Genomic DNA, 115,343 nt, shown 5'->3' with positions numbered 1-115,343 from the left:
TAATAAAAGAAGCTAAAGAAGCCTTAAATCAAATATCAAATGAAACAGAGTTTTTAAGCGGTTTAGCTGATTATATAGTGGATAGAGAGTACTAAGGAGGAACAATGGATTTTTTTTCACAAATTTTTAGCAACAAAGTTTTAGGGATAAGTATATTTGCTTGTTTCTTAGCACAATTTATAAAAATATTTACAGGAAAAGATAAGAGAATTGAGATTTCTAGATTATTTACATCAGGAGGAATGCCAAGTTCTCATAGTTCCTTTGTAACGAGTCTATCAACACTAGTTGGTATAGAGAGAGGTTTTCAATCAACTGACTTTGCTATAGTATGTGTATTTTCTTTGATAATAATGTATGATGCAACTGGAGTAAGACGTTCTGTAGGAAAGCAAGCAGCAATACTAAATCAAATTATAGATGATGTACATCATAAAAAACCAATAAAACATGAAAAATTAAAAGAGCTAGTAGGTCATACTCCTAAAGAAGTATTGTTTGGAGCAATACTAGGTATATTAGTAGCACTATACTTCGTGTAAATTGAAAAAATATACAATGTATGATATAATTCGTATTTGACAAAAGTATTAAAATTATATGTTTATAAGTAAAATTATAGATGATTAAATTTTATATAGATTAAGATACTTGAAATAGTAAATATTTTAATACGGTTATAAAATGAATATAACTTAGTCAATACTAAGGTATATTCATTTTTTAGATGTTAGAATTTTATAAATAAAATTTGTATAAAGTAAATTATAGACTATTAATTGCATTAATAGCTGATAAATAAAGGTGAGGATTATATGTATAAATATTTAGATAAAGTAAACTCCCCAAGTGATATAAAGTTGATGAACGTTGAACAAATGGATGAACTATCAAAAGATATAAGAAAATTCTTAGTTAAATCTGTTTCTCAGACAGGAGGGCACTTGGCTTCAAATCTAGGGGTTGTAGAGCTTACACTAGCATTACATAAAGTATTTGAAAGTCCTAAAGATAAAATTGTATGGGATGTTGGGCATCAATCTTATGTACATAAGATGATAACAGGAAGAAAAGAAGAATTTAATACACTAAGACAATTAAATGGTTTAAGTGGATTTCCTAAAGAGTGTGAAAGTGAACATGATATATTTGATACAGGGCATAGTAGCACATCAATTTCAGTAGCACATGGTATTGCATGTGCAAGAGATATAAAGGGAGAAAATAGTAATGTCATAGCTGTAATTGGAGATGGATCAATAACAGGTGGTATGGCACTAGAAGCATTAAATCATCTAGGACATACAAAAACTGATATGATAGTTATACTAAATGACAACGAAATGTCTATAGATAAAAATGTGGGTGGAATGTCTAGGTATTTATCTAGTATAGTTAGAAACTCAACAGCTAATAAAGTAAAAAGTGAAGTTGAAAAGATATTAAATATAGCTCCTGGAGGAGAGTTAATATCTAAGACAGCCAATAAATTTAAAGATAGTATAATAAGTACATTTATTCCTCAAGAATGTGAGTTATTTGAATCTTTAGGAATAAAATATTATGGTCCTATAGATGGGCACAATACTAAAGAGTTAATAGAAATTTTAGAAAAATGTAAACAAAAAAAAGGACCAAAGCTTCTTCATGTTATAACTAAAAAAGGTAAAGGATATAGATTTGCAGAAAATGAACCACATAAATATCATGGAGTGTCAAAGTTTGATATAAGAGAAGGTATAAAATCATCTGGTACAAAATCTATATCTTCATTAGTTGGAGAAAAATTAGTATCTATGGGAGAAAAAGATAACAGAGTATGTGCAATAACTGCAGCCATGCCATCGGGTACAGGATTAAATTTATTTGAAAAAGTATATCCAAATAGATACTATGATGTTGGTATAGCAGAACAACATGCCACTACATTTGCTGCAGGACTTGCAAAAAATGGTTTAAAACCGTATTTTGCTGTATACTCATCATTTTTACAAAGGGCATATGATCAAGTAATACATGATGTATGTATTACTAAAAAACCTGTAACATTCCTTATAGATAGAGCTGGTATAGTAGGTAATGATGGTGAAACTCATCATGGGATGTTTGATTTAAGTTATTTAAATGCAATACCAAATATAACAGTTATGGCACCTAAAGATTGTAGAGAGTTAGAGTTAATGATGGATTTATCTCTAGAATTAAAAGAACCTGTAGCTATTAGATATCCAAGAGGTGGTAGTTATTACTTAGAAAGTGGTAAGTATGAACCTATAAAAGTAGGAAGTTATGAGGTATTGTCAAAAGGAGAAGATATACTAATACTAGCAATAGGAAATATGGTAAAACATGCCCTTAAAGCTAAAGAATTATTGGTAAAAGAGGATATAAATCCAACAATAGTTAATGCAAGGTTTTTAAAGCCTATCGATAAAAATCTTTTATCAGATTTATTAAAAACTCATAAAAAGGTTATAACTATTGAAGATAATACAATAATAGGCGGATTTGGAAGTAGGATAAATAAATATATAACAGACAATAAAATTGATGTTGATATTATGAATTTAGGTCTTCCAGAAGCATTTGTACCTCATGGGAATGCAGATGAAATATATGATACAATAGGTTTATCTCCAGAGAAGATAGCGATGAGAGTAAAAGACTGTGAACTAGAAAGGTAATTTTATGAAAAAAAGAATAGATTTATTATTAGTAGAAAAAGGATACTTTGAAAGTAGAGAAAGAGCTAAAAAGGCAATAATGGCAGGTCTTGTATTTGTAAATAATCAAAGATGCGATAAAGCAGGCTCTGATGTTGATGAAGAAGCTAAGATAGAGGTAAAAGGAGATCCAATACCATATGTAAGTAGAGGTGGATTAAAGCTTGAAAAAGCTATGAATAACTTTGATTTAACATTAGAAGGAAAAGTATGTATGGACATAGGATCATCAACAGGAGGATTTACTGATTGTATGCTTCAAAATGGAGCAGTGAAAGTATTTTCTATAGATGTTGGTTATGGTCAACTTGCATGGAAGTTAAGACAAGATGAAAGAGTAGTTTGCATGGAAAGAACTAATATAAGACATGTTACTATAGAACAAACTAAAGAGTTTGCAGATTTTGCATCTATAGACGTATCTTTTATATCTTTAAAGCTAGTGCTACCAAAATGCAAGGAATTAATACGTCCAGATGGTCAAATCGTAGCTTTAATAAAGCCACAATTTGAAGCTGGTAGAGAAAAAGTTGGTAAAAAAGGTGTAGTTAGAGAAAAATCAACACATATTGAAGTTATAGAAATGATATCTAATTTTGCTGTTGAAAATGGATTTGAAATATTAGGATTAGATTACTCACCAATAAAAGGTCCTGAAGGAAATATAGAGTATTTAATACACTTAAGAAATGGTAATGAAGGATATGAGTTTAATAAAGAACAACATACTAATAAGATAATAGAGGTTGTTGAAAATTCTCATAGCCTAAGTAAGTAAAACATTTATATGATTTATTAAAAGAGGGGGATTTAGAATTGATCCTTGAGTTATATATGAAAAATTGTGCTCTTGTTGAGGAGCTTCGTTTAAATATTGATAAAAATTTGAACATACTTACAGGAGAAACAGGTTCAGGAAAATCTATAATAATAGATGCACTAGGACTTTGTTTAGGAGAGAAATATGATAGATCCTTTTTAAGGAAAGGAACTGAAAAAGGTGTAGTAGAAGCTATATTTCAATCTAAAAACAAAGATTTAATAAAAGTACTTAATGATAATGATCTTGAACTAGATGATAATGATTTACTAGTAATAACTAGAATAATATATAGTGATGGAAAAAGTGTTGCTAGGGTTAATGGAAGAACTGTTAAGATGAACGTTTTAAAGCAAATAGCATCTAAGCTTATAGATGTTCATGGGCAACATCAAACACAAGCATTATTCAATAAAGACACTCATCTAGAATTTTTAGATTTATTTGGAGAACATGAATTAGAAGAATTCAAAACTTCATATAAAGAAATATATGATGAGTATAGCGATGTAAAAAAAGCTCTAAATATATTAACTGAAAATAAAGATGATATGCAAATTCAAAGAGAAATAGATTTATTAAAGTTTCAAATAAATGAAATAGAATCTGCCAATCTTAGTAAGGATGAATATGAAGACTTACTAAAACAAAGGGACGTATATAGAAATGGTGAAAAAATCTTTAAAAATTTAAATATAAGCTATCAAAATTTATATGAAGGTCAAGTTAATGCAGTAGATTTAATAGGTAATGCAGTAAAAGAACTATCATCAATATGTGAATATGATAAAAGTTTAAGTGATTATAATAATGAGATAGAAAGAATAATGTATGAGCTTCAAGATATATCAAGAGAGATAAGAAATTATAAAGAAAATATAAATTTTGAACCATATGAATTAGAACAAATAGAACTTAGAGTTGATGAGATAAATAGCCTAAGAAGAAAATATGGAGAAACTATAGAAGAAATATTTGATTACCACCAAAATATAAAAAATAGGCTAGATGAAATATTAAATAGAGATGAAAGAGTAGAAGAGCTTAAACTTAAATTGAATAAGCTTGAAAGTAGGCTTAAAGAAAGAGCTGAGGCTTTAACCTCTCAAAGAAAAATAGTAGCTAAACAGTTAGAGAAAGTTCTACTAGAAGAATTAAAAAGCTTAAATATGAAAAATGTTGCATTTAAAGTAAGTTTTGAACAAGGAATATTCACATCTAGAGGAATGGATGATATAGAATTTATGATATCATTTAACTTGGGTGAAGATATCAAACCTATATATAAAGTAGCTTCTGGTGGAGAAATGTCTAGGTTTATGCTAGCATTTAAGACCATACTTGCTGATATAGACCAAATTGATACACTAGTATTTGACGAAATAGATACAGGTATAAGTGGAATAGCAGCACAAATAGTAGGAGAGAAGCTTAGCAATATAGGAAAGAAAAAGCAAATTATCTGTATAACTCATTTACCACAGATTGCTGCTAATGCAGATACTCATTACTGCATAGAGAAGAGTACGGATAACGAAAGAACATTTACTACTATTAAAAAGTTAGATAAAGATCAAAAAAGAGATGAAATAGCTAGACTTATAGCTGGAAGTAATATAACAGAAAAAACTATTGAACACGCAAGTGAAATAATAGAACTAGCAAAAAGAAGCCTTTAGAGCTTCTTTTTTTGTATAAAAAAATCCAAATTAGGAACTATAAGTATATATATAAAAGAGGAGATATACTTATGAAAATTAAAAGAAATTCAGTATTTTTAACATTAATAATTATGGTAGTTATACTTTTAATATCTATAACTTATGATGGTATAAAAAATTACTATATAGAGGCTGTAAATAAGAGTAATAAGTATGTTTATCCATGCGGTAATCTAATTGGAATAAAAGCTAAAACAGATGGAGTATTAGTAATAGGTTATGAAGACGAATCATTAGAGTATGTAGGAGGAATAAAAAAAGGGGATAATATAATAAAGATAAATGAAAAAAAAATCGAAAATGCTTATGATATATATGAATATATAAAAGGTATTAAAGAAGATTTTGTATATTTAACAGTTGAGAGAGATAGTAAAGAACTAGCTATAAAGGTAAAATTAAAAGTAGAAAGTGAAGAAAAAAGGCTAGGGTTATGGGTGAGAGATAAAGTTTCAGGAATTGGAACTATGACATTTTATGATCCAGATAATGAAGAATTTAGAGCGATAGGACATCCTATAAAAGATTTTGATACAAGTAAAATATTAAAAATAAAAGAAGGTAGTGTATATTATCCAACAGAATTAAATTTAGAGAAATCAACAGAGAGTGCTATTGGTAATTTTGATTGCAATTTGGATGGATACAATTTAATAGGAACATTTAGCAAAAATGATAATGAAGGTATAAAGGGAGATATAATAAATAATATAAAATATAGATTACCTCTTATACAAGTGGGAAATAAGAATGAAATAAAAAGGGGTAAAGCAAGTATTTTATTTGAAAATGAGGAAGGATATATATATCCATATGACATAAATATAGAAAATATATATGAAAATAAAGGAGATAAAAACATAGTTATAGAAATTGTTGATGAGAAATTAGTAGGTTATACAGGTGGTATAGTGCAAGGTATGAGTGGTGCCCCTATTATACAAAATAATAAGCTAATTGGGGCATTAACACATGTTTTTGAAGATAATGCCAAAAAAGGATATGGTATTTTTATAGATGAGATGATAGAATTAGATAAGAGAAATTAAAATTTAATATATTTTTCAATAGATTTCAAATATATTGAAGGAATATAATTTTACTATGTCGAATATGCTTAAGTATAAAGGGTTTTAATTTTTATATAAAAGAGAAGATGTTTTATTAATGGGGGGAAGTTTAAGTGAGCGATAAAATAAAAATAGTTTTAGCAGATGATAACAAGGATTTTTGTCAAGTACTTAAGGAGTACTTATCTAATGAAAGCGATATAGAAATATTAGGAATTGCAAAAGATGGTATAGAGGCACTAGATTTAGTAAAAAGATTACAACCAGATTTATTAGTCCTAGATGTTATAATGCCGCATTTAGATGGATTAGGTGTTATAGAGAAGTTAAACTCTATGGATATACCTAAAATGCCTAAAATAATAGTTCTATCAGCTGTAGGACAAGATAAAATAACACAAAGTGCAATAAATTTAGGGGCAGACTATTATATAGTTAAACCTTTTGACTTTGTAATATTCATAAATAGAATAAGAGAATTAGTTTCAAATAGACCTACACATTCAGATATAAAGCCTAGAACTCATGCTGATATACAAATGACAAGAAGTGACTTTGTTAAAAATGTAGGTAATATAGAAACAGAAATAACTAATATAATACATGAAATAGGTGTTCCAGCTCATATAAAGGGATATCTTTATTTAAGAGAAGCTATAAAGATGGTGATAGATAACGTAGAATTACTAGGGGCTGTAACTAAGGAATTATACCCAAGTATAGCTAAGAAATTTAATACTACCCCAAGTAGAGTTGAAAGAGCTATAAGACATGCTATAGAGGTAGCATGGAGTAGAGGTAAGGTTGATACAATAAATCAATTATTTGGTTATACAGTGCATAATACAAAAGGAAAGCCAACAAATTCTGAATTTATAGCTATGATAGCAGATAAATTAAGACTAGAACATAGTATGGTTAAGTAAATATAGCATTATAAAAGCCTTCTTAATATTAAGAAGGCTTTTATAATGCTATATTTAAAGAGTAAACAAGTGAGTATAAAGTACTATATATTTTAAAATTTGGTTATCTTATAAATATATATAAATTAAGGAGATATGTGATGTATATAAATTTACCTAAATCAGTAAAATTCATAATAGAAAAAATAAAAGAACATGGTGAAGAAGCTTATATAGTAGGAGGATGTGTCAGAGATAGTATATTAGGTATTTTACCAAATGACTATGATATAACCACTAGTGCAAAACCCGATAAAATAATAGATATGTTTAAAAACTATAAAATAATAGAAAATGGAATAAAGCATGGAACAGTAGGTATTTTAATAGAAAATGAAGTTTATGAGATAACAACATATAGAGTTGAAGGTGAGTATGAAGGTAATAGAAGACCTAAAAATGTAGAATTTACATCAAAGATAGTAGATGATTTAAAAAGAAGAGATTTCACAATAAATGCCATGGCTTATAATGAAGAAGATAAATTAGTCGATTATTTTGATGGAGTTAAAGATTTACATGATAAAAAAATAAGAACAGTAGGCAATCCTGATGAAAGATTTATTGAAGATGGACTTAGGATAATAAGGGCCATAAGATTTAGCAGTAAACTAGGGTTTGATATAGAAAAAGAAACATTTGAAAGTATAAAAAGAAATTCTAATATATTAAAAAATATTAGCAGAGAAAGAGTAAGTGATGAAATAAAAAAAATTATACTTAGTGAAAATCCCCAAAAACTAGTATTATTATATAGTTTGAATATATTTAAGGAGTTAGAGATATACTCTCATGTAGAGGATTATGAAGATTTTTGTACAAAGTTAAGAATATTAAAAGTGTGTAATATTAGTTTAGAGCAAAGATTATTGATGTTAGAATTTTTAATCTTAGAAAATAATACACAAAAACTAAATAAAACAAAGGAAAAAATAGAGTTTTACAATAAAAATATAAGAAACAATAATATTGTGAGTAAATTGAAGTATCCAAATAATGTAAAAATATACATAAATAATATGATTGATTATATGCTAATAGATAATATAGATTTAGATAAGGTTGGGATTAAGAAAATTTTAAATAAAATAGGAATTGATAATTTAAAAGATATTTTAAAATTAAAGGAAATATATTATAAAAAAGTAGGTAATTGTAAAGATATTGAAGAATTAAGTATAAGAAAACATTCAATAGATAAATATATAGCATTGATAGATGACATAGCTAAAAATAATGAATGTTATAAGATAAATGATTTAGATATAAATGGAAATGATTTAAAGTTTATGGGATATAGTGGAAAATCAATAGGAGAACAGCTAAATTTCCTTTTAGAAATAGTAATATGTAACCCTGAAAAAAACAACAAAAGTGAATTGATAAAATTATCAAGGTTAAATAAGATTGATTAAGATATGATGTGTATATAAAGGTTTTTAAAATATACAAATATATTTAAAAAATCTTTATATAAAATTATAAACTGACTTTAAACATTTATTTTGTCGTTAAATAATGCTATAATGTAATGTGATTTTAAAAATGATATCGGAGGTTTAATTTATGAGAGTCGAAGGCCCTATCAAAGTAGATAGAAAAACAAAGAGGCTTGCAAAGAGACTTACGGGTGGAGAAATAGCTGTTATAAATCATATAGATATAGATGAAGTTGCAGCGAATTCTTTAGTAGAAGGTAAAGTAAAGTTAGTTATTAATGCATCACCTTCTATAAGTGGAAGATATCCTAATAAAGGACCTGGAATACTAACTGAAAAAAATATTCTTATAGTTGATAATATAGGTGAAGAATTATTTAATGAGTTATCTGAAGGTCAAAATATTGAAATTATAGATGGTAAAATTTATAGAGACAATAAATTTTTAGGACAAGGTGAAGTATTAGGCAAAGAAGAAGTAGCAGCCAAATTAAAAAAAGCATACGAAAACTTAGCAGTTGAACTAGATAGGTTTATAGATAATACTATTGATTATGCAAAGAAAGAAAAAGGATTCATATTAGGAGAAGTCGAAATACCTAAAGTTAAAACTAATTATGCTAATAGGCATGTACTAATAGTTGTAAGAGGACAAGATTATAAGCAAGATTTAAGTACAATATTATCATACATAGAAGAAGTGAAACCAATATTAGTTGGTGTTGATGGAGGGGCGGATGCGTTACTAGAGTTTGGTTATACTCCAGATGTTATAGTTGGAGATATGGATAGTGTTAGTGATGAAGCGCTTAAAAAAGCAGGTGAGATAATCGTACATGCTTATACAGATGGAAGGGCACCAGGTCTTAAAAGAGTTCAAGATTTAGGGCTAGATGCTATAGTATTCCCTGCACCTGGAACTAGTGAGGATATAGCTATGTTAATAGCTTATGAATACAAAGCAGAGCTTATAGTAGCTCTTGGAACTCATTCTAATATGATAGATTTCCTAGAAAAAGGAAGAAAGGGTATGGCAAGTACTTTCTTAGTAAGATTAAAAATAGGATCAAAGCTTATAGATGCAAAAGGAGTTAACCTACTTTATAGAAGTAAGTTAAAGATGAAGTATATATGGGCATTAATAGCTACTGCCTTATTCCCAATACTTATACTAGCGTCTTTCTCTCCAAGTGTTCAGCAGTTTATACATCTAATGCAGCTAAAATTAAAGCTATTACTACAAATGTAGATTTAGGAGGAAAAAAATGCATATAAACATGAAATATTATATAGTTACCATAGGAGCTATTTTCATAGCTTTAGGGATTGGTATGTTAGTAGGATTTAATCTAAATTATGATCAAGAACTTAGTAAGCAACAAGCAAGTATGATCGAAGACTTAGATAGTAAATTCGAGGTATTAAAAACAACAAATGATAACTTAGAAGAAAATTTAACTAACTTAAATAAAGATTATGATGAAGCAATAGCCATAATAAATCAAAATTCAGATAAGATAATAAAAGATAGTCTTGCAAATAAGAATATAGGAATAATATCTACAAATGAAAAAAATGATTATAGTAAAGAAGTTGCAAATATAATACAAAATGCTGGAGGAAACGTAGCATTTGATATAGTACTTACTAGTAATATAGAAAATAGGGATGCTTTAAAGAAAGCATCAGAAGAACTTTCAATTGAACTAAATAATCCAAAAGATGTTATAAATTATATAGCAGAATCTTTAAAAGAAGAAGGTAGTATATCTAAGTTAGAAAATCTTCAACGTTTAGAGTTAATAAAAGTAGAATCTATAGCAGAAAATTATATAGATTATGATTCTGTAGTTTTAACAGGTGGAAGTGAAGATAAAGCTCAAAAAGAAAACTTTGATAAGATAGATGAAGCTTTAATAACTAAATTAAAAGAACAAAATAAATATATAGTAGGAGTTCAAAAAAGTAATACTAAAAATTCTTATATAGACTTATATTCTAAAAACAAAATAGCAACTATAGATAATATTGAAGAAGGAATCGGTAAAGTTTCTTTAACTATATTATTAAATGAAAAAGGAGCTACAGGGGATTTTGGTAGACTAGAAAGTGCTAAACAATTATTCCCTTATAAGAAATAAGAAAAGGAGAAAAAATATGAGTTCTTACATAAGTATAATAATACCAGCTTACAATGAAGCAGATAAGATAAAGGACACATTAGAAAGTATTGTTGATATAAATGAAATAGATGAAATTGTAGTTGTAGATGACGGTTCTAGTGATAATACTACAGAAGTAGCATCTAGTGTTAAAAATGATAAAATAAAAGTATTTAAATTAGATAAAAATAGAGGTAAAGGATACGCATTAAACTATGGATTAAAAATAGCTATGGAAAATGCAGATATAATAGGATTTTTAGATGGAGATTTAGGAAGTTCAGCTAATGAAGTCAAAAAACTTATTGTGCCTATATTAAACAACGAAGCCGATGTTATTATAGCAAAGTTCCCTCCTGCCAAGAAAAAGGGAGGGCTGGGCTTTGTAAAGAGATTAGCTAAAGAATCTGTATTTGAGATGACAGGTGTAGAATTAGACTCTACTTTATCAGGACAAAGGATATTTAAAAAAGAAGTATTAGAAAAGTTTGATGAGATTCCATATGGTTATGGTGTAGAAGTGGGTATGACTATAGATATATTAAAATACGGTTACACAATAAAAGAGGTATTAGTAAATATGACTCATAGTGAAACGGGAAGAGATTTAAAAGGATTTATTCATAGGGGAAAACAATACTACCATATAAAGAAAGTTTTAAAAGAAAAAAATAAAGAATGGAGGTAGTGTATAGGTGAAATATTATATACTTTACAGTGTTTTATTTGTAACAGGATTACTTGGAACCTATGTTGTTATTCCTTTATTTAAAAATTTATTAATAGACAGTAATGTATTAAGACCGAATTATAAAAAGGACATGATACCAGTTAGTATGGGTATAGTATTTTTACCTATGATAATAATAAATGGTATTATACTAGGATTTGTAACCAATGATGTTAATAACTTATTACATTTATTTATGTTTATATTTGGAATGATATCAATGTTCTTTGCAGGAATATTAGATGATATAATAGGAAATAGAGATGTTAGTGGGCTTAAAGGACACTTTAAGAGTTTGTTTAAAGGAAAACTTACAACAGGCGGATTTAAGGCGTTATTTGGAGGATTTATAGGCATATTAATATCTATAGCAATATCTAAAGATATATTAGATATAATTGTAAATACTCTTATAATAGCACTTTCTACAAATCTTATGAACTTATTAGATTTAAGACCTGGAAGAGCTATAAAAGTATATCTAGTAATAGGATTAGTTTTACTTTTAACATTAACAGGATTTGAAAAAAGTCTACTTCTTTTACTGCTTCCAAATGTATTAGCATATTTTAATTACGATTTAAAAGCTAAAGCTATGATGGGAGACACAGGATCAAATGTTTTAGGTATATCTATAGGAATACTTATATGTATGGGCTATTCATTTAATATTAGATTAGCTTGGTTAGTATTTTTAATATTTATACATATACTTACAGAGAAGTATTCTTTAACTAAGATAATAGAGAAAAATAAGTTCTTAAATTTCATAGACAAATTAGGAAGGTAAACTTATGATAAGTAAAAGAATAGGAATTGTAGATTCTATAAAAGATAAGAGTGAAAAATTAGAAGATATAAGAGTTAATATAAATGGAGAAATACAAAAAGCCTATAACTACCCTAAAATGACAGGTAGTGTAAATGTAGGTGATGAGGTTGTATTAAATACAACAGCTGTTGAATTAAGTTTAGGTACTGGAGGATATCATTTTGTAATAACTAATCTAAACAACATAGAATCAAGCTTTACAGAAGGCGGTCATATTATGAAATTAAGATATACGCCACTACAAGTTAAGGTAGATTCAGTTGAAGAACAAGAAAGTAATTATCATGATAAAATCTCAAGTTTTAAAAGTTTAAATGATATGCCAGTTGTTGTTGGGACACTTCATAGTATGCTAACACCATTTGTAGCATCATATAAAAAAAATAATAAAGATAAAAAAATAGTATACATAATGACAGATGGGGCTGCATTACCAATATATCTAAGTAAAAATGTAGAAACTTTAAAAAGTAAAGGATTAATAGATCATACTATAACTATAGGAAATGCATTCGGAGGAGATTATGAATGTATAAATATATATACAGCTTTAATAACTGCTAAAGAAGTACTAAATGCAGACTGTGTATTTGTTAGTATGGGTCCTGGAATTGCAGGTACTGGAACTAAATATGGATTTACGGGAATAGAACAAGGACCTATATTAGATGCAGTAAAAAAACTTGGTGGAAATCCTATAGCTATACCTAGAATTAGTTTTGCAGATAAAAGAGAAAGACATAATGGAATATCTCACCATAGTATTACTATTTTTAAAGAAATTGTAAATGTTGAAATAACAATACCAATATCAAATTATGAAAGTGATAAATTAAATAAAATAAGAGCACAAATAGAAGAAAATGATTTAAATAGACATAATATAGTATATATAGATAATAAAAATACTAAAGAAGACTTAGATTATTTTGGCCTTAAGGTAAGAACTATGGGAAGAAATTATGAACAAGATGCAGAGTTTTTCGAGGCTGCAAGTAGTGCTGCATATTATTTAATGGAGGTTTGTGATGGTGATAGAAGAAAAGACTATTAGTAGTGATAAGATATACACTGGAAAAACAATCAGCCTAAAAGTAGATACTGTAGAAACTATAAACCAAGGATATCAAAAAAGAGAAATAGTAGAACATCCTGGTGCAGTTGGTATATTAGCATTAAATGAAAATAATGAAATAGTATTAATTAAACAATTTAGAAAACCAATAGAAAAAGTTATATGGGAAATACCAGCAGGTAAGTTAGAACCTGGCGAAACACCAAAAGAATGTGCACAAAGAGAATTAAAAGAAGAAACGGGATACGATGCTTCGAATTTAAAACTAATACATAAGTTTTATACATCAGCAGGTTTTTCTAACCAAAAAATATATATATATCTAGCTACTGATATTACTGTAGGTGAAAGAAATCTAAATGATGATGAAGATATAGAAGTACATACTATAAGTTTAGAAGAAGCTTATAACATGGTTATTCAAAATGAAATAGAAGATGCGAAAACATCAATTGGAATTTTAATAGCTAGAGAATTAATATAAAATGTCATAACCTCCTCTTTTTATACATACTATTTTGTAAGGTAAAAGGGGAGGTTATAAATTTGAGAAGAACATATAGAAAAAATAATTTTAAAGAACTTAACAGACAAATAGTACTTATTGGGTTAATATTTATTGTATTTGTAGCACTTGGATCTTATCTAAATAAAATATGGCCAAGTTATCAAGATGAAATAATAAAAGATATTAGTTTTATAAGTGAGTACTATAATTCAAGAGAAGGAATAAAAGAAGCTATATTATCAAATTTAAAAATAGATTTAAGCTTTATGACTTGTGTCGCTTTTTTTTCAGCATTAGTAATAACTTTTCCAGTAGTAATTATAATATTTATGCTAAAAGGATTATCAATAGGCTATACTATAAACAGTATGATATTGGCGTTAAACTTTGAATCCATAAAAATGATATTTATTTTATTTATGAAAAATTTAGCTATTATACCTGGAACAGTTATATTAACGTTAGTAGCATTTGATTATGCCAAAAAGATGTTGTCAGAAATTAAGCACAAAAGAAAAGAAAATATGATATTTTTAGTAAAAAGATTTATATTAAATGTTATAATTATAATAAGTATTACAGTTATATTACAAGTTATACTGAATACTATAAGTATAGGTATGATTAAGTTCCTAGTCAGATAAGGAGTTTGCTATGGAAGTTGTAGAGGAATACATAAAATATCTAAACAGTAAGAATCTATCTAAAAATACTATATCATCTTACTATATAGATATAAAAAGATATGTTGATTATTTAAAAGAAAAGATGATAAGTTTAGACAATGTTGTAGAAAATGATATTATAGGGTATATAATAAGATTAGAACAGGAAAATATATCTGTAGCAACGGTATCTAGAATGATATCATCAATAAAATCTTTTCATGATTATTTATTTTTTTATGGTATAAGTAAAAATAATCCTGCAAGGAATATAAAAAAGCCTAAAATAGAGAAAAATAGTTTAGATATTTTAACTGAGGAAGAAGTAAAAAGACTTTTAGATTTTAAAAATTTAAATACACCTAAAAAAATTAGGGATAAGGCAATATTTGAAATATTGTATGGTACAGGTATAAAAGTATCAGAGCTTATAGATATGGATATAGATTCTGTAGAATTAGACTTAGACTATATATGCTGTGATAAAGGAAAAAATCCTAGAATAATACCTTTATCTAATACATCTAAGGAGTATTTAGAAAAATATATAAATGAATCAAGAACTGAATTAGCAAATAAAGGTGAAAAAGCTTTATTTGTAAGTTCCTTAGGACAAAGGTTTACAAGACAAGGCCTATGGAAACTTATTAAAAAATATGCTAATTTAGCTAATATAGATAAAAACATAAATCCAAGTATGCTTAGGCATTCTTTTGCTATTCATCTTCTAAATGAAGGTGCTAATGTTGCTGTAGTAAGCAAAATATTAGGAAATAGCAATTTATCTAGTTTGCAATCATATTTAAATCACATAAATAAGAATATGAGAAGAGAAATAAAAGAAAAACATCCTAGAAAATAAACTACAAAAAAAGGAGGACACAATATGAATAGGGTTGTATGGATTGTAATCGATAGTGTAGGAATAGGAGCACTTCCAGACTCAAAAAAATTTGGGGATGAAGGAGTAAATACTTTAGGAAATATAATAAAAGCACATAATGATATAAAAATTCCTAATCTATTAAGTTTAGGGATAGGAAATATAGATGAAGTAGATTTTATAGAAGGCGTTAGTTCCCCTATAGGTTGTTTTGGAAAATGTGGAGAAATTTCTCAAGGAAAAGATACTACAACAGGACATTGGGAGATGACAGGTGTTTTAGTTGAAACTCCATTTAAAACATTTGAAAATGGGTTCCCAAAAGAAATAATAGATGAATTCGAAAAAAGAACAGGAAGAAAAGTTGTAGGAAATAAACCAGCATCAGGAACTGCTATATTAGATGAATATGGAGAACATCAAATGAAAACAGGAGATGTAATAGTATATACATCAGCAGATAGTGTGTTCCAAATAGCAGCACATGAAGAAATAATACCACTTGAAGAATTATACAAAATGTGTGAAATAGCTAGAGAAATAATGATGGGAGATAATGCAGTAGCTAGGATTATAGCTAGACCATATATAGGAAAAGGAAAAGGTGAATTTGTAAGAACTTCTAACAGAAGAGATTACTCATTAAATCCTTTTGAAAAAACAGTATTAGACAATATAAAAGAAGCTGGACTAGATGTAATTGGTGTTGGTAAAATAGAAGACATATTTAATGGACAAGGTATAACAGAAGCTATACACACTAAAGATAATATGGATGGAGTAGACCAAACTATAAATTATATTAATAAAGAAAATAAAGGATTAATATTTACTAACTTAGTTGATTTTGACTCAAAATATGGTCATAGAAGAAACGTTAAAGGATATAAAGAAGCTATAGAGGAATTTGATGCTAGAATTCCAGAAATAATAGATGCTTTAAGGGAAGATGATATACTTATAATAAATGCTGATCATGGTAATGATCCAACTTACAAAGGTACGGATCATACTAGAGAATATATACCTGTATTAATTTATGGAAAAAATATCAAGAGTGGTGTAAACTTAGGTATAAGAAAAAGTTTTGCAGATATAGGTGCTACAGTAGCAGATATATTAGATACAAAAATGACTAAAAATGGAACTAGTTTTAAATCACAAATACTTAAATAGTCAAGGAGGAGACATATGTTTAACAAAGTACAAGAAAGTGCAAAATTTATAAATGAAAAAATAAATATAACACCTAAGATAGGACTTATATTAGGTTCTGGATTAGGAGTATTAGCTGATGAAATAGAAAATCCAGTAAAGATAAAATATAATGAAATACCTAATTTCCCTGTATCTACTGTTGAAGGACATGCAGGATGCCTTGTAATAGGTAAATTAGAAGGCAAAGATGTAGTGGCTATGCAAGGAAGATTCCATTACTATGAAGGATATACTCAACAAGAAATAACATTCCCAGTTAGAGTTATGAAAGCTTTAGGAGTTGAGACTATAGTAGTTACAAATGCAGCTGGAGGAGCAAATGTAGACTTTAAACCAGGTGATCTAATGATAATAAAAGATCATATAAACTTAAGTGGAAGTACACCTTTAATGGGTAAAAATGATGAAAGATTTGGACCAAGATTCCCAGATATGTCTACGGCTTATTCACCAAAATATATAGAGTTAGTTAGAGAGTGTGCTAATAAGTTAGGTATAAAAGTACAAGAAGGTGTATATGCATTCTTTAGTGGACCAACATATGAAACACCTGCAGAAGTTAAAATGGCAAGAATACTAGGAGCTGATGCTGTTGGTATGTCTACTGCACCAGAAGTAATAGTTGCTAATCATTCATCTATGGATGTTATAGGAATATCTTGTATAACTAATATGGCGGCAGGAATACTTGACCAACCTCTTAATCATGAAGAAGTAATAGAAACTACTCAAAAAGTAAAAGCTGAATTTTTAAGTTTAGTTAAATTAGTAGTTAAAAGTATATAATCAATATATAAGCTTAATACTAAATTTAGTATTAAGCTTATTGAATTTAAATAATAAATTATATATAAAGTTTGTTAAGGAGATATAAAATGAGAATATACGATATAATAAGAAAAAAAAGAGACGGATATGAATTATCTAAAGAAGAAATAAACTTTTTTGTAGACAAATATTCAAAAAATGAAATACCTGATTATCAAGCATCAGCTCTTTTAATGGCAATATATTTAAATAAAATGAACAAACAAGAAACAGTATATCTTACAGAAGCTATGATGAATTCAGGAGATGTTATAGACCTATCAGCTATAAAGGGAATAAAAGTAGACAAGCATAGTACAGGAGGAGTAGGAGATAAAACTACAATAGCTTTAGCTCCATTAGTGGCATCATGTGGTGCTCCTGTAGCTAAAATGTCAGGAAGAGGATTAGGACATACTGGAGGGACTTTAGATAAGTTAGAAGCTATACCAGGATTTTCAATAGAAATGGATGCAGAGAAATTTATAAATTCTGTAAATGAAAAAAATATAGCAGTGTGTGGTCAAACAGCTACAATAGCAGTTGCTGATAAAAAGATGTATGCTCTAAGGGATGTAACTGCTACAGTTGACAATATATCTTTAATAGCTGCTAGTATAATGTGTAAAAAATTAGCATCAGGTTCAAATGCTATATTACTTGATGTTAAAACTGGTGATGGAGCATTTATGAAAACACTAGATGATTCATTTGAACTAGCAAAAGCTATGGTTGATATTGGTTGTAAAATGGATAGAGAAACAATAGGTATGATAACTAATATGGATGAGCCTTTAGGATTTGCTGTAGGTAACTCACTAGAGGTAATAGAAGCTATAGAAACTTTAAAAGGAAATGGACCTAAGGATTTTGTAATGCTATGTGAAACATTAGGTGCATATATGTTAGTATTAGCAAAAGTTTGTGAAAGTTTTGAAGAAGGTAAGAAAATGATACAAGATGCCATATCTTCAGGACGTGCGTTAGAAAAATTAAAAGAGTTTATAGAAAATCAAGGCGGAGATAAGAGGGTAGTTGACGATTACGAATTACTTCCTAAATCTGAAAATATAGTACCTATAAAGTCACCAAAAAGTGGTTACATAAGCAAGATAGAAGCAGAAGAAATAGGGGTATCTGCTATGATTTTAGGTGCTGGCAGAGAAACTAAAGAAGATGAACTTGATTTATCAGCAGGTATAGTACTTCAAAAGAAAGTAGGAGACTATGTAAATGAAGGCGATGTATTAGCTTACATGCATTATAATAAAGAAGAAAAATTTGAACAAGCAAAAGAAAGATTTATAAATGCTTATGAAATAGTAGATGAGAAAACAGAACCTAAAAAGTTAATATATGGTGTTGTAACTAAAGATGAAATGAAAAAATTTTAATATTATGATTATAAAAAGCTTAACGTGTAAAAAATAACGTTAAGCTTTTTATAATTATAATAAAATTTTGAAACTATTAACTTTATAAATTATCAATAAATGAATATAAGATAAGTCAAATATAAAAAAGCAATAAATCTATAAAAGAAATTTATTCGACAATTTTATTGAAAATTTTTATTCTTAGATTTATAATATAAAAGATATAAATATATATAAGGAGTAGAAAATACTATGTACTTGAGAAATAATAAACTTAAGATAGCATTAATTTCCTTGGTAGTATTATTGGGATTAATAGGGAGTTTTGTGTTCATACAGATAGGACCATACAATAAAAAAAATAAAAAAGATATATTAGTAGAAATACCTAAAGGTTCTACTATAAACACAATGACAGATATATTATACGAAAAAAAATTAATAAAGAATAAGACATTATTTAAAATTGTAGCAAAAGTAAGTAATGAAATTCCAAATATAAAGTCTGGAAAATATTTGCTTAATCAAACTTATTCTAATAATGATATAATTGACATATTATCATCTGGAAAAACCTATCAAGATGGTATAAAAGTAACTATACCAGAGGGATCAACTTCTAATGAAGTAATTGATATATTAGTATCTAAAAAGCTTGGTAATAAAGAAATATATGAAAATCTAATCAAAAATCCAAAGGAATTTTATAATGATTTTCCATATTTAAAAGAAGGAGATATAACTACACTAGAAGGTTTCTTATATCCTCAGACTTATTACTTTGAAGAAGGCACAAGTGAAAAAGAAGTTTTAGATAAAATGTTAGCTGAATTTGGTAAAATGTATACTGAAAAGTTACAAAAAAGACAAAAAGAGTTAAAAATGACTCTTCAAGAGGTAGTAAATCTGAGCTCTATTGTTGAAAAAGAAGCTGTTAGAGATGAAGATAGACCTATAATAGCAAGTGTATTTTATAATAGATTAGATATAGGTATGAGACTACAGTCTGATGCAACTATACAGTATATATTCCCAGAGAGAAAAAAAATAGTAACATATAATGATTTAAAGATAGATTCTCCATATAATAGCTATAAAAATGTGGGATTACCTCCAACACCGATAGCTAATCCTAGCATAAAATCTATAGAAGCAGTACTATATCCAAAAGATACAGATTATTTATACTTTGTAGCTACTATGGATGGGGGAAATAACTATAGTAAAACTTACGAAGAACATCTTAAGTTTGAGAAGGAATATAAAGAACAAAGGGATAAATTAAGCAAAGAAAAAGCAAGTGCAGATAATAAATAAAATTTAAAATATGGGGATTATGCTTTGAGATATTCAAAGTGTAATCCTATATTAATGTTTCTGTTATTTAAGGAGTGAATTTAATGAGCAATATAGTAAATGAATTAGTACAAGATTACATAAGAAATACATTAAAAGATAAAGAAGGACTTTTAAAAGAACTAGAAGATTATGCGCATGAAAATAATGTACCTATAATACACAAAGAAGTATCAGAACTTTTAAAGGTTTTACTAAAAATGAAAAAACCAAAGAGAATACTAGAAGTTGGTTGTGCTATAGGATACTCATCTATACTATTTGCATCTACTCTAGGTGAAGATGTAGAGATAATAACAGTAGAGCGAAATGAAAAAATGATAGAAAAGGCTAAAGAAAATATAAAATTAGCTGGATTTGAAAATAATATAACGATACTAGAAGGTAATGCAGAAGAAAAATTAAAAGAAGTTCAAGGAGAGTTTGACATAATATTTTTAGATGCAGCTAAAGGACAATATCAATTATTTTATGATATGGTTATAGATAAATTAAAAGTAGATGGACTTTTAATATCAGATAATATATTATATCAAGGAATGGTTGCACATGATAGTTTCGTTATAAGACGTAAAAAGACTATAGTAAAAAGAATGAGAAGTTACTTAGATTATATATCAAATTGTGACTATTTAACTACATCTTTAATACCTATAGCGGATGGAGTAGCACTTAGCTATAAACAAAGCGAGAGAGGTGATTTAAATGCATAATGTAGAATTACTGGCACCAGCTAGAAGCTTAGAAGAATTAAAGTTAAATATAACAAGTGGTGCTGATGCTATATATATAGGAAGTGAGACTTTTGGTCTTAACTCTATAGATAAGGAATTTTCAAAAGATGAATTAGTAGAAGGTATAAACTTTGCACATGAACATAATAAAAAAGTTTATGCATCTGTTAATATAGTTCCTCATAGTAAGGACTTTTCAGATATAGAAACATACTTAAAAGAACTTGAATTCGCAGGTATAGATGCCATTATAATAGCGGAGCCTGGTATGCTTGAAGTAGCCAAAAAAGCTATACCAAATATAGATATACATTTAGCAGAACAAGCTAATGTTACAAATTACGTAACAGCTAAGTTTTGGTATGAACAAGGTGTAAAAAGAATAACATTATCAAGAGAATTATCTTGTGATGAGATAGGTCAGATAAGGCTAAATACACCTATAGAATTAGATTTAGAAGCATATGTACATGGAGTAATGGCTATATCTTATTCAGGAAGGCCTCTTATAAGCAACTATATAAAAGGAAAAGATTTAGATAGTGAAGTAAGTAAAAAAACATACAGTCTAGTTGAAGATAAAAGACCAGGAGAATATTTCCCGGTTTATGAAGATGAGAGAGGAACATTCCTATTTAATTCTAAAGATTTATGTATGATAAAAGATTTACCGGCTATGATAAAGTCAGGAATAAATAGTCTTAAAATAGAAGGTAAGATGAAAGACGCTAACTACATATCTAAAGTTGTTAAAGCTTATAGACTTGCTTTAGATAAGTTTTATGAAGACCCAAATAATTGGGAGTTTAATCCAAGTTGGATCGAAGAAATAAAGTTAAATAATAGAGAGTTTACATCTGGATTCTATTTAGAGAATCCAAATGATCAAGAATAAACGCTAATCTTTTTTGTAAGGAGAGTACTACATCATGAAAAATACTAAGAGACCTTTAATAATAGGAATAACAGGAGGAACTGGTTCTGGTAAGAGTACAGTTTGTAAAGCTATAATGGATAATATACCAGATGAAAATATAGCTACATTAGAGCAAGATGCTTACTATAAAGACCAAACACATTTAAGTTTTGAAGACAGGCTAAAAACTAATTATGACCATCCACTTGCTTTTGATAATAAGCTTTTAATACAACACATAGAAGAATTATGTAACGGAAAAAGCATAGAAAAGCCTATATATGACTATGAACTTCATACTAGAAAACATGACGAAACTGTTACAATAACTCCAAAGGATATAATAATAGTAGAAGGTATAATGATACTTGAAGATGAAGAGTTAAGAAATAAATTAGATATAAAAATATATGTTGATACTGAAGATGATATAAGAATACTTAGAAGAATACAAAGAGATATAAAAGAAAGAGGTAGAACTGTAGATTCTGTTATAGATCAGTACCTGACTACAGTAAAACCAGCTCATGACCAATTTATAGAACCATACAAGAAGTATGCTGATATAATAATGCCAGAAGGTGGACAAAACGAAGTAGCTATAGATATAGTTATAAGTAAAATAAGAACACAATTAGATTAATTAGAATAAAGAGTATTAACCCCTTAGAAATTGTCAAAAATGACAAGTATCTAAGGGGTGATTTTATGTCAAGGAAAAAATATAATTTACCAAAAAATATAGTTGGTAGAGGAAAAACAACAGTTTTAATATTTGTATTAGTATATTTATTTTTTATATATAGACTAGTAGATATACAAATATTAAAATCTGATGAATACAAACAAAGACAAGAAAATCAAAGTATTGAAAAAATAGATTTAAATACTGGTAGAGGAGTAATATATGATAGAAATAATGAACCTTTAACGGATAAGAAGAAAGAGACTGTATTAATAGTACAAAAAGAAAAATTTATAAATGATTCTAACATAAGAAACTTAGTAAAAGAAGTAAGTGATTTAAGTGATAAAGAGATATATAAAGAAATAGAAGAGCAAACAGAGTCATCAATGTTTGAAATACAAGTAAATAATATAAGTAAAGAAACGGAAGCAAAATTATTAGAAGAAAATATTTTAGTATCTAAAAGAAGTATAAGATATGATGAAGATAGTCTTTTATCTCACACTATAGGATATATAAACAAAAAAGATAAGATAGGACAATATGGAATAGAGAGAAGTATGGATGAAGTGCTTAAGGCATCAAATGAAGAATATATATCTGTATTTAAAGCAGGTGAAGCGGGTAGAAAAGAAGGTTTAGATGTACTAAAAGGAAGTATAAAAACAGTAACAAGAGATAACAAAGATAAGCATATAAAATTAACAATAGATAAAAATATTCAAAAAATAGTTGAAAAAGTAGTAGACAAAGAAGCCAACCCTACAGCTGTTATAATATCAGATGTAGAAAGTGGTGAAATACTATCTATGAGTTCTAGGCCAAACTTTGATCAAAATGACATAAGTAAGTACATAAGTGATACAGAAAAATCTAAAGGTGAACTTAGGAATAGGGTAATACAAAATACTTATGCACCAGGTTCTGTATTTAAAATAGTTACTTTATATGCAGCTCTTGATACTAAAATTATAGATGAAAACTATACATATAATTGCACAGGAAATACAAAAATAGGAAAAAATAAAGAAATATTAAATTGCCATAATAAGGAAGGACATGGTATGCAAAGTTTAACCGAAGCTTTCGCTAATTCATGTAATACTGCATTTTTTAATATCGCAAATAAATTAGGAAAAGACAAAATAATAGAGTATGCTAAAAAACTTCACCTAGATGAAAGGGTAGATATAGGTTTGGAAGAGGAAGTAAATAGAGTGATACCAAAAGATATATCTATAAGAAATTTATCAATAGGTCAAGGAAGTATGGAATTTACACCAATACAAATAAATCAAATGACACAAATAATTGCTAATAATGGCACATACAAGCCATTATATATATATGACAGTATTGTAGATAATAATAAGAATATTTTAAAAAATTTTAATCAATCTAAAGAAGATGAAATAATATCACCATATACATTGACTATAGTAAAAGATATGATGAAAAAAGTATCTTCATCGGGTACGGGAGAAGCACTTAAAGATCTAGAAGGAGGATGTGGAGTTAAAACAGGTACAGCACAAACCAATATAGATGGTATTTCAGTAAATAATGGATGGATAACTGGATTTTATCCAAGTGATACGCCAAAATATACTATAACAGTAATAGTAGAAGGAACTAAAGAAGAAAGTAAATCAGCATTACCAATCTTCAAGGAAATATGCAAAAATTTAAAATATAAATAAAATATTATATAAAACAAGCAATTTATACAGGCCAGATTCATATAATTTAAAATGAAGCATCTCAAAGAGGGGGTGGCCTGTTGACAACTTTTAAATCATTTGAAAAACCATTAACCCCTGAAGAAGAAGTTACTTATTTAACTAAATTTAAAAAAGACAAAGATGAACATGCAAAGGAAGTTTTAATAGAGAGGAACATGAGATTAGTAGCCCATATAGCAAAAAAGTACAATAATGCTAATGAAGAACAAGATGACCTTATTTCTATAGGAACTATAGGACTTATAAAGGCAATAGAAACCTATAACGTTGATAAAGGAACTAGGCTAGCAACTTATGCATCTAAATGTATAGAAAATGAAATACTTATGAGTATAAGAACAAATAAGAAAAATAAAGTTCAAGTATCTCTTCAAGATCCTATAGGTATGGACAAAGAAGGCAATGAGATTAGTCTTATAGATGTTTTGGGAACTGATATAGATTATATATTAGACCAAGTAGAACTTAAAGTTCAAATAGGCAAGTTATATGAACAGCTAGATAAGATATTGACTAAAAGAGAAAAAGAAATTGTTCTTTTAAGGTATGGGTTAACCACTTGTGGATATAAAACACAACGAGAAATCGCTCAAAAACTTGATATATCTAGATCTTATGTATCAAGAATAGAAAAAAGAGCACTAAAAAAACTTAGAAAAGAATTAAAATCAGAAAAAAGCCTTATATAGGCTTTTTTTGTTTTAAGAATATATGTAATACTTAGAGTATTTATTACATAAAGTTATAATTTATAACAAATAATTTATAGTGAAATTGTTCAAAAACTGACAAAAAAACTATTTATAATATGTTAATATTACTTATATAGAAGATAGAAGAAGGATTATGAATGCACAAGTTGAAAATAAAAATATAAATGCATAATAGGTAAAATTATAGTAAGAGTAAGGAAAAAATGGGGGATGGTGAAAATATGAGATCTTTATATATTTATAAAGAAGTTTTTGAAATTATTAGTTTATCTATAACTATTTCTATTCCTTTTATATTATTAGTACTTTACAAAATATTAAATTATAAACATTTAATGTATATATTATGTATATATTTATTAGAAATTTTAATGTTACTAAATGGAAACTATTACCTTGGAATTACTATGTTAAATTTAGTAAAAATAAGTGTCATAATTAACAAAAAAACTAATCTAAGAGTCAAAAATAGATATATATTAACTATGGGAGGGATATATATATTTATTGTAATAAGTCTATGTGTAAAGAAAGAATTTTATATGTTAGCATACACTTTGCTAAACTTATCAATTGTACAAGCACTACTTATTAGTAATATGGAAAATATAATGAAAATGCTTAAAGATTATAAAATAAAGGTTAAATATAAGCAAAGTATAACACAATCTCTAATAGATAAAATAAATCTAGAATTTGAAAGTCAGAAAAAAATTAAAGATAGCATATCTGAAGTAAATACAGAATTAAACAAATCAATAGAAGAATCTCAAAATATAGTTTTTTTATTAAATAGAGATGGAGAATGTATCTATGGAAATGAAAAATTTGAGGAATTTATATGTAAGGATAAAAGTAATTTAAGTGATTTAGATATGCTAGAAGAAATAAAATCAAAGTTTATAGATTTTCCAGAAGATTTAAATGGAAATGAAGATTTGGATACGATAATAAATGGATACAATGAAAAAATATATAGACTTACATCTAAGAGAGAAATTTTAAAAAATAAATATAGAAATATATGTATTCTAACTGATATAACAGAAAGCCTCTTAATAAGAACTAAATTAGAAGAGAGTGAACAAAGATTTAAAAAATTAATAGATATATTAAATGACGGAATAATAATACATAATTCAAGCAGTATAAAGTATATAAATAATAAAGCTATAGAACTATTTGATATAAAGAATTATGATGAATCTAAGGGAGTTTTACAAAATATACAAGAAAATGTGTTAAGTAAAAGTATAAATAAATTTATAGAGCAGGTGAATATGGTACAGTCTGGGAAAAAAGACAAGGTAAGCATAAAGATAAATACAAAAAATAAGAAAGTTATAGAAGTTATAACAACAAGTATTATATTAAGAGGCAATAAGAATTTGTTAACTATAGCCATAGATATAACTAACATAGAAAATACTATCTCGGAAATTGAACAAAGAGAAAAAACTTATAAGGTATTGTTGCAAACACTCCCACAAGGTATAGCAATAATAGAAAAAAATGGACATAACCATATATATAGAAATAAGGTATTAATAGAAATATTAAAAGAAATAGGAATTGAAAGCCTAAATAAGATAGTTAAAAGCTATCTAAACCAATTAGAATATGGCAAATTTAAAAGATTTCAAGTTCCTTCAAATAAAATTAAAGAGATAGAAATTGCTATAATTGATATTGGTAATAGCTATTTGATAATACTTAGAACTTTGGACAACGAATATAAAATAAAGAAAATGGAAGAAATATTAAGTGAAATAAATAATAAGTATAGATTTAACGTTGAGTTTTTAGCTAATGTATCTAAAGACATAAAAAAACCTGTAACAACTATATTTGAAACTAATAAGCTTATATACAATTATGAAAAAGAAAATAATAAGGGAGATAATGGATGTACAAAACTCATAAAGCAAAATTGTTATAGGTTGATGCGATTATTAGATAATATTTTAGCAATAGGACATTTTGAAAATGGAACCTATAATATGGAATATAAGAAGTATGATATAGTAAGCTTGCTTAAGGATATAGTTGATAAATCTAAGATATATACAAGTGAAAAGGGAGTAAATATAGAATTTAAATCTAATATAGATAGTAAATACATGATAATAGACAAGGAAAAAATAGAGAAAGCTATATTAAATCTTATATCAAATTCTATAAAATATACTGCAAAAGGCGGAGAAATATTAGTCAAGTTTAGGCAAAAGAGAGACCTGGTATATATATCAGTCAAGGATACTGGAATAGGAATACCAAAAGATAAAATAGGTATTATATTTGAGAACTTCGAACAGGTAGATAGAACCCTAACAAGAGGTGCAGAGGGAACAGGTATAGGCTTATCATTAGTAAATAAATTAGTAAAAGCACATGGAGGAGAAATTAAAGTAAATAGCGAGGTAAATGTAGGAAGTGAATTTACTATCATTTTAAATGATAATATAAAAAATAGTGAAAATATAGATACGGGAGCAAGTGTTAGTGATAATGAAAAAATTGATATAGAATTTTCAGATATATATTTTAATTGTAGTAGCTAAGTTGATTAAATTAAAGGGGATTGAGGATGTATAAATATATTGATATACTTACAGTTTCAATACTTCTTGCAATGTTATATGTAGTATATTCTAAATATATTTTACATAAAAGCAAGAAAGAGATTATTATTTTAAGTATGATAGTTTTTACTATTATCTCAAAAGTAAATGATATATCACATGGAAGCTTGAGCAATTTTTATATGATTTCTCAAGTATTAATCTTAATAAAGGTATGCGAAAACAATACTAATAAAAAAATAAGTAATTTAATATTTGTTAGCTTTATATTACTATTTACAACATTGATAGACAATAAGATTGGGTTATATAATATTTTAGTAACTGGTTTTATAAGTGCAAAGATTTTTTATGAAACTATAAAATTAGCAATAAGAAAAAGTATTAGTAAAATAACTGTTATACTTGTTACTTTTATATATTCAAGTATTTTGTTAAGTTTAGTATTCGAAAAAGAAAGTTTATTATTATATAGAAGTATTATAGATATAATTACATGCTTGTATATGTTTAAATATATAGTAAAGTTTTATATAATATTTGAACATGATAGAGTATGGACAAAGAAAAGAATGTGCAAAAAATTTAGTAAAGATATAAGTTTATACAATAAAAAGCTAAAACAAAATAAACATATAACAGATAAGTTAGAAAAGAATTTAGAACATAAAAAAGAATTAATTAAAGAAATTGTGGGAGAAGAAGATAGATGTATATTTATAATAGACTCTCATGGGTATATTTTGAGCAAAGACGATAATTTCTTTAAAGTTTGGAATAAATATAAATTGGATAAAGAAAAATTAACAATAGATGAATTTTTAAGAGATAATATAAAAGAAAAATTAAACTTTATAAATAGCGTAGAAAAATCAAAAAAATATAGTACAGAAATCAAAAGTGATATAAAGAGTAAAGATGGAAGATTCTTTAAAGTTACATTTACTCCAGTTAAATTTAATGAAAATGAAAGTATCATATGTTCTTTTAAAGATATAACCTACAATAGACAAAATGAGATAAAGACCAATGAAAATAATATAAAGTACGAAAAAATAATAGAAACCATACCATATAATATACTAATAACAGATGATAATAGTATTTTATATAATAGCAAAGATAATGGTATAGATTTTAATGAAAAAGAAATAAAAAAGATAGTTTTAGAAGAATCTATAACAGGAGAAATATGTTATTCTTTTATGGGAAAAAATTATTATATGGATATAGATAGGACAAGTTTTAAAGATGGAGATACACATAAAAATTTAGTTGTTATAAAAGACATAACAGAGTATAAGGAATCTATTGAAAAATTAAAACTGAGTAAAGAAAAGTATAAAACATTTGTCAATATAATACCAGAAGGTATATATTTAGCAGATTATAGACATAAAAATATAATATATAAAAATGTAGCATTTACAGAAATAGTCAATAATGTAAGACTAGAAGAAGAAGATATATTATTAAATAATGATATATTAATATCATCAAATAAAAACAGTGATGAGGTAGTTTTTAAAAGGAAAGATGTTTTAACTTGTAATGGAGAAGAATTAAATTTAGAGATTGGAAAAAAATTAATAGAAATTAATAATGAAATAAAAGAAATCGGAATAGTAAGAGATATAACAGAAAGTGTAAATATAGAAAATATTGAAAGAGAAATAGAAGCTAAAAAAATTGCCAATAAAATAAAAACCGAGTTTTTTGTTAATATGTCTCATGAGTTAAAGACACCTCTAAATGTAATATCATCATCAATCCAATTATTAGAGTATATATATAAAGACAAAATAGAAAAAGAAATAAGTAAGGAGTTAAATAAATCTATAAGCATTATAAAAAAGAATTCTTATATGCTGATGAATTTAATTAATAATGTAATTGATTTAGCTAAGTTAGAATCTGAGTTTCATGAATCTAATGTGAATTGTTACAATATAGTTACGTTAATAGAAGAAACTTGTGAGGAGTTTAATAAGTACTTATTAGAAAATGGCATAAACATAGTATTTGATACTAGTGAGGAAGAGATTGTATCAAGGGTAGATGATGACGATATAGAGAGAGTTATATTAACTTTATTATCTATAGTTATAAGGTACTCTTGTTCAAATAGTACAATTTATGTTGATTTGGATAGGGATGGTAACAAAACTAATATAAGTATTAGAAATAAAGATAAGTATAATCATTATAAATATATAAATGATAAATATAAATCAGCTATAGAGATAGGATTTAAAGTTACAAAGAATATTATAGAACTTTATAATGGTGATATAAGCGTAAATAGAAGTAATCTAAATGGTATAGAAATCAATTTAAATATAGAAAGTGATTTAGGCATATGTGAATATAAAGAAAGAAGAAATAAAAAGTCAGAAAACTTTATATACACAGAGTACTTAAGAATGTGTAATTTTTAAATATAAATGTATAGTTTAATAATTAAATGACAATAAAGTTAGATAGGAGATAATATCATGATAAATTCAACAACAAAATTAGTAGGTCTTTTAGGTCATCCAATTAAGCAAAGTTTTTCACCTAGTATACACAATTACTTATTCAAAAAATATAATCAAAATAATATATATTGCTGCTTTGATGTAAAAGAAAGTGATTTAGAAGAAGCTGTAAAAAGTATTAAAACTTTAAATATGGTAGGCTGTAATGTAACTATTCCTCATAAGGTAGATGTAATGAAATTTTTAGAAGATATAGACAAAAATGCAAGACTTATAGGTGCTGTAAACACTATAAAAAATGATGGAGGTTTTTTAATAGGTTACAATACTGATGGACTTGGGTTTGTAAAGTCTATAATAGATAAAGGGTACGATCTTAATAATAAAAAGATAATGATAATAGGTGCTGGAGGGTCAAGTAGAAGTATAGCTGTTCAGTTAGCATCTAACAATGTAAAATCTATAGAAATAAGAAATAGAAGTATTCAAAAAGCTATGGAGATAAGTGAGATTATAAGAGAAAATTTTAAAATTACATCTACATATTCTAATAATCCTATAGACAAAAATGATATAGAGGATATTGATATATTAATAAATACTACCCCAGTTGGTATGGAAAGTAATGAATGTCCTATTGATGAAAGTATTCGTGTAAAAGGTGATTTATTAGTATGTGATATAGTATATAAGCCGCAGAATACTTCTTTTATAAAGTGGGCAAAGTTAAACAATTTAGATGTAGTATATGGAATTGATATGCTTATAAATCAAGGATTAGAGGCGTTTTACATATGGACAGGAGTAAAACCAAGCAAAGAGGATGAGTTATACCTAAAAGAACTTTACTATAATCAAGTAGATTAATGTAAAGGAGTAACTATTGAGTAAAAAAAGAGAAGGATTTATTTTAGTTGAAAGTATAATTAGTATATCTATAATAGGTATAAGTATGTATATTATTGCTACAACCTTACAAAATAGCAACGGATTAGTTAGTTGTAGCAATAAAAAGTTTGAAATGCTTGAGATAGCTAGAAAGAATATAGAATATACAAAACTTCATATAGAAAATGATGAAGAAATAGCATATGAAAATAATGAAAAAGGATATAAAATAAAAACAACAATAGAAGAAGAAAAAGATTATTATAATTGTTATAAAATAGAAGTAATGGTTCAAAGTGATTATGATAGTATAAACCTTATGTCTTATGTTACGAAAAAGTAAAGGATCTATACTAGTAACAACTGTAATAATCTTTTCTATTGTAATAATATTAGCCATGACTTCTATAGGGGTATCCTATAATAATTTAAGTATATTTAACTTAGATTATAAAGATGAAACATTAAAACAACATAGCTATGGTGCTATGGAAGTAGTACATAGTAATATACTAAGAGAAGTTAATTTAATAAAAGAATATGCTATAGATGAAGATGATTTTTACACTTCTTTTAGTGGATTAAGTTTTATAAATAATATAAAAGATATATCAAAATGTAAGATAAAAAATGTAATCGTATCTATTCCATCAAGGATATCGATAAATAAAGAAGAGAAATCTGTAGATTTTGAGATACTCATAACAATAAAGGATGGAAGTTATACAAAAAAATTAAAATCAAAAGTTAAAATATTAAATCCATTTAATGAGGATTTATCTATAGATGATAAAACCGATATAGTAAAATTATATAATTACAAGGAGAGTTAAAAATGAAAAGAGAAGGAATGTGACCTTGGTAGAACTTGTTGTATGCATAAGTATAATGATTTTAGTATCAACATTATATTTTTTTTATGATAATCTAGATAAATATTACATCAACTCATTTACGAAACAATTAACAGCAGATATTAGGTATGTAAGAAGAGTAAATATGCTCGGAGACCTAAGTACATACATATACTATGATTTAAATAACAAAAACAAATCTTATATATTAAAATCCCAAGGTGAAATAAAAAAAGAAGTGTCACTACCCAATGAAACGAAGATAGAATATGGGGAAAGTAAAATAATATTTAGAACAGATGGTTCTCCAGATCGTAGAGGTCAAACTATAAGAGTTTATAAAGGAAATATTAAAAAAGAGATAACAATAGTACCAATTAGCGGAAGAGTCTTATTGAAAGAAGGTAAGTATGAAACGTAAGAAAGGATATTTACTTTTAGAAAGCGTAGTATCAATAACTTCTATAGTCATAATAATAAGCTTACTTTATTATATACTTATATTTTCAAATAATATAAAAACAAAAATAGAAGATAGTGTTGAATTACAACAACAAGGAAATGAAGTTGCTAAATATATGAAGGAGGTAATACAAAATTCTAAATATATTATTAATTACAATGGAAATAATAAATTGAAAAGTGTAACATCAATAAAATGCAAGTACAAAGAAAATGAGAATAAATTAAAGGATAAAGAAATATTTTTAAATAAAAATTCAAATAAAATTTTTATAAAGACATTAGATGTGTATGGAAATAGTGAGATTGGAGGTTATGAGGTTGGAGATTATATAGATAATATGTATATATCAACAAACTATGATGGTAAAATAGTTAATATAAAACTAGATTTGTCAAAAAATAATACTAACTTAGAAAAAGAATTTACTGTAAATATAATAAATTTTGAGGGAGATAATAAATGAGAGTTGTAATAATTGGTTTTATGGGTAGTGGGAAAAGCGTAGTAGGAAGAAAACTAGCTAAAGAGTTAAAAATGGAATACGTTGACATGGATACTAAAATAGAAGAAATAGAAAAAAGGTCTATAACTGACATATTTAAAGAAGATGGAGAAGTCTATTTTAGAAATGTAGAAACGAAATTACTAAAAGATCTTACGACTGAAGATAATATAATAATTTCAACTGGTGGAGGTATAGTAAGTAAGAATGAAAATATAGATATATTAAAAAATGAACAAAATGTAATTTTATTAGATGCAAGTGTGAGTACGATTAAAAAAAATATATCAAATGAAATAAATAAAAGACCTTTATTAAAAGAAAGCAAAGATGTAGAAGAAACTATAAAAACATTACTTTTAGGAAGAATTGATAAGTATAATAAAGCATCTAATATAAAAATAAATGTAGATAGTAAAAATATAGATGAAGTAGTAAGCGAAATACTTGTTTATATTAGATAATATGTGATATTATTAATAGTAGAAAAGTTTGTAATCGTATAGTCGGGGGTATTTATGAAATTTTTAGTAATTAATGGTCCAAATTTGAATATGTTAGGTAAAAGAGAAAAAGGAATTTATGGTGAAAGAACAATAGATGACTTAAAAGATTATATAAAAAGGGAATGTGAGACTATAGATGAAAATATAGTTGTAGATTTCTTTCAGAGTAATCATGAGGGAGATATAATTGACAAAATACACGAAACGAACACTTTGTATGATGGAATCGTTATAAATCCTGGGGCTTTTACTCATTATAGCTATGCTATTTATGATGCGATAATGTCTGTACAATTAGATGTAGTTGAGGTTCACATATCTAACGTTCATAAAAGAGAAGAATTTAGACAAAAAAGTGTCACAGCAAAAGCATGTATAGGACAAATATCAGGTTTTGGATTTGATAGTTATATATTAGGCATAAATGCACTTATAAAAAATAAGGGCTAAAAGTAGTTATAAACTTAATTTTTTTTAATATAACTTGACAAGATTGCAAGAGTATATATAATTGAAAAAGGTATGGTGATAATATATACATATATAGATAAATACAATAGAAGTATTTGCCTAAGATTAAAAATAAACTTTTGATTATAATATATAATAAAAAGTATCACCACAAAATAATAAATTTATTTTTATGGAGGGACCAAAATGGTATCAGCAAGTGATTTTAGAAAAGGTGTAACATTTGAAAAAGACGGACAACCATGTTTAATAGTTGACTTCCAACACGTTAAACCAGGTAAAGGTGCAGCTTTCGTAAGAACTAAATATAGAAACTTAAAAACAGGAGCAATAAGAGAAGAAGCTTTCAACCCAAGTGACAAATTCCCTAAGGCTCATATAGAAACAAGACCAATGCAATACTTATACAATGATGGAGAATTATATTACTTCATGGATCAAGAAACATTTGATCAAGTACCTTTAGATTATGTACAAGTTGAAGAAGCTATAAAATTCTTAAAAGAAAATGAAGTTGCTACAATAAGATTCTATCAAGGACAAGCTTTCCAAGTTGAAGCTCCTAACTTTGCAGAATTAGAAGTAACTGAAACTGAACCAGGAATAAAAGGAGACACAGCTAGTAACGTAACTAAGTCAGCTACAGTTGAAACTGGAGCTGTTGTTCAAGTTCCTTTATTTATAAATGAAGGTGACAAGATAAAGATAGATACTAGAACTGGTGAATATTTATCAAGAGTTTAATAATTTATGTATAAAAAGCTTGTATATCTTAATAATAGAGATATACGGGCTTTTAATTTTATACTTACAAAAGAAGGAGAGGGTTACATATGAAGTACCTATTTGAAGAAGTTGCATACCTAAAAGGATTAGCTGAGGGGATGGACATAAGCTCTGAAAGTAAAGAAGGAAAAATAATACATAAGATAATAGACGTTTTAGATAGCTTTGCGGATGCAATAGTTGAATTAGATGAAGAGCAAGCAGATTTAACTGAATATGTTGAATCTATAGATGAAGACTTATGTGATATAGAAGACGATATATATAGTGATTCAGAAATGGACGAAGATGAAGAGGGAGACCTTAGCTTCATAGAAATGGAATGTCCAAATTGTAAAGACTTAGTAGAAGTAGATGAAGAACTTCTATATGATGATGAGGTTGATATCGTTTGTCCAAACTGTCAAGGAATAATACTATCAGCAGATGATGAGGATTGTATGTGCATTGACTGTTGCAATGATATAGATGAAAACTAATTAGATTAATCAGATTGCCTATGAGTTATTAGAATATCTCATAGGCTTTTCTTTTTAAAATATATTATAAGGAAACTATAAATTTAAAAATAAGTGTAAATATTAAAGTAGATGAGTGAATTTTTTATTTTGCAATACTTGTTGAAAAATAGTACACTATAATCTAGAGATAATTAACTCGGAGGTAATAAAATGAAGTTAAAAAAAGATATATTAAAGAATATAGATGAGTTTGAAAATATAATAGAATATAAATTTAAAAATAAAGAATATATATTAGAAGCTTTAACTCATAGTTCGTACTCAAATGAAAATAAAGAGTATGATTTTAATGAAAGGCTTGAGTTTTTAGGAGACTCTGTCCTAAGTATAGTAGTAAGTGAATATTTATTTAAAAAAGAAAGAAACCTACCAGAGGGAGAATTAACAAAGTTAAGAGCAAACATAGTTTGCGAAGAGTCTTTAAGTGAAGCAGCTAATGAGATAAACCTAGGAATATATATGTTACTAGGAAAAGGAGAAGAAGCTACCGGTGGTAGGGGGAGAGCGTCTATATTAGCAGATGCTTTTGAAGCTGTAATAGCTGCAATATACTTAGATGGAGGATTAGAACCAGCTAGAGTATTTATATTAAAATATATGGAAGAAATAATATGTGATTCAAGAAAAGGTAAAATATTTAGAGATTATAAAACTCACCTTCAAGAAGTATTACAAGGAAAAGGTGAAAGTAATATATGGTATAGACTAGTAGATGAAAAAGGACCTGATCATAATAAAAGATTTATAATGGAAGTCGGAATAAATGAAAGGGTCTTAGGTGTTGGAGAAGGAAAAAGCAAAAAAGAAGCAGAGCAAATAGCAGCTAAAAAAGCTCTAAAAGTAACAATATAAAGGATGATGAAATATGAAAAGAAGAATAATACCTATATTTGTTCCTCACAGAGGATGTCCTCATGATTGTATATTTTGTAACCAAAAAAAGATAACAGGAGTTAGTACAGATATAACTAGTGATGATGTAAGAAATATCGTTGAGGAATATCTAGAAACAATTGATAAAGATGCAGTAGTGGAAATTGCCTTTTTTGGAGGAAGTTTTACTGCTATAGATGTTGATATACAAAGAAATTTATTATCTGTAGCTAAAGAGTATGTAGACAAAGGGTTAGTACAGGATATAAGGATGTCAACAAGGCCAGACTGTATAAGCCAAGAAATATTAGATATGCTAAAAGAGTATAGAGTAAGTATAATAGAACTAGGAGTGCAGTCTTTAGATGAAGATGTATTAAGAGATAGTATAAGAGGTCATAATGCAGAGCAGGTATTTACAAGTTCTAAATTAATAAAAGAAAATGGTATAAATCTAGGACTTCAGATGATGGTAGGTCTACCTTCAGATACAGAAGAAAAATGCATAAATACAGCTAAAAAATTTATAGAACTTGACCCATACTGTGTAAGGATATATCCTACTTTAGTAGTTAAAGAAACAGGTTTAGAAGATTTATTAAAGAGAAAGCAATATAATTCATTTTCTTTAGAAGAAAGTGTTGATATTGTTAAAAAACTTTTAGCTTTATTTTATGTTAATAATATAAATGTAATAAGAGTTGGACTTCAAGCTACTGACGATATACAAATAGGAAAAGCTGTAGTTGATGGTCCATATCATCCAGCCTTTAGAGAATTAGTAGAAGGGTCTATGATAAAAGATTATTTAGAAAGTATTGTTATAGAAAATAAAGTTACAAGTAAAATAGTAGTAAATACTAATAAAAAGAACATATCAAAAATAATAGGTAACAAAAAGACAAATACTAATTATTTAAAAGAAAAATTAAACATAATATTAAAAACAAAAGAAGCTAATATTGATTTAGATAGCTTAGAAATAGTAATAGATGATGAAAAAGTAATTAAAACTAGTTTTAAAGATATATATATAAAATTATGTAATATTTATAACCTTTAGTTTTATTATTGAAGGGAGAGACGAAGTTGTATTTAAAGAGATTAGAATTGAAGGGATTTAAGTCCTTTCCAACTAAAACAGATATATTATTTAATCAAGGTATAACTGCCATAGTAGGACCAAACGGAAGTGGTAAAAGTAATATATCTGATGCTGTTAGATGGGTACTTGGAGAACAGAGTATAAAAAGTCTAAGAGGAGACAAATTAGAAGATGTAATATTTGCAGGAACTGATACTAAAAAAGCAATGAATTACTGTGAAGTTTCTTTAACTATAGATAATTCTGAAAACAAATTAGATATAGATTTTAGTGAAATAACTATAAAAAGAAGAGCTTATAGAAGTGGAGAAAGTGAATTCTTTTTAAATAACAAGCCTTGTAGACTTAAAGATATAAAAGAATTACTTTTAGACACAGGTATAGGAAAAGATGGATACTCAATAATAGAACAAGGTAAAGTAGATGAAATACTTAGTAATAATCCGGTAAATAGAAGAAAAGTATTTGATGAGGCTTGTGGAATATCAAAGTTTAGATATAAAAAACAAGAAGCTGAGAGGAATTTAAAAAATACTAAGGAAAATTTAGAGAGAATAGAAGATATCTATATAGAAATAGAAAATCAACTAAAACCACTATTTTCTCAACAGGAAAAAGCTAAAAAGTATATAGAACTTAATGAAAAATTAAAGACTATAGAAGTAAATAGCTATATAAAAGAAATAGATTTACTAGAAAAAGATTTAGATGAAGCGTTAAAACACAGTAAGCTCTTAGAAGAACAAGCTATAGAAACTAACAACCAAAAGGTAAAATTAGAAAATAGCTTAAATGAAACATCTAAAGAAGTTGAAGATATAAGTGAGAATATAAATAAATCGCTAGATTATATAAATAGTATAAAAAGTGTTATATCTCAGAAAGATGCTCAATTAAACCTTATAAATGAAAAAATTAAAAATCTAAATGAAAGTATATTAAAAAGTGAAAATGAGTTAACTGAAATAGGAAATAAAATATCTTCTAATGAAAATTTAATTAAGAATTTAGAGATAAATAAGATAGAGAAAGAGAATACAATAAAGTCTCTAACTGAAGACATAGATTTATTAGATAAAAACAATTTAAGTAAGAAAGAAAATATAGAAAAAGTAAATAGTGAAATAGAAGGTTTAAAAGATGGAATAATAAATCTTTTAAATAAAAAACAAGAATCTAGTAATAGATTGTCAACACTTAATGCCAATATGGAGAATATAAACTCTCGTGATAAATCTATAGATTTAGAGATTGGTGAAGTAAAAAGTAAATTAAACGAAAAATTTACAGAACTAAATGATATTAAACTAAAGGTTAATCAAAAAAATGTTGAATTAGAAAAATTAAAACTAAAAGAGTTAGAAAGTAAAAATACTTTAGAAGATCTTATAAATCTTAGTAAAAATTTAGAAAAGAAAATACAAGATGGTAATTATAGTATAAATAATTATAATTCTAAACTTAATATTTATATAGACATGGAAAATCATAATGAAGGATTTAATAAAGGTGTAAAAGAAGTATTAAAAAATAGATCATTAAAAGGTATACATGGAGCTTTAGGGCAAGTTATCACAACTAATGAAAAATACGAAAAAGCAATAGAATCTGCACTTGGTGCATACTTACAAAATATAATCACTAGTGATGAAAATAGTGCCAAGATAGCTATAAACTATTTAAAGCAAAATAATCTAGGTAGAGTAACATTCTTACCTCTAAATGTAATAAAAGCAAATAAGATAAATCCAAGTACTATAAAAAGCAATACTAAATTTATAGGCATAGCTAGTGATTTATTATCTTATGATGAAAAGTATAAAAATATAATAGAAAATATACTGGGAAGGACTATCATAATAGATAATATAGATGAAGGTATAAAGTTTGCAAGAGAAACAGGTCATAGATATAAAGTTGTTACTTTAGATGGAGAAATATTAAATCCAGGAGGATCATTAACTGGAGGAAGTTTCAAAAATAATACAAGTATATTATCTAGAAAAAGACTTATAAATGAATATTCCCAAAAGCTTGAAGATGCTAAAAAAGAAACAAAAGAATTTATTAAACAAAAACAAGAAAAAGATAATAATATATCAACAAAGAAAAATGATATTTTAAAAATAGAAGAAGAAGTAAAAGAGTTAGAAAAAAATATTATAATAGAAAATTCTAAATTAAATAGAGTAGAAGAAGAAATAAAAAATATAAATATAAGTATTAACAAGCTACAAAATGAAAAAGATGGACTTACTTCAAACTTAAAATATACTAAAGATAAATTAGATATAGTTAAAATTGAAATAGAAAAAATGGACAAAGAACATGAAGAAAATAAAGAAACTATAGAAAAACTAAGCTTAGAATTAAAAAAATCAAATGATTACTATGAAAAAGATAGAGAAAAGCATGATAATTTAAATCTAAAATTAGTTAAGGATAAGCAAGTTTTAGAATCTATATATGCAGATATTAAAAGAATAAAGAATGAAAATGAAGAACTAAGACTTAAAAAAGGCAATATAGAAAAATCTATAGAAAATCAAAATATAGAAATATCTAAGCTTAAGGAAGAGACAGTAATAGAAGAAACAGAAAAAGTTAGTTTAAATAAACAATTAAATGACAGTAGCAGAAATCTAGAAAATAGAAAATTAGCAAAAGAAGACCTAAAGCAAAAACTAGAAGAACACAATAAAAATCTTAAAATCATAGATAGACAATATATAGATTTAAAAGAAAGTTTATTTAAAGTAGAATCTAAAATAGATAGGATAAAAGTTTCTAAAGAAGACTATATAAACAACTTATTTGAAAAGTACGAATTAACTGTAGCTGATGCTATGAATATAAAAGATTCTAGTCTTGAAATCGATAAAAAGAAATTAGAATCTTTAAAAAGAGAAATAAGGAATTTAGGTAATGTTAATATAGATTCTATAAAAGAATATGAAGAAGTTAAAGAAAGATATGATTTCTATAGTGAACAAAAACAAGATCTAGAACAATCAATAGAAGCCATAGAAAATCTTATAGAAGAACTTGAGAGTAATATGAAAACTGAGTTTAAAGTCAAGTTTAATGAAATAAATGATAACTTTAAAATGGTTTATAAAAGACTATTTGGTGGAGGAAGAGGAGAACTTATAATATTAGATGAAAAGGACATATTAGAAAGTGATATAGAAATAGTAGCACAACCACCAGGAAAGAAAATGAAAAACTTAAATCTATTATCAGGTGGGGAAAAGGCACTTACAGCTATAAGTATATTATTCTCTATATTACTTGCAAAACCTACTCCATTTTGTATATTAGACGAGATAGAAGCTCCATTAGATGATGCTAATATATTTAGATTTGGTGAATTTTTAAAAGAGTTATCTCAAGACACTCAATTTATATCAGTTACACATAGAAGAGGGACTATGGAGGCATCAGATTACATATATGGTGTTACTATGCAGGAAAAAGCAATATCTAAAGTTCTTAGCTTAAAGCTAAATGAAGCAGAAAAAATGACTGATATAATATAAAATGATTAGTTAAAATAACATTTAGGAGGAATATAAGTGTTTAAGAAGTTATTTAATTTTGGAAAGAAAAAAGAAGACAATAAAGATGTTGAAGAATTAGTAAGTGAAGAAAATTTAATTGAAGAAGATATAAAAGAATTAGATCCTATAGAAGAAGCTAATGAAATAAATGAAAAGGCAAATACAGAAGAAATTAAAGTTATAGAAGAAAATAATAAAGAAGATGAAAAAGATTTAGAGAAAGACATTAAAGAAGATATAAAAGATTTAGAAGAAGAATCTATTGAAGAAAAAATAGAAATAGTAGATGAAAATAAAGAAACTAAAGAAGAATCTATTGAAGAAATAGAGGTAGTAGAAGAAGTTCAAAAACAACAAAAAGAAAAGAAAGTTAATTTATTTGATAGATTAAAAGAAGGGTTAACTAAGGCTAAAAAAGGTATAACTGATAGAATAGATGATGTATTAAAATCATATACAAAAGTAGATGAAGAGTTATTAGAAGAATTAGAAGAAATTTTAATAACAGCTGATGTTGGTGTTAATACTACAATGAATATAATAGATAGCCTTAGAGATAAGATAAAGTCTAAAGGTATAACTGACCCTATGGATGTAAGAAATGAACTTAAAATAGTAGTAGAAGAATTACTAGGTGAAGAAAATCAAAAGTTAGATGTTACTCATTCACCTACTATAATACTTATGGTTGGAGTAAATGGTGTTGGGAAAACAACTACTATAGGTAAATTAGCTAATAGATATAAAGCAGAAGGTAAAAAAGTTTTACTTGCAGCAGGTGATACATTTAGAGCTGCAGCTATAGAACAATTAGAAGTATGGGCAAACAGAAGTAATGTAGATATAATAAAGCATCAAGAAGGAGCCGATCCAGGTGCAGTAATATTTGATGCAGTTAAAGCTGCAAAGGCTAGAAAAGTAGATTTATTAATATGTGATACAGCAGGAAGACTTCACAATAAAGCTAACCTTATGAATGAGTTAGGAAAAGTATTTAAAATAGTTGATAGAGAATTCCCAGAAGCTAAAAAAGAAGTATTATTAGTAGTAGATGCAACAACAGGTCAAAATGCAGTAGCACAAGCTAAGACGTTTAAAGAAGTTGCTGATATAACAGGAATAGTATTAACTAAGCTTGACGGTACTGCTAAGGGTGGCGTTGTACTTGCAGTTAAGAGTGAAGTAGATGTACCTGTAAAACTTATAGGTGTAGGAGAAAAGGTAGAAGACTTACAAGATTTTGATGCAAAAGCATTTTCAGATGCATTATTTGGGAACTAAATTAGCAAAAGTAAAATGTCAATAATAAAGCAAAAAATAAACTAATTCTATATTGACAATACTTTATATATGATATAAAATACAATGTGTAAAGTAATTAACCTTTACAGTAATTTACTGGGAAGTGTAAAGAGATGAATATAGAAAAAATGGTTGAGATTGGATTGTTGTTTGAACAATACAAAGAACTACTTACTGATAAACAGCGAGAAATAGTTTCACTTTACTACGAAGAAGACTATTCTCTAGGTGAAATTAGTGAAAATCTGAATGTATCAAGACAAGGAGTATATGATACTCTTAAGCGTTCAGAAAAAATATTAAAAGACTACGAGAGTAAATTAAATTTAGTTCATAAACATAAAGAACAAGAAAATTTTGTAAAAAATATACAAGATAAAATTGTTGACATTAAGCAAAATTTATTGCAAAATAGAGATTGTGCTAATTTAATCCCTAAGCTAGAAAATATAGAAGATGTATGTAGGGAGATGTTAAAATGATATTTGAAGGATTATCAGATAAACTGCAAGGAGCACTTGATAAACTAAAATCTAAAGGTAAATTAACTGAAAAAGATGTAAAAGATGCTATGAGAGAAGTTAAACTTGCTCTTTTAGAGGCTGATGTTAACTTTAAGGTTGTAAAAGATTTTATAAAGAAAGTGCAAGAAAGATGTGTTGGACAAGAAGTTATGCAGAGTTTAACTCCGGCACAACATGTAATAAAAATAGTAAATGAAGAGCTTACAAGCCTAATGGGTGATGTAGCTAGTAAAATAGTAATATCTCCAAAACCACCAACTATAATAATGATGGTAGGTCTTCAAGGTGCAGGTAAAACAACTACATCTGGAAAGCTTGGAGGATATTTCAAAAAACAAGGTAAGAAACCTTTACTTGTTGCCTGTGACGTTTATAGACCAGCGGCTATAAAGCAGTTACAAGTTGTTGGAGAAAAGTTAGATATACCAGTATTCAACATGGGTGATAAGGAAAATCCAGTAAACATAGCAAAAGCAGGATTAAGTCATGCAATAAAAAATAACAATGACTTAGTTATAATAGATACAGCAGGTAGACTTCATATAGATGAAGCATTAATGGATGAGTTAAAATCTATAAAATCTGAAGTTAAACCTCATGAAATACTGTTAGTAGTAGACTCAATGACAGGACAAGATGCAGTTAATGTTGCAGAAAGTTTCAATGAAACTCTTGGCGTGGATGGAGTAATACTAACAAAACTAGATGGAGATACTAGAGGTGGTGCGGCACTTTCAATAAGAGCTGTAACGCAAAAACCTATAAAATTCATAGGTATGGGTGAAAAATTAGATGATTTAGAACCTTTCCATCCAGATAGAATGGCCTCAAGAATATTAGGTATGGGTGATATACTTAGCTTAATAGAAAAGGCACAAGAAAATATTGATTTAGACAAGGCTAAGGAATTAGAAGAAAAGATTAAAAAACAAGAGCTTGATTTTGAAGATTTCTTAGAACAAATGGAGCAAATTCAAAATATGGGTCCTCTTGATAAGATACTAGGTATGATTCCAGGTATGGGTAATATAAAAGACCAACTTGGAGATGTAGATTTAAATGGTAAAGAAATGAAAAGAACTAAAGCCATTGTTCAATCTATGACAAAAGAAGAAAGAAAAGACCCAAGTATACTAAATGCTTCTAGAAAAAGAAGAATAGCTAAAGGTAGTGGAACTACTGTTCAAGATGTAAACAGACTTTTAAAACAATTCAATGAAATGAAGAAGATGATGAAGATGTTTACAGGCTCTCAAAAAAGTATGAAGAAAAGGGGCGGTTTTGCCGGACTTCCTTTCTTTAGATAAATAAGTAAAATAAAAATTTTCGGAGGTGACTGTAATGGCAGTTAAAATAAGATTAAAAAGAATGGGATCAAACAAAAAACCTTTCTACAGAATAGTAGTAGCGGATTCTAGATCTCCAAGAGATGGAAAATTCATAGAAGAAATAGGATACTACAACCCAGTTTCTCAACCAAAGCAAGTTAAAATAAACGATGAGAAAGCTGTTAAGTGGTTATCAAATGGTGCTCAACCAACTGACACTGTAAAGACTTTATTAGTTAACAACGGTGTTATGGAAAAGTTCGAAGCTTCTAAAAAATAATAAGCTTTATTAGGAGATGAGTATATGAAAGAGCTAGTGTTAGAGATAGCTAAAGCTCTAGTTGACAATCCTGAAGCTGTAATAGTTGAAGAAGTCAGACACAATGAGGAAATAACATTAAAACTAAAAGTTTCTCAGGATGACATGGGAAAAGTTATCGGAAAGCAAGGTAGAATAGCTAAGTCTATAAGGACTGTTGTAAAAGCCGTTGCTAACAAAGAGAATGTTAAAGTTTCTCTTGATATAGTTTAAAAGGATTAGGTATATGCCTAATCCTTTTAATGTATTAAGAACTTATAGACTATAGTTTTATGGTGCATAATATATAATAAAATTATAAAAAGAACATATAAAATATTATCTTTAAGGAGAATGATAATGACACAAGTAACACATTTTAAAATAGGAAAAATAGTCAATACACAAGGATTAAAAGGTGAAGTTAGAGTTTATAGTTATACTGATGATATAAATAGATTTGATGATTTAGAAGAATTTTATATAGGAAAAGATAGAGAAAATCCTTTAGAAGTTGAAAGAGTGAGATATAAAGGAAATATGGTAATAATGAAAATAAAAGGTATCGATAGAATAGAAGATGCAGAAAAATTAAGAGATAAATTTATATATGTATCTAGAGAAAATTCTAGAGAGCTTGATGAAGATGAATTTTTTGTAGCTGATATGATAGGAATGGATGTAGAAACTATTGATGGACAGTATATAGGGAAATTAGCAGAAGTTTTACAATATGCTGCTAATGATGTATATGTTGTAAAAGATGAAAATAATAAGGAATATTTAATCCCAGCTGTTATGCAATTTGTACCTACTATAGATATGAATGAAAAGAAAATGATAATAAATCCTATAAAAGGTATGTTAGATTAGGTGATAAAATGAGATTTCATATAATGACATTATTTCCTGATATATTTAACTCTTATATGAGTGAAAGTATAATGAAAAGGGCTATTGAAAAAGAAAAAATAGAAGTATTTATATATAATATTAGAGATTTTTCAAATAGTAAGCATAAAAAAGTAGATGATTACCCATTTGGAGGGGGAGCGGGAATGGTTATGACTCCTCAGCCAATATATGATACATATAAGCATATTATTGATACTCATAATATAAATAATCCTAGAGTCATATATTTAACTCCTAAAGGTAAAGTACATAGCCAGTCTATAGCACAAGAATTTTCTACAAAAGAAGATATAATATTACTTTGTGGGCATTATGAAGGTATAGATCAAAGAATTATAGATTTAATAGTAACAGATGAGATATCTATAGGGGATTATGTATTAACAGGAGGAGAGTTACCAGCTCTTATATTGATAGATTCTATATCAAGATTAATACCAGGGGTACTAAGTCAAAATGAATCTTTTGAAGAAGAATCTTTCAAAGATAATTTACTAGAATACCCTCACTACACTAGACCTAGAGAATTTATGGGGCTAGAAGTGCCAGATGTTTTATTATCTGGAAATCACAAAAATATTGATAATTGGAGACATGAAGAGTCTATAAAAATAACTAAAGAAAGAAGACCAGACTTGTACAAAAAAGCTTGTAAATAAGTTTAAAGTATAGTATAATTTTAAATGTTGAAAAAAACGGGCATTCCTCTGTTACGTTGGTCAGTAATTAAGAATGTCTATGATATCAGGAGGAAAAAATGAACGAAATATTAAGATCATTAGAGCAAGAACAATTAAAGAAAGAAGTTCCTAACTTTGGACCTGGGGACACAGTAAGAGTACACGTTAAAATAGTTGAAGGAAAAAGAGAAAGAATACAAGTATTTGAAGGTGTAGTATTAAAAAGACAAGGTGGAGGAATAAAAGAAACTTTCACTGTTAGAAAAATATCTTTCAACGTTGGTGTAGAAAGAACTTTCCCAGTTCACACTCCAAGAATAGAAAAGATAGAAGTAACTAGAAAAGGTAAAGTAAGAAGAGCTAAGTTAAACTACTTAAGAGGTAGAGTAGGTAAAGCTGCTAAGATAAAAGAAGCTAGATAATTAAACTTTACTATAGATAAAAAGGACTGATTTACAGTCCTTTTTTTATATATAAAATATTATTATACAAGGCACTATAGAAATATCTATAGATTTTTCACATGAGGTTTATGCTGAAGTATGCAGAAATATAATATGTTAGTTTTTTCTATATATATAAAGAGGTTTAAAAAATATATGTTCTAGTTATAATAGAAGTAATGTAGTATCAAATATTAGACAAGCAAATAAAAAAATATTATGGTATAATAGATAAGTTGAAATAAAATGAGCGAATCAATGTATAAAGGAGTGTTAATAATGGCAAGAGGAGATAAAATGAGAGTCGATTATGATGAATATCTAAGAGACGATAATTTACATATAAACTGGTATCCAGGACACATGAAAAAAACTAAGGACTTAGTTAGAGATAATTTAAAGTTAGTAGATGTTGTAGTAGAACTTTTAGATGCTAGAATACCATTTAGTAGTAAAAATCCAGATATAGACAAACTTGCAGGAAATAAGCCAAGAGTTGTTATATTAAATAAAAGTGACTTAGCAGATAGAGCAAAGCTTGATAGATGGATAAAATACTATAAAGAAAAAGGTATAAAAGCTATACCAATAGATACTATTAAAGGTATGGGTCTTAATAAACTAATAGATGAGTGTAAAAATGCAACTAAAGATAAGATGGATGCATTAAAAGAAAAAGGTAGAAAAGAAAGACCTATAAGAATAATGATAGTTGGAGTACCAAATGTAGGTAAATCCTCTATAATAAATAAATTAACAGGTAGAAAAAGTGCAGTGACAGGAGATAAGCCAGGGGTTACTAAAGGTAAACAATGGGTAAGATTAAAAGGAAACTTAGAATTATTAGATACTCCAGGTATACTTTGGCCTAAATTTGAAGATCAAGATGTAGCTCTTAATTTAGCGTTTTGTAGAGCTATAAAAGATGAAATACTAGATATTGATACACTTGCTTTAAGACTTATAGGAAAGCTTATGGATATAGAGCCAGAAAAATTAAAAGCTAGATATAAGCTAGAGGAATTAGGTAATAGCGATATAGAAACTATGGATATGATAGGGCGTAAAAGAGGATTTGTAACAGGAAGAAAAGAGTTAGATTATACTCGTATAGCAACTACTGTATTAAATGAATTTAGAGATGGTAAAATAGGAAAAATAACATTAGAAGTTCCAGAAGATATAAAAAATTAAGGTTCTGTTAGACAATTTCGTGATTAGTATACTTAATTAAAACAAGGTAGAGTAAAAGCTCTACCTTGTTTTAATATCTAATATATTTTTAAGGACTATTATATACATAGCTGTTTCTATTTACTCTTCTGTTAAATTTACTTTAAGCTTATCCATTGATAGAGATATATTTTTGCTTTATGTAGTTTAAAACTTATTAACAATTTCTTTTTAATTTCTATAAATTTACCCACCTATAAATTTAAATTATACAAAATGAGCGAAGCGAATTTTTATTTACTCTTACCACCATATTTGTTTACCCCTTTAAATTTTACCTATAAGCTTTGATTATACTTTATATAGTACTAGGAAAGCTGTACATGTAATTATAAGGTATGTTTTAAATTTTTGTAGTAGAAATAGTCATTAATAAGTCTAAATAAATCATAGAAATGTCCGTATATTAACCATAATATGGAAATTATATTGTAAGGTTTAGCACAAAACAAAATCAACAAATCTTAAATGATTTAATGAGAGTGAATTTTAATATGGAAGGTTTGAGGTGAATAAATTATTTGGAATGAGTATATCTAAAATCTAATGATTTATAATGCAGGATTATTTAATGAGAAGAATGTATGAAAATAAGTGTGACAAGAGGAGGAAAGTAATTAATGGAAACTAAATTATGGCATAAGATAAAAGGTAAAAGTAAAAGCAAAAGTATAAAAACTCAACTGACTTTGATAATAGTATGTTTTTCAGTTATAAGTTGTTTAATTTTAGGTACTGTTACAAGTTACTTAAATTATAAAAGTGCTAACAGCGTATTGTCAAAAACCATAGTAGAAACTACTAAGCAAGCAGCACAAACTGCAACTCAAAAAATTACAAATATAAAAAATGCAACAGTTCAAACGGGTATTATTAAGGAAATTTCAGACCCAAAAGTAAGTAAGGAAGAAAAAGAAAGTATTATAGAGAGACAAGAAAAATTATATGGAATGAAAGTGGGTCAAATAATAGATACAAATGGAAAAGATATTTTTAGTGGAAACGATTACTCTGACAGAGATTACTTTAAAGCTTCTATAAATGGTAAGGCATATTTAGGTAGTCCAGTTCTTAGTAAGGTAACAGGAGAGAATATACTAGTAGTTTCAGCACCTATTTGGGAAAATGGAGTAGAAAATAGTAAAGTTGTGGGAGTCGTAACTTTTGATTTAGATAAAGATTATTTAAATGATATAGTTAGAGGTATAGATATAAGTGAAAATAGTTATGCTTATCTTGTAGATAATCAAGGGACTACGATTGCTCATAGAGATGCAAGTTTAGTCAATGTAAAAAATACTATAAAGGAAGCAGAAAGCAATGAAAGTTTAAAACCTTTTGCACAAGCAGATAAAAAGCTTATCTCAGGAGAAACAGGATTTTCTGATGCAAATTTAAATGGTGAAGATTGGATTTTAGGATATGCCCCAGTAAAAAATAGTAATGGGTGGGGTATGGGTATAATGGTAAACAAAAGTGATTTCCTTGGTGAGATGTACAAATCAATCATATATACAGGAATATTGACTGTAGTAGTTACAGTTTTAGCTATATTTGTGGCTATAAGGTTCTCTAAAAAAATAGGAAATCCATTAAAAGAATGTAGTGAAAGATTAAATAAGTTAGCTCAAGGAGATCTAAACTCAGAAGTGCCAGTTATAGATGAAGACAATGAGATAGGTCTAGTAGCAGATGCTACATATAAAATAGTTAATGATTTTAGAAGTATGATAAATGCTTTAACATATATATTAACAGAAGTTAGTGATGGTAATTTAGATATTCATGTAGATAGCGAAGAATACAAAAGTCTATTTGTAAAGGACTTTGAGCCTATATTAATAGCTTTAAATAAAATAGTATATGACTTAAACAACACTTTAATACAAATAAATGAAGCTGGCGAACAAGTGTCAGTTAGTTCTTATCAATTATCAGAAGGAGCACAAGTACTTTCTCAAGGTACTACAGAACAAGCAAGCTCAATTGAAGAACTTTCAGCAACTATAAATGAAGTTTCATCACAAATAAAAGAAACAGCAAAACAGGCATTAAGAGCAAAAGATATATCTCTAGAAGCAAGTAAGGCAACAGATAAAAGTAAAGAACAAATGAAAGAAATGATTACTGCAATGGATGATATAAATACTACATCAAATGAAATAGGAAATATAATCAAAAATATTGATGATATAGCATTCCAAACAAATATATTAGCACTTAATGCAGCAGTAGAAGCAGCACGTGCTGGAGAAGCGGGTAAAGGATTTGCTGTAGTCGCAGATGAAGTTAGAAATCTTGCTGCTAAATCTGCACAAAGTGCAAAAGATACAGCAGAATTAATTGAAAAATCACTTAAAGCTATAGAAAAGGGGACTATAATAGTTTCGGATACTGCTAAATCTCTTGAAGCAGTAGTTGAAGGTGCTAAAAACTCAGCAAAGGTTATACAGTATATAGCAGATGTAAGTAATGAACAAGCTAATCATATAAGTCAAGTAAATGTTGGTGTTGAACAAATATCTGTAGTTGTACAAACTAACTCAGCAACTGCTGAAGAAAGCGCTGCTGCAAGTGAAGAATTATCTGCACAAGCTCAAATGTTAAAGGAACTTATAGGTAAATTTAATTTAAAAGATGAAGAAAATAAGTACTTTGACGGAAAAATATCATTTAATAATGAAGAATTTTAATCAATAAATCATAGGACATTTAATATTTTATATAATATAAAATAGAAGCTTAAAATATTTGCTTAAATAAAAAGTTGCTCCCTTAAATTTAAAGGAGCAACTTTTTATTTTAATTAGGCTATATTAAAGAACTATGTGATAATTTAACATAAAAATAATTATAAATAGTGGTATTTTTAATTGCAATCAAAGTTAAAAAAATACATAATAAAATAGTTGCAATAACAACTAAAATGAGCTATACTAATATAGTTGTCTATGCAACTACTCTAAAATATGTGTTATATTTAGGTGGTGATTTTTTGGGTAAAAAACGAGAATATATAGGTAGATATATATCTCAAATATATAGAAAAGGTAATTCATTTATATCAAAGGGATTGAATGAGTTAGGAATAGGTTCTGGTCAAGTTATGTTTTTATTAGAACTTTATAGAGAGGATGGTAGAAATCAGGAAGAACTATCAGATGTGTTAAATATAGATAAAGGAACTACTGCAAGAGCTATAAAAAAGCTAGAAGAACAAGGTTTTTTAATAAGAGAAAAGAACATAGATGATAAAAGAGCCTATAAGGTTTACTTAACAGATAAGAGCAAAGACTTAAAAAATGATATTTATGCAATAATGTCTAGTTGGGAAGAGGTTATAACGTCTAACTTAGACAAAGAAGAATTAGAAAATATAATTATATTATTAAAAAGAATATGTAGTGCAATATAAAGGAGGGAAATTATGAAAAATGAACAAATACTAGGAACAGAGTCCATTGGTAAATTATTATTAAAATACTCAGTTCCAGCTATTATAGGTATGATGGTAAATGCACTTTACAATGTAGTAGATAGGATATTTATAGGTAATATACCAGGTGTTGGACCATTAGCTATAACTGGTGTTGGAGTATGTCTTCCTATAATGACTATAATGTTAGCTTTTGCAATGTTGGTAGGTATAGGAGCTACTACTAATATATCTATAAAATTAGGTAAAGGGAAAAAAGAAGATGCAGAAAAAATTATAGGAAATAGTATAACTTTATCAATAATAATAGGATTATTAATAAGTGTATTTGGCATAGTATTTGGAGATCAAATACTTAGAATATTTGGTGCAAGTAGTAGTACAATTGGTTATGCGAAATCATATATATATATAATTTTAGGTGGTACTATATTTAATGTACTAGCGTATACATTAAACAATACCATCAGAGGTGATGGAAATCCAAAACTTGCAGCATTAATAATGATAGTAGGATGTATGACAAATATAGTTTTAGACGCAGTATTAATATTTGGGTTTAAACTAGGTATACAAGGAGCAGCTATTGCCACAGTAACATCTCAAATAGTAACTGCTTTATGGGGTCTTATGTATTATGCAAGAGGTAAATCTAATCTAAAGTTTCATAAGTCTAGTTTAAAGCTAGATAAACATTTAGTTGAAATAATATTTGCTATAGGATCAGCACCTTTTGCTATGCAGCTTGCTACAAGTTTAGTTCAAGTTATATCAAATAATGCTTTAAAGATTTATGGGGGAGATTTAGCTATAGGTGCTATGGCTACAATATCGTCTATATCAATGATATTCTTAATGCCAATATTTGGTCTTAATCAAGGTGCTCAACCGATAATAGGATTTAATTTTGGTGCAAGAAAATATAAAAGAGCAAATAAAGCTTTTAAGATATCTGCATTAATATCTATATTTATATTAACTGCAGGATGGATATTAATACAAACTATCCCAGATGTTATAGTAGGAATGTTTAATAAAGATCCTAAGCTTATGGAAGTATCAATTAATGGAGCTAAAATATATCTGTTAATGATACCTATAATAGGAATATCTATAACAGGATCAAACTATATACAATCTATAGGTAAGGCTAAAATAGCAATGTTCTTAAGTTTACTTAGACAATTTATATTACTTATGCCTATGATTATGATTCTTCCAAAATTCTTTGGATTAGATGGGGTTTGGTATGCTCAACCAGTAGCAGATTTTCTAGCAACTGCAATAACAGCATTTGTTTTATATAGAGAATTAAAGGCAGAAAAAGAAGATGAAAAAGTACACAAACAAGAAGCTGTAGTTTAATGAAAAAGCATAGATAATTATCTATGCTTTTTTTACATTCTTCTAGATATTTTTATACAAAATAATAAAAAAATTTAGAAATATAAAATAATGCTCAAACTATTGAAAATAGTAAGAAAACGTTATTAAAATATAGTTGTAAAAAATAGAATAGTTAGAAAAATAACAAAAATGAATTGACAGTATTAAACCATATATTGTAAAATTTAAATAAGATTAAAAAAAATACTGAAAATATTGAAAAGAGTAATAAAAAATATGAAATAGGGAAAGATATTTGTAGAAAAATAATACAATATAAAGCAAAAATGAAAATATACAGAATATTTAAAAAAGTTAGTATATTTTAAATATTGTTGACGTTTTGAAAATAAAGATGTTATACTTAATTCGAAATATTAAATAATTTATTAATATAAAAATAATTTAATATTTAAACTTATCTATGTAAATTCGAAGGAATTTAAGGGGGCGTTAATATGAACAAAACAACTAAAGATGTAGTAGTTGTAGGATTTGCACTATTTGCCATGTTCTTTGGAGCAGGAAACCTAATATTCCCTCCATATTTAGGAGTAATATCAGGATCTAGTTGGCTAATAGGATTTGTAGCATTTATACTAGCCGATGTAGGACTTGCATTACTTGCAGTAACAGCATCAGCAAAGTGTAATGGAGAAGTAAGTAAAGTTCTGGGAAGATCAGGAAAAACATTGGCAATAGTTTTAGGTTCGGCTATAATGATATGTCTTGGACCATTATTAGCAATACCAAGAACAGCGGCGACAACTTTCGAAATGGGAGTTCAACCTTTAGTTAGTGGATTTAATCCGGTATTATTCTCAGTAATATTCTTTGCTATTACATTTGTACTAACTATAAAGCCATCAAAAGTTGTAGACATAATAGGCCAGTTTTTAACACCAGCATTATTAGTAGCTTTAGGTGTTTTAATAGTTAAAGGTATAATATCTCCATTAGGCGAAATAAATCCAACTCCTATGATTGATGGGGTATTTGCCGAAGGAGTTAAGCAAGGATATCAAACAATGGATGCATTAGGTGCAGTAGCACTTTCAACTGTTGTAATAAGATCTCTTGTAAATAAAGGATATACAGAAGAAAGTCAAAAAATTAAGTTAACATTAAAAGCAGGGATGGTTGCAGCTTTAGGTCTATGTTTAGTATATGGAGGACTAACATATCTTGGAGCTACAGTTTCTAAAATATATGGAGTAGATGTATCTCAAACATCTTTAATAGTAGAGATGACTGCATCTTTACTTGGACAACCAGGAAAAATAATATTAGCACTTATAGTAGGTTTAGCATGTTTAACTACAGCTATAGGTCTTACATCAGCTACTGCTCAATACTTTGAAAAAATAACTAATGGAAGATTAAAATATGAAGTTATAGTTACAGTAGTTTGTATATTTAGTGCAATAGTTTCAAACTTTGGAGTAAGTACAATAATACAATTCTCAGCTCCAATATTAGATATGATATACCCAGCAACAGTTGTATTAGTTATAATGACAATATTCGGTAAAAGAATTAAAAATGATAATGCATTTAAAGGTGCTGCATATGCTGCATTACTTATAAGTGTATTAACTGTTGCTAACTCAATGGGAATATCAATACCAATTGTAACAAAATTACCTTTTGCACCGTTAGGATTTAACTGGATAGTTCCAGTATTAATAGGAGCATTAGTAGGGAACTTTATACCATCATCTAAAGATTTATCAAGTGCTGATATTAATAGAGTTGGATAAAATAAAAAATCGTTGGTTTAATTACCAACGATTTTTTATTTTATAAATATACAAACAATGAATTATATTATAGTTTATAAAATATATGTTAATATATTAATAGAAGAAAATAAAATATACATTTATTTATGTATATATAAATAGACAATATAAAGTAATCCAAGGAGAAATTTATGAAAGATAAAAGTGTAAAAGAAATTAAGGAAATAATAGAAAATATAAGTACTGATGAATATATGAAATATATAGAAATTTTGAAAATAGATGAGAGAAAATCAGTTCAAAGTTTAGCTGTAAAAATGGCAAAAAAATTAGATGCTATAAGAAGAGAAGAAGAGAGATTAGAAAAAATAAATGAATTTGAGAGTGAAGGTTATAAAAAAGGGTATGTATATATAGGTGGTATAGATGAAGCAGGACGTGGTCCATTAGCAGGGCCTGTAGTAGCTAGTGTTGTAGTATTTAAGCAAGGAACTAAGATAGAAGGAATAAATGATTCTAAGAAGCTAAGTGAAGCTAAAAGAGAAGAGTTATTTGATATAATAAAAAAGGAAGCTCTAGATTATGGTATAGGAATAGTGAATAATGAAGAGATAGACGAATTTAATATACTAAATGCAACTTACATGGCTATGAAAAAAGCCTTAAATTGCTTAAAGAAAAGTCCAGACTATCTATTAATAGATGCAGCTACTATACCAGGAGTAGATATTGCTCAAAATCCTATAATAAAAGGAGATTCAAAATCTATATCAATAGCTGCAGCAAGTATATTAGCAAAGGTCACAAGAGACAATTTAATGTATCAGTATGATGAAATGTATCCTGAATATGGATTTAAAGGGCATAAAGGATATGGAACAAAAGAACATTATGAAGCTATAGAAAAACATGGTATAACTCCTATACATAGAAAGAGTTTTCTAAAAAATGTGCTATAATTAATAAAAATAAAAAAGTACCATAAACTATAAAGAAACTATACAATTTAAGATGGGGGAAGTTAAGATGAATTTTAAAGAACTAGAAAAAAATGCTAGAGAAAAATTTAATGGAAGCTGTAGAGTTTGTAAAGTTTGTAATGGTGTAGCCTGTGCAGGGGAAGTGCCTGGTATGGGCGGTAAGGGAAGCGGATCAGCTTTCATTGAAAATTATAAGAGTTTAGAAAAAGTTAAGATAAATATGAGGGTAGTACACAATGTGTGTAATCCTGATACTAGTGTAGAGTTATTTGGCCAAAAAATGGATGCTCCAATATTTGCTGCACCAATTACAGGAACAACTTTAAATATGGGTGGTCAAATATCAGAAAGAGAATACATAGAACCTGTAGTTAAAGGATGTATTGATTCAGGAGTATATGCTATGGTAGGGGATACTGCTATAGATGAATTTTTAATAGAGAACTTAAAAGTACTTAAAGAAAATAATGGTAAAGGTATAGTGTTTATAAAGCCTTGGGAAAATCATGATATAATAAATAAAATAAAACTTGCAGAAGAAGCAGGAGCAATAGCAGTAGGTGTAGATATTGATGCATGTGGCCTTGTAACACTTTCAATGCATGGTAAAAAGGTTGTACCAAAAGATTTAAATGCTATAAAAGAACTTAAAAAGTCTACAAATTTACCATTTATATTAAAAGGTATAATGACGGTTGAAGATGCTTTAATGGCAGTAGAAGCCGGAGTTGATGCAATAGTTGTATCTAATCATGGTGGTAGAGTTTTAGACTGTACTCCTGGAGCAGCAGATGTACTTCCTAATATATCTAAGGCAGTAAAAGGAAAAATAACTATACTTGTAGATGGTGGGGTTAGAAGTGGTGTAGATGTTCTTAAGCTGATAGGATTAGGAGCAGATGCAGTGCTTATAGGAAGACCATTTGTAACAGCATCTTTTGGAGGTCAGACAGAAGGTGTTAAATCTTATGTAGAAAAACTTAAAAATGAATTAAGTTCAACTATGATATTAACAGGATGTCAAAATATAGATGATATAGATGAAAAGGTTATATATAAATAGATATAAAAATAAAAGTCTTTCCTAATAATTAGGAGAGACTTTTATTTTTACTCAAAAATATTTTGTGGAACTTTAATTATATCTGAAGTTTTTATTTGAGATACTGTACTTTCATAAGAAAGTTTTAGTCTTTCCATAGGTAGATTATCAATTTTAGAGAGTTGTTCTTTAGAGTATATTGGAATTATTTCATAAACATCCTTGTTAGAGTCTTTATATTTGTTAACCCAAGTTGGAATACAATTTACTGATGATATTAAGGTTTGATTTTTTGTATGATCTTTAGTAAGTTCAATAGATACCATAAGACCATCTTCTGTGTAAGGTGTGTTTAAAAGTTCTTGTCTTTGATTTGATATGAAGTTTCCTAAAGAATATATAACTAAAGTATTGGTATTATTATCTTTAGATTGTATTATTTCTACAGGTTGTACAACATGAGGATGAGAACCTATTATTATATCTACTCCATAATCACATAGTTTTTGAGCTAACTCTTTTTGAAATTTACTAGGAGTTCTTTGATATTCATTACCCCAATGTAAAACAGCTATTTGTGTATCTGTATCTTTAACTTTATCTAGTTCTTTTTTTATAGTATTAAAAGCTTTGTTAACATCATACATGTCAAATATGTTCATATTATCTTTAGATTCATCTGATATTTTCATTCCATTTAAATATTTGTTATCATCTATTATTTCACCATAGCTAAATGCAATTATACCTAAAGATATATCATTTATTTCTTTTATAATGTGCTTATTCTCATTTTTATTAGAGGTTCCTATAGTTTCTATTTCTTTTTCTTTACAGACCCTTAATGTTCTTTTAACACCTAAATCACCTTTGTCAAAAGAGTGATTATTAATGGTAGATAAAATATCAATACCTGCATATTTTAAACTATCTATAATAGCGTCAGGGGTGTTAAAAGTAGGATAAGATGAATAAGGTATTGATGCACCAGCTAAAGTAGTTTCTAGATTAGCTATTGATAAGTTGGTATTTTCTAAGATATGTTTTACGTGTTTAAAATTATTATTAAAATTGTATGCATTAGATGAATTATTGTACTGAGCTTTAAGTTGAGGCATATGGGTCATGATATCTCCTGCGGTGCTTAAGGTGAGAGTCGAAGTTTTTTTATATGAAGATAATGCTTGTACATCCTTAAGATTATTTGACATAGTATTATTGCTTTTTTGATTATTACCATATGTGAATATAAAAAATGAAGAAATCAATATAAAAAGAAAAGAAGATAAAAAGATAATTCTATTTTTTAATAATCTTTTCTTTTTCTTTTTATAAATAAGTCTTTTAGACCTAGACATTAAAATCCCCCCTCTACAAGTAATATTAGTAGCAACTTATAAAAAATTCAATCAAAAAAGTAAAAAGTAGTATACATAAATATATAGGAGGATATAATTACAAAAAAGTTTTTGAATTAGGAGAAGCTATGAATAATAAGGAAAAAGGTAATTTAGGAGAAAAAATAGCTTATAAATATTTAATACAAAAAGGATTTAAGGTATTAGATACTAATTATAGAATAAGAAGTGGAGAAGTAGATATAATAGCAAAGTTTGAAGATGAACTAGTATTTGTGGAAGTTAAATCAAGAATGGATTTAAGGTTTGGACATGGAAGAGATGCAATAAATAATAAAAAAATAAAAAAGATAACAAATACAGCAAAACATTATATATTTGCAAAAAAATTTTATGATAGTAAAATTCGATTTGATGTTATAGAAGTATATTTTATGGATAAAAAGATTAACCATATAGAAAATGCTTTTTAGAGGAGTTAAAATGCTAAGTATTATAAATTCAAGTAATTTAATAGGTATAGAATCTTTTATTGTTAAAGTGGAAGTTGATATACAAAATGGTATACCTTGTTTTAATATTGTAGGTCTTGCAGGAGTAGAAATAAAAGAATCTAGAGATAGGGTTAAATCAGCAATAATAAATAGTGGGTATAAGTTTTTAAATTCTAGGATAGTAATAAATTTATCTCCTGCAGATATGAAAAAAGAAGGTGCTTATTTTGATTTGCCAATAGCCATTGGAATACTCAAAAATCTTATAAAAAAAGATGATGAGTATTTAAATGATAGTTTGTTTATAGGTGAATTATCTTTAGATGGAAATATAAGGAAAGTTAAAGGAATACTTCCTATGGTTATAGGGGCTAAAGAAAATAAAATAAAAAGAGTATTTATACCTAAAGATAATATATTAGAAAGTTCTTTTATTGATGGTATAGATATAATACCTATTAGCAGTCTAAAAGAATGTATAGACTATTTAAATGGTGATATAGATATAGATAAAGAGGCAATTATAAAAACTAAAAAACAAGACACAAAAGAAAATATAGATTATGATGAAGACTTTAAAGATGTTTATGGTAATTATTTTGTAAAAAGAGCAGCAGAAATATCAGCAGCAGGAAATCACAATATGCTAATGATTGGTCCTCCAGGTTCGGGAAAAACTATGATAGCAAAAAGAATAAGAACAATTCTTCCGAAAATTCAAAAAGATGAAATGTTAGAAGTTACTAAAATTTATAGTGCATGTGGAATGACTTCTGATAATGAAGGTATTATTACAAAAAGACCTTTTAGATCACCACACCACACTTCAACTAGGCAAGCATTAATAGGAGGGGGCCAAAAAGCAACTCCAGGTGAAATTGTTTTATCTCATAGAGGAGTATTATTTCTAGATGAAATAGCTGAATTTGATAGAAAAATACTTGAAACATTAAGACAACCTATAGAAGATAAAGTCATTAATATATCTAGAGTAAAGCAAAATATAACCTACCCTTGTAATGTACTTTTAGTAGGTGCTATGAACCCTTGTCCTTGTGGATATTTTATGTCGGATAAGGAGTGTAGGTGTAAAAAAATTGACATAGATAGATATATAAATAAATTGTCAGGTCCATTATTAGATAGATTCGATATATTTGTAGAAGTTAATTCAATACCGTATGATGAACTAATTAAAAGTGATAGTTCACAAAATTCTGATATTATAAGAGATAGAGTGGAGAAAGCAAGAATTATTCAAAATAAGAGATTTGAGAATGATTCAATTAAAACTAACGATGAGATAAAATCATCAAAGTTACTAGACTATTGTAAGTTAGAAAGTGATGGTTTAAATACATTAAACCTAATACTAGAAAAATATAAATTAAGCAACAGAAGTTATACTAAACTATTAAAAGTATCGAGAACTATAGCAGACTTAGAAGAAAGTGAAAATATAAATTCAAATCATATAATGGAAGCTTTCTCATTTAGGAAAGCTTATTACACATATTTTAAATAGGAGACTCATATGGATAAAAAAGATGCTTATTTATGGCTAAGATCAATAGATAAGATAAGTAATAATGTAATAGATAAAATACTTCAAAATGGATTAAAAGTAGAAGATATAATTAATTTAAGTGACAAAGAAATATATGAAATTGAAAATATAAATTTAAATATTAAGGAAAATATAGTAAAATATAAAAGTCTTGCTTATTTAGATGATATAAAAGAAAAATTAAGACATAGAAACATAAAATATGTAAGTATAGAAGATGATCATTACCCAAGTAGGCTAAAAAATATATATAATGCACCAAAATTATTATACTATAAAGGAAATATAAATATACTAAATGAGGGATTATCAATTGCCATGGTTGGATCAAGAAAAGCAACTGCATATGGTAAACACTGTGCGACAACAATTAGCAGTAAACTATCAGAAATGAATATAAATGTAGTTAGCGGATTAGCTACTGGTATAGACTCATACTCTCATATGGGTTGTATAAAAGGTGGTGGAAAAACGGTTGCTGTAATAGGTTCATCTGTGGATAATATTTTACCAAGAAAAAATTTATATTTGAGTAAAGAAATACTAGAAAATGATGGACTTATAATATCTGAATATGGTATAGATTCTAAAGTCTATCCAAGTAATTATGTACATCGAAATAGAATTATAAGTGGAATAAGTCATGGAGTTATAGTGGTTGAAGCTGCCATAAAAAGTGGAGCATTAATAACTGCAGATTTTGCATTAGAACAAGGAAGAGAAGTATTTTCTATACCAGGAAGTATACATTCTGCCATGAGTGAAGGATGCCATAAAATAATCAAAGAAGGTGCAAAGCTTGTATGCAGTATAGAAGATATTTTAGAAGAATATAAAATTATTAATGATAAAAATAAAGAAAATTTAAAAAAGTATGATAATATTAATCTAGATAAGAAATCTCGTATTATAATAAATACTATAAAAAATAAAGGAACCTTGCATATAGATGAAATTTGTGATAATACTAGAATGGATATAAAATATGTAAATATAATTTTAAATGAATTAGTATTAAGAGATATTTTAGTACAGATTAATAATAATAGATATATTTTAAATTCATAAATAACATAAAAAGTGGGGGTGTGTGGTTATGGCCAAAACATTAGTCATCGTTGAGTCGCCTGCTAAAGCTAAAACGATAGAGAAATTTTTAGGGAAGAGCCATTATACGGTAAAAGCTTCGGTCGGTCATGTAAGAGATTTACCTAAAAGTAAATTAGGTGTAGATATAGAAAATGATTTTGATCCTCAGTATATAAATATAAGAGGAAAAGGCGACGTAATAAAGGAACTTAAAAAAGAAGCAAAAAAATCTAAGAAAGTATATTTAGCAACCGACCCTGATAGAGAGGGTGAAGCTATATCTTGGCATTTAGCTCATATATTAAATCTAGATGAAAATGAACAGTGTAGGATAGAATTTAATGAGATAACTAAAGATGCAATAAAAAAGGCTATAAAGAGTCCTAGAAATATTGATTTAAGTCTAGTAGATGCACAACAAGCTAGAAGGGTTTTAGATAGACTTTTAGGTTATCAAATAAGTCCAATACTTTGGCAAAAAATAAGAAAAGGTCTTAGTGCAGGTAGAGTTCAATCAGTAACAACAAAATTAATATGCGACAGAGAAAAAGAAATAAATGCATTTATACCAAAAGAATATTGGACATTAGAGCTAGATGCAAAAACAGAAAAAAATGAAGATATTAATTTTAAATTTCATTCAAAGAAAAATGAAAAGATAGAAATTGAAAATGAAGAGATGATAAATAATATCTTAGATGATATAAAAGGCAAGAAACTAAATGTAGTATCCATAGAATCTAAGAGTAGAAAAAAATCAGCACCAAAGCCGTTTACTACTAGTATGCTTCAACAAGAAGCTGCAAATAAACTATCTTTTACAACTAAAAAAACTATGAGTATAGCACAAGAGTTATATGAAGGTATAGATATAGAAAAGGAAACTGTTGGTCTTATATCATATATAAGAACAGATTCTAAGAGAATATCAGAAGAAGCTAAAGAAAAAGCTAAAGATTATATCTTAGGTGAAATAGGTGAAAATTATTATAAAAATGTAGAAGATAAGAAAGATAAAAAAGAAAGTAAAAAAGTTCAGGATGCACATGAAGCTATAAGGCCTACATATGTAGACAAGACTCCAAATAGTATAAAAGAATATCTTACTAAAGATCAATTTAAGTTGTATAACTTAATATGGAGAAGATTTGTTGCAAGTCAAATGGAAGACTCTGTATTTGATATATTAAATGTAGAGTGCAAAATAGATGATTATATATTTAAGGCTACAGGATCAAAATTAAAATTTGACGGATATACAAAAATATATAACTTTACTGATAGAGAAGATAAAATATTACCAACTATAAATGAAGGTGATATATTAGATATAGAAGATATAATACCAACTCAACACTTTACTCAGCCACCTGCTAGATTTACAGAGGCAAGCTTAGTAAAAACATTAGAAGAATTAGGTATAGGTAGACCAAGTACATATGCGCCTACTATAGCAACTATACTAAATAGAGAGTATGTTGAAAAACAAGGTACAAGTTTACATCCTACAGAATTAGGGATAATAGTCACAGACATACTAGAAAAAAACTTCCAAAAGTTTATAGATGCCGATTTTACTGCTCAAATGGAAAGTAAACTAGATGAAATAGAAGAAGGGCATATGGAGTGGAAAGATGTAGTTAAAGAATCTTATGAACCACTAAAAGAAGCTATAGAAATAGCTAAAGAAAGTATAGAAAAGATAAACATGGATGAGGAAACAGATGAAGTCTGTGAAAACTGTGGAGAAAAGATGTTTATAAAATACGGTAGATTTGGAAAATTCATAGCATGTAAAAACTATCCAGAGTGTAAAACTACAAAACCATTAGTTAATAAAATAGGCGTAAAATGCCCTAAGTGTCATGAAGGAGATATTATTCTTAGAAAATCTAAAAGAGGTAAAGCATTTTATGGTTGCTCTAAGTATCCAGAGTGTGACTTTGTAGCATGGAACAAACCAACAGGAGAACTATGTTCAGAATGTGGGTCATATATGGTAGAAAAGGCTACAAAAGGTGAAATTAAAGTTGTATGTTCTAATAAAGAATGTAAGAATTTAAATAATAAAGAAAACGATAATATAAAAACAACGAATGAAAATAGCGAAAATTAGAAAAATAAGGTCTATTATATTGAAAAAGGTTTGATTTTGTGATAATATTCTATTGCATAATGCGTATTAATGATAAAAAATTTAGATAGATGAATAGGGAAAAGCTGAAAAAGGCTGATTTTCATGAGGAGATGAATTATAATGGCGAGTGAAGTATTACAAAAAACTAGAAGGATAAATAAAACGTTACAAACAAGTGGTGGCAGTAATGTTTCTTTTGACTTATTAGCTGGAGCATTAGGTGAGGTGTTAAGTGCAAATATATACATACTAAGCTCTAAAGGTAAAGTATTAGGCTTATTCCTAAATGATGAAAAAGATAGTTCGGTAGTAGAAGAAGAAGGGACAAGACAAAAAAAATTCCCAGAAGAGTATACTAAGAATATGTTAAAAGTATCTGATACATTAGAGAACTTAACAGGAGAAAAATTATTAGAGTTCTTCCCACTAGAAGCGGAAAGAGCACAAAAGTATAATACAATAGTTCCTATATTAGGAAGTGGACAAAGATTAGGTACATTACTTATATCGAGGTATGATGAAAAGTTTAATGATGATGATTTAGTTATAGCAGAGTATAGTGCTACGGTAGTAGGGCTTGAAATATTAAGAGCTATAGGTGAAGAATTAGAAGTAGAAATGAGAAAGAAAGCGGTAGTACAAATGGCTATAGGTACTTTATCTTATTCAGAACTTGAAGCTGTAGAGCATATATTTGAAGAATTAGATGGTAAAGAAGGTTTATTAGTAGCTAGTAAAATAGCTGATAGAGTTGGTATAACAAGATCAGTTATAGTAAATGCACTTAGAAAATTTGAAAGTGCTGGAGTAATTGAATCTAGATCATTAGGTATGAAGGGGACACATATAAAAATACTTAATGATAAGCTTATAGAAGAGTTAAAGAAATTAAAATCAAATTACTAATAATAAAGGTATCTATAAATATTATAGATACCTTTATTTAATACAAGGATATTAGGAGGTAATATGCAACCGTTAGCAGATAGATTTAGACCTCAAAGTATAGACGATATGGTGGGGCAATCTCACATAATAGGAAAAGGGAAAATATTAAATAAATTAATAGAAAATAAAACTATACCAAATATGATTTTATATGGTCCTCCAGGAACAGGTAAAACTACCCTAGCAAATATAATAGCCAATGCAACAGGAAAAAAATACATAAAACTAAATGCCGTAAACTGCGGTGTTAAAGAAATAAAAGAAGTAATAGAGGCCACTAAAAGAGACTTATTTTCTTATAATGGAATAATCTTAATGTTAGATGAAATACAAGCACTAAATAAAAAACAGCAACAATCATTACTAGAAGTTATAGAGGAAGGCTCAGTAACATTAATAGCAAGTACAGCAGATAATCCATATTTTGCTATATACAAAGCAATACTTAGTAGATGTTCAGTATTTGAGTTTAAACAAATAAATTCACAAGATATATTTATAGGCCTTATGAATTCAATAGAAAAGTTAAGAAATCTTTATAAAAGCAAAACAATAAAGGTAGAAGAACAAGCTATAAAATATATAGCAGATACTTGTAATGGAGATATGAGAAGTGCGTTAAACAAACTAGAACTTGTATTTAATGTTAGTATTGATAGTAACTCTGATGAAATTAATATAACTCTAGATAATACAATAGAATGTTCTTCTGTAAAGATACTTAATTATGACAATAAAGGAGATGATAGCTACTCAATATTGTCTGCATTTCATAAGTCTATAAGAGGCTCTGATATAGATGCATCTATACATTATCTAGCAAGGCTTATAAAGGCAGGAGACTTAAATAGTATAACTAGAAGGCTTTTGTGTATTGCATGTGAAGATGTAGGACTAGCTGTACCCCAAGCTATAACTATAGTAGAAGCTTGTGTTAATGCAGCTAATCAACTAGGATTTCCAGAGGCTCAATTACCTTTAGCTCAAGCTACAATATATCTAGCAAATTGTCCTAAGTCTAATTCTATATACACTGCGATACAATCAGCAATATATGATTTAGATAATATAGAAGTTGGAGATATACCAGTTCATTTAAAAGATGCGCACTATAGCGGTGCTAAAAATCTAGGTAGAGGTATAGACTATAAATACCCTCATAATTATGAAAATAATTATATAAATCAGCAATACATGCCAGAAACTATAAAAGATAAAAAATACTATAATCCAGGTAAAAATAAAAATGAAATGGCTTTTGCGAATTATTGGAAAAGCTTAAAAAACAAAGATTAATTATAGCGTATTTGTCACTTAAAAATATTTAACTAAAACTAAAAAGAAGGAAATCTATTAGTAAATATAAAATTATCATAAAAACCACTATTGATAATAAAAATATTATAAAGGTAGTTTTTATATGTAGATTTATTTTTATATCAGGGGGAAGTATATGATTTTGAAAATGAATGGAAAATATCATAAAAAGATAATTGAATATTTAAGTAAGGAACCTGAATTTAATTTATTTATAGTTGGGGATATTGAGAGATTTGGATATGATAATAATTTTTTTAGTGTATGGGCAGATATAGATAGAAGTGGCAATATAGAGGGAATATTAGTTAAATATTTAGATTTTTTAACATTTTATTCTTATTCTAAATTTAATGCAAAGAGATTTTCTAACTTTATAGATAAATTAGATTATACTGAGATAAGCGGTAAAACAGTATGTCTAGATAAACTTGAAAAAAATTTAAATATTAATAGAAAAAGAATAGTTAGTTTTTGCAAGCTACCTACAACAAAAAATTTAGAAAATACAATGAGAAGTTCAAATGTAAAAAGGATTAGATTTGGTAGTATAGGTAAAGTAGTAAAGTTATATGAAGTTATAGAAGAATTTGAAAACACTACAGTAGAAAATATAAAAAATATGCTTAAAACTGGAAGAGGGTATTATATATCGTGTGATAAACAAGTTGTTGCTATGGCAAAGAGTACATTAGAAAGCCAAAAATATGGGCTGATAGTTGGTGTAGGGACTCATCCAAATTACAGAAATAAAGGTTATGCAACTTTATGCATAAGCAAGTTATGTAGAGAATTATTAGAAGAAGGAAAAATTCCGTGTTTATTTTATGATAATGAAGAAGCGGGAAAGATATATAAAAAATTAGGATTTAAAGAAATAGGAAAATGGAGTATTTATTATGTTTAGGGTATTCTCTTATTGGGAGATACCCTATTTTATATTCAAATAATATAGTCATGATTAAAATTTAAGAAAAATGTTTATCATTTAGTGAATATTATAAGATATATTTATTGCAAAAATTGGACTTGTATAATTATATAATGTATAATCACTAAATATAAAAGAGGTGATAATACCATGAAAAAAATAATTTGCTTAGTATTAGTTGTTTTAGCAATGGGAACTATGTATTATTTTTCAAGTCAAGAAGGTAATGTATCTAAAATGCAATCAGATAAAGTTGTCAACGTGGTTGATGAAATAAGACAAGAGGTTACTCTAAAAGATAGTAAGTTAATAAGTATAAAAGATAAAGTATTTAATGTTTTAAAGAGATATGGAAGTAAAAGTTATATAATTAGAAAATTAGCTCATTTTAGTATATATGCATGTATTGGTATCTCTTTATGTCTAATGCTTTATGTATTTACTAAAAGAGTATTTATATCAGCTATACTATCATTTATAATAAGTGCTTTATATGCTTACTATGATGAAATGAGACAGCTATCAGTAGCTGGAAGAGTTGGAAGTATAAAAGATGTATTTATAGATTCAAGTGGAGCTATTACTGGAATAATAATACTGGTTGTAATAATAGTTATGTTTAATGGAATAAGAGGATTTTTTAATTTCCTATTCAAAAATAATAATTATAAAAAGACTGTTTAAATACAGTCTTTTTTATTTGTTAGAAAAATTTAAAATAATATGTTTACATTAAAAAAATGATGGTATATATATAGTATAAATGAAGCATTTTAATTAGTGAATGTGAAAAAATAAAACCTAGTAAATTAGTATGAATTTAAAGTTGACAAAATTACTAGGATATAATAAAATAATATTGAAGATAAAACCTAGTAAATTACTATGAATTGTAATTGAGTAAAGGGTGATAATATATGAAACTATCAACTAAAGGTAGATATGGACTCAAAGCTATGTTTGAATTATCTCTAAATGAAGAGAATGGTCCAGTACCATTAAAGTATATAGCTAAAAAACAAAATATATCAGAACAATATTTAGAGCAGATATTTTCATCACTTAAGAAATCTGGACTTGTTAAAAGTGTAAGAGGTGCACAAGGTGGATATTTACTAGCTAAAAAACCTAAAGATATAAAAGTAGGGGATATTTTAGTAGTACTAGAAGGGCCTATTTCAATTTCAGATTGTGTTATAGATGAAGATATTTGTGAAAATTCAAATATATGCGTTACAAAAGTCGTTTGGGAAAAATTAAAGAAGGGAATAGAGGATGTAATAAATGCTATAAACCTTCAAGACATGATAGATGATTACAACAAAAACAAATTAGACTGCGATATAACAAATTTATTAAAGTAGATTGGAGCGAATACAAAATGGAAAAAAGAAGATTATATATGGATTATTCAGCGACAACACCTGTTAAAAAAGAAGTACTAGATGAAATGATGCCTTATTTAACAGATTATTTCGGGAATGCATCTAGTTTTCATACATTCGGAAGAGAAGCAAAAGCTGCATTAGATAAAGCTAGAGGACAAGTAGCAAACCTTATAAATGCAAAGCCAAATGAAATATACTTCACAGGTGGTGGAACAGAAAGTGATAACTGGGCAATAGAAGGAGTTGCTTTCTCTAATAAACATAAAGGAAACCATATAATAACATCTAAAATAGAACATCATGGTATACTTCATGTATGTGAATACTTAGAAAAACATCATGGATTTGAAGTAACTTACCTAGATGTTGATGCTGAAGGTAGAGTTAAATTAGATGAATTAGAAAAAGCTATAAAAGACACTACAATATTAATAACTATAATGTTTGCAAATAACGAAATAGGAACTATACAACCTATAAAAGAAATAGGTGAAATAGCTAAAAAACATAATATAATATTCCACACAGATGCAGTTCAAGCAGCAGGAAATATTCATATAGATGTTAAAGAATTAAATGTAGACTTAATGAGTATGTCTTCTCACAAAATATATGGACCTAAAGGAATAGGTGCTTTATATATTAAAACTGGAACAAAGTTACATTCATTTGTTCATGGTGGAGCACAAGAAAGAAGAAGAAGAGCTGGTACTGAAAATATACCTTCAATAGTAGGATATGGAAAAGCAGCAGAAATGGCTAAAGAAAATATGGATAACCATATAGAAAGACTTACTGCATTAAGAAAAAGATTAATAGATGGAATACTTAAAAATATACCATACACAAGAGTTAACGGAAGTATGGAACATAGATTACCAGGAAATGTTAACTTCTCATTTGAATTTATAGAAGGAGAAGGAATACTATTAATGCTAGACATGTTAGGTATAGCTGCATCAAGTGGTTCTGCATGTACATCAGGTTCATTAGACCCATCACATGTTTTAATGGCTATAGGATTACCTCATGAAATAGCACATGGTTCTTTAAGATTATCTATAGGTGACTTTACAACTGAAGAAGATATAGATTATATAATAGAACACTTACCAAAAGTTATAGAGAGACTAAGAAGTATGTCACCTCTATATGACAAATTTATAAAAGAAAATAAAGACAAATAATATCGGAGATAGATTAATATATATCAAAATTAAAGGAGGATTACATCATGCAATATAGTGATAAAGTTATGGATCATTTCATGAATCCAAGAAATATAGGAGAAATAGAAAACGCTAGTGGAATAGGTGAAGTAGGAAACGCTAAATGTGGAGATATAATGAGAATATATCTTGATATAGATGAAGATACAAAAGTTATAAAAGATGTTAAATTTAAAACTTTTGGATGTGGATCTGCAATAGCTAGTTCATCAATGGCTACAGAAATGGTAAAAGGAAAAACTATACATGAAGCATTAGCAGTAACAAACAAAGCTGTTGCTGAAGCGCTAGATGGTTTACCACCAGTTAAAATGCACTGTTCAGTACTTGCTGAACAAGCTATAAAATCAGCTTTAATAGATTATTCTAAAAAGCACAATATACACATACCAGAATTAGATGGTGTTGTTATAGATGATGACCATGATCATCATCATGATATAGAAGAGGAAGAAATGTAATTTATTAAGTAATAGATGATATAATATCCCTTTTAAGTTAATACTTAAAAGGGATATTATATTTTATATATTGAAAAATTATGCTATTATCCTTTTAAAAAGTTATAAAAATATATATAATAAGAAGATAAATGTAATTAACAAAAGAAGGTGACGTTATGAAAAAAAGAGTTATGATCGGTATGAGTGGTGGAGTAGACAGCTCTGTTGCAGCATATCTTTTAAAAAAGCAAGGATATGATGTAATAGGTGTTACTATGAAACTATGGCAAGATGATGATGATGAACTTATAGAAAATGAAGGTGGATGTTGCTCATTAGCAGCTGTTGAAGATGCGAGAAAAGTTGCTGATAAGATAGGTATACCTTTTTATGTATTAAACTTTAGTGATGTATTTAAGGAAAAAGTTATAGAGCCATTTATAGATGAATACTTAAATGGAAGAACTCCTAATCCTTGTATAGCTTGTAATAAGCATATAAAGTTTGATGATTTCTTTAGAAAAGCTCGTCAAATAGGATGTGATTATGTAGCTACAGGGCATTATGCAAAAATAGAAAAAGATGAAGAAAGCGGGAGATTTTTACTTAAAAAATCAGTTACGGATAAAAAAGACCAAACTTATGCTTTATACAACCTAACTCAAGAACAATTAGAACACACGCTTCTTCCTATAGGAGACTATGAAAAGGATAGAGTTAGAGAAATAGCAAAAGAAATGGGTATGGATGTTCACAATAAGCCAGATAGCCAAGAGATATGCTTCGTTAAAGATAATGATTATGCTGGATATGTTAAAAAACATTCTAAAAAAAGAATTGAAGAAGGATTCTTTGTAGATACTAAAGGAAATGTATTAGGAAAACACAAAGGTATAGTAAACTATACTATAGGTCAAAGAAAAGGTCTAGGAATAGCACTTGGAAAGCCTATGTTTGTTGTTGATATAGACCCTGTTAGAAATACAGTGGTACTTGGAGATAATGAAGATATATTTAATAAAGTATTAATAGCTAAAGATGTAAACTTTATATCAATAGATGGTGTAAAAGAGGGGGAACCTGTAAGAGTTGAAGCTAAAATTAGATACTCTGCTAAGCCATCACCAGCTACTGTATACAAGCACGGAGAAGATGCTATAAAGATAGTATTTGATGAGCCACAAAGGGCTATAACTAAAGGTCAATCAGTTGTTATGTACAACGGTGATGTTGTAGTTGGCGGAGGAATCATAGATTTAGCTTTATAGGGCTACTTTATAATTAACTAAGATATAAAATTACAAGTATTTGTGAAATAATATGAATATAAATTTATATGTGTAGCAAAATACTATTGATTATTTCAATATAATTTAGTAATATAATGTAATAAAACAAATATATTAAATGCAGTGAAAAGAAATAGTAAATTAATTGAAGCTTTACAGAGAGAGAACATTGGTGAGAGTTCTTATGATAGATTAATTGAAGCAGTCTTTGAGTATCGATTTTGAAATAATAGTATGAGTCGACGGTAGTTCCGTTATAACTTAAGGTTTTCCGAAGATACTGAATGTTCAGTAAGTAGGGTGGTACCGCGAGAATATGCTCGCCCCTATACTATGTTATAGTGGCGAGCTTTTTTATATTCAAATTTATAATATCAACTCATTTATATTTTGGGCTACGGATTTACCTAAAGCTGTCGCGAAGGTATATCATTGGCGAAATGAGCAAAGCGAATTTTACATAATTAAGGAGGAAGAAAAAATGCAACCAATGGGATTAAATGAAATAAGAAGTAAATTTTTAAACTTCTTTGAATCTAAAGGGCATTTAATACAACCAAGTTATTCACTGGTTCCACAAAATGACAAAAGTTTATTATTAATAAATGCAGGTATGGCACCGCTTAAAAACTACTTTACAGGTGCTGAAGTGCCACCAAGTAAGAGAATGTCAACTTGTCAAAAATGTATAAGAACAGGTGATATAGAAAATGTAGGTGTTACAGCTAGACATGCTACATTATTTGAAATGTTAGGTAACTTCTCTTTTGGAGATTACTTCAAACATGAAACATTAAAATGGGGATGGGAATTTGTTACAGAACATTTAAACATACCTCAAGATAAAATATGGGTAAGTGTATACTTAGAAGATGATGAAGCTTACGAAATATGGGAAAAAGAAATAGGTATACCTAAAGAAAGAATAGTTAGACTTGGTAAAGAGGATAACTTCTGGGAAATAGGTACTGGTGCTTGTGGTCCTTGTTCAGAAATACATTTTGATAGAGGTCCTGAATATGGATGTGACAATCCAGATTGTAAGCCAGGATGTGATTGTGACAGATACTTAGAATTCTGGAACCACGTATTCTCTCAATTTAATAAAGATGAAGATGGAAACTACAATCCACTTGAGCATAAAAACATAGATACAGGTATGGGTCTTGAAAGAATGGCTTGTATAATGCAAGGTGTTGATACTATATTTGAAGTTGATACTATAAAGCATATATTAAACTCTGTTGAAAAAATAACTAATACAACTTATGGAAAAGATGCTAAGAATGATAAGTCTATAAGAATAATAACTGACCATATAAGAAGTGTTAGCTTCTTAGTATCAGATGGTGTACTTCCATCAAATGAAGGAAGAGGATATGTTCTTAGAAGATTACTTAGAAGAGCTGCTCGTAATGGAAAATTACTTGGAATGAAAGAATCATTCTTATACAAATTAGTTGATGAAGTTATAAAAGTAAGTGGAGAAGCTTATCCAGAGCTAGTTGAAAAAAGAGACTATGTACAAAAAGTTATAAGAATAGAAGAAGAAAAGTTCAATGAAACTATAGATAAAGGTATAGAAATATTAGCTTCTTATATGGAAGATTTAAGAAAAGAAGATAAAACAGTATTAAGTGGAGAAAATGCATTTAAGCTATACGATACTTATGGATTCCCTGTTGACTTAACTAGAGAAATATTAGAAGAAGAAAATATGACTATAGATGAAGAAGGATTCCATGCTGAAATGGAAAAACAAAGACAAGCAGCAAGAGATGCTAGAGGAAATATGGATTCTGTAGCTTGGGAAAAAGATGCAGTGTCTCAATTAGATAAGTCTATATGCACAGTATTTGAAGGATATAACAACTTAAATGATGAAGCTACTGTTAAAGCAATAGTTAAAGATAATGAAATAGTTGAAAGTATTGAAGCAGGGGATGAAGCTATAATAGTACTTGATAAAACTACTTTCTATCCAGAAGGTGGAGGTCAAGCAGGAGATAAAGGTACTTTAGTTAATAAAAATGAAGATGTTGTAATAGAAGTTGTTGATACTAAAAAAGGACCAAACAATACTATAAAACACATAGTTGTTGTAAGAAGTGGTAAAATAAATGTAGGAGAAACTTTATTTGCTAAAGTTGACAAAGAAAGAAGAATGGCTTGTGCTAGAAACCACAGTGCTACTCACATACTTCATAAAGTATTAAAAGAAGTATTAGGAGATCATGTTAACCAAGCAGGTTCTTTAGTTACTGAAGATAGATTAAGATTTGACGTAACTCATTTTGAAGCTATAACTAAAGAAGAAATAAAAGTTATAGAAGAAAAAGTAAATGATATAATATTTGACGCTTTAGATATAACTTGTGAAAATATGAGTATAATAGATGCTAAAAATAAAGGTGCTATGGCTTTATTTGGAGAAAAATATGGTGATGAAGTAAGAGTTGTATCTATGGGAGATTATTCTATAGAGCTTTGTGGAGGAACTCACTTAACTAACACTTCTCAAATAGGAATGTTTAAGATATTATCTGAAGGTGGAGTAGCTGCAGGGGTTAGAAGAATAGAAGCTATAACAGGTAAAGCAGTATACAACTACTTAAATGGAAAAGAAGATGTAATAGCTAATGTTTGTTCAAACTTAAAAACTAAAGAAGATGGTTTAACTACTAAAGTAGTAAGCTTATTAGAAGAAAACAAAAACTTAGCTAAAGAATTACACGATGTTAAAACTAAGATGAGTTTACAATCAATAGAATCAGTACTTGATTCAAAGGTTGATGTAAATGGAGTTAACTTAGTTACTGCTAAATTCGAAGGAATGGATATGAATACTTTAAAAGAAGTAGCAGATAACTTAAGAGATAAATTACAAAGTGGAGTTGTTGTTTTAGCAAATGTAGCTGATGATAAGTTAAATCTTGTTGTAACTGCTACTAAGGATGCAGTAGATAAAGGAATACACTCTGGAAATATAGTTAAATCTATAGCAGCTATAGCTGGTGGAAAAGGTGGAGGAAGACCTAATATGGCCCAAGCTGGTGCACCAGATGTAGAAAAAGTAAAAGAAGTATTAGATGGAGCTAGTGAAGTTGTAAAATCTCAAATAAAATAATTTTAATAAGGGGGATTTAACATGGATAATAATTTTGATAGCACTGTAAAATTTGAAGGATTTGAATCTGAAAATATGAGTGTTAGTGATACAATAAAGTTTGTATATCAAGCACTAGTTGAAAAAGGATACAATCCTATAAATCAATTAATAGGGTATATCTTATCAGGTGACTCTAGCTATATAACTAGTCACAATAATGCAAGAGCTGTTATAAAGAGATTTGAAAGGGATGAAATACTAGAGGAAGTAATAACACATTATCTAAATAGAAAGTAGGTCAATCTTATGAAAAAAAAGATTGTATCAATGTTAATAACATTAATGGTACTCCTAGTTTCTATTCCAAAATATAGCTTTGCCGATGAACCCGGCAAAGTTATATTTATTAATATGAATAGAACTAATTTAAATACTATGCTAAAGATACCAACTCTAAAAAATGAATTAGAAAATAGAGGTTATATTGCTCTTATGAATATAAGAGGTGATGGTGGTACTGATGATAGAAGATCTTATGCTAGTATGGGTGCAGGAGGAAGAGCTGATGTATCTGCACAAGAATATATAGATTTTCAAGAGTTAACTAAAGAAAATGGAAAAGTTTTTAAAGCTGTAACAGGTAAAGAACCAAAAGCAATAAATAATATAGATATAAATAAATCTATAAATGATAATATAGAATATGGTCAATATGGGTCAATATTAGGTGCCCTTGGACAAACACTATCTGAAAATAACCTAAAGACAGCAGTACTTGGAAATAGCGACAAGATTGTAGATAATGAGCTTGTTAAAAATAGAAATATAGGCTTAGTTGCAATGGATGAGTATGGAAGAATAGATGGTGGAAATATTGATAATATTAATGTAAAAGATGACTCTATGCCATATGGAATAAGAACAGATTATAATAAACTTATAAAAGAAACTCAAAAATATTATAATGAAAGTAATGCTATATTTGTTGATTTAGGAGATACATATAGATTAGATGAATATAGATTATTCTTAAATGATAATACATACAAAAGTATGAAGGCAAATATAGTTAAAAATATAAGTAAATACCTTAAAGAAGTATTTAATATGGTAGGAGAAAATGACGTTGTATACATAAGTAGTGCATTCCCAAATGATTTAGACTACAAAAACAAAAGAAGATTATCTCCTATAATAAAGTTTGAAGGAAATGGTAAAGGATTATTATCATCAGCAACTACAAGAAGAGAAGGTATAGTCGCAAATGTCGACGTAGGGGCTGATATATTAAATGAATTTGGACTTAAAAATAAAAATATGGTAGGTAGAAGCTATGAATTAATTCAAAAGGATGATAACATAGACTATGTTCAACATGAATTTGTAAAAATGGTTTCAGTATCTGACATAAGAGCAAATGTAGTAAATACATTTGTTGGTATAGTGTCAGCTTCTTGGGTAATAGCAATGATTGCTATATTACTTAGAAAACATGTACCATATAGAGAAAAAGTATTTAATGTATTAAAAGAGCTTATAAAATTAGGTATAATAATGCCTTTAGCACTTTTATTAGCGCCTGTATTCAACTTTAAAACACCTATGACTATAACAGCAGGGATAATACTTACTACATTAATACTTTATATATTAGGTAGAAAGCTATTTAAAGATGATATAAAGCAAATGGGATTCTTTGCTTTAATAACTATAACAGTTATAGTTGTTGATTCTATATTTGGAACATATTTAATGAGAAACAATATAATGAGTTATGATGCTATAATAGGTGCAAGATACTATGGTATAGGTAATGAATATGAAGGAGTAACAATAGCAAGTGCTGTATTTGCTATGGCAGTACTTCTAAATTACAAAAAAATACCTAAATGGTTAGTAGCCCTAATGAGTATAGTAATACTAATAACAAGTGCATATCCTTCTATGGGAGCTAATGTTGGTGGTGCTATATCTGAATCAGTAGCATACTTATTATTTATACTACTTATATATGATGTAAAATTAGACTTTAAAAAGGTTATATTACTAGGAGTAGCAGCAGTAGCTGTAGTTGTAGCCTTTGCAGTATTAGATGTAGTATCAGGAAGTGAGTCACACTTATCTGTATTTGTAAATCAAATACTAGTAAACGGTCCTGGAGCTATAGTACAAACATTTGGTAGAAAGATACAAATGAATATGAAGTTAGCTCAAACTAGTGTATGGGTTAATATATTACTAGCAGGAATATTTATAATTGCTATGTTTATATTTAAGCCACCTAGACATTTTAGAGAAATAGCTAAGAAATATCCTATATTATTTAAAGGATTTATTGCATCTATGGTAGGATGTATAGTTACACTTTTAGTTAATGACTCAGGAATAGTAGCAGCTTCAACTGCATCAATATATATACTTATACCAATCATAATTATAAGCATAAATATGATAATATTTAACAAAGAAGATAATAAAAATTAAACCATAAAGGTCAGGGTAAAACCTGACCTATCTTAAAATTTAAGGAGAAAAAAATGCTAGACGGAAGAATAATGGGACTTGATGTTGGAGATAAGACTATAGGAGTTGCAGTTAGTGATTTAATGGGTCTTACAGCACAAGGAGTTAAAACTGTAAAGAGAATAGGTAAGAAAAAAGATATAGAAGCATTAAAAGAAATAATAAAAGAAAGACAGGTAACTAAAATAGTTTCAGGTCTACCTAAGAATATGAATGGAACATTAGGACCACAAGGTGAAAAAGTAATAAAGTTTTGTGAATTATTACAAGAAGAAACGGGAATAACAATAGAGTATTGGGATGAAAGATTATCAACAGTAGCAGCAGAAAGAACACTTATACAAGGTAATGTTAGAAGAGAAAATAGAAAAAGTGTTATAGATATGGTAGCAGCTGTAATAATACTTCAAGGATACTTAGATAGACAAAGAAATTTTTAAAATATATATAAATTAGCAAGTTTATGATATATAATATAGTTAATAAATAGAATTAGAGGTGGATAACATGCAAGAAAATATAATAAACTTAATTGATGAAAATGGCCAAGAAAGTGCTTTTGAAATAATATTAACACTAGAAGCTGAAGGAAAAGAATACGCTATATTAGTTCCATTAGAAGAAGAAACAGAAGAAGCTTTAGTATTTAGAATTGACCAAGATGAAGAAGGCGAAATATTAGTTCCATTAGAAGATGACAAGGAATATGAAATAGTTGTTGATGTATACAACACATTAATGGAAGAAGAAGGATTAAACTTCGACGAAGACGAAGAATAATAAAAAACTACCTAGCAATAGGTAGTTTTTTTATATATTAAAGGATTATAAATTATTTGTTTTTTGGATAATTTATAATCATAGCATAACAAAATTTGAGCAACGGATGTATCCGTAGTAAGAGCAAGGATATATCATTGGCAAAATTAGCATGACGAATTTTTTGATTAAAAATTTAATAGTGAGGCAAAATATTTACAAATAAGAATAAGGAGTAATGATAATGAAAAAATTTATATTATGTCTTTTTATAGTACTTATTTGTATAACACAAAAAGTTGACTCATTAGAAAATAGTAGTTTAGAAAAGAGTAAAAATTATATTGAAAATATACTTTTAATTGGGATAGATAGTTCAAATCCTAATAAACCATCAAGGTCTGATTGTATGATAATACTAACTATAGATACTAAAAATAAAGCTTTAAGGCTTACATCACTAGCCAGAGATACATTAGTTAATATACCTAATATAGGATATGAAAAATTAAATCATGCATATGCTTATGGTAAGGAAAAGCTACTTTTAGAAACAATAAATAATAATTTTAACTTAGATATAAAAGATTATGCAGTAGTAGATTTTAAATCATTTATAGAAATAGTAGATACTATAGGAGGGGTAGAAGTAGATGTTAGCGAAAAGGAAATAGACTACCTTAATAAAACTATAGAAGCTTGCTATGGTTTAAATACTCAAAATGAGGGTAATATTAAGTATATAAACAAAGTAGGAAATAATAAATTAAATGGATATCAAGCTCTTGCTTATGCAAGAATAAGGAAGATGGATACCATTTACAAGCGAGATGAAAGACAAAGAAAAATATTAACAGATATAGCAAATAAATTAACTAATATATCTTTAAAAGATTATCCAAAGGTTATAAGTAGTGTAGTTAAACATATAGATGTAAATATATCTATTGATAAAATATTTAAGTTAGCATTAATATCTCAAAGATTAGCTAACTATGAAATAAAGCAATTGGAGTTTCCATTAGAAGAGTATAGAGATGAAGGTATAAGCAATGAAAGTAAAAAGTATGTTATAAAGTGGGACAAAGAAGAAAATCTGAAAATTTTAAATAATTTTATATATAAGAAATAAAATGTTTATAAATCATTGACAAAATGACCATTATCAAATAAAATAATTAATAAAGATTATCAATTGAAAACAAGGGTGATATTATATGAATACAATGGAGTTATTAAAAGATAAATTAAAAGAAACAGGATTTAAAATAACACCACAAAGAAGAGCAATAGTTGAAATACTTATAAAAAATACAGATAAACATTTAAGTAGTGAAGAAATATATGACTTAGTTAGAGTAGATTGTCCTGAAATTGGATTAGCAACAGTTTATAGAACTATGCAGTTATTAGATGATGTTGGAGTTATATCAAAGCTTAACTTAGATGATGGATGTATAAGATATGAAATATGCTTAGACAAAGAAGATAGCCATAATCACCATCATTTAATATGCAAAAGCTGTTCAAAGATAATAGAGGTTAAAGAAGATTTACTAGACTCAATCGAAAGACAAATACAAGAAACATATAAATTTGAAATAATAGATCACGATTTAAAGTTTTACGGACTATGTGAAGATTGTTCTAAATAAAAATATAAGTATATATAATTATATTTTTTACTAGATAAAAAGGCATCTATCAAAAGATAGATGCCTTTTTTTATTATGTATATTTATTAAATGTATTTACTTAATAATTGATAAAAGATACAAAATTTATATAAATAAAAAATGTTAAATATATAAAAACATACTTAATATATGATGATAAAAGCCGATAATATAAATTATAAATATTAGAATAGTTAAGCGTTCTAAAGATATAAAAAATATAGAAGGGACATTGAATTATGACTGGTTTAATATCGTTATTTTTAGGTTTTGGATTTTTATTACTAGGTTTCATGGGTGAAGGAGGGCATGCTAGTGCTCTTGTTTCTTGGACTCCTCTTGTAATAGTATTTGGAGGAACAATTGGTTCCTTAGGTACATCATTTACTCCTAAACAATTAAAAAATATAGGTAGAATTTTAAAAGTTGCTTTCACTAGAAAATCAGCAGACTTAGTAGAGGTAATAGCATATCTTAATCATGTATTAGATAAAGTAAAAAAAGAAGGTTTTTTAAGTATTGAAGCTGAAGTCGATGAAGAAGAAAAAATGGATCCTTTTATGAAAAAGGCGCTTTTATCAGCTATTGATGGGGTTCACCCTGAAGAGCTTAGAAATATGTTAGAAATTGAAGCAGCAATGAGTTTTAAAAGACATAAGGTTGGTGCAGCTATATTTGACTCTGCTGGAGGAACAGCACCAACTATGGGTATCGTTGGTACAGTATTAGGTCTTATACACGTTCTTGGAGGGCTAGCAAATGCTGATATGAATGCATTAGGAGGTAGTATATCAGCTGCATTCTTAGCAACTCTTTATGGACTTGGAAGTGCTAACTTAATATTCCTTCCAATTGCAACTAGACTTAAAAATTTAGGTAAAAATGAACAATTAGAAAAAGAAATTATAATGGAAGGTATAACATTAATTCAACAAGAAGTAAGCTCAACAATATTTATAGAAACTCTTAAAGGTTTTTTAGATAAAAAGGATCAAGCTAAGTTAGAAGAAAGATATTTAGAACATGTTGAATTGGAGGGTTAATCATGCAAAAAAGAAATAGATTTGAAGAAGAAGAAGAGCATGAAAACCATGAACGTTGGTTACTTTCCTATGCAGACTTTATAACGTTATTAATGATATTTTTTATTATAATGTATGCAATGAGTAGTATAAATAAAGGAAAATATGAAAAACTTACAACTGCTTTAAACGAGGCTATGGGTGGTGGAACGGCTATAGCAAATACTGGAAGTAATATGGGCGGAGAAACTGGAAATGGTCTAACTGAAAAAGAAAAGTTAGAGCAAGTAAAAGAAAAGTTAGATAAATATCTAAAAGAAAATAATCTTTCAAGTAGTGTTAATACAAAACTAGAAGAAAGAGGATTAGTTGTTAGTTTTAATGATTCATTATTTTTTGACAGTGGCAAAGCAGAAGTAAAACCAGATCAAGTTAATAAACTTGTTAAAATAAGTGAAATTATAAATAAATCCGTAGTAAAAGATAGCTACATAAGAGTTGAAGGGTATACAGATAATGTGCCTATGCACAATGAAATATATAAATCTAACTGGGACTTATCAGTAATGAGAGCTAGTAACGTAGCGCAGATTTTAATAAATAATGGTGGAATAAATCCTCAAAAAATATCTGCAATAGGTTATTCAGAATATAGACCAAAATCTGATAATAGTACAGTAGAAGGTAAGGCTAAAAATAGAAGAGTAGATATATTAATATTAAATTCTAAATTTAATGAAGTTGAGAATAATAAAAAATAAAATATATATGCTCTAATTAAAAATTTACATAAAATTATTAATTTAAATATGACTAGTGTAGTTACTGAATATTTATAGTAGCTATAATTTAGAATTAAAAAAGATATTAGCACAAACTGTGTTAATATCTTTTTTATATACAACTAAGATTTAATATTTTAAGTATTTTTAAATAAATTTTTTTATACCTAAAAGTATCATAAGATTGTTAAATTTAATAAATTAAACTTATTTATTATAGTGAAAACTACCAATGTAGTTAAAATAATAATAAATATTATTTCAATGGCATTATTTAAAAAGCCACCTACTTTAAAAAATCCAAAAGAAAACTTTTTATCACTAATTGGATATAAAAGAGGAATACCTGATCTTGTAAATAAATCTCCTAAAAATATATGACTAGCATAACTTATAGTTCCAAAAAATGATAAATTTAATATATTAGTTATTAGCTCTATTTGTTTTAATAAAAAATATACTATAATTATTGCAAATATACTGTGAGAAAAACTTCTATGTTTTAGCCAAGGAAATGTGGCAAGCATAAAGCAAAATATAGAAAAATATATTTTAAAATTCACTAAATAAAGACAAAATCCGAGAAGTATAAATATTAATGATATAAATACTTTTCTTAAAAATGTATGATTAAGCTTTGACTCTATTATAAAAATAGATATAAATGTTATTAGTGAGCTTAAGTAAAAGTTATCATTTATCTTAAGTGATATAAAAAATATAAATACATTTATCAAATATATTGTAATTTTTAAAATAAACTTAGAAGTATTCTTTTTTAAAAACATTTCAGATACTATTGAATTTGATTCATCTAAATCTGGTAGAATAGAGAAAAAAGCAGATAGTATGATATTAAAAATAGATATTGGTATATTAAATAATAATGAGGCTTCAATAACACTTAAAACACCTATAGTACAATGAGTTTTACCCCTCATAAAACCTCCCATTATAATTTAGATAAATATAATGTATATTTATTACTAAATTTTATTTAAATCAATACCTAAATAAAATGCATATTTAAGTATATAATTACAACTTTACTTAATTTGAGCAACGGATTTATCCGTAGTGATAGCAAGGATATATCGTTGGCGAAATGAGCAAAGCGAATTTTTATTTTATAGTTTGAGAATATCAGAATAATTTGACTTTGTCAAAATAATACAATAAATGTATTTCAAATACTACTTAATTTATTGATGAAATTATGGTACAATGATAATAACTGGTAAAGAGTGCGTGAATCGATATTATTTAAAATTTTAGAACGTGTTGAAATTTTAATAAAAACTGAATAGACATAGAGGAGATGATGCAGTTGTTTAAAAAAAGCGCCAATAAGATAAAAGTAATGGCACTAGGCGGTCTTAACGAAGTCGGCAAAAACATGACAGTTATCGAATACAAAGACGAAATAATTGTTATAGATGCGGGATTAAGTTTTCCAGATGATGATATGTTAGGGGTAGATATAGTTATACCAGATATAACTTATTTAATCAAAAACAGAGATAAAATAAAGGGTATATTCATCACACACGGACATGAAGACCATATAGGAGCGCTTCCTTATATACTTAAAAAAATTAATGTACCTGTGTATGGTTCTAAGTTAAGCATAGGTCTTATACAAGTTAAGTTAAAGGAACATAAGTTAAATAACGTTAAGTTAAACGTTACTACACCAAGACAAATAATAAAGTTAGATCATATGGATGTTGAATTTATAAGAAATAATCACAGTATACCGGATGCTTGTTCTATAGCTGTTCATACAGATCAAGGAATAATATATCATACAGGTGACTTTAAAATAGACTTAACACCTATTGATGGAGATGTAATGGATATGCATAGAATATGTGAGCTAAGCAAAAAAGGTATACTTTTAATGTTAGCTGATAGTACTAATGCTGAAAGACCAGGATCTACATTATCTGAAAAGACAGTAGGATTAGGATTATACGATTTATTTAGAAAAGCTGAAAATAGTAGAATAATAGTTGCAACATTTGCATCTAATATACACAGATTACAACAAATAATAAATGCAGCAGAAAGATTTGGAAGAAAAGTTGCAGTTTCAGGAAGATCTATGGTAAATGTAGTAGGCGTTGCTAGTGAATTAGGATATTTAGACGTACCTGAAAATATGCTAATAGATCTAAATGACCTTCATAGATATGAAGATAGTGAAGTAGTTATAATAACTACAGGTTCTCAAGGAGAGCCAATGTCAGCTCTTGCTAGAATGGCAAGTTCTGATCATAAGAAAGTGGAAATAAGAAATGGAGATTTTATAATAATATCAGCTCATCCAATACCAGGAAATGAGAAGTTAATATCTAAGGTAATAAACTGCCTATTTGAAAAAGGTGCAGAAGTTGTCTATGATGAAGTAGACATACACGTATCAGGACATGCTAAGCAAGAAGAATTAAAATTAATCCATAGATTAGCTAAACCTAAGTTTTTCATGCCAGCACATGGTGAGTATAGAATGCTTAAAAAGCATGCAGAACTAGCAGAAGAATTAGGTATGCCTAGTCAAAATATATTTGTAAATAAAACAGGAGATGTTTTAGAAATAGATAGAAATTCAGCTAAGGTAACAGGAACTATACAAACAGGTAATGTATTAGTTGATGGATTAGGTGTAGGAGATGTAGGAAACATTGTTTTAAGAGATAGAAAGCATTTATCAGAAGATGGACTTATGATAGTTGTAGTTACTATATCTAAAGAAGAAGGAAGAGTATTAGCAGGACCAGACATAATATCTAGAGGATTTGTATATGTAAGAGAATCTGAAGATTTAATGGATGGAGCTAAAAATGTTATAAAAGACGTACTAAGAGACTGCGAAGATAAAAACATTAAAGAGTGGGCTTATTTAAAAAATAGTATAAAAGAAAACTTAAAAGAATACTTATATCAAAGAACAAAGAGAAATCCTATGATACTTCCTATAATAATGGAGGTATAATTATAAAAGATTGAATATAATTTATTATATTCAATCTTTTTTTATGGGGGGAAACTATGTCAGTAAAAGATAGTGCTATGAAACTAGCAAATGAAATAAGAAATAGTAAGGAATATAAAGACTTTAGAAAAAATATGAATGAAGTAAAAAAAGATAAATCTTGTGAAAAGCTTTTAAAGGAGTATCAAGATATTCAAATTAAAGCACAAGGATATGTACTAAGAAACCAAGAGGTAGATAAAAAAGTTGTTATGAAACTAGAATCTATAGGTAAAAAAGTATCTAATAATAAAAAATTATATAACTATTTAAATAGTGAGCAAAAATTTAAATCTATGATGGATGATATAAATAAAATACTTGCTAAAAGTGTTGAAAAGGATTATAAATAGAAATACTATTAATAAATTTCATAGACTCACTAAGGAGAAAATAATGTATGAAGATACTAGTCTTAAAAATAAGTTTAAGAGCAAATTGGGTTCATTCTCTTAAAGAAAAAAGAATGATAGTAAAAAGTATAATAAAAAAACTACAAAATAATTTTAATGTATCTATTATAGAAGTAGATAATCAAGATGTTCATCAGATAATATCAATAGGAATATGTAGTATAAGTTTAGAATTTAGTATGTGTGATTCAATAAAAGAAAAAATAATAAACTTTATAGAAGACAACACTGATGCAGTAATATTTGAAATAGAAGAAGAAATAATAAATTACTAAAAAAGGGCTTAAAATTAAGTCCTTTTTTATTTTTTAAATACATTACAAAAAATAACAATCATAAATACCTTATATTAGTAAAAGATAAAAACATATAGAAATTTACTAATAGGAGGTAAAATATGAGTAAGCAAAATGCAAAAAAAGCTCTAAAGCAATTAAGAATGGAAGTTGCAGCTGATTACGGGATGACTTATGATGATGCATTTGAAATAATAGAACATGCACATGTAAATGAAGTTTTAGCTAATCATTTAAAAAGAGTAGAAGAGCATAAGACGTATTTTTCTAACAAATTAAATAATCAAAATTAACATAACTTAAGCATAAGAGGTGTATAATATGAAAAAGCTAGCTAGTATATTAGTTGCATTTATAATGGCTATTATACCTATTAATACAAGTTTTGCAAATGATACAGGAAACATAAATATATCATCAAAATCTGCAGTACTTATGGATGTAGGTAGTGGAAAAGTTTTATATGAAAAACAAGCACATGAAAAGTTGCCACCAGCTAGTGTTACAAAAGTAATGACTATGCTTTTATGTATGGAAGCATTAGATAGTGGCAAGCTAAAATTAACAGATGAAGTACAAATAAGTGAAAATGCATCTAGTATGGGTGGAAGTCAGATATTCTTAGAGGCTGGAGAAGTACAAGATGTAGATACATTAATAAAAGGTATAGCAGTAGCATCAGCAAATGACGCTTGTGTAGCTATGGGAGAACATATTGGAGGAAGTGTAGAAGGCTTTGTAGATATGATGAATCAAAAAGCTAAAGAATTAGGTATGAAGGATACTAATTTTGTAAACACTAACGGACTTCCAGTTGATAATCACTACACTACTGCTTATGATATAGCTTTAATGTCTAGAGAACTATTAAAGCATGAAGGTATAAGTAAATACCTTACAACTTGGATGGACAAGGTTGTAGTAGGAAAGAAAAAGGTAGAAGTAGGACTTGCTAATACTAATAAGATGGTAAAACACTATCAAGGTACAACAGGTGTTAAAACAGGATTTACACAACAAGCAAAATATTGTTTATCTGCATCAGCTAAAAGAGGAGATACTCATTTAATAGCAGTAACATTAGGTGCAGAAACTTCACCAGAAAGATTTAAGGATTCTTCTAACTTACTAAACTATGGATTTGCAAATTATGAAAGCGTTAAACTTTGTACAAAAGATGATAAAATAGCAAACATGAAGATAGATAAAGCTGAAGATGAAAATATAGAGTTAGTTGCAAAAGATGATTTAAGTCTTTTAATTAAAAAGGGTGGAAATAAAAAGTTTGAAAGAAAAGTTAAGCTAAATGAAAATCTAAAGCTTCCTATCAAAAAGGGAAGTGTACTTGGACAGATGGAAATATATCAAAATAAAAAGTCTATAGGGAAAGTGGACTTAGTAAACACTAAAGATATAAATAAAGCTGGATATATAAAAATGCTACAAAGAGTTATAGAAAATATGTTTTAAAAAATAGGTGCCTTAAACAACTTTTAAAGTTAGTATAAGGCACTTATTTTTCTATTAATAACAAAAACATCTAGATTTAGATGTTATAAATTTCATAAAAATCTCTTCTGATTTACTAAATTTATAATTCTTTCTATAAGATATATAATAACTAAATTTAGTATCTAATCCTTTTACATCAACTTTCTTTAGAGTTTGATTTCTAAGTTCTTGTCTAATTGTAATTTTAGGAACAAAAGAAAGCCCCCTACCAGAAACTACAGATTGTTTTATTGCTTCAGGGGAATTAAATGAAAATATTATATTTAGTTTATCAACATCAACGCCATTTTTTCTAAGTATATTTTCTAAGTTAAGCCTAGTGGCAGATGAATCTTCTCTCATTACTATTGGTATATTATAAATATCATCTATAGATATTTTATTATAATTAGAATCTGGACTTGCAACTAAAACAAGTTCATCAGAAAGTATAGATACACACTCTAAATCATTAGGAACAGAGGATTCTTGAATTATTCCTAAGTTTAGGGTCATATCTTGTATTTTTTTTATAATTGAAAAAGTACTATCTATATGCATGGATATATTTATATCACTGTATATTTGTTTAAAAGTATATAAAGTACAAGGAAGGGCGTAATCCCCCATACTTCTGCATGAACCTATATTTAAATCAGTATTTCTTTCTTCAAGCTTTTTTAAAGAAAGATGTATATTATCTTCAAGTGCTAATATAGCATCCGCATAATCATAAACTATTTTACCTTCTTCAGTAAGTTCAACACCCCTACGCCCCCTATTTAATAGACATACTCCAAGAGTATTCTCAAGACTTTGGATTTGCATACTAAGACCAGGTTGACTTAAATGAAGCTTCTTAGCAGCTTTAGATATACTTTTATATTTAACAGTATTGTAAAACGAACGTAAATGTATAAGATTCATAAACACTCTCCTAAAAATTTTTCAAATAAATGATATTTAATTCCTACAATAATTACATTATATAACAAAACGTTATCATATATAACAAATACTTATATAAAATGATATAAAAACTATGTTAATATTTAAATATAGATTTGATATAAAATTAACGAGTAATTAGTATTATAAAATATATTAAACTGAGGTGAAGAAATTGAGTAGGAAAATTTTAATAGTAGGTGGAGTTGCAGGTGGAGCTTCAGCTGCAGCTAGGCTTAGAAGACTTAATGAAAATGATAGAATAATAATGTTTGAAAAAGGTCCACATGTATCTTTCTCAAATTGTTGTTTGCCATATCATTTAAGTGATGTTATAGAAGATGCAGAGTCTTTAGTTCTTATGCAACCAGAAAAATTTTTTAATCAATATAGAATAGATGCAAGAATAAATAATGAAGTTATAGATATAGATAGAAGAAATAAAAAAATTAAAGTTAAGGATTTAATAAGTAATAAAGAGTACGAAGAAAGCTACGATAAGTTAATATTATCTCCTGGTGCAAAGCCAATAGTACCTAATATACCTGGAATTGAAAATATAAATGTATTTACAGTTAGAAATGTTGTTGATATAGCAAAATTAAAATATTTTACTAATAAGTCACCTGAAAACAAGGTAACTGTAATAGGTGGAGGATTTGTAGGAGTTGAAGTTACTGAAAATCTTAGGGAAGCTGGATATGATGTAACATTAATAGAAGCATCTAAGCAAATAATGAAGCCATTTGATTATGATATGGTACAAATACTTCATAAAGAGTTAGATGATAAAGGGGTTAATTTAATATTAGAAGATAAGGTCGTAGCATTTGAAGATGGACATACTATACTAGATTCAGGAAGAAAAATAAAATCAGATGTAGTTATTATGGCTATAGGGGTTACTCCTGATATTAAGCTAGCTAAAAAAGCAGAATTAGATATAGGTGAATCTGGAGCTATAAAGGTAGATCATAATTATTGTACAAATGATAAAGACATATATGCAGTAGGGGATGCAATAGAAGTATATAATGCTTTAACTCACAAAAAAACTAGATTACCACTTGCAGGGCCTGCTCAAAAACAAGCAAGAGCTGTTGCAGATCATATAAACAATATTCAAGTTAGAAATACTGGATTTATAGGTTCTTCAGTTATAAAAGTATTTGATTTAAATGGAGCATCTACTGGTCTTAATGAAAATATGATAAAAGAATTAGACATTAATATAGACTATGAAGTTGCAAGGATTATACCTTCAGATAAAGTTGGATTAATGCCAGGAGCAAGCCCAATGCACTTTAAATTAATATTTGAAGTACCAACAGGAAAAATACTAGGAGCACAAGCTATAGGTAAAGGAAGTGTAGACAAAAGAGTAGATGTTATAGCAACTCTTATAAAATTTGGTGGAACTGTAGAAGATTTAAAAGATTTAGAGCTATGCTATGCACCAACATTTTCAACTGCAAAGGATGTAGTAAACCATGCTGGGTATGTAGCATCAAATTTACTTAACAATACATTTAAGCAAGTACCTGTTACAAAGGTTAGAGAGTTAGTAGAAAAGGGGGAATATATAATAGATGTTAGAGAAGAAAATGAATTTGAATTAGGTCATGTAGTAGGAGCTAAAAACATACCTTTAAGTCAATTAAGAGATAGATTAGATGAAATACCAAAAGATAAAACATTATATGTACACTGTAGAAGTGCACAAAGAAGTTATAATGCAGTATTAGCACTTAAGCAATTAGGATTTGAAAATATATATAATATAGCTGGAAGTTTTTTAGGAATATGCTTATATGAATATTTTAATGATAAGACTAAAAATAGAAAGCCTATAGTTACACAATATAATTTTAATTAGGGGACAATTTGGAGGAGTAATATGATATATAATTTCGATGAAGTAATGGACAGAAGTAACAATTTTTCGGCAAAGTATGATGAGGCTAAAAATAAATTTGGGAGAGATGATATAATACCTCTTTGGATTGCCGATATGGATCTAAAAACAGCACAGCCTATAATAGATGCAATGATAGGTAGAGCTAATCAGGGGATGTTTGGATATGTATCAAGACCAGAAAGATACTTTGAATTAGTAAGAGAGTGGCAATTAAAGAGAAATAATTGGGATGTTGATACAAATTATATGGCACATGCTACGGGAGTAATGCCAATGATGTGTCATTTTATGAGGGAGTTTTTAAATGAAGGTGATAAGGTTATAGTTCAACCACCAGTATATTCTGAATTCTTTACAGCTGTTAAAGATTGGGGAGGGGAATTAGTATATAATCCCCTAAAGTTAGTAGATGGAGATTATCAAATGGACTTTGAAGACTTAGAAAAAAAGCTTAAAGATGGGGCTAAGTTTTTAATAGTTTGCAATCCTCATAATCCAGTTGGTAGAGTTTGGAGTAGGGAAGAGTTGACTAGACTTGGTAATTTATGTTTAGAAAATAATGTTATGGTTATATCTGATGAAATACATTCAGACTTAATATTATTTAACAATAAGCATATACCAATGGCATCTATAAATGAGGAATTTGCTAAAAATACTATAACTTGTATATCAGCTACAAAAACTTTTAATTTAGCAGGACTTCAAGTATCAACTACAGTGTTCCCTAATTTAGAAATGAAAAAAATATATGAAGATGTACAAGGAAAGTTAGATTCTAAGAGAAATAATGCATTTAGTGTAGTGGCAAATATGGCAGCTTATGCTCATGGTGAAGAATGGTTAGAGCAATTATTAACTTACTTAGAAGGTAATGTTGAGTATATAAATAACTTCTGTAAAGAACATATACCACAAATAAAGCCAAACACTCCAGATTGTACATATTTAATGTGGTTAGACTGTAAGGATTTAGGGTTAGAAGGAGATAAATTAGTTGACTTCTTTATAAATGAAGCTAGACTTGGGCTAAATGATGGAAGAAGTTTTGGAATAGGTGGAGAAGGTTATATGAGATTAAACGTAGCTTGCTCTAGAAAGTTATTAGAAAAAGCTATGAATCAACTAAAAGAAGCAGTAGATAAGAAAAACTTAGGGAAGATATAAATTTTTAAATAAGAGATTATAGCTAGTTTAGTTATAATCTCTTGAAAAAATGTTTAAGAATTAATGATTTTATATTATTAACAAGTATTTAAATTATTAAGATTTACTTTGTTCAAAAGGAAAAGGGTTTTATAAATTATTTAAATAAAATTTTATAATACGGGGGTTTATTATGGAAATTAAGGCAAAGGCAAAAAAGAGCTTTCTTTTAAGATCTTTAGACACAGTAGAAAGAGTAGGTAATTCTCTACCTCATCCAGCCACAATATTTATAATATTAACAGCAGTTGTAATATTAGGATCAGCTATAGCAAGTAGTATGGGTCTTTCTGTAAGTTATGATGCTTATGACCAAGCAACTGGAGCTATAGTTGAGACTCAAGTTGTGGCAGAAAGCTTACTATCACCAGATGGAATTAGATATATGTTTACTTCTATAGTATCAAACTTTACTAGCTTCTTTGCGCTAGGGCCAGTATTTGTAATAATACTATGTGTTGGAGTAGCAGAAGGAACAGGATTTTTATCAGCAGCTTTAAGAAAAGTAGCAAAAGTTACACCAAAGAAGATGGTTACAGCTATGATAATATTTTTGGGAATAATGTCAAATGTAGCATCATCTACTGGATATGTTGTATTAGTTCCATTAGGAGCAATAATATTTATGAGTTTTAAAAGACATCCAATAGCAGGTATGGCAGCAGCATTTGCGGGAGTATCTGGAGGATGGAGTGCAAACTTACTTATAGGTACTAATGACCCAATGTTTGCAGGTATATCAACAGAAGCTGCAAATATGATAAATCCAGAATACTTTGTTCAGCCAACAGCTAACTGGTATTTTATGATAGCATCAACTTTCTTAATAGTAGCAGTAGGAACATTTGTAACAGAAAAAATAGTAGAGCCAAGACTTGGTGAATATAAGTCTAATGAAGAAGCTGTAGTTGAAGATATAACAGACCTTGAAAAAAGAGGGATGAAGTGGGGAGTATTATCTTTAATAGTTTATATAGCATTTATAGGATTATTAGTACTTCCTCAAAATGGAGTACTTAGAGACCCAGAAACTGGTTCAATATTAACTTCACCATTTATGAGTAGTATTATACCTATAATGGCATGTTTATTTTTGGTACCTGGAATATTCTATGGAATAGGAGCAAAGGTTATAAAAAATGATAAAGATGTTATAGAGTTAATGATAAAAGGTGTAACTAGTATAGCAGGATTTTTAGTTTTAGTATTCTTTGCAGGACAATTTATAAAGTTCTTTGATTATTCAAAGCTTGGAACTATAATGTCAGTTAATGGAGCACATTTTTTAGAAAATACAGGGTTTGTAGGATTACCACTTATAATATGCTTTATAGTTTTAACAGCTCTTTTAAATATAATAATAGCTGTTGACTCTGCTAAATGGGTTTTAATGGCTCCAATATTTGTTCCTATGTTTATGCAAATAGGATTATCACCAGAGCTTACTCAATTAGTGTTTAGAATAGGAGATTCATGTACTAATGTTATAGCACCACTTATGCCATTCTTTGCACTTATAGTAGCCTTTTGTCAAAAGTATGAAAAGAAAGCTGGAGTTGGTACATTAATAACAACAATGTTACCATACTCAATAGCATTTTTAATAGGATGGACATTATTATTTATAGTTTGGTATACGTTTGGTTTACCAATAGGACCAGGATCACCATTATTTTATGGAGCATAATATAAATTAGGAGATAGTGAATATGAAACCTAAAGTTCAAAAGATAAAAAGATTATTAAGAGAAAATAATATTGATGGAGTTATAGTAAACTCTCCAGAAAATTTTACTTATATAACAGCTTATTCTTCACATCAACACACAGTATCTAGACAAGCTCATTTTGCTGTAAGTGTATTAGATAACAAAGAAGAAAGTAGGGCTATAGCTATAGGAATGGATTTTGAAAGTGAAGCATTTTCTGATTATATGGACTGTATAGTTAAAAAATATAGTACATGGGTTGGGGGAAAAACTTTTGAAGAAGTTTTAGCTAATAAAGAAGTTGTATCTAATAAAACTTTTGTAACTTCATTAGATGTAGTAGTTGAAAGTATAAAAGAATTAAATCTTGAAGATAAAAAAGTAGGTATAGAACTTGATTTTATATCAGCAACATATTTTGATTCTTTAAAAAATGCTCTTCCTAATGTGGATTTTGTAAATGTTTCTAATTTATTTATAGAAGCTAGAAGTGTTAAAGAAGATGATGAAATAGAATACTTTAGAAAGTTAGCTAAAGTAGCTGATGAGGCACTTTTACACACAAGTCAGTTTGTTAAAGAGGGAGTAAGTGAAAGAGAACTGTTTGATATATACTGCAAAAAGGTAATGGAATCGGGAATATGCTTCCCAAGTGGATGGTCATCATTTTGTGCAGGTGAAAATTCAGGAAGACTTTGTCGCTCAACTGATAGAATAATAAAAAATGGAGACGTAGTAAAATTCGACGGGGGGGTAAATGGAGATACTTCCTTTTATACAACAGATTTTTCTAGAAGTTGGCTAGTTGGAGAAACTCACCCAGTACTTAGTGAGTTAAAACAAAGATTAGTTGAAGCTCAAAGGCTTATGATAGATTCAGTTAAGCCAGGACTTGGTTTTGATGAATTATTTTCAATAGGATTTAATTATGTAAAAGAAAAATATAAATTCTATGAAAGAGGCCATTTAGGACATAGTATAAGTATGGGTCCTCAAACTGCAGAGGCACCATTTATATCACTAAGTGAAAAAAGAAAATTAGAAGCTGGTATGATACTTTGTATAGAAACACCATGTTATATATCTGGATTTGGTGGATTTAATATAGAAGATATGATACTTGTTACAGAAGATGGTTGTGAAGTGTTAACACCACTTACACCACACTATAAATAGAAATAAAGGTAGTGTTAAAGTATTTAACACTACCTTTTTATATACTAATAAAATTATAATGTTTTAAAATCTATGAAAAACTATTGTATAGTAAATTTATATATTTATTTTGGATTTATTAATAAGGTAGATATTAACATGATTACTTTTAAATATTAATACGCATAATATGATATGAAAATATATTGTAGGAGGTAATTGAATGAGAGCACTTTCAGAAATAGAAAATCTATCTTTAGCAGCAGTGTTAAAAATGGAATCTGATGGTTTAATTATGCAAAGAGCAATAGATTCTTTAATATCAGATGAAGACTTGAAGAGACAATCAGAGGCTAGTATATTAGCAACAGAAGGAAGAATTAAAGCAATACAACAATTTATAGTTGAGAACAAAATACCAGCTACTGAGGAGGAATAGATACTATGAGAAATATGCTAGGAAATCTAATAAAAGATAATGCAGATCTAAACGATAAAATAATAGCTTTAGGTATGCTTTCATCTGCAAAAGAAGCTGCAGACATGTATCTTAATTCTACATTAACAAGTAGTACACCAGAATTAAGAGCACTATATTCAGCATCATTAACTCAAATGGTTGGAGGTCATACAGCACTTACTGAATTAAGTCTTAATAAGGGATGGATTAAGCCATATGATACTCCTATACAACAATTAACATGTGCTTATAATGAATCAAAAAATGTTATTAGCGAAAATAGATAGTTATATATAACTCTTTGATGATCAATATTACTGGAAATTATAAATTCCAGTAATATTTTTTTTGAAAAAGTTACATGTTTATTAGATTTTAAAAATATATGGAAAAAGATTATATCTTTTATAATCTGTGGCTCAGTAGTAAAGTAGCATTTTTTATATAGGAATGGCTAAATATATAAAAGTTTTGATTATGAATTGATTACTTGATATAATAAAATTAAAAACTAAATATAGGAGATGAAAAATGATTTTAGAAAATATGAGTTTAGATTATATATTGTCAATGGTAGTTGCAATAGCTATTGCTATAAGCGTCCATGAGTTTGGTCATGCATACTCAGCACATTTACTAGGAGATGATACAGCTAAGATGTATGGAAGAATGACTTTAAATCCAGCTAAGCATTTAGATCCTATTGGGCTTTTAATGATGATTATATTTAGAATAGGTTGGGCAAAACCTGTTCCTGTTAATCCAAATAATTTTAAAAACTACAAATTAGGAAATGTGTTAGTTTCACTTTCAGGAGCTATGGCAAATATTATAACAGCTATAATATGCGTGATTATAAATAAGCATGTAAATATGTATGCTATTAATTTAATAGCTTCTATGACTATGATATATAATGTAGGCTTTGCTGCATTTAACTTACTTCCTCTACCTCCACTTGATGGATGGGGAATAGTATCAACTTTTATACCATATAAATACAATGAATATGTTTATAAATATGAAAGTATGAGTAGTATAATATTTTTAGTTTTAATAGTTACAGGGTTAGTTGGTATATTTGTAGAACCAATAAGAGATATAATATTTAACATAGTATTTTTATTTGCATAATTTAAGAGGTAATAGATGAAGTATAATATACATTTACAGGTTTATGATGGACCACTAGATTTATTATATGATATGATATCTAAACAAAAGATAGATATAAAGGACATATCAATAATAGAAATAACAAAACAATATATAAATTATATAAAAATGCTAGAGAAAATGGACTTAGAGGTAACTAGTGAATTTATAACAATGGCATCTAAGTTGCTTCAAATAAAATCTAAGTATTTATTATATAAACAAAAAGAAGATGAAGAAAGTGTTGACCCTAGACTTGAATTAGTAGAACAATTAGAAGAATATAAAAAATTCAAGATAGCAACAGACTCTATAAAGGATAATATAACTTATATAGATGACTTATTCTTTAGAAAAAAAGAAGAAATAATAATAGATGAAAAAGTAGAATTAGAAGATATATCTATAGAGGCTATAAAAAATATACTTCCTTTAATACTTAAGGTAAAATCTGTTGAAGATGAAAAAGTAGAAGATAAAAGATTAGACAAAATAGTAAGAGGTAGAATAATACCTGTTGAAGAAAAAATATCTTTTATAAGAAGTATAATAGAAGTAGAAAAAGAAGTAAGGTTTACAAAGATAATAGAGTCTTGTGATAAAGATGAAGTTATAGCTACATTTTTATCTATATTAGAAATGATAAAAGGAAAAGAAGTAGTAGTTAAGCAAGACTTATTCTTTGATGACATAATAATAAAGAAAAGCTCGGAGTGATAAAATGAGACGTGAAGATATAAAAAATATTATAGAAGCTATAATGTTTGCTTACTCAGAACCTATAAGTATTAGTGAGCTAAATAATATAATAAATGAAGAGCTATCAAGTAAAGAGATAGAATTAATGTTAAACTCTTTAATACAAGAGTATAAAGAAAATAATAGAGGTATACAAATAATAAAGTTAGAAAATAAATACCAAATGACTACTAACAAAGAGTATGCAGGATTTATAAAAAAGGTATTAGAACCAAAGAAAAAGAAAACACTAAGTCAGGCAACTCTTGAAACACTAACTATAATAGCCTATAAACAACCTATAACAAAGGTTGAAGTAGAAAACATAAGAGGAGTAAAATGTGATAGAGTAATATCTGTTTTACTTGAAAATGAACTTATAAAAGAAGCTGGAAGGTTAGAAAAAATAGGGAAACCTATAATATATAAAACTACTGATGAGTTTTTAAAATTACTAAGCATAGAAAGCTTAGATGATTTACCACCATTAAATGAAGAAAAAGAAATCCAATAGGTATATACTATTGGATTTTTTACATTCAAGATAATTATATTAAGTATAAAACTATTGATAACTCATAAAGGTAAGATATTTCAATAGCTTTGAAAATGTAAAAAATAATATTTTAAGCAACGGACAAAGTCGTTGGCGATATGAGCGAAGCGAATTTTTTTAATTATATTAATTTTAATAAAAAATTTACTTATCTTTATACATATTTAAAAGAATTTCTTCACCTTTAGTAACTAATGATTTAGTCATAGCTCCTCCAACTAGCTCTCCAGCAAGAATATTCTTAGATATTCCTTCTAGTGTGTTTTGAGGAGCATTACTTTCAATTTTATCACTAACTGGATTATAGTTAAATCCTTGCTCATTAGCAATTTCCATTTTAAGCATATTTAAAGCTTTTTTTGCATTTTGATTAATTGGTTTATTCATAGAATACATCCTTTCATTTATTGTGCTTATAAAATAGGATATACGTAATTTTAAATATAATACAAGATATTATAATTTATAAAAAATATAAGAAGTAGCTGTTTATATTACACTATATAACTTTATATTTAAATTAATATCTGTATTTTTTTGTATATATATTCAATATTTAGAAATAATAAAACTATGAGATACAGTGTATTATTAATTATTTTTATAGTAGTAGTATTATTATTAATACTATTTATTTCAAAGTTAAATATATTAATTACATCTAAAGTGAAGAATGAAGATATAAAGGTAGACTTAAGGATAAAGTATTTTTTTAATATAATAAATATAAATATACCACTTTACCCAACTAATAAAAAATGTAGAAAAAATAAGAAGGGAGAAGTTAAGAGAAATAGAAGTATATACAATTCAAGTTTAAAAGAAATAAAAGTAGTATTTGGCTTACTAAAAAGAGTTAAGATAGAAGAAATATATATAAATATAAATTTTGGTAATGAAAATATACCTTTTACAAGTTTTATATATGTATTTATAAATTTTATTTATTCTAGCATAATAAACATTATAGACTCTAATAAGGTATATTTAAATGTAAAACCAGATTTTACTAAAAACTTTATAAATTGTGATTCAAAGATAGAAATAAAACCAACAATAAAAGATATAATAATAATATCAATTGCTGTATTTAAAATTTACATTAAAATTAATAAAGGTAAAAGGAATGGTGGTAATATTGAAATCGACAAACTCAATAAAAACTCTTATGGAGACAACATTTGAAACTATTAAAGGCTCAATAGATGCAAATACAATAATAGGAGACCCTATAAAAACAGATACAACAGTTGTTGTACCTATATCAAAAGTAACAATAGGATTTGGTATAGGTGGAGGAGACTATTGTAGGGGACCACATAAAGAAAATAGAATTTTAAAAGTAGAATGTGACAATGAAACAAACTTTGCAGGAGGAAGTGCAGGAGCTGTATCTATACAACCCGTAGCATTTGTAGTAGTTGAAAATGGTGAAACAAGACTTATGAGCTTAGATAACAATATAAATATGGTAGACAATATACTAGCAGTTACACCAAAGGTAATAGAAAAAATTCAAAAGTTATCTAAGAAAGATGATATAAATAAAAAACAATGCTAAGTGTAAGTAAATTAGGGCTATCTACAGTTTAAAATAAAAAAATTATAGATAGCTTTATTTTAACGAATACTTTGAAAGCAAATAATTTAATTGGTAAATATTAAAATTGTGTAGTATAATAAAATATATAGTTAAAATACTAACTAATGTAGAGGGTATTATATGGTGTATAGAGCAAAATTCGAGGTGAAGAGTTATGAACAACAGAAAGATTTCTACATTAATGATGGACAACATGAATGATTTTGCTAACCTAGTAAAATTAATAAGTGCAGAGAGGGTGCAACATGATAGTGTTTTAACAGAGAGGCAGTTTGTTACATTAAGCAGAATTAATATGCATAAAAAAATCGAGCTTAAAAATTTAAGTAAAGATTTATATGTATCAACTTCTAGTTTATGTATATTATTAAACAAATTAGTAGAACAAGGATATGTGTATAGAGAAGAAGATCCAAAAGATAGAAGAAATACTTTCTATTGTATAACTGAAAAAGGGCACATTGTAATTAAAGCTGAAGTAGACCATTTATTAGATGTAATAGGTCACAGAATAGAGAAGTTAGATGAAGATAAAAAAGAAAGGTTATACAACTGTATGGTTGAATCAAGTGCTATATTTAAGGAATTATTATAAAATAAAATAAAAAAACATACCAAATTATGTTATAATGAAAATAACCTAAGATTTTTATTTTCTTCTTACATTTATTATTAGGAAATAAAAGTATATTTGCTCGCTAAATTAGCGAGCATTTTTTTACATCTAAATGAGAATTTATGTTAAATATGTATATAACTTAGATAAATACATTAAATATTAAAGTTTAAAAATTTATCTTTTAATTTTAAAATTATCTTTATCAAATAAAAGTGCTGGTATATATATTATGTTAGTTGAAATTATAAATATAATAATATTTAATATATTAAAATCAGAAAAATTACGATTATAATTAAAATTAATAAAAATATTTAAGAAAAATAAAAATGAGAAATATATTATACAAGTAATTAAATTATCTTTAATAGCACTAGAGCTTATCTTAAATTTTCTCACTTCCACTAGATACACATTAGCATATACTAGTATCATTTTAGAAAATACAAATAAGAAATAAAGTATATTTGGGAACCTATAAGGAATACTTTTAAAAAATATTATCTCACCTATAGAACAAACCAAACTCCATGAGAAAAATACATTAAATAATTGATACTTTTTAAAATATAAAATAGCTATACAAATATAAGAACAAAACCGACTTGGGCTAATAGGTAGTGAATTTAATGTATCATAACCTCCCATAGATATTAGTGAAACTTGTTCAGACACTATTTCTAATATAATAAGTGCGCATATTACTTTTTCAACAATATAACTATACGGCAATAAATTTTTAGTGAGCTTAGGACAAATATATAGAAATACTGAAAAAAATAAAAGTATAATTAGATGTTCTTTAGAAAAAATGAAATCTCCATTCATAAATAACTCCCCTAAGATAAATTTAATAAAATCAAGTATACGGCATATCCAAAAATTTTATATATACTAAAGTATATTTTAAGGTAAGAAAAATAGAATCAAAAAAATTTGTATTAATTTGTAGCGGTGTAACAAAAAAAAATAAAAATAATAAATTAATAATATACTATTCAAGACATTAAAAAATAAACAATTTAAGGAAGTGAATATATTGAAAAAGGGTAGTGGAAAAATATGTGCAGATGCTGGGAGCAAGTATTGTCCGTGTCATCTTGCTTACTGTGGGGAGTGTATAAAATGCCCCCTTATAAGAGGTGAAAAATGTTTAAATTGTTCGTGGCAAGGAGTATGTATCTATAATGAACTTGAGCACAGCAAACATTCAAAGATTATGCAAAGAGAAGAATATATCTGCGATATAAAAGATATAAAAGAAATTAGAGACAATGTGTATCTTATAAAAATACAAGTCCCTAAAAATATCATAATAGATTTAAAAAGCCCAGGTGCTTATTTACTTATTAAGGGGATAGACAAGGATAGCGATATATTTAATGCACCTATATCTGTTATGGATGTGGATGATAAAAATAGCATATTAGAAATAGTTATAAAGCCAGTAGGAGTAAAGACTAAAAATATAATAAACTTTAAAAAAATAAGAATAAAAGGGCCATATTTTAATGGAATATTTGGGATTAAAGAAATAAAATCTACAGCTGGAAAAAATGTAGTTGTAATAGGCAATGGACTATCTTTAGTAAATTCTATAAATGTAGTTAAAAGACTTATAGAGAACAATAATAAGGTAGAAGTGTTTGTAAATAACCAAGCAGAAATACTAAATGAAGTAGTAGAGAAACTAGAAAAATTAGGAGTAAATGTATATATAACTGATATAAATGAAAATAGAGAATTTTTACTAGACTATATAAAAAGAAATGATATAAGCCTAGTATATTCAGCTGGAGGAAATAGATTTAATAAATACATTATGGATATTGTAGATGGATGCAGTAGAGACATAAGCTTTGCTATATCAAATAATAATCTAATATGCTGTGGTGAAGGGATATGTGGTGCCTGCACAATAAATGTAAATGGAGAAAAAGTTAAATCTTGTAAAATGCAAATAGATAGTAGAGATTTTTTAAATTCTAGCAATGTATAGGGGGAGATGTAATGCCTAAAGTAGTTGTTATTGGTGGCGGATGGGCAGGATGTGCTGCTGCTATATCTGCTAAAAAAGCAGGTGCTGATGTTATTTTATTAGAAAGAACAGATTTACTAATAGGTCTTGGTAATGTTGGTGGAATAATGAGAAATAATGGAAGATACACAGCAGCAGAAGAGTCAATAGCACTAGGTGCTAGAGAATTATTTGAAATCACTGATAAATATTGTACTCATAAAGATATAGATTTCCCAGGACATGATCACGCAACACTTTATAATGTAACTAAAGTAGAAAGACAAGTAAGAGAAAAACTAATAGAAATGGGAATAGATGTTAGACTTTTTAGCAGGGTTGTAGACACAGAGGTTGAAGAAGATTGTATAAAAGCTGTAATTTTAGAAGATGGAGAAAAAGTATACGGTGAAGCATTTGTTGAAACAACAGGTTCATCAGGTCCTATGGGTAACTGTACAAAGTATGGTAATGGATGTGCAATGTGTGTACTAAGATGTCCATCTTTTGGAGGAAGAGTGAGTATAAGTGAAACTTGTGGACTAGAAGATATGATGGGTAGAAGAAATAATGGTGACTTTGGTGCATTTAGTGGTTCTATGAAATTACTTAAAGAATCTTTAAGTGAAGATATACAAAATGAATTAAATGAAAAAGGATGTGCAGTAATAGCACTACCAGATGAACTTAAAAATGAAGAAAAGTTAGACATAAAGGTATGCCAACAATATGCTCTACCTGCATTTTCTGATAATATAGTTTTATTAGACACAGGTCACGCAAAGCTTATGAGTCCATTTTTTGCTATAGATAAATTAAGAAAAGTTAAAGGGTTTGAGAATGCTTGTATAGTTGACCCATATGCTGGTGGTAAGGGAAATTCTATTAGATATTTATCTGTTGCTAAAAGAGATAACTATATGAGAGCTAAAGGTATAAAAAACTTATTTGTAGGCGGAGAAAAATCTGGATTTTATGTAGGTCATACAGAGGCAATATGTACAGGAAGTTTGGCAGGGCATAATGCAGCTAGAAGCTGTGTTGGAATGTATTTACTTCAACTTCCAACTAATTTATTAATAGGTGACTTTATAGCTTATTCTAATAATGAAATGCATAAAGAAGGTGGAGATAAGTTAAGATTTACATTTGCAGGAAGTGTTTATTTTAATAGGATGAAAGAGTTGGGATTTTATACGATAGATAAGGATGTTGTTAGAGATAGGGTTAGAAAGGCTAGTTTGGAAGGAATATATGATAAGAGGGTTATAGGTTAGGCATTTTGCCTAACCTTTTTTTATACCCTGCGTATAAAAAAACGACGTGGGGGGGTTTTTAAGCTTTTAATTTTTTTATAGATTAGGGTCTTCCATGTTGTAGATAAATTAGTGCATGATGTGGAGAGATTTGAGATTTTATTGCTAGAAGATTGCAGTTCTTGGTTGGTGAAGATATTATGGTGTGGTGTTTGGTATTACACTTTGGATGAAATCATCGCTCCGATATACCAAGATCGTTTTAGTTGTCTTTTAAATCAGAACAGAGTATTTAGATAGACGAAACACATTTATGAACTATAAAGCTATAGGTGCTTAGAGGTGAATATTACTATATTTAAATAAAATATGCATTTTAAATAAAATTCAGCAATTAAATAGAAATAGGAAAGGACATATTTTTTACCAAATAATAAGTACACATTGACAGGGTAAACTAAGTTATATCTATTTTATCATTTACATAAATATACTTCAAAATAAGGTTCAAATTTAGAAAAATATGATGTATAATAAATAGCTATGAAACAGATGTTTTGATACGGAAATTAATAAAACTGTTTTAGCATAGATATCGTAGAAGCGGATTAGCAAAAGTGATTAACAATGATTTAAGAGGTGATATAACGTGGCGATAAGAGTGTTCGAAGCATTTGCAGGTATTGGAGCCCCTAGAAAAGCTTTAATCAATATGGGGATTGACTTTGAAGTAATATATACATCAGAAATAAATAATGATGCTATAGTGGCATATAAAAAATTGTACGGTGAAGATAAGAACTTAGGAGATATATCAAAAATTGATGAAAAAAAATTAGATGATTTTGATTTATTTGTTGCTGGATTTCCATGTCAGGACATTAGTCATAATGGAAGGCAAGAAGGTATGAAAGAAGGAACTAGAAGTGGATTAGTATGGGATGCAATGAGAATAATAAGTTATAAAAAACCAAGATATGTGGTATTTGAAAATGTCAAAAATCTACTAAATGTTAAGTTTAAAAAAGATTTAGATAAAATTATAGACGATTTAGAAGACTTAGGATATTTTGTGAAGTATGAATTATTAAATTCAAAGAATTTTGGAATATGCCAAAATAGAGAACGAGTTTTTATTGTAGCTAGTTTAGGTGGAAAATTCAAAATACCTAAAAAAATAACTAGAAAGATGAAGACATTGCATGAAATATTGATCGATGATGAAGTAGACAACATAAGACCAGAAATAAAAGAAAGAATAATGAATGAGTCAATAAATATGAATGTTAGAAATGCCATACCAGAAGAAGTAGAAGAGATGCGGAATAAAGTTGTGTGTTTAAATAGTAAAGATATATATAATAAGCAGCCGAGTCAGCAGTATAGGGTATATTCAAAAAACGGATTAATGACTACTTTGTCAGCGCAATTAAATGGAAGATATAATGTCATTTCAAAAAATGGATTTATAAGAAAAATAACACCTAAAGAATCATTGCTACTACAATGTTTTGATTTAGATGATTATGAAAAAATAAAAGATATGGACACAAAAATATACAAACTGAGCGGAAATAGTATACCAGTAAATATGTTAGAAGGTATATTTAGTGAACTAATTAAAGACTATGATACAAATAATTTAAACGAAAGAAAAGATTTAAAAAAGGAGAACCAAAATAAAATGATAAGTGTAGTAAGTATTTTCTCTGGAGGAGGAGGTATAGATTTAGGGTTTGAGAAGGCAGGATTTGATATTATATATGCAACGGATTTTTGGGATAAAGCATGTGATACATTAAAATATAATGCTGCAAAAAATGGACATACTCACAAAAAAGTAGAGTGTAAGGATATTAGAGAAGTTGATTTTAAGGCAATATTAAGAGAGAATAATCTTGATAGAGTGGATTGTTTTGTAGGAGGTCCACCATGTCCAGCATATTCTAAGAGTAGATTTTATCTTAAAGATAAAAAAAGAGCTTTAGAAGATGAAAGTTCATTTACCCTATATAACTATTTTAGAGGTTTAGAAGAACTAAATCCAAGAGTATTTTTCTTTGAAAATGTTAACGGGTTTGTATTTAAGCCACACCAGGCAGCGTTTGACTTATTAAAGTCTGAAGCTAATAGACTTGGATATGATATAACATATAAGGTTATAAATTCTGCAAATTATGGAGTACCACAGACAAGACAAAGATTTATTTGTGTAGGTATAAAAAGAGGTGAGGGAGAGCAATTTGTATTCCCTGATGAAACTCATTATGACCCTGAAAAGTACAGTCCATTAATACACGAAGGTATGAGACCATGGGTTACGTGTGGAGAAGCAATAGGTGATTTAGATTATGATTTACCTGAAGATAAAGATATGGAAGCAGGGTCAAAACATAAAGACTTACTTAAGTTAGTTCCTCCAGGAGATAACTATTTATACTTTACAGAAGAGAGAGGATATCCAGACCCTATATTTAAATGGAGATCTAGATACTGGTCGTTCCTACTTAAGTTATCCCCAGAAAGACCATCTTGGACCATACAAGCAAGCTTCTCTAATAATCAAGGTCCTTTTCACTGGAAAAATAGATTCTTAAGGATATCTGAGATAAAGAGAATACAGACTTTTGATGATGATTATGAATTAACAGGGGATATGAAAGACCAATGGAGGCAAATTGGGAATGCTGTCCCTGTCAAATTAGTGCAAGTAATAGCTGAAAAAATAAAACAAATGTATTTTTAATAATAAGGGCCTAAGTTAAAAGGTCCTTATTTTATTGTCTATTTGAAAAGTGTGAAAATTTGTATATAATTATATTTATAAAATAGTATAAAAAGGAGAATAGTCATGGAAGAAAAATATTATCAAGCTAAGCCAGATGGAACATATGAAAAAAACACAGAACCTTCAGGACCAAATCCATCAAGAATAAAAAAAATACTAGAAGATTCTTTAAAATCATATGGTTGGGAAGTTGAGTTTGATAACCTAAAATCAAATCCGTATCACGGTGTATTAAGGAATACTGGGTTAAATATAGATATGTATATATATTGTTGGAGAGTAAGCAATGGTGGCAGAGAAAATAGACCAATGGAAAAGAGGATTCAGATTGGTTCAAATGCAGATAGGAAACCGTTAGCAAGAAGCAATAATGAAGGCAATAGAACTTTATTACTTGGAATTTATGAACCTGATAAGAAAGATAATAGTGGTTATACTACACCTATAATTATAGCTTGGGAATCTGAAAAAAATAAAAATGCAGGGGCATCAAAATCTTGTTTTACAGATGTAAATCATATATCAACAGCAATGAGAGATGGTTTTGCACAATACTATAATTCTACTGGTGATTTAGTATGTGCTTTTAGACCTGAATTTATTCATTTTTACATAATGAACTTAAATAATCTACATAAAAAAGAATTTGCTTGTATAAAGGGAAATGCTTATATAGGTAATAATATAAGTGAAAGTATAGAAGATTCTTCATATAACACAATTATACAATATTCAAATAGTGAGGATCATGGGATCGATAAAAATACAATACTATATGGGCCTCCGGGAACAGGTAAAACTTATAACATAGCTAAGTATGTAGTTAGGATTATAGAAGGAAAAAATGAAGATGAAATAGATATGGAAGATTATAATAATGTAATAGATAGATTTAATAAATATAAAGCTGATGGACATGCTATTTTTACAACATTCCATCAGTCTTATAGTTATGAAGAATTTATTGAAGGCATAAAACCTGTTATAGAAAATAAAGAAGAAAATGAAAATGGTTCAGACATATCATATACAATAGAGAATGGTATATTTAAAGAGTTTTGCACTAAGGCAAGTAAAGATGAAAATAAAAATAATTATGTATTTATTATAGATGAAATAAATAGAGGGAATATGTCTAAGATATTTGGTGAACTTATTACCTTAATAGAAAATAAAAAGAGAATAGGCTCAGATGAATCAATGACTGTAAAGTTACCATATTCAAAATCAGAGTTTGGGGTTCCTAAAAATGTATATATATTAGGAACAATGAATACAGCAGACCGTTCTATTGCTTTATTAGATACAGCATTAAGAAGAAGATTTGAATTTATAGAAATGATGCCAGATGTAAATATATTAAACACACTTAACAATGGAAGTGACATAACAATAGATTGTAATGGAAAAATAATTAATGTATGTGAAATTATAAAAACTATAAATAAAAGAATAGAAGTACTTTATGATAGAGAACATACAATAGGACATGCTTATTTTATGGAATTAGTTGAAAATCCAACACTAGAAAATTTAGAGAGAATATTAAAGAAAAAAATAATACCTCTATTACAAGAATATTTTTACGATGATTATGAAAAAATAGGACTCATTTTAGCAGACAATCAAGTAAATGATAGTAGATTACATTTTATAAAAGAAGAAAGTATAGACTCTGAATTATTTGGAATAGATTTTGATTTAGATGATAGAAAAGTATTTAAAATAAATGATGAGGCTTTTAAGCAACCTAATTCATATATAAAAATATATTCAAAGATAAATGAAGAAGGAATATAGAATGAGCAAAAGTACGTATGTAATAAAGGAGTATGGTTTTTTTATAAAAGAATCACAAAATGTAGATGCGAAAATGTTACAACAAGAAGGCAATGTAGTTTTGCCAAATGATGTATTTGAATATTTAGAGTCATTTATATTAGATAATAAAAATGATTTTGATATAGAACATCATGATTTGATGCAAATTTATCATAAAAAAGGAATTGGAAAAATAATTAAGGCTAAGAACTATGTAGGTACTATACAAACACCTAAAGGAGTTACTATAGAGGTACTACCAAAAATATATATATCCAGTAATGAGAATTCATATGAAAAAACAAAAAAGATATTTCTTGAAATGTTAAAAAGTATGAAAGATATGCCTTTTAAAACTTTTAATATGGCCAACTTAGATACTGTAAATATGGAACTTTTAGATGTATTTATAGTTATGTTTTTAGATGAAATATCGGTTTTAATAAAAAAGGGACTTAAATCATTCTACATTAAAGAAGAAGGTAATTTAAACTATTTAAGAGGCAAATTATTAATAAATAAACATATATCAAAAAATATAATAAGTAAAGATAAATTCTACCTTGAATATGATGAGTATAGTAAAAATATACCTGAAAATAAAATTATAAAATCTACTCTATTGAAGTTGAAAAATATTACATCTAAACCTAGTATACAAAATAGAATACAAAAATATTCTTTTGCTTTTGATAAAGTAGATAAATCATTGAATCATGAAAAGGACTTTTCAAGATGTACTAACAATAGGTTAATGAGTGATTATAAGCTTGCATTAGAGTGGAGTAAAATATTTTTACAAGATAAAGGGTTTAGCAGTTATAGGGGGGGGAGTAAATCATACTCGTTATTATTTCCTATGGAAAAAGTGTTTGAGAGTTACGTAGCTAATAGTATTAAAAAAAGCAATTTATTTAATGGATTTGAAATTATTATTCAAGCTAGAAAAGACGAAACAATGTATTTATTTGAGACACCTAAAAGATTTAAGTTAAAGCCAGATATTATAATGAAAAGTTCAGATAAAACTATAATATTGGATACTAAGTGGAAAAATTTATATGATAATTCTAGTAAGAATTATGGTATATCCCAGAGTGATATGTATCAAATGTATGCGTATTCTAAAAAGTATGCTGCTAGTAAGATTATTCTAGTATATCCATATAATGATGAAGCTAAGAAAATATTAAATTACAATCAATATGAAGATTTAACATTTAAATCAAATGATGGAGTAAATATACAAATATATTTCTTTGACATAGAAAATACAAAAAATAGTTTATATGAACTGTATAATCTTATTGAAATTTAGAAAAATTAAAATTGCAGTTAAACTTTAGAGATAAATATCAAAGTAAAAACATATAGGGGGAAGGAATAAAATGGGTGATTTGAACTTTCCAAATGCAAGTGAGTTTTCACCGAATGTGATTGAACTGGATAAGCTTTTGGAGTTATGTAATAAACACAAAGGCAAAAATACAGAATTTTTACAGGATGTAAAGACTAAATATTTTTTAACAAAGGATCCTAAAAGTCAGGATCAATTGACAAAAAACTGTAGGTCTTCATTAGTAGCATACAATATATTAGCAAAAAATGAAATTAAGCTAACTGAGTTTGGAGAAGAATTATTACAAAGTAGTAAAGATTCACAAGAAATGTATGATTTATTTGCAAAACATATTTTGTTTAATTTAAATGGGTTAATATTAGTAGATACAGTCAAAGCAATGTTTTTAGCTAGTAAAACTGTGACAAATGAAAATATTATAGAAGAACTTAATATACAAGGCGCATCTATTAGTAAATCAAGTAAGAAAATTAATACTATGAAACTATGGTTGACTCAAGCTGGAGTTTTTGAAGTAAAGTCTTGGAGAGTAAATCAAGATAAATTAAATGAGTTAATAGGATTAACAGAATGCGAAATTTCTATTTTTAGTGATTTAACACAGGAGCAAATAAGCTTCCTTAAAGCATTAAATGATACAGGGGTAGAAACTAGTCAAATAGCTAGTGATATTAAAGAGTTGGCAAAAAATACTTATAATATTGATTTTAAAGAGAAAGTATTTTCTCAACAAGTTTTAAATCCATTGGAGAAAAAAGGTTTAATCAATGTTATAAGAACAACTCAAGGGAGAGGAGCTAAATCACCTAAAATAGAGCCAACTGAAATGTTCAAAAAAGAAATCACAATACCATATTTAGAACAATTAAAACTATTGACTAATAGAGAATTGATAAAATTTTTTCAATTATCGTTTACTGAAATACTAGAAAAAATAAATTCAGAGGATACATACATAAAAGGACTCGCTCTAGAAGCATTAGGATTTAAGATTATGAAGTTACTAGGATTAAAATTTGTAGAAACTAGACTTAAATCACAACAAACAGGTGGAGCTGAAGTAGATTTAATATTTGAAAATACAAAATTGGTATACTCAAGATGGCAAGTACAATGTAAGAATACTAAAGATATAAAGTTAGAAGATATAGCTAAAGAGGTTGGGATTTCTCTTTTATTAAAAACTAGTGTTATAGTTATGATAGGTACAGGAAAAATCGGCAACAAAGCGCGTGAGTATGCGAATACAATAATGAAAGAATCTAATTTATGTATTATAATGATTGATGGAAAAGATATAGAAAAGATAAGTGAAAATCCGTCAAAGGTTACTGAGATATTTAATAGAGAAGCAAAAAATGCAAAACATATAAAAATGTTAAATAATAAGTAAGTTACAAATAGGATAATAAATAAATTTTATATCAAGTAAGTAAAATAAAAGATAAGAGGCTGTCTTATAGGTAGTATAAAAATTTAAATACTACTTATGAGATAGCTTTTTTTTAAAAAAATAATATATAAATAAAGTTTACATGCTAATATTGAGTAAATAATACTAAATCACATTTTAAAAATGATATATCTTTATAATAGATAGATTTAAATTTCAAGTAATTTTCTAATAAAGAATCTAAGTAAGCTTCTGTTTCAGTAAAATAATCACCATCACTATTAATTATTATATAGCTATAATCATTTACATAGGTACTATTTATATCATAGCACTCGCTACATAATGCATGTATCTTAATATTTAAAGTGGGTATATAAATGTAATCGCGAGAGATGAAATAAGTTAAATTCTCATCATTGGAAATCACAGGATACTTTATTAGTTCATCGCCAAATAGGAAAATATTTATTTTATCTGATTTAACAAATATATTTCTATCAATTAATTCTTTTGCTATGAAAAAGTTTATTTCACAAATTTTAACTTCCAATATAATAATACTCCTTTCACAAATAACTATATATATTATTCTATTTTAAAATAGAATAATATATGAATAATTATGGTACATATAGATAAAAAATACGATGTATACACCTAAATATATGATATGATATTTTAGTATCCAAATTGAAAAATAGGAGTGTTTACATATGACAGAACGATATATAGAGAACGATATAGACTTAGTAAATAACTTATTAATATATCAAATATTGAAGTACCATAAAGAGAAAATGATAGTTATATATAATGATGAATTTGATTTATGTAGAGAAACTATTGTTAATAAATGTAAGGCATTAGATAAATACTTTGTGTCACAAAATCAATTTATGAAAGAAAATAAAGAATATGATATAAATATACTTATGAATAGCTATATATTAAATGATATAAATATGATAAAAAACAAACTAAAAGATAAGCATATTATAGAAATAAATTTAGATAAGAATATTGAAAATAAAAAAGAACTATCGATAGAAGAGTTAAAGTTTATTCATAGTAAAAAATGGAGAGATAGAATATTTTTAGAAAATGATGAAATTTTAGAGTGGATAAGAGATAGCATTGATATTGCAGAAAAAAGAATATATTTAGAATGTCCTTGGTTCAATGAAACAGCATTTGATGAAAAATTTATAGAACAAATAGAAGAAGCTGTAAATAGAGGTGTAGATGTAAGAATAAAATATGGAATCAATATGGAGAAAGATGAAAGAGCTCAAAAAACAAAAGAATTAATATATAAACTGAGAATGATAGGTAACTATAAAAATCTTAATTTTATAAAGTCAAATACTCATGCAAAAGTAGCATTTATAGATGATTTCTATCTTTCTACATCATTAAATTTTGGTAGTAATAATCTCAAATATGATAATAGTGCAGATGAAAAAGGAAATTTAAGTGTATGTACCAGTAATGTAGATATAATGAAAATAGAAAAGTCATTTACATAGCGGTTAATAGAGGAGGAGCATAATGATATATATAGTAAGTGATACCGAAGAAATAGAGAGGTTAAAAGATGATGTAAAGAAGGAGTATCTCAAAGCTCTAGAAGTATGGATATTTTGTGATAAAGGAATTCTAGATACTATAGAATCAAATTTAATTACAGATAAAAATATGAAGCAGCTAATAAAGGTATATGCCTACAACGATAATATTAAATTAAGTAGGTTCGAAAAAATAACCAATAAGGAAGATTTATATAAATGGGAAAAAGTATTAAAAGGAATCGATGAATTTAATTTTGAACAATATGAAGCTATTATTAGAGCGTTAGATGATAGTTTACTAATAAATGCAGGAGCGGGAACTGGTAAAACAAGAACAGCAGTAGGTGCAGTTTTAAATATACTTCTAAAAGAAAAAGCTAATCCTAATGAAGTTTTAATGATGACATTTACAAATAACTCTACTGATGATATGTATAGGAAAATATATACAGAATTAGAAAAAAGATATATGTTAACGTTTAATCCTAGATGTTTATATTTATTAGAAAATATAAAAGAACTCAGAATATGCACTATACATAATTTTTTCAAATCTACCATAGAGGATATAGGATTCATAGATGGATATTCAAATAATGTAAATTTCGGTATTTCAACTGATAAATTAAAACAGTATATAAATAGTCAAGTAGATTTAAGATTTCCAAATGGTGAATTTAATTATAGAGAATATGGATTATACGATACTGATATAAAGAATTTAATATTTGAGCTAGTTATGAATGAAAATGTAAATATATCCAGTATAGAAGATTATATGTTCTATAATGAAAATAGTGATAGCAATAACATCAGGAATATTCACAGATTAGTAGTTTCAGTATGTAACAAAATTAAAACAGAATTTATGGAAGAACTTATCTTAGAAGACAAGATATTATTAACAGATCTTAACTATAGATTAAATAGTATTCTTAAATATGATTTTAAATTTAATAAAAACTTAAAGCAATATAAGTACATATTTATTGATGAGTGTCAGGATACATCAGGATATCAATTTGAGGTAATAAAAAAAATTGCAGGAATATTAGGAAGTAAGGTATTTGCAGTAGGAGATCATATGCAAGCTATTTATAGATTTAGAAGTGGGAATAACAAATCTATGGATAACTTTAAAGAACTAACAAATACAAAGCCTATACAATTAATTAAAAACTATAGAACTGCTGATAGTATACTAAGCAGTATTAATAGAATATTTATAAATTTAGATGAAAATTATACTAAGCTAATACCTATGGAAAAACGCAATGATAATAGAATATCAAAGGTAATGCATAATAGAGAAAATGAAGATAAAATAGATAAGATAAAAAAAATAATTGAAGAAAATGAAGATAGAATAAAAGATACAAGAAAAGTTAATGAAGATAATGAAACTACTAGAATAGCTATATTAACTAGAACTAATAATGAAGCGCAAAATATCTATCAAGGGCTTATTGAAAGAGGAAAACACTGTACTCTATTAAAAGGTGGAGAATTATATAAGACTAAAGCATCTAAAGATTTATTAGCTTTAATAAGAGCGGTATTATATAAAGATAATTATATTGCAAAGGTCCAACTACTAAATACAGAGTATGTAGGTGAAAAAATAAACATACCATCTGGTAGATTTATTAATAACTATGACTATGAAGCAATAATAGACAGATATTGTGATCCAATAATTAGAAAATTTAATTTATGCTATAAATGCGATAGTTACAAATGTAATAAAAACTGCGAGGAACGTACAAAACAATTAAATAGGACAACTTTCAGTATACTTACAGACTTAATTAATGATATTAAACTAGACGAAGAAACACAAGATATAGAATATTATAAAGCGAATATACTTATCATATTAGAAGAATTGATAAAGGATGGAAATTTATCTACATTAGTAGATATAGAGCAATTTCTTAGCCTTCAAGTATCATCAAATGAAGACTCTAAAAGTGCAGAAGAAAGGGATGCAAAACAAGAAGTAATTATAAGTACATTTCATGCTACAAAAGGATTAGAATTTGATACGGTTATAGTGTTGACTGACTATGATTTTGGTAAACAAATGAAAAATATACTTATAAGAGAAGAAGAGGTAGAAGTAAAAGATTATAGTGGAGATTACAAAAGAATAAATTTAGCCAAAATAGGAATATCATATTTTGATAAACAGATTAATGAAGAAGTTCATACATCTTATTATGAAGAACTAAAAAATAAAGAAGAAGAAGATATAGTAAAAGACGAAATAAATCTTTTATATGTTGCATTGACAAGATCTATGGAAAAACTATATGTATTAATGCCTCTATATAGTAACGATTTTAATAAAAAAACACATGCAGAATTGCTAAAGCAAGGGAAGTTTTAGTATATAGACTGAGGGAAGAATAATATGAATAAATTACTGATATATAAAGATATAAACAATCTAGATTATAAGTTATTACAAGATGAGTATGATTTTATAATAACATCGTACAGTGAAACGTCAAAATTATTAAATGGGAAAATAAATAATATTTCTATAGGTGATTTGACAAAACACTTATTTACTATGTGGAATGATAAAGAAGAAGACTATGCTAACATAGTACAAATGAGAAATTTTCTAGAAAATGATTCTAGCTATTTCTCTAAAGAAATTTTAAATAGTTTTTCTAAATCGATCAAATCAACATACAAGTTAATAAAAATGGCAAAAGAATTACAAATAACACCAGAAGAGTATGGATTGATAAATTTAACATTAGAGCAAAAATTATTTCTAAAGCTAATGAAAAAGGTATACATACAGGATAGTTTTATAGACTTTGATTTAAAGTTATTTGAATATGATTATGATATAAGTAAATTTACTAGTAAAATGGATGAATACTTAAAAGAAACATTAGATATAGATCATTTTTATGAGAATTGTAAGGGAAGGATTTTAATACAAGGGTTTTACTATATAAGCCCAATACAAGAAATAATATTAACATATTTAAAAAAATCAGGATTAGAAATTATACCTATATTATGTTATGACGAACGTTATATAGAAATAAATAAAATAGTAGATGTTACTTTTAATTCATTACCAAAGTATGAATTGAAAGATAGTTCAGTTAATGAAATAGAAGAAGTATATGTTAGCGATGTATATGCATCAATATTAGATGGTAAGGATATAGATGTTTCTAATGTAATTGATAGCAACAGTATAGCATTTAGGCACTATGATGATTTAAATTTATATAATAAAGACTTATTAAAGGTATTAGATGAGTCTTCAAAAGATAAGCAACCAAATATAAAAGCTTTCGCTGTAAATAAAAAAGAAGTTGTAGATAGAATATCAATATTTAGAGGTGATTTAGAGGATCCTGAAAGAATTTCTATAAAATACTATCCATTAGGTATATTCTTAAAAGAAATTTATAATACATGGGATGATAAATTAGGTGTATGCTTAAGTATAGAATCTCTTAGTAAAATTTTCGAATGTAATTTTTTACAATATGATGGATATCAATCAATAGATTATTTGGAAGATTTAAATTTAATAAGCAGCCATTTTTTAAACTGTAGAAATATAAATGAATGGATAAATCAATTGAATGTATTAAAAAATAACATATCTAATTTGAGTTTTGAATCTCAGTATAAGACTCTTTTAAGTAGCTATGGTCCATTTACTATAAAAAGACGAAGATTAGAAATCGTAGAAGAATATATTAACAAGATAAAAGAAATAACAGATATAATATTCTTTGATAAGAAAGGAAATATTGATACAAAACTTATTATACATTTAAAAAACCTATACGATATAATCGAGAGAAATACTGATCTAGATAATAAAGATGAGGAAGATAATTTATTAGAATATAAATTGCTAGGTCAAATTAATGAACTATTAAATAAAAAAAGATATACAGAAGAACAAAAAAGAAAAACTGCTAAAAATAGATATCTGTTTGAAGCTTTAAGTTTATACATAAGTACGATAAAGAACAACAAACAAGGAACAAATGATAGAGTTGATATATATTCACTAGATGCAGTAGAAGCAGTAGAAAAAAATATTAATGAAATACATATATATGATTTTGATAGAGATATGTTCCCTACTGTAAGATTCTTGGAATCAAAATATATAAAGGATGATATTTTAGAGGAAATAAATAAAAAACGAGATGAAGGCACATTAAATCATAGGCTAATTAACAGGTATTTAAATATTATTAATAATAAAGATCTTGTAGGAAGATATGTATTTTGGTTAGCTCTAAAGACACCTAATATAAAGAAAAATATATATAGATTGCGTGAATTGGATAAAGATAATGTACATTTCTACCAGAAGGTATTAGAAAATAAGCTACAAATACGTTCTGAAAAAAATATAGATAATAATTTAAATACCTCAAAAAAAGATATTGCAAATTTGAATAATTACAAAATAAATAATGATACAAATAGAGTATTAGATGAAAAGAGTAAATATATGTATTTTTATTGTCCATTGAGAGCTTACTTATTAAGAATTAATAAAGACAGAGAAGTATATATTGAGAATTTCAGTATAGAACACTTTATTCCTAATATAGTAGCAAATATAAATTTAAAAACAAAATTGAATATAAATGGAAATAGAGAACTTATAAATAAAAACTTTAATCAATATAGTAAATTAACATTGTCTAGACTTTGCAATATAGCACAAAGTAATATCAACTATAATCTTAATGATGATGATATTTTTTGGCTGCCTAAAAGATTAAAACAATATGAAGATAATAAAGTAATGATTCGAGGAATTGAGTATCTATATACATACTTTGTTGAAAATAATGGTGATAAAAAAGTTAAAAATCAGCTTATACCTATACCCAATAATGGAAAGTCAACTTGCAGCTATTGTTCATTTAAATATATATGTGTAGAAAAAAATCTTCATAATAATAACTACCCTAATAAATATTGGACGCAGAAAAAAGAAAATAGAGAATTAACAATTGAGAAAGTAAAGTCAATGGATGATAAAATTAAATCTGTAAATATTATGAAAAATACTACTAATCCTTAGATAGGATTAGTAGTATTTTTATAGTAATAATTTTAAATATCTAATAAATTGTTTTCACTAAGATTTAATTTCACTTTATCATAAGTATTAATATTCATAAGAACACCATCTTCCCATAAACTGTAGCCTCTTTCTGAAATGCCATATAATTTAGCAGCATTTCTTCTAGTTAAGTTATTTTCTAATCTCAATTTAAATAACTTGCCCTTAAATGCAGGAGATTGAAGTAAGAATTTTAAATAGCCTTCACTACATAAGACATTAATATCTAACACAACCCCTAATTTATTTATAGAATCTAAAGTGGGATAAAATTTATCACGCTCATAAGAACCTATCATACTATGCTGCATACCAACTTTATTATCAAGTTCATACTGGGATAATCCCATGGATAATCTAAGTTTCTTTAACCTTTATCCAAAAGTGTCCTCAGATAAATCACTATAATTGTATAATTTATAAATAAACTTTGCATTTAGAAAGCTCACGCAGAGGCAATATGCACAGGAAGTCTAGCAGGGCATAATGCAGCTAGAAGCTGTGTTGGGATGTATTTACTTCAACTTCCAACTAATTTATTAATAGGTGACTTTATAGCTTATTCTAATAATGAAATGCATAAAGAAGGTGGAAA

At 27.3% G+C, this 115,343-nt stretch carries 107 protein-coding genes, 1 pseudogene and 1 other annotated feature (1 of these 109 only partly in view); of the genes and pseudogenes, 101 read left to right on the top strand and 7 right to left on the bottom strand.

The window, feature by feature from the left end; genetic code table 11:
• The 54 genes from I4U89_RS07590 to I4U89_RS07325 form a co-directional block, all read left to right on the top strand.
• Positions 1-95: the end of a polyprenyl synthetase family protein gene (locus tag I4U89_RS07590; protein WP_195939786.1), read on the top strand. The gene continues 793 nt to the left of window position 1, outside the view; 95 of the gene's 888 nt are visible here — the last part of the coding sequence; its start codon lies off the left edge, out of view; the stop codon is at positions 93-95.
• A gap of 9 nt (positions 96-104) precedes the next feature.
• Positions 105-542, top strand: coding sequence for a divergent PAP2 family protein (locus I4U89_RS07585; RefSeq protein WP_195939785.1), 438 nt, complete (start codon positions 105-107; stop codon positions 540-542).
• Positions 543-815: 273 nt separating this feature from the next.
• The gene (dxs, locus tag I4U89_RS07580; protein WP_195939784.1) at positions 816-2,684 is read left to right on the top strand and encodes a 1-deoxy-D-xylulose-5-phosphate synthase; all 1,869 of its coding nucleotides are present in this window, start codon (positions 816-818) and stop codon (positions 2,682-2,684) included.
• A 4-nt stretch (positions 2,685-2,688) separates the two neighbouring features.
• Positions 2,689-3,501, top strand: coding sequence for a TlyA family RNA methyltransferase (locus tag I4U89_RS07575; RefSeq protein ID WP_195939783.1), 813 nt, complete (start codon positions 2,689-2,691; stop codon positions 3,499-3,501).
• 38 nt (positions 3,502-3,539) lie between these two features.
• Entirely contained in the window at positions 3,540-5,222 is a 1,683-nt protein-coding gene (recN, locus tag I4U89_RS07570; RefSeq protein WP_195939782.1) for a DNA repair protein RecN, read from the top strand.
• A gap of 71 nt (positions 5,223-5,293) precedes the next feature.
• Complete coding sequence (locus I4U89_RS07565) at positions 5,294-6,313, top strand: SpoIVB peptidase S55 domain-containing protein (protein ID WP_195939781.1); 1,020 nt, start codon at positions 5,294-5,296, stop codon at positions 6,311-6,313.
• Positions 6,314-6,447: 134 nt separating this feature from the next.
• Complete coding sequence (gene spo0A, locus I4U89_RS07560) at positions 6,448-7,260, top strand: sporulation transcription factor Spo0A (protein WP_195939780.1); 813 nt, start codon at positions 6,448-6,450, stop codon at positions 7,258-7,260.
• 140 nt (positions 7,261-7,400) lie between these two features.
• Positions 7,401-8,714, top strand: coding sequence for a CCA tRNA nucleotidyltransferase (locus I4U89_RS07555; RefSeq protein WP_195939779.1), 1,314 nt, complete (start codon positions 7,401-7,403; stop codon positions 8,712-8,714).
• Between the two features lie 151 nt (positions 8,715-8,865).
• On the top strand, positions 8,866-9,987 hold the full coding sequence (steA, locus tag I4U89_RS07550) for a putative cytokinetic ring protein SteA (protein ID WP_195939778.1): 1,122 nt from the start codon (positions 8,866-8,868) through the stop codon (positions 9,985-9,987).
• 16 nt (positions 9,988-10,003) lie between these two features.
• Positions 10,004-10,879 (top strand): copper transporter, encoded by an 876-nt coding sequence (locus I4U89_RS07545; protein WP_195939777.1) that lies wholly within the window; start codon positions 10,004-10,006, stop codon positions 10,877-10,879.
• A 16-nt stretch (positions 10,880-10,895) separates the two neighbouring features.
• Entirely contained in the window at positions 10,896-11,588 is a 693-nt protein-coding gene (locus tag I4U89_RS07540) for a glycosyltransferase family 2 protein (protein WP_195939776.1), read from the top strand.
• A 7-nt stretch (positions 11,589-11,595) separates the two neighbouring features.
• Positions 11,596-12,420 (top strand): glycosyl transferase, encoded by an 825-nt coding sequence (locus I4U89_RS07535; protein ID WP_195939775.1) that lies wholly within the window; start codon positions 11,596-11,598, stop codon positions 12,418-12,420.
• A gap of 4 nt (positions 12,421-12,424) precedes the next feature.
• Positions 12,425-13,516, top strand: coding sequence for a DUF3866 family protein (locus I4U89_RS07530; RefSeq protein ID WP_195939774.1), 1,092 nt, complete (start codon positions 12,425-12,427; stop codon positions 13,514-13,516).
• Entirely contained in the window at positions 13,491-14,021 is a 531-nt protein-coding gene (locus I4U89_RS07525) for an NUDIX hydrolase (protein WP_207744145.1), read from the top strand. The genes I4U89_RS07530 and I4U89_RS07525 overlap by 26 nt, the downstream gene beginning before the upstream one ends.
• A gap of 62 nt (positions 14,022-14,083) precedes the next feature.
• Entirely contained in the window at positions 14,084-14,689 is a 606-nt protein-coding gene (locus tag I4U89_RS07520) for a hypothetical protein (protein ID WP_195939772.1), read from the top strand.
• Between the two features lie 10 nt (positions 14,690-14,699).
• Positions 14,700-15,572, top strand: coding sequence for a tyrosine-type recombinase/integrase (locus I4U89_RS07515; protein WP_195939771.1), 873 nt, complete (start codon positions 14,700-14,702; stop codon positions 15,570-15,572).
• 24 nt (positions 15,573-15,596) lie between these two features.
• Positions 15,597-16,769 (top strand): phosphopentomutase, encoded by a 1,173-nt coding sequence (locus tag I4U89_RS07510; protein ID WP_195939770.1) that lies wholly within the window; start codon positions 15,597-15,599, stop codon positions 16,767-16,769.
• Between the two features lie 15 nt (positions 16,770-16,784).
• Complete coding sequence (locus I4U89_RS07505; RefSeq protein WP_195939769.1) at positions 16,785-17,597, top strand: purine-nucleoside phosphorylase; 813 nt, start codon at positions 16,785-16,787, stop codon at positions 17,595-17,597.
• An 89-nt stretch (positions 17,598-17,686) separates the two neighbouring features.
• Entirely contained in the window at positions 17,687-19,012 is a 1,326-nt protein-coding gene (locus I4U89_RS07500) for a pyrimidine-nucleoside phosphorylase (protein WP_195939768.1), read from the top strand.
• A 234-nt stretch (positions 19,013-19,246) separates the two neighbouring features.
• The gene (gene mltG / locus I4U89_RS07495) at positions 19,247-20,311 is read left to right on the top strand and encodes an endolytic transglycosylase MltG (protein ID WP_195939767.1); all 1,065 of its coding nucleotides are present in this window, start codon (positions 19,247-19,249) and stop codon (positions 20,309-20,311) included.
• Between the two features lie 83 nt (positions 20,312-20,394).
• Positions 20,395-21,063: an O-methyltransferase gene (locus tag I4U89_RS07490; RefSeq protein WP_195939766.1), complete on the top strand. Its 669-nt coding sequence runs from the start codon at positions 20,395-20,397 to the stop codon at positions 21,061-21,063.
• Positions 21,056-21,979, top strand: coding sequence for a peptidase U32 family protein (locus I4U89_RS07485; RefSeq protein WP_195939765.1), 924 nt, complete (start codon positions 21,056-21,058; stop codon positions 21,977-21,979). The genes I4U89_RS07490 and I4U89_RS07485 overlap by 8 nt, the downstream gene beginning before the upstream one ends.
• Positions 21,980-22,013: 34 nt before the next feature.
• On the top strand, positions 22,014-22,643 hold the full coding sequence (udk, locus tag I4U89_RS07480) for a uridine kinase (protein WP_195939764.1): 630 nt from the start codon (positions 22,014-22,016) through the stop codon (positions 22,641-22,643).
• A gap of 65 nt (positions 22,644-22,708) precedes the next feature.
• On the top strand, positions 22,709-24,388 hold the full coding sequence (locus tag I4U89_RS07475) for a peptidoglycan D,D-transpeptidase FtsI family protein (RefSeq protein WP_195939763.1): 1,680 nt from the start codon (positions 22,709-22,711) through the stop codon (positions 24,386-24,388).
• Positions 24,389-24,468: 80 nt separating this feature from the next.
• Complete coding sequence (gene sigK, locus I4U89_RS07470; RefSeq protein WP_195939762.1) at positions 24,469-25,119, top strand: RNA polymerase sporulation sigma factor SigK; 651 nt, start codon at positions 24,469-24,471, stop codon at positions 25,117-25,119.
• Between the two features lie 245 nt (positions 25,120-25,364).
• On the top strand, positions 25,365-27,704 hold the full coding sequence (locus I4U89_RS07465) for a PAS domain-containing sensor histidine kinase (protein WP_195939761.1): 2,340 nt from the start codon (positions 25,365-25,367) through the stop codon (positions 27,702-27,704).
• A gap of 26 nt (positions 27,705-27,730) precedes the next feature.
• Positions 27,731-30,163, top strand: a complete 2,433-nt coding sequence (locus I4U89_RS07460; protein ID WP_195939760.1) for a sensor histidine kinase — start codon at positions 27,731-27,733, stop codon at positions 30,161-30,163.
• Between the two features lie 57 nt (positions 30,164-30,220).
• Entirely contained in the window at positions 30,221-31,072 is an 852-nt protein-coding gene (gene aroE, locus I4U89_RS07455; RefSeq protein ID WP_207744144.1) for a shikimate dehydrogenase, read from the top strand.
• Positions 31,073-31,088: 16 nt separating this feature from the next.
• Positions 31,089-31,436: a hypothetical protein gene (locus I4U89_RS07450; RefSeq protein WP_195939759.1), complete on the top strand. Its 348-nt coding sequence runs from the start codon at positions 31,089-31,091 to the stop codon at positions 31,434-31,436.
• Complete coding sequence (locus I4U89_RS07445) at positions 31,420-31,926, top strand: hypothetical protein (RefSeq protein ID WP_195939758.1); 507 nt, start codon at positions 31,420-31,422, stop codon at positions 31,924-31,926. Before I4U89_RS07450 ends, I4U89_RS07445 begins: the two co-directional genes overlap by 17 nt.
• Before the next feature lie 19 nt (positions 31,927-31,945).
• Positions 31,946-32,368 (top strand): pilus assembly FimT family protein, encoded by a 423-nt coding sequence (locus tag I4U89_RS07440; protein WP_195939757.1) that lies wholly within the window; start codon positions 31,946-31,948, stop codon positions 32,366-32,368.
• On the top strand, positions 32,358-32,876 hold the full coding sequence (locus I4U89_RS07435) for a hypothetical protein (RefSeq protein ID WP_195939756.1): 519 nt from the start codon (positions 32,358-32,360) through the stop codon (positions 32,874-32,876). The genes I4U89_RS07440 and I4U89_RS07435 overlap by 11 nt, the downstream gene beginning before the upstream one ends.
• Positions 32,873-33,379 carry a shikimate kinase gene (locus I4U89_RS07430; protein WP_195939755.1) on the top strand — a complete coding sequence of 169 codons (507 nt, stop codon included), beginning with the start codon at positions 32,873-32,875 and terminating at the stop codon, positions 33,377-33,379. The genes I4U89_RS07435 and I4U89_RS07430 overlap by 4 nt, the downstream gene beginning before the upstream one ends.
• A gap of 54 nt (positions 33,380-33,433) precedes the next feature.
• Positions 33,434-33,871, top strand: a complete 438-nt coding sequence (gene aroQ / locus I4U89_RS07425) for a type II 3-dehydroquinate dehydratase (RefSeq protein ID WP_195939754.1) — start codon at positions 33,434-33,436, stop codon at positions 33,869-33,871.
• A 207-nt stretch (positions 33,872-34,078) separates the two neighbouring features.
• Positions 34,079-34,636 carry an elongation factor P gene (gene efp, locus I4U89_RS07420; protein WP_195939753.1) on the top strand — a complete coding sequence of 186 codons (558 nt, stop codon included), beginning with the start codon at positions 34,079-34,081 and terminating at the stop codon, positions 34,634-34,636.
• An 89-nt stretch (positions 34,637-34,725) separates the two neighbouring features.
• Positions 34,726-35,157, top strand: a complete 432-nt coding sequence (locus I4U89_RS07415) for a CD1247 N-terminal domain-containing protein (RefSeq protein WP_195939752.1) — start codon at positions 34,726-34,728, stop codon at positions 35,155-35,157.
• A 192-nt stretch (positions 35,158-35,349) separates the two neighbouring features.
• Positions 35,350-36,051, top strand: a complete 702-nt coding sequence (gene rnc / locus I4U89_RS07410) for a ribonuclease III (RefSeq protein ID WP_195939751.1) — start codon at positions 35,350-35,352, stop codon at positions 36,049-36,051.
• 13 nt (positions 36,052-36,064) lie between these two features.
• Positions 36,065-37,135, top strand: a complete 1,071-nt coding sequence (locus tag I4U89_RS07405; RefSeq protein WP_195939750.1) for an elongator complex protein 3 — start codon at positions 36,065-36,067, stop codon at positions 37,133-37,135.
• A 26-nt stretch (positions 37,136-37,161) separates the two neighbouring features.
• The gene (smc, locus tag I4U89_RS07400; RefSeq protein WP_195939749.1) at positions 37,162-40,716 is read left to right on the top strand and encodes a chromosome segregation protein SMC; all 3,555 of its coding nucleotides are present in this window, start codon (positions 37,162-37,164) and stop codon (positions 40,714-40,716) included.
• A 36-nt stretch (positions 40,717-40,752) separates the two neighbouring features.
• Positions 40,753-42,018, top strand: coding sequence for a signal recognition particle-docking protein FtsY (gene ftsY / locus I4U89_RS07395; RefSeq protein WP_195939748.1), 1,266 nt, complete (start codon positions 40,753-40,755; stop codon positions 42,016-42,018).
• Between the two features lie 134 nt (positions 42,019-42,152).
• Positions 42,153-42,521 carry a YlxM family DNA-binding protein gene (gene ylxM, locus I4U89_RS07390; RefSeq protein WP_092924525.1) on the top strand — a complete coding sequence of 123 codons (369 nt, stop codon included), beginning with the start codon at positions 42,153-42,155 and terminating at the stop codon, positions 42,519-42,521.
• Positions 42,518-43,870: a signal recognition particle protein gene (gene ffh, locus I4U89_RS07385; protein WP_195939747.1), complete on the top strand. Its 1,353-nt coding sequence runs from the start codon at positions 42,518-42,520 to the stop codon at positions 43,868-43,870. Before ylxM ends, ffh begins: the two co-directional genes overlap by 4 nt.
• Before the next feature lie 34 nt (positions 43,871-43,904).
• Complete coding sequence (gene rpsP, locus I4U89_RS07380) at positions 43,905-44,171, top strand: 30S ribosomal protein S16 (protein WP_071119726.1); 267 nt, start codon at positions 43,905-43,907, stop codon at positions 44,169-44,171.
• Between the two features lie 24 nt (positions 44,172-44,195).
• Positions 44,196-44,423, top strand: a complete 228-nt coding sequence (locus I4U89_RS07375) for a KH domain-containing protein (protein WP_092924529.1) — start codon at positions 44,196-44,198, stop codon at positions 44,421-44,423.
• A gap of 126 nt (positions 44,424-44,549) precedes the next feature.
• Positions 44,550-45,062 (top strand): ribosome maturation factor RimM, encoded by a 513-nt coding sequence (gene rimM / locus I4U89_RS07370; RefSeq protein WP_330615540.1) that lies wholly within the window; start codon positions 44,550-44,552, stop codon positions 45,060-45,062.
• Positions 45,063-45,070: 8 nt separating this feature from the next.
• Positions 45,071-45,763: a tRNA (guanosine(37)-N1)-methyltransferase TrmD gene (trmD, locus tag I4U89_RS07365; RefSeq protein WP_195939746.1), complete on the top strand. Its 693-nt coding sequence runs from the start codon at positions 45,071-45,073 to the stop codon at positions 45,761-45,763.
• A 98-nt stretch (positions 45,764-45,861) separates the two neighbouring features.
• Positions 45,862-46,206, top strand: a complete 345-nt coding sequence (gene rplS, locus I4U89_RS07360) for a 50S ribosomal protein L19 (protein WP_195939745.1) — start codon at positions 45,862-45,864, stop codon at positions 46,204-46,206.
• Positions 46,207-46,524: 318 nt separating this feature from the next.
• Positions 46,525-47,421, top strand: coding sequence for a ribosome biogenesis GTPase YlqF (gene ylqF, locus I4U89_RS07355; protein ID WP_195939995.1), 897 nt, complete (start codon positions 46,525-46,527; stop codon positions 47,419-47,421).
• Between the two features lie 659 nt (positions 47,422-48,080).
• Positions 48,081-50,153, top strand: coding sequence for a methyl-accepting chemotaxis protein (locus I4U89_RS07350; protein ID WP_195939744.1), 2,073 nt, complete (start codon positions 48,081-48,083; stop codon positions 50,151-50,153).
• A 302-nt stretch (positions 50,154-50,455) separates the two neighbouring features.
• A complete protein-coding gene (locus I4U89_RS07345) occupies positions 50,456-50,875 on the top strand; it encodes a MarR family winged helix-turn-helix transcriptional regulator (protein ID WP_243279172.1) in 420 nt (139 codons plus the stop codon).
• A gap of 12 nt (positions 50,876-50,887) precedes the next feature.
• Entirely contained in the window at positions 50,888-52,261 is a 1,374-nt protein-coding gene (locus tag I4U89_RS07340; RefSeq protein WP_195939742.1) for an MATE family efflux transporter, read from the top strand.
• Positions 52,262-52,740: 479 nt separating this feature from the next.
• The gene (brnQ, locus tag I4U89_RS07335; protein ID WP_195939741.1) at positions 52,741-54,042 is read left to right on the top strand and encodes a branched-chain amino acid transport system II carrier protein; all 1,302 of its coding nucleotides are present in this window, start codon (positions 52,741-52,743) and stop codon (positions 54,040-54,042) included.
• A gap of 173 nt (positions 54,043-54,215) precedes the next feature.
• Positions 54,216-54,983: a ribonuclease HII gene (locus I4U89_RS07330; protein WP_195939740.1), complete on the top strand. Its 768-nt coding sequence runs from the start codon at positions 54,216-54,218 to the stop codon at positions 54,981-54,983.
• 67 nt (positions 54,984-55,050) lie between these two features.
• Positions 55,051-56,067 (top strand): alpha-hydroxy-acid oxidizing protein, encoded by a 1,017-nt coding sequence (locus I4U89_RS07325; protein ID WP_195939739.1) that lies wholly within the window; start codon positions 55,051-55,053, stop codon positions 56,065-56,067.
• Positions 56,068-56,114: 47 nt separating this feature from the next.
• Here the strand turns inward: I4U89_RS07325 and I4U89_RS07320 are convergent, their stop codons facing one another.
• On the bottom strand, positions 56,115-57,404 hold the full coding sequence (locus I4U89_RS07320; protein WP_195939738.1) for a CapA family protein: 1,290 nt from the start codon (positions 57,402-57,404) through the stop codon (positions 56,115-56,117).
• Positions 57,405-57,532: 128 nt separating this feature from the next.
• On the opposite strand from I4U89_RS07320, the gene I4U89_RS07315 reads away from it, so the two are divergent.
• From I4U89_RS07315 to I4U89_RS07215, 21 genes are all read left to right on the top strand, one after another.
• On the top strand, positions 57,533-57,877 hold the full coding sequence (locus tag I4U89_RS07315) for a YraN family protein (RefSeq protein WP_195939737.1): 345 nt from the start codon (positions 57,533-57,535) through the stop codon (positions 57,875-57,877).
• 10 nt (positions 57,878-57,887) lie between these two features.
• A complete protein-coding gene (locus tag I4U89_RS07310) occupies positions 57,888-59,423 on the top strand; it encodes a YifB family Mg chelatase-like AAA ATPase (protein WP_195939736.1) in 1,536 nt (511 codons plus the stop codon).
• A 9-nt stretch (positions 59,424-59,432) separates the two neighbouring features.
• Entirely contained in the window at positions 59,433-60,533 is a 1,101-nt protein-coding gene (gene dprA / locus I4U89_RS07305) for a DNA-processing protein DprA (RefSeq protein ID WP_195939735.1), read from the top strand.
• Between the two features lie 28 nt (positions 60,534-60,561).
• A complete protein-coding gene (gene topA / locus I4U89_RS07300; RefSeq protein WP_195939734.1) occupies positions 60,562-62,670 on the top strand; it encodes a type I DNA topoisomerase in 2,109 nt (702 codons plus the stop codon).
• 141 nt (positions 62,671-62,811) lie between these two features.
• Complete coding sequence (gene codY, locus I4U89_RS07295; RefSeq protein WP_195939733.1) at positions 62,812-63,597, top strand: GTP-sensing pleiotropic transcriptional regulator CodY; 786 nt, start codon at positions 62,812-62,814, stop codon at positions 63,595-63,597.
• A 63-nt stretch (positions 63,598-63,660) separates the two neighbouring features.
• Entirely contained in the window at positions 63,661-64,935 is a 1,275-nt protein-coding gene (locus I4U89_RS07290; RefSeq protein WP_195939732.1) for a replication-associated recombination protein A, read from the top strand.
• Positions 64,936-65,092: 157 nt separating this feature from the next.
• Positions 65,093-65,863: a GNAT family N-acetyltransferase gene (locus I4U89_RS07285; RefSeq protein WP_195939731.1), complete on the top strand. Its 771-nt coding sequence runs from the start codon at positions 65,093-65,095 to the stop codon at positions 65,861-65,863.
• 174 nt (positions 65,864-66,037) lie between these two features.
• A complete protein-coding gene (locus tag I4U89_RS07280; protein ID WP_195939730.1) occupies positions 66,038-66,571 on the top strand; it encodes a VanZ family protein in 534 nt (177 codons plus the stop codon).
• A 233-nt stretch (positions 66,572-66,804) separates the two neighbouring features.
• On the top strand, positions 66,805-67,251 hold the full coding sequence (locus I4U89_RS07275) for an RrF2 family transcriptional regulator (RefSeq protein ID WP_195939729.1): 447 nt from the start codon (positions 66,805-66,807) through the stop codon (positions 67,249-67,251).
• Between the two features lie 17 nt (positions 67,252-67,268).
• Complete coding sequence (nifS, locus tag I4U89_RS07270) at positions 67,269-68,462, top strand: cysteine desulfurase NifS (RefSeq protein ID WP_195939728.1); 1,194 nt, start codon at positions 67,269-67,271, stop codon at positions 68,460-68,462.
• Between the two features lie 47 nt (positions 68,463-68,509).
• The gene (gene nifU / locus I4U89_RS07265) at positions 68,510-68,965 is read left to right on the top strand and encodes a Fe-S cluster assembly scaffold protein NifU (RefSeq protein WP_195939727.1); all 456 of its coding nucleotides are present in this window, start codon (positions 68,510-68,512) and stop codon (positions 68,963-68,965) included.
• 158 nt (positions 68,966-69,123) lie between these two features.
• On the top strand, positions 69,124-70,215 hold the full coding sequence (gene mnmA, locus I4U89_RS07260) for a tRNA 2-thiouridine(34) synthase MnmA (RefSeq protein ID WP_195939726.1): 1,092 nt from the start codon (positions 69,124-69,126) through the stop codon (positions 70,213-70,215).
• A gap of 135 nt (positions 70,216-70,350) precedes the next feature.
• Positions 70,351-70,567: a binding site (T-box leader), on the top strand.
• 150 nt (positions 70,568-70,717) lie between these two features.
• Positions 70,718-73,363: an alanine--tRNA ligase gene (alaS, locus tag I4U89_RS07255; protein WP_195939725.1), complete on the top strand. Its 2,646-nt coding sequence runs from the start codon at positions 70,718-70,720 to the stop codon at positions 73,361-73,363.
• Between the two features lie 21 nt (positions 73,364-73,384).
• Positions 73,385-73,642 carry an IreB family regulatory phosphoprotein gene (locus I4U89_RS07250; RefSeq protein WP_195939724.1) on the top strand — a complete coding sequence of 86 codons (258 nt, stop codon included), beginning with the start codon at positions 73,385-73,387 and terminating at the stop codon, positions 73,640-73,642.
• Between the two features lie 9 nt (positions 73,643-73,651).
• A complete protein-coding gene (locus tag I4U89_RS07245; RefSeq protein WP_195939723.1) occupies positions 73,652-75,829 on the top strand; it encodes a hypothetical protein in 2,178 nt (725 codons plus the stop codon).
• Between the two features lie 53 nt (positions 75,830-75,882).
• Positions 75,883-76,308 carry a Holliday junction resolvase RuvX gene (ruvX, locus tag I4U89_RS07240; protein ID WP_092924608.1) on the top strand — a complete coding sequence of 142 codons (426 nt, stop codon included), beginning with the start codon at positions 75,883-75,885 and terminating at the stop codon, positions 76,306-76,308.
• A 67-nt stretch (positions 76,309-76,375) separates the two neighbouring features.
• Entirely contained in the window at positions 76,376-76,648 is a 273-nt protein-coding gene (locus I4U89_RS07235; protein WP_092924610.1) for a DUF1292 domain-containing protein, read from the top strand.
• Positions 76,649-76,871: 223 nt separating this feature from the next.
• Positions 76,872-77,759: an LCP family protein gene (locus I4U89_RS07230; RefSeq protein ID WP_195939722.1), complete on the top strand. Its 888-nt coding sequence runs from the start codon at positions 76,872-76,874 to the stop codon at positions 77,757-77,759.
• A gap of 85 nt (positions 77,760-77,844) precedes the next feature.
• A complete protein-coding gene (locus tag I4U89_RS07225) occupies positions 77,845-78,282 on the top strand; it encodes a Fur family transcriptional regulator (protein WP_195939721.1) in 438 nt (145 codons plus the stop codon).
• A 260-nt stretch (positions 78,283-78,542) separates the two neighbouring features.
• A complete protein-coding gene (locus I4U89_RS07220) occupies positions 78,543-79,346 on the top strand; it encodes a motility protein A (protein ID WP_195939720.1) in 804 nt (267 codons plus the stop codon).
• Positions 79,347-79,348: 2 nt separating this feature from the next.
• Positions 79,349-80,086, top strand: coding sequence for a flagellar motor protein MotB (locus I4U89_RS07215; RefSeq protein WP_195939719.1), 738 nt, complete (start codon positions 79,349-79,351; stop codon positions 80,084-80,086).
• Positions 80,087-80,283: 197 nt separating this feature from the next.
• On the opposite strand, the gene I4U89_RS07210 is transcribed toward I4U89_RS07215, so the two are convergent.
• Positions 80,284-81,048: a metal-dependent hydrolase gene (locus tag I4U89_RS07210; RefSeq protein WP_195939718.1), complete on the bottom strand. Its 765-nt coding sequence runs from the start codon at positions 81,046-81,048 to the stop codon at positions 80,284-80,286.
• Positions 81,049-81,428: 380 nt separating this feature from the next.
• Here I4U89_RS07210 and I4U89_RS07205 point away from each other — a divergent pair, with 380 nt between their 5' ends.
• The 5 genes from I4U89_RS07205 (at position 81,429) to I4U89_RS07185 (ending at position 85,320) form a co-directional block, all read left to right on the top strand.
• Positions 81,429-83,102 carry a ribonuclease J gene (locus I4U89_RS07205; protein WP_195939717.1) on the top strand — a complete coding sequence of 558 codons (1,674 nt, stop codon included), beginning with the start codon at positions 81,429-81,431 and terminating at the stop codon, positions 83,100-83,102.
• 56 nt (positions 83,103-83,158) lie between these two features.
• On the top strand, positions 83,159-83,494 hold the full coding sequence (locus I4U89_RS07200; protein WP_195939716.1) for a YlbF family regulator: 336 nt from the start codon (positions 83,159-83,161) through the stop codon (positions 83,492-83,494).
• Positions 83,495-83,541: 47 nt separating this feature from the next.
• Positions 83,542-83,829: a DUF503 domain-containing protein gene (locus I4U89_RS07195; protein WP_195939715.1), complete on the top strand. Its 288-nt coding sequence runs from the start codon at positions 83,542-83,544 to the stop codon at positions 83,827-83,829.
• Positions 83,830-83,951: 122 nt separating this feature from the next.
• Entirely contained in the window at positions 83,952-84,143 is a 192-nt protein-coding gene (locus I4U89_RS07190) for a CD1290 family small acid-soluble spore protein (RefSeq protein ID WP_195939714.1), read from the top strand.
• Positions 84,144-84,171: 28 nt separating this feature from the next.
• Positions 84,172-85,320 (top strand): D-alanyl-D-alanine carboxypeptidase family protein, encoded by a 1,149-nt coding sequence (locus I4U89_RS07185; protein ID WP_195939713.1) that lies wholly within the window; start codon positions 84,172-84,174, stop codon positions 85,318-85,320.
• A 54-nt stretch (positions 85,321-85,374) separates the two neighbouring features.
• On the opposite strand, the gene I4U89_RS07180 is transcribed toward I4U89_RS07185, so the two are convergent.
• Positions 85,375-86,268: a LysR family transcriptional regulator gene (locus tag I4U89_RS07180; RefSeq protein ID WP_195939712.1), complete on the bottom strand. Its 894-nt coding sequence runs from the start codon at positions 86,266-86,268 to the stop codon at positions 85,375-85,377.
• A gap of 196 nt (positions 86,269-86,464) precedes the next feature.
• Here I4U89_RS07180 and I4U89_RS07175 point away from each other — a divergent pair, with 196 nt between their 5' ends.
• The 9 genes from I4U89_RS07175 to scpB all read left to right on the top strand — a co-directional run bounded on the left by I4U89_RS07175 (position 86,465) and on the right by scpB (position 95,144).
• Complete coding sequence (locus I4U89_RS07175) at positions 86,465-88,165, top strand: FAD-dependent oxidoreductase (RefSeq protein WP_195939711.1); 1,701 nt, start codon at positions 86,465-86,467, stop codon at positions 88,163-88,165.
• 21 nt (positions 88,166-88,186) lie between these two features.
• Entirely contained in the window at positions 88,187-89,374 is a 1,188-nt protein-coding gene (locus I4U89_RS07170; RefSeq protein ID WP_195939710.1) for a MalY/PatB family protein, read from the top strand.
• A gap of 172 nt (positions 89,375-89,546) precedes the next feature.
• Positions 89,547-91,100: an AbgT family transporter gene (locus tag I4U89_RS07165; protein ID WP_195939709.1), complete on the top strand. Its 1,554-nt coding sequence runs from the start codon at positions 89,547-89,549 to the stop codon at positions 91,098-91,100.
• A gap of 22 nt (positions 91,101-91,122) precedes the next feature.
• Complete coding sequence (locus tag I4U89_RS07160) at positions 91,123-92,298, top strand: M24 family metallopeptidase (protein ID WP_195939708.1); 1,176 nt, start codon at positions 91,123-91,125, stop codon at positions 92,296-92,298.
• A 202-nt stretch (positions 92,299-92,500) separates the two neighbouring features.
• Positions 92,501-92,716 carry a hypothetical protein gene (locus tag I4U89_RS07155; protein WP_092924643.1) on the top strand — a complete coding sequence of 72 codons (216 nt, stop codon included), beginning with the start codon at positions 92,501-92,503 and terminating at the stop codon, positions 92,714-92,716.
• A gap of 5 nt (positions 92,717-92,721) precedes the next feature.
• On the top strand, positions 92,722-93,024 hold the full coding sequence (locus I4U89_RS07150) for a spore coat protein (RefSeq protein ID WP_195939707.1): 303 nt from the start codon (positions 92,722-92,724) through the stop codon (positions 93,022-93,024).
• A gap of 244 nt (positions 93,025-93,268) precedes the next feature.
• The gene (locus I4U89_RS07145; protein ID WP_195939706.1) at positions 93,269-93,871 is read left to right on the top strand and encodes a site-2 protease family protein; all 603 of its coding nucleotides are present in this window, start codon (positions 93,269-93,271) and stop codon (positions 93,869-93,871) included.
• Between the two features lie 15 nt (positions 93,872-93,886).
• Complete coding sequence (locus tag I4U89_RS07140) at positions 93,887-94,609, top strand: segregation and condensation protein A (protein WP_195939705.1); 723 nt, start codon at positions 93,887-93,889, stop codon at positions 94,607-94,609.
• Positions 94,610-94,613: 4 nt separating this feature from the next.
• Complete coding sequence (gene scpB, locus I4U89_RS07135; RefSeq protein ID WP_195939704.1) at positions 94,614-95,144, top strand: SMC-Scp complex subunit ScpB; 531 nt, start codon at positions 94,614-94,616, stop codon at positions 95,142-95,144.
• A 186-nt stretch (positions 95,145-95,330) separates the two neighbouring features.
• Here the strand turns inward: scpB and I4U89_RS07130 are convergent, their stop codons facing one another.
• Entirely contained in the window at positions 95,331-95,573 is a 243-nt protein-coding gene (locus I4U89_RS07130) for a small, acid-soluble spore protein, alpha/beta type (RefSeq protein ID WP_195939703.1), read from the bottom strand.
• Between the two features lie 186 nt (positions 95,574-95,759).
• Here I4U89_RS07130 and I4U89_RS07125 point away from each other — a divergent pair, with 186 nt between their 5' ends.
• The 3 genes from I4U89_RS07125 (at position 95,760) to I4U89_RS07115 (ending at position 97,384) form a co-directional block, all read left to right on the top strand.
• Complete coding sequence (locus I4U89_RS07125) at positions 95,760-96,371, top strand: DUF2953 domain-containing protein (protein WP_195939702.1); 612 nt, start codon at positions 95,760-95,762, stop codon at positions 96,369-96,371.
• Positions 96,325-96,747 carry a GerW family sporulation protein gene (gene ytfJ, locus I4U89_RS07120; RefSeq protein ID WP_195939701.1) on the top strand — a complete coding sequence of 141 codons (423 nt, stop codon included), beginning with the start codon at positions 96,325-96,327 and terminating at the stop codon, positions 96,745-96,747. Before I4U89_RS07125 ends, ytfJ begins: the two co-directional genes overlap by 47 nt.
• A 196-nt stretch (positions 96,748-96,943) precedes the next feature.
• Positions 96,944-97,384, top strand: coding sequence for a MarR family winged helix-turn-helix transcriptional regulator (locus I4U89_RS07115; protein WP_195939700.1), 441 nt, complete (start codon positions 96,944-96,946; stop codon positions 97,382-97,384).
• A 198-nt stretch (positions 97,385-97,582) separates the two neighbouring features.
• Here the strand turns inward: I4U89_RS07115 and I4U89_RS16020 are convergent, their stop codons facing one another.
• Positions 97,583-98,236 carry a TMEM164 family acyltransferase gene (locus I4U89_RS16020; RefSeq protein WP_195939699.1) on the bottom strand — a complete coding sequence of 218 codons (654 nt, stop codon included), beginning with the start codon at positions 98,234-98,236 and terminating at the stop codon, positions 97,583-97,585.
• Between the two features lie 202 nt (positions 98,237-98,438).
• Between I4U89_RS16020 and I4U89_RS07105 the strand changes: the two genes are divergently transcribed.
• From I4U89_RS07105 to I4U89_RS07080, 6 genes are all read left to right on the top strand, one after another.
• On the top strand, positions 98,439-99,407 hold the full coding sequence (locus tag I4U89_RS07105) for a hypothetical protein (protein WP_195939698.1): 969 nt from the start codon (positions 98,439-98,441) through the stop codon (positions 99,405-99,407).
• A gap of 11 nt (positions 99,408-99,418) precedes the next feature.
• A complete protein-coding gene (locus I4U89_RS07100) occupies positions 99,419-100,702 on the top strand; it encodes an FAD-dependent oxidoreductase (RefSeq protein WP_195939697.1) in 1,284 nt (427 codons plus the stop codon).
• 628 nt (positions 100,703-101,330) lie between these two features.
• The gene (locus I4U89_RS15925) at positions 101,331-103,427 is read left to right on the top strand and encodes a DNA cytosine methyltransferase (protein ID WP_195939696.1); all 2,097 of its coding nucleotides are present in this window, start codon (positions 101,331-101,333) and stop codon (positions 103,425-103,427) included.
• Between the two features lie 105 nt (positions 103,428-103,532).
• Positions 103,533-105,269: an AAA family ATPase gene (locus I4U89_RS07090; RefSeq protein ID WP_195939695.1), complete on the top strand. Its 1,737-nt coding sequence runs from the start codon at positions 103,533-103,535 to the stop codon at positions 105,267-105,269.
• A gap of 1 nt (position 105,270) precedes the next feature.
• Complete coding sequence (locus I4U89_RS07085) at positions 105,271-106,608, top strand: McrC family protein (protein ID WP_195939694.1); 1,338 nt, start codon at positions 105,271-105,273, stop codon at positions 106,606-106,608.
• Between the two features lie 70 nt (positions 106,609-106,678).
• Positions 106,679-108,043, top strand: a complete 1,365-nt coding sequence (locus I4U89_RS07080) for a restriction endonuclease (RefSeq protein WP_195939693.1) — start codon at positions 106,679-106,681, stop codon at positions 108,041-108,043.
• Between the two features lie 145 nt (positions 108,044-108,188).
• Here the strand turns inward: I4U89_RS07080 and I4U89_RS07075 are convergent, their stop codons facing one another.
• On the bottom strand, positions 108,189-108,596 hold the full coding sequence (locus tag I4U89_RS07075) for a hypothetical protein (protein ID WP_195939692.1): 408 nt from the start codon (positions 108,594-108,596) through the stop codon (positions 108,189-108,191).
• Positions 108,597-108,759: 163 nt separating this feature from the next.
• On the opposite strand from I4U89_RS07075, the gene I4U89_RS07070 reads away from it, so the two are divergent.
• The 3 genes from I4U89_RS07070 to I4U89_RS07060 are packed head-to-tail and all read left to right on the top strand — an operon-like array spanning position 108,760 to position 114,706.
• Positions 108,760-109,572, top strand: a complete 813-nt coding sequence (locus tag I4U89_RS07070; protein ID WP_195939691.1) for a phospholipase D-like domain-containing protein — start codon at positions 108,760-108,762, stop codon at positions 109,570-109,572.
• Positions 109,573-109,594: 22 nt separating this feature from the next.
• Positions 109,595-112,003 (top strand): UvrD-helicase domain-containing protein, encoded by a 2,409-nt coding sequence (locus tag I4U89_RS07065; RefSeq protein ID WP_195939690.1) that lies wholly within the window; start codon positions 109,595-109,597, stop codon positions 112,001-112,003.
• A gap of 24 nt (positions 112,004-112,027) precedes the next feature.
• A complete protein-coding gene (locus tag I4U89_RS07060) occupies positions 112,028-114,706 on the top strand; it encodes a hypothetical protein (RefSeq protein ID WP_195939689.1) in 2,679 nt (892 codons plus the stop codon).
• Between the two features lie 32 nt (positions 114,707-114,738).
• Here I4U89_RS07060 and I4U89_RS07055 read toward each other — a convergent pair.
• Positions 114,739-115,107: pseudogene (locus I4U89_RS07055) on the bottom strand (helix-turn-helix domain-containing protein); the annotation flags it as partial.
• Positions 115,108-115,343 lie beyond the last annotated feature (236 nt).

Source organism: Romboutsia sp. 1001713B170131_170501_G6 (assembly GCF_015668195.1).
Classification (GTDB): Bacteria; Bacillota; Clostridia; order Peptostreptococcales; family Peptostreptococcaceae; genus Romboutsia_C.
The sequence above is the reverse complement of the archived record's forward strand: the minus strand, read 5'-3'. Positions and strand labels throughout refer to the sequence as shown.

What these genes read in the sequence shown, in the direction of transcription:
- I4U89_RS07585 (WP_195939785.1), top strand. Translation starts at nt 105, where the DNA reads ATGGATTTTTTTTCACAAATTTTTAGCAACAAAGTTTTAGGGATAAGT.
- dxs (WP_195939784.1), top strand. Translation starts at nt 816, where the DNA reads ATGTATAAATATTTAGATAAAGTAAACTCCCCAAGTGATATAAAGTTG.
- I4U89_RS07575 (WP_195939783.1), top strand. Translation starts at nt 2,689, where the DNA reads ATGAAAAAAAGAATAGATTTATTATTAGTAGAAAAAGGATACTTTGAA.
- I4U89_RS07565 (WP_195939781.1), top strand. Translation starts at nt 5,294, where the DNA reads ATGAAAATTAAAAGAAATTCAGTATTTTTAACATTAATAATTATGGTA.
- I4U89_RS07555 (WP_195939779.1), top strand. Translation starts at nt 7,401, where the DNA reads ATGTATATAAATTTACCTAAATCAGTAAAATTCATAATAGAAAAAATA.
- steA (WP_195939778.1), top strand. Translation starts at nt 8,866, where the DNA reads ATGAGAGTCGAAGGCCCTATCAAAGTAGATAGAAAAACAAAGAGGCTT.
- I4U89_RS07545 (WP_195939777.1), top strand. Translation starts at nt 10,004, where the DNA reads ATGCATATAAACATGAAATATTATATAGTTACCATAGGAGCTATTTTC.
- I4U89_RS07540 (WP_195939776.1), top strand. Translation starts at nt 10,896, where the DNA reads ATGAGTTCTTACATAAGTATAATAATACCAGCTTACAATGAAGCAGAT.
- I4U89_RS07530 (WP_195939774.1), top strand. Translation starts at nt 12,425, where the DNA reads ATGATAAGTAAAAGAATAGGAATTGTAGATTCTATAAAAGATAAGAGT.
- I4U89_RS07525 (WP_207744145.1), top strand. Translation starts at nt 13,491, where the DNA reads ATGGTGATAGAAGAAAAGACTATTAGTAGTGATAAGATATACACTGGA.
- I4U89_RS07515 (WP_195939771.1), top strand. Translation starts at nt 14,700, where the DNA reads ATGGAAGTTGTAGAGGAATACATAAAATATCTAAACAGTAAGAATCTA.
- I4U89_RS07510 (WP_195939770.1), top strand. Translation starts at nt 15,597, where the DNA reads ATGAATAGGGTTGTATGGATTGTAATCGATAGTGTAGGAATAGGAGCA.
- I4U89_RS07505 (WP_195939769.1), top strand. Translation starts at nt 16,785, where the DNA reads ATGTTTAACAAAGTACAAGAAAGTGCAAAATTTATAAATGAAAAAATA.
- I4U89_RS07500 (WP_195939768.1), top strand. Translation starts at nt 17,687, where the DNA reads ATGAGAATATACGATATAATAAGAAAAAAAAGAGACGGATATGAATTA.
- mltG (WP_195939767.1), top strand. Translation starts at nt 19,247, where the DNA reads ATGTACTTGAGAAATAATAAACTTAAGATAGCATTAATTTCCTTGGTA.
- I4U89_RS07490 (WP_195939766.1), top strand. Translation starts at nt 20,395, where the DNA reads ATGAGCAATATAGTAAATGAATTAGTACAAGATTACATAAGAAATACA.
- I4U89_RS07485 (WP_195939765.1), top strand. Translation starts at nt 21,056, where the DNA reads ATGCATAATGTAGAATTACTGGCACCAGCTAGAAGCTTAGAAGAATTA.
- udk (WP_195939764.1), top strand. Translation starts at nt 22,014, where the DNA reads ATGAAAAATACTAAGAGACCTTTAATAATAGGAATAACAGGAGGAACT.
- I4U89_RS07475 (WP_195939763.1), top strand. Translation starts at nt 22,709, where the DNA reads ATGTCAAGGAAAAAATATAATTTACCAAAAAATATAGTTGGTAGAGGA.
- I4U89_RS07465 (WP_195939761.1), top strand. Translation starts at nt 25,365, where the DNA reads ATGAGATCTTTATATATTTATAAAGAAGTTTTTGAAATTATTAGTTTA.
- I4U89_RS07460 (WP_195939760.1), top strand. Translation starts at nt 27,731, where the DNA reads ATGTATAAATATATTGATATACTTACAGTTTCAATACTTCTTGCAATG.
- aroE (WP_207744144.1), top strand. Translation starts at nt 30,221, where the DNA reads ATGATAAATTCAACAACAAAATTAGTAGGTCTTTTAGGTCATCCAATT.
- I4U89_RS07445 (WP_195939758.1), top strand. Translation starts at nt 31,420, where the DNA reads ATGTTACGAAAAAGTAAAGGATCTATACTAGTAACAACTGTAATAATC.
- I4U89_RS07435 (WP_195939756.1), top strand. Translation starts at nt 32,358, where the DNA reads ATGAAACGTAAGAAAGGATATTTACTTTTAGAAAGCGTAGTATCAATA.
- I4U89_RS07430 (WP_195939755.1), top strand. Translation starts at nt 32,873, where the DNA reads ATGAGAGTTGTAATAATTGGTTTTATGGGTAGTGGGAAAAGCGTAGTA.
- aroQ (WP_195939754.1), top strand. Translation starts at nt 33,434, where the DNA reads ATGAAATTTTTAGTAATTAATGGTCCAAATTTGAATATGTTAGGTAAA.
- efp (WP_195939753.1), top strand. Translation starts at nt 34,079, where the DNA reads ATGGTATCAGCAAGTGATTTTAGAAAAGGTGTAACATTTGAAAAAGAC.
- I4U89_RS07415 (WP_195939752.1), top strand. Translation starts at nt 34,726, where the DNA reads ATGAAGTACCTATTTGAAGAAGTTGCATACCTAAAAGGATTAGCTGAG.
- rnc (WP_195939751.1), top strand. Translation starts at nt 35,350, where the DNA reads ATGAAGTTAAAAAAAGATATATTAAAGAATATAGATGAGTTTGAAAAT.
- I4U89_RS07405 (WP_195939750.1), top strand. Translation starts at nt 36,065, where the DNA reads ATGAAAAGAAGAATAATACCTATATTTGTTCCTCACAGAGGATGTCCT.
- ylxM (WP_092924525.1), top strand. Translation starts at nt 42,153, where the DNA reads ATGAATATAGAAAAAATGGTTGAGATTGGATTGTTGTTTGAACAATAC.
- ffh (WP_195939747.1), top strand. Translation starts at nt 42,518, where the DNA reads ATGATATTTGAAGGATTATCAGATAAACTGCAAGGAGCACTTGATAAA.
- rpsP (WP_071119726.1), top strand. Translation starts at nt 43,905, where the DNA reads ATGGCAGTTAAAATAAGATTAAAAAGAATGGGATCAAACAAAAAACCT.
- I4U89_RS07375 (WP_092924529.1), top strand. Translation starts at nt 44,196, where the DNA reads ATGAAAGAGCTAGTGTTAGAGATAGCTAAAGCTCTAGTTGACAATCCT.
- rimM (WP_330615540.1), top strand. Translation starts at nt 44,550, where the DNA reads ATGACACAAGTAACACATTTTAAAATAGGAAAAATAGTCAATACACAA.
- trmD (WP_195939746.1), top strand. Translation starts at nt 45,071, where the DNA reads ATGAGATTTCATATAATGACATTATTTCCTGATATATTTAACTCTTAT.
- rplS (WP_195939745.1), top strand. Translation starts at nt 45,862, where the DNA reads ATGAACGAAATATTAAGATCATTAGAGCAAGAACAATTAAAGAAAGAA.
- ylqF (WP_195939995.1), top strand. Translation starts at nt 46,525, where the DNA reads ATGAGAGTCGATTATGATGAATATCTAAGAGACGATAATTTACATATA.
- I4U89_RS07350 (WP_195939744.1), top strand. Translation starts at nt 48,081, where the DNA reads ATGGAAACTAAATTATGGCATAAGATAAAAGGTAAAAGTAAAAGCAAA.
- I4U89_RS07340 (WP_195939742.1), top strand. Translation starts at nt 50,888, where the DNA reads ATGAAAAATGAACAAATACTAGGAACAGAGTCCATTGGTAAATTATTA.
- brnQ (WP_195939741.1), top strand. Translation starts at nt 52,741, where the DNA reads ATGAACAAAACAACTAAAGATGTAGTAGTTGTAGGATTTGCACTATTT.
- I4U89_RS07330 (WP_195939740.1), top strand. Translation starts at nt 54,216, where the DNA reads ATGAAAGATAAAAGTGTAAAAGAAATTAAGGAAATAATAGAAAATATA.
- I4U89_RS07325 (WP_195939739.1), top strand. Translation starts at nt 55,051, where the DNA reads ATGAATTTTAAAGAACTAGAAAAAAATGCTAGAGAAAAATTTAATGGA.
- I4U89_RS07320 (WP_195939738.1), bottom strand. Translation starts at nt 57,404, where the DNA reads ATGTCTAGGTCTAAAAGACTTATTTATAAAAAGAAAAAGAAAAGATTA.
- I4U89_RS07315 (WP_195939737.1), top strand. Translation starts at nt 57,533, where the DNA reads ATGAATAATAAGGAAAAAGGTAATTTAGGAGAAAAAATAGCTTATAAA.
- I4U89_RS07310 (WP_195939736.1), top strand. Translation starts at nt 57,888, where the DNA reads ATGCTAAGTATTATAAATTCAAGTAATTTAATAGGTATAGAATCTTTT.
- dprA (WP_195939735.1), top strand. Translation starts at nt 59,433, where the DNA reads ATGGATAAAAAAGATGCTTATTTATGGCTAAGATCAATAGATAAGATA.
- topA (WP_195939734.1), top strand. Translation starts at nt 60,562, where the DNA reads ATGGCCAAAACATTAGTCATCGTTGAGTCGCCTGCTAAAGCTAAAACG.
- codY (WP_195939733.1), top strand. Translation starts at nt 62,812, where the DNA reads ATGGCGAGTGAAGTATTACAAAAAACTAGAAGGATAAATAAAACGTTA.
- I4U89_RS07290 (WP_195939732.1), top strand. Translation starts at nt 63,661, where the DNA reads ATGCAACCGTTAGCAGATAGATTTAGACCTCAAAGTATAGACGATATG.
- I4U89_RS07285 (WP_195939731.1), top strand. Translation starts at nt 65,093, where the DNA reads ATGATTTTGAAAATGAATGGAAAATATCATAAAAAGATAATTGAATAT.
- I4U89_RS07280 (WP_195939730.1), top strand. Translation starts at nt 66,038, where the DNA reads ATGAAAAAAATAATTTGCTTAGTATTAGTTGTTTTAGCAATGGGAACT.
- I4U89_RS07275 (WP_195939729.1), top strand. Translation starts at nt 66,805, where the DNA reads ATGAAACTATCAACTAAAGGTAGATATGGACTCAAAGCTATGTTTGAA.
- nifS (WP_195939728.1), top strand. Translation starts at nt 67,269, where the DNA reads ATGGAAAAAAGAAGATTATATATGGATTATTCAGCGACAACACCTGTT.
- nifU (WP_195939727.1), top strand. Translation starts at nt 68,510, where the DNA reads ATGCAATATAGTGATAAAGTTATGGATCATTTCATGAATCCAAGAAAT.
- mnmA (WP_195939726.1), top strand. Translation starts at nt 69,124, where the DNA reads ATGAAAAAAAGAGTTATGATCGGTATGAGTGGTGGAGTAGACAGCTCT.
- alaS (WP_195939725.1), top strand. Translation starts at nt 70,718, where the DNA reads ATGCAACCAATGGGATTAAATGAAATAAGAAGTAAATTTTTAAACTTC.
- I4U89_RS07250 (WP_195939724.1), top strand. Translation starts at nt 73,385, where the DNA reads ATGGATAATAATTTTGATAGCACTGTAAAATTTGAAGGATTTGAATCT.
- I4U89_RS07245 (WP_195939723.1), top strand. Translation starts at nt 73,652, where the DNA reads ATGAAAAAAAAGATTGTATCAATGTTAATAACATTAATGGTACTCCTA.
- ruvX (WP_092924608.1), top strand. Translation starts at nt 75,883, where the DNA reads ATGCTAGACGGAAGAATAATGGGACTTGATGTTGGAGATAAGACTATA.
- I4U89_RS07235 (WP_092924610.1), top strand. Translation starts at nt 76,376, where the DNA reads ATGCAAGAAAATATAATAAACTTAATTGATGAAAATGGCCAAGAAAGT.
- I4U89_RS07230 (WP_195939722.1), top strand. Translation starts at nt 76,872, where the DNA reads ATGAAAAAATTTATATTATGTCTTTTTATAGTACTTATTTGTATAACA.
- I4U89_RS07225 (WP_195939721.1), top strand. Translation starts at nt 77,845, where the DNA reads ATGAATACAATGGAGTTATTAAAAGATAAATTAAAAGAAACAGGATTT.
- I4U89_RS07220 (WP_195939720.1), top strand. Translation starts at nt 78,543, where the DNA reads ATGACTGGTTTAATATCGTTATTTTTAGGTTTTGGATTTTTATTACTA.
- I4U89_RS07215 (WP_195939719.1), top strand. Translation starts at nt 79,349, where the DNA reads ATGCAAAAAAGAAATAGATTTGAAGAAGAAGAAGAGCATGAAAACCAT.
- I4U89_RS07210 (WP_195939718.1), bottom strand. Translation starts at nt 81,048, where the DNA reads ATGAGGGGTAAAACTCATTGTACTATAGGTGTTTTAAGTGTTATTGAA.
- I4U89_RS07205 (WP_195939717.1), top strand. Translation starts at nt 81,429, where the DNA reads ATGCAGTTGTTTAAAAAAAGCGCCAATAAGATAAAAGTAATGGCACTA.
- I4U89_RS07200 (WP_195939716.1), top strand. Translation starts at nt 83,159, where the DNA reads ATGTCAGTAAAAGATAGTGCTATGAAACTAGCAAATGAAATAAGAAAT.
- I4U89_RS07195 (WP_195939715.1), top strand. Translation starts at nt 83,542, where the DNA reads ATGAAGATACTAGTCTTAAAAATAAGTTTAAGAGCAAATTGGGTTCAT.
- I4U89_RS07190 (WP_195939714.1), top strand. Translation starts at nt 83,952, where the DNA reads ATGAGTAAGCAAAATGCAAAAAAAGCTCTAAAGCAATTAAGAATGGAA.
- I4U89_RS07185 (WP_195939713.1), top strand. Translation starts at nt 84,172, where the DNA reads ATGAAAAAGCTAGCTAGTATATTAGTTGCATTTATAATGGCTATTATA.
- I4U89_RS07180 (WP_195939712.1), bottom strand. Translation starts at nt 86,268, where the DNA reads ATGAATCTTATACATTTACGTTCGTTTTACAATACTGTTAAATATAAA.
- I4U89_RS07170 (WP_195939710.1), top strand. Translation starts at nt 88,187, where the DNA reads ATGATATATAATTTCGATGAAGTAATGGACAGAAGTAACAATTTTTCG.
- I4U89_RS07165 (WP_195939709.1), top strand. Translation starts at nt 89,547, where the DNA reads ATGGAAATTAAGGCAAAGGCAAAAAAGAGCTTTCTTTTAAGATCTTTA.
- I4U89_RS07160 (WP_195939708.1), top strand. Translation starts at nt 91,123, where the DNA reads ATGAAACCTAAAGTTCAAAAGATAAAAAGATTATTAAGAGAAAATAAT.
- I4U89_RS07155 (WP_092924643.1), top strand. Translation starts at nt 92,501, where the DNA reads ATGAGAGCACTTTCAGAAATAGAAAATCTATCTTTAGCAGCAGTGTTA.
- I4U89_RS07150 (WP_195939707.1), top strand. Translation starts at nt 92,722, where the DNA reads ATGAGAAATATGCTAGGAAATCTAATAAAAGATAATGCAGATCTAAAC.
- I4U89_RS07145 (WP_195939706.1), top strand. Translation starts at nt 93,269, where the DNA reads ATGATTTTAGAAAATATGAGTTTAGATTATATATTGTCAATGGTAGTT.
- I4U89_RS07140 (WP_195939705.1), top strand. Translation starts at nt 93,887, where the DNA reads ATGAAGTATAATATACATTTACAGGTTTATGATGGACCACTAGATTTA.
- scpB (WP_195939704.1), top strand. Translation starts at nt 94,614, where the DNA reads ATGAGACGTGAAGATATAAAAAATATTATAGAAGCTATAATGTTTGCT.
- I4U89_RS07130 (WP_195939703.1), bottom strand. Translation starts at nt 95,573, where the DNA reads ATGAATAAACCAATTAATCAAAATGCAAAAAAAGCTTTAAATATGCTT.
- I4U89_RS07125 (WP_195939702.1), top strand. Translation starts at nt 95,760, where the DNA reads ATGAGATACAGTGTATTATTAATTATTTTTATAGTAGTAGTATTATTA.
- I4U89_RS07115 (WP_195939700.1), top strand. Translation starts at nt 96,944, where the DNA reads ATGAACAACAGAAAGATTTCTACATTAATGATGGACAACATGAATGAT.
- I4U89_RS16020 (WP_195939699.1), bottom strand. Translation starts at nt 98,236, where the DNA reads ATGAATGGAGATTTCATTTTTTCTAAAGAACATCTAATTATACTTTTA.
- I4U89_RS07100 (WP_195939697.1), top strand. Translation starts at nt 99,419, where the DNA reads ATGCCTAAAGTAGTTGTTATTGGTGGCGGATGGGCAGGATGTGCTGCT.
- I4U89_RS07090 (WP_195939695.1), top strand. Translation starts at nt 103,533, where the DNA reads ATGGAAGAAAAATATTATCAAGCTAAGCCAGATGGAACATATGAAAAA.
- I4U89_RS07085 (WP_195939694.1), top strand. Translation starts at nt 105,271, where the DNA reads ATGAGCAAAAGTACGTATGTAATAAAGGAGTATGGTTTTTTTATAAAA.
- I4U89_RS07080 (WP_195939693.1), top strand. Translation starts at nt 106,679, where the DNA reads ATGGGTGATTTGAACTTTCCAAATGCAAGTGAGTTTTCACCGAATGTG.
- I4U89_RS07070 (WP_195939691.1), top strand. Translation starts at nt 108,760, where the DNA reads ATGACAGAACGATATATAGAGAACGATATAGACTTAGTAAATAACTTA.
- I4U89_RS07065 (WP_195939690.1), top strand. Translation starts at nt 109,595, where the DNA reads ATGATATATATAGTAAGTGATACCGAAGAAATAGAGAGGTTAAAAGAT.
- I4U89_RS07060 (WP_195939689.1), top strand. Translation starts at nt 112,028, where the DNA reads ATGAATAAATTACTGATATATAAAGATATAAACAATCTAGATTATAAG.